The sequence below is a fragment of the Pantoea sp. alder81 genome, assembly GCF_020179835.1.
Classification (GTDB): Bacteria; Pseudomonadota; Gammaproteobacteria; order Enterobacterales; family Enterobacteriaceae; genus Pantoea.
In genome coordinates this window covers 57672-173014 of the sequence record NZ_JAIUDA010000001.1, presented here as the reverse complement: position 1 = coordinate 173014, position 115343 = coordinate 57672, and the positions used below count along the sequence as shown (strand labels likewise).

General features: G+C 54.7%; 108 protein-coding genes, 11 tRNA genes and 1 riboswitch (2 of these 120 cut by a window edge). Of the genes, 53 read left to right on the top strand and 66 right to left on the bottom strand.

The window, feature by feature from the left end; translation table 11 throughout:
• Positions 1 to 391: the 3' portion of a DedA family protein gene (locus tag LBW88_RS00865; protein ID WP_200538939.1), read on the top strand. Its footprint begins 185 nt before the window's first position; only the last 391 of its 576 coding nucleotides appear in the window; its start codon lies off the left edge, out of view; the stop codon is at positions 389 to 391.
• Here the strand turns inward: LBW88_RS00865 and LBW88_RS00860 are convergent.
• The gene (locus LBW88_RS00860) at positions 388 to 1167 is read right to left on the bottom strand and encodes an SDR family oxidoreductase (RefSeq protein ID WP_224929867.1); all 780 of its coding nucleotides are present in this window, start codon (positions 1165 to 1167) and stop codon (positions 388 to 390) included. The genes LBW88_RS00865 and LBW88_RS00860 overlap by 4 nt on opposite strands.
• A 118-nt stretch (positions 1168 to 1285) precedes the next feature.
• Between LBW88_RS00860 and LBW88_RS00855 the strand changes: the two genes are divergently transcribed.
• Together LBW88_RS00855 and LBW88_RS00850 are read left to right on the top strand one after the other, a co-directional pair.
• Positions 1286 to 3100, top strand: coding sequence for a glycoside hydrolase family 15 protein (locus tag LBW88_RS00855; RefSeq protein ID WP_224929870.1), 1815 nt, complete (start codon positions 1286 to 1288; stop codon positions 3098 to 3100).
• A gap of 198 nt (positions 3101 to 3298) precedes the next feature.
• A complete protein-coding gene (locus LBW88_RS00850; RefSeq protein WP_224929873.1) occupies positions 3299 to 4381 on the top strand; it encodes a L,D-transpeptidase family protein in 1083 nt (360 codons plus the stop codon).
• A 118-nt stretch (positions 4382 to 4499) separates the two neighbouring features.
• Here the strand turns inward: LBW88_RS00850 and LBW88_RS00845 are convergent, their stop codons facing one another.
• Entirely contained in the window at positions 4500 to 5525 is a 1026-nt protein-coding gene (locus LBW88_RS00845) for a transporter (protein WP_224929876.1), read from the bottom strand.
• 165 nt (positions 5526 to 5690) lie between these two features.
• Between LBW88_RS00845 and LBW88_RS00840 the strand changes: the two genes are divergently transcribed.
• The gene (locus tag LBW88_RS00840; RefSeq protein WP_224929879.1) at positions 5691 to 7307 is read left to right on the top strand and encodes an inorganic phosphate transporter; all 1617 of its coding nucleotides are present in this window, start codon (positions 5691 to 5693) and stop codon (positions 7305 to 7307) included.
• 12 nt (positions 7308 to 7319) lie between these two features.
• Positions 7320 to 8240, top strand: a complete 921-nt coding sequence (gene ppk2 / locus LBW88_RS00835; RefSeq protein WP_224929882.1) for a polyphosphate kinase 2 — start codon at positions 7320 to 7322, stop codon at positions 8238 to 8240.
• Here ppk2 and LBW88_RS00830 read toward each other — a convergent pair.
• A complete protein-coding gene (locus tag LBW88_RS00830; RefSeq protein ID WP_224929886.1) occupies positions 8237 to 9442 on the bottom strand; it encodes an MFS transporter in 1206 nt (401 codons plus the stop codon). The two genes, ppk2 and LBW88_RS00830, sit on opposite strands and share 4 nt — an antisense overlap.
• Positions 9443 to 10108: 666 nt before the next feature.
• On the opposite strand from LBW88_RS00830, the gene LBW88_RS00825 reads away from it, so the two are divergent.
• Positions 10109 to 11116 (top strand): glycosyltransferase family 4 protein, encoded by a 1008-nt coding sequence (locus tag LBW88_RS00825; RefSeq protein ID WP_224929890.1) that lies wholly within the window; start codon positions 10109 to 10111, stop codon positions 11114 to 11116.
• A gap of 7 nt (positions 11117 to 11123) precedes the next feature.
• Here the strand turns inward: LBW88_RS00825 and dusC are convergent, their stop codons facing one another.
• The 3 genes from dusC to LBW88_RS00810 form a co-directional block, all read right to left on the bottom strand.
• Positions 11124 to 12080 (bottom strand): tRNA dihydrouridine(16) synthase DusC, encoded by a 957-nt coding sequence (gene dusC / locus LBW88_RS00820; RefSeq protein WP_224929893.1) that lies wholly within the window; start codon positions 12078 to 12080, stop codon positions 11124 to 11126.
• 4 nt (positions 12081 to 12084) lie between these two features.
• On the bottom strand, positions 12085 to 13476 hold the full coding sequence (rhlE, locus tag LBW88_RS00815; protein ID WP_224929895.1) for an ATP-dependent RNA helicase RhlE: 1392 nt from the start codon (positions 13474 to 13476) through the stop codon (positions 12085 to 12087).
• A 301-nt stretch (positions 13477 to 13777) separates the two neighbouring features.
• Entirely contained in the window at positions 13778 to 14170 is a 393-nt protein-coding gene (locus LBW88_RS00810; protein WP_034821088.1) for a YbhQ family protein, read from the bottom strand.
• Between the two features lie 178 nt (positions 14171 to 14348).
• Between LBW88_RS00810 and LBW88_RS00805 the strand changes: the two genes are divergently transcribed.
• Genes LBW88_RS00805 through LBW88_RS00795 form a run of 3 tightly spaced genes read left to right on the top strand, consistent with a single transcriptional unit; the run spans position 14349 to position 17325 of the window.
• Positions 14349 to 15110 (top strand): endonuclease/exonuclease/phosphatase family protein, encoded by a 762-nt coding sequence (locus tag LBW88_RS00805; RefSeq protein WP_224929898.1) that lies wholly within the window; start codon positions 14349 to 14351, stop codon positions 15108 to 15110.
• Positions 15107 to 16351 (top strand): cardiolipin synthase ClsB, encoded by a 1245-nt coding sequence (clsB, locus tag LBW88_RS00800; protein WP_224929902.1) that lies wholly within the window; start codon positions 15107 to 15109, stop codon positions 16349 to 16351. The genes LBW88_RS00805 and clsB overlap by 4 nt, the downstream gene beginning before the upstream one ends.
• Positions 16351 to 17325, top strand: a complete 975-nt coding sequence (locus tag LBW88_RS00795) for a lysylphosphatidylglycerol synthase domain-containing protein (RefSeq protein ID WP_224929905.1) — start codon at positions 16351 to 16353, stop codon at positions 17323 to 17325. Before clsB ends, LBW88_RS00795 begins: the two co-directional genes overlap by 1 nt.
• A 177-nt stretch (positions 17326 to 17502) precedes the next feature.
• On the opposite strand, the gene LBW88_RS00790 is transcribed toward LBW88_RS00795, so the two are convergent.
• From LBW88_RS00790 to moaA, 7 genes are all read right to left on the bottom strand, one after another.
• Positions 17503 to 18210, bottom strand: a complete 708-nt coding sequence (locus tag LBW88_RS00790) for a Bax inhibitor-1 family protein (protein WP_034821101.1) — start codon at positions 18208 to 18210, stop codon at positions 17503 to 17505.
• Between the two features lie 57 nt (positions 18211 to 18267).
• On the bottom strand, positions 18268 to 19362 hold the full coding sequence (locus LBW88_RS00785; RefSeq protein ID WP_224929908.1) for a DUF1615 domain-containing protein: 1095 nt from the start codon (positions 19360 to 19362) through the stop codon (positions 18268 to 18270).
• 82 nt (positions 19363 to 19444) lie between these two features.
• Positions 19445 to 19897 (bottom strand): molybdopterin synthase catalytic subunit MoaE, encoded by a 453-nt coding sequence (gene moaE, locus LBW88_RS00780; RefSeq protein WP_224929911.1) that lies wholly within the window; start codon positions 19895 to 19897, stop codon positions 19445 to 19447.
• Between the two features lie 2 nt (positions 19898 to 19899).
• Entirely contained in the window at positions 19900 to 20145 is a 246-nt protein-coding gene (gene moaD / locus LBW88_RS00775) for a molybdopterin synthase sulfur carrier subunit (RefSeq protein ID WP_224929914.1), read from the bottom strand.
• Positions 20138 to 20623 (bottom strand): cyclic pyranopterin monophosphate synthase MoaC, encoded by a 486-nt coding sequence (moaC, locus tag LBW88_RS00770; RefSeq protein ID WP_224929916.1) that lies wholly within the window; start codon positions 20621 to 20623, stop codon positions 20138 to 20140. Before moaC ends, moaD begins: the two co-directional genes overlap by 8 nt.
• A gap of 2 nt (positions 20624 to 20625) precedes the next feature.
• Complete coding sequence (moaB, locus tag LBW88_RS00765; RefSeq protein WP_224929918.1) at positions 20626 to 21141, bottom strand: molybdenum cofactor biosynthesis protein B; 516 nt, start codon at positions 21139 to 21141, stop codon at positions 20626 to 20628.
• Positions 21142 to 21158: 17 nt separating this feature from the next.
• Positions 21159 to 22145 (bottom strand): GTP 3',8-cyclase MoaA, encoded by a 987-nt coding sequence (gene moaA, locus LBW88_RS00760; protein WP_224929921.1) that lies wholly within the window; start codon positions 22143 to 22145, stop codon positions 21159 to 21161.
• Positions 22134 to 22268, bottom strand: a riboswitch (molybdenum cofactor riboswitch). It overlaps the preceding gene by 12 nt.
• Before the next feature lie 194 nt (positions 22269 to 22462).
• Here moaA and LBW88_RS00755 point away from each other — a divergent pair.
• Positions 22463 to 23362: a gluconeogenesis factor YvcK family protein gene (locus LBW88_RS00755; RefSeq protein WP_224929924.1), complete on the top strand. Its 900-nt coding sequence runs from the start codon at positions 22463 to 22465 to the stop codon at positions 23360 to 23362.
• A 168-nt stretch (positions 23363 to 23530) separates the two neighbouring features.
• Here LBW88_RS00755 and uvrB read toward each other — a convergent pair whose 3' ends face one another.
• Positions 23531 to 25552, bottom strand: coding sequence for an excinuclease ABC subunit UvrB (uvrB, locus tag LBW88_RS00750; protein WP_224929927.1), 2022 nt, complete (start codon positions 25550 to 25552; stop codon positions 23531 to 23533).
• Positions 25553 to 26460: 908 nt separating this feature from the next.
• On the opposite strand from uvrB, the gene LBW88_RS00745 reads away from it, so the two are divergent.
• Positions 26461 to 27177 carry an ABC transporter ATP-binding protein gene (locus LBW88_RS00745; protein WP_224929930.1) on the top strand — a complete coding sequence of 239 codons (717 nt, stop codon included), beginning with the start codon at positions 26461 to 26463 and terminating at the stop codon, positions 27175 to 27177.
• Between the two features lie 134 nt (positions 27178 to 27311).
• On the opposite strand, the gene bioD is transcribed toward LBW88_RS00745, so the two are convergent.
• From bioD to bioB, 4 genes are read right to left on the bottom strand one after another with little or no spacing between them, the layout of a single operon-like run.
• Complete coding sequence (gene bioD, locus LBW88_RS00740; protein ID WP_224929934.1) at positions 27312 to 27983, bottom strand: dethiobiotin synthase; 672 nt, start codon at positions 27981 to 27983, stop codon at positions 27312 to 27314.
• Complete coding sequence (gene bioC / locus LBW88_RS00735) at positions 27980 to 28735, bottom strand: malonyl-ACP O-methyltransferase BioC (RefSeq protein ID WP_224929937.1); 756 nt, start codon at positions 28733 to 28735, stop codon at positions 27980 to 27982. Before bioC ends, bioD begins: the two co-directional genes overlap by 4 nt.
• Positions 28719 to 29870, bottom strand: coding sequence for an 8-amino-7-oxononanoate synthase (bioF, locus tag LBW88_RS00730; RefSeq protein ID WP_224929940.1), 1152 nt, complete (start codon positions 29868 to 29870; stop codon positions 28719 to 28721). Before bioF ends, bioC begins: the two co-directional genes overlap by 17 nt.
• The gene (gene bioB, locus LBW88_RS00725) at positions 29870 to 30901 is read right to left on the bottom strand and encodes a biotin synthase BioB (protein WP_224929943.1); all 1032 of its coding nucleotides are present in this window, start codon (positions 30899 to 30901) and stop codon (positions 29870 to 29872) included. Before bioB ends, bioF begins: the two co-directional genes overlap by 1 nt.
• Positions 30902 to 30988: 87 nt before the next feature.
• On the opposite strand from bioB, the gene bioA reads away from it, so the two are divergent.
• On the top strand, positions 30989 to 32281 hold the full coding sequence (gene bioA, locus LBW88_RS00720; RefSeq protein ID WP_224929946.1) for an adenosylmethionine--8-amino-7-oxononanoate transaminase: 1293 nt from the start codon (positions 30989 to 30991) through the stop codon (positions 32279 to 32281).
• Between the two features lie 70 nt (positions 32282 to 32351).
• Entirely contained in the window at positions 32352 to 32828 is a 477-nt protein-coding gene (locus tag LBW88_RS00715; RefSeq protein ID WP_224929949.1) for a kinase inhibitor, read from the top strand.
• A 45-nt stretch (positions 32829 to 32873) separates the two neighbouring features.
• On the opposite strand, the gene pgl is transcribed toward LBW88_RS00715, so the two are convergent.
• Positions 32874 to 33869 (bottom strand): 6-phosphogluconolactonase, encoded by a 996-nt coding sequence (gene pgl, locus LBW88_RS00710; protein WP_224929951.1) that lies wholly within the window; start codon positions 33867 to 33869, stop codon positions 32874 to 32876.
• A 149-nt stretch (positions 33870 to 34018) separates the two neighbouring features.
• Here pgl and LBW88_RS00705 point away from each other — a divergent pair, with 149 nt between their 5' ends.
• Positions 34019 to 34837, top strand: a complete 819-nt coding sequence (locus LBW88_RS00705) for a pyridoxal phosphatase (RefSeq protein WP_224929954.1) — start codon at positions 34019 to 34021, stop codon at positions 34835 to 34837.
• Between the two features lie 54 nt (positions 34838 to 34891).
• On the opposite strand, the gene modC is transcribed toward LBW88_RS00705, so the two are convergent.
• The 4 genes from modC to LBW88_RS00685 all read right to left on the bottom strand — a co-directional run bounded on the left by modC (position 34892) and on the right by LBW88_RS00685 (position 37700).
• Positions 34892 to 35950: a molybdenum ABC transporter ATP-binding protein ModC gene (modC, locus tag LBW88_RS00700; protein WP_224929957.1), complete on the bottom strand. Its 1059-nt coding sequence runs from the start codon at positions 35948 to 35950 to the stop codon at positions 34892 to 34894.
• Positions 35950 to 36642: a molybdate ABC transporter permease subunit gene (modB, locus tag LBW88_RS00695; RefSeq protein ID WP_224929960.1), complete on the bottom strand. Its 693-nt coding sequence runs from the start codon at positions 36640 to 36642 to the stop codon at positions 35950 to 35952. Before modB ends, modC begins: the two co-directional genes overlap by 1 nt.
• Positions 36639 to 37412, bottom strand: coding sequence for a molybdate ABC transporter substrate-binding protein (gene modA, locus LBW88_RS00690; protein WP_224929963.1), 774 nt, complete (start codon positions 37410 to 37412; stop codon positions 36639 to 36641). The genes modB and modA overlap by 4 nt, the downstream gene beginning before the upstream one ends.
• A gap of 129 nt (positions 37413 to 37541) precedes the next feature.
• Entirely contained in the window at positions 37542 to 37700 is a 159-nt protein-coding gene (locus LBW88_RS00685) for an AcrZ family multidrug efflux pump-associated protein (RefSeq protein ID WP_013508338.1), read from the bottom strand.
• Positions 37701 to 37817: 117 nt separating this feature from the next.
• Between LBW88_RS00685 and modE the strand changes: the two genes are divergently transcribed.
• The 6 genes from modE to gpmA all read left to right on the top strand — a co-directional run bounded on the left by modE (position 37818) and on the right by gpmA (position 44688).
• The gene (gene modE / locus LBW88_RS00680) at positions 37818 to 38600 is read left to right on the top strand and encodes a molybdenum-dependent transcriptional regulator (RefSeq protein WP_224929966.1); all 783 of its coding nucleotides are present in this window, start codon (positions 37818 to 37820) and stop codon (positions 38598 to 38600) included.
• 76 nt (positions 38601 to 38676) lie between these two features.
• Positions 38677 to 40149 carry a molybdate ABC transporter ATP-binding protein ModF gene (gene modF / locus LBW88_RS00675; protein WP_224929970.1) on the top strand — a complete coding sequence of 491 codons (1473 nt, stop codon included), beginning with the start codon at positions 38677 to 38679 and terminating at the stop codon, positions 40147 to 40149.
• Between the two features lie 413 nt (positions 40150 to 40562).
• Positions 40563 to 41606: a galactose-1-phosphate uridylyltransferase gene (gene galT / locus LBW88_RS00670; RefSeq protein ID WP_224929973.1), complete on the top strand. Its 1044-nt coding sequence runs from the start codon at positions 40563 to 40565 to the stop codon at positions 41604 to 41606.
• Positions 41607 to 42755, top strand: coding sequence for a galactokinase (galK, locus tag LBW88_RS00665; protein ID WP_224929977.1), 1149 nt, complete (start codon positions 41607 to 41609; stop codon positions 42753 to 42755).
• Positions 42749 to 43783, top strand: a complete 1035-nt coding sequence (gene galM / locus LBW88_RS00660; protein WP_224929981.1) for a galactose-1-epimerase — start codon at positions 42749 to 42751, stop codon at positions 43781 to 43783. Before galK ends, galM begins: the two co-directional genes overlap by 7 nt.
• A gap of 152 nt (positions 43784 to 43935) precedes the next feature.
• Complete coding sequence (gene gpmA, locus LBW88_RS00655; RefSeq protein ID WP_100702433.1) at positions 43936 to 44688, top strand: 2,3-diphosphoglycerate-dependent phosphoglycerate mutase; 753 nt, start codon at positions 43936 to 43938, stop codon at positions 44686 to 44688.
• Positions 44689 to 44751: 63 nt separating this feature from the next.
• Here gpmA and aroG read toward each other — a convergent pair whose 3' ends face one another.
• Entirely contained in the window at positions 44752 to 45804 is a 1053-nt protein-coding gene (gene aroG, locus LBW88_RS00650; protein ID WP_200538905.1) for a 3-deoxy-7-phosphoheptulonate synthase AroG, read from the bottom strand.
• A gap of 297 nt (positions 45805 to 46101) precedes the next feature.
• Between aroG and LBW88_RS00645 the strand changes: the two genes are divergently transcribed.
• The 4 genes from LBW88_RS00645 to zitB all read left to right on the top strand — a co-directional run bounded on the left by LBW88_RS00645 (position 46102) and on the right by zitB (position 51147).
• Positions 46102 to 46458 carry a YbgS-like family protein gene (locus tag LBW88_RS00645; RefSeq protein WP_224929983.1) on the top strand — a complete coding sequence of 119 codons (357 nt, stop codon included), beginning with the start codon at positions 46102 to 46104 and terminating at the stop codon, positions 46456 to 46458.
• Between the two features lie 102 nt (positions 46459 to 46560).
• Positions 46561 to 47145, top strand: a complete 585-nt coding sequence (locus LBW88_RS00640) for a response regulator transcription factor (RefSeq protein ID WP_224929985.1) — start codon at positions 46561 to 46563, stop codon at positions 47143 to 47145.
• The gene (locus LBW88_RS00635; protein ID WP_224929987.1) at positions 47127 to 50213 is read left to right on the top strand and encodes an ATP-binding protein; all 3087 of its coding nucleotides are present in this window, start codon (positions 47127 to 47129) and stop codon (positions 50211 to 50213) included. The genes LBW88_RS00640 and LBW88_RS00635 overlap by 19 nt, the downstream gene beginning before the upstream one ends.
• Positions 50182 to 51147: a CDF family zinc transporter ZitB gene (gene zitB / locus LBW88_RS00630; RefSeq protein WP_224929989.1), complete on the top strand. Its 966-nt coding sequence runs from the start codon at positions 50182 to 50184 to the stop codon at positions 51145 to 51147. Before LBW88_RS00635 ends, zitB begins: the two co-directional genes overlap by 32 nt.
• On the opposite strand, the gene pnuC is transcribed toward zitB, so the two are convergent.
• The 3 genes from pnuC to LBW88_RS00615 form a co-directional block, all read right to left on the bottom strand.
• On the bottom strand, positions 51141 to 51863 hold the full coding sequence (gene pnuC / locus LBW88_RS00625; protein WP_224929991.1) for a nicotinamide riboside transporter PnuC: 723 nt from the start codon (positions 51861 to 51863) through the stop codon (positions 51141 to 51143). The two genes, zitB and pnuC, sit on opposite strands and share 7 nt — an antisense overlap.
• A gap of 25 nt (positions 51864 to 51888) precedes the next feature.
• Positions 51889 to 52950: a quinolinate synthase NadA gene (nadA, locus tag LBW88_RS00620; protein WP_224929993.1), complete on the bottom strand. Its 1062-nt coding sequence runs from the start codon at positions 52948 to 52950 to the stop codon at positions 51889 to 51891.
• A 135-nt stretch (positions 52951 to 53085) separates the two neighbouring features.
• Positions 53086 to 53583, bottom strand: coding sequence for a methylated-DNA--[protein]-cysteine S-methyltransferase (locus LBW88_RS00615; RefSeq protein WP_224929997.1), 498 nt, complete (start codon positions 53581 to 53583; stop codon positions 53086 to 53088).
• A 352-nt stretch (positions 53584 to 53935) separates the two neighbouring features.
• Between LBW88_RS00615 and LBW88_RS00610 the strand changes: the two genes are divergently transcribed.
• Positions 53936 to 55396, top strand: a complete 1461-nt coding sequence (locus LBW88_RS00610) for an AlkA N-terminal domain-containing protein (protein WP_224930000.1) — start codon at positions 53936 to 53938, stop codon at positions 55394 to 55396.
• A 396-nt stretch (positions 55397 to 55792) separates the two neighbouring features.
• Here the strand turns inward: LBW88_RS00610 and LBW88_RS00605 are convergent.
• The 22 genes from LBW88_RS00605 to sdhC form a co-directional block, all read right to left on the bottom strand.
• Positions 55793 to 55868, bottom strand: a tRNA-Lys gene (locus LBW88_RS00605).
• A 32-nt stretch (positions 55869 to 55900) separates the two neighbouring features.
• Positions 55901 to 55976: transfer RNA gene (locus LBW88_RS00600), tRNA-Lys, on the bottom strand.
• A 52-nt stretch (positions 55977 to 56028) separates the two neighbouring features.
• Positions 56029 to 56104, bottom strand: a tRNA-Lys gene (locus LBW88_RS00595).
• A 165-nt stretch (positions 56105 to 56269) separates the two neighbouring features.
• Complete coding sequence (gene cpoB, locus LBW88_RS00590) at positions 56270 to 57073, bottom strand: cell division protein CpoB (RefSeq protein ID WP_224930003.1); 804 nt, start codon at positions 57071 to 57073, stop codon at positions 56270 to 56272.
• Positions 57074 to 57082: 9 nt separating this feature from the next.
• Positions 57083 to 57598, bottom strand: coding sequence for a peptidoglycan-associated lipoprotein Pal (gene pal, locus LBW88_RS00585; protein WP_034829168.1), 516 nt, complete (start codon positions 57596 to 57598; stop codon positions 57083 to 57085).
• Between the two features lie 64 nt (positions 57599 to 57662).
• On the bottom strand, positions 57663 to 58958 hold the full coding sequence (gene tolB, locus LBW88_RS00580; protein ID WP_224930006.1) for a Tol-Pal system beta propeller repeat protein TolB: 1296 nt from the start codon (positions 58956 to 58958) through the stop codon (positions 57663 to 57665).
• Positions 58959 to 59073: 115 nt separating this feature from the next.
• Positions 59074 to 60360, bottom strand: a complete 1287-nt coding sequence (gene tolA / locus LBW88_RS00575) for a cell envelope integrity protein TolA (RefSeq protein ID WP_224930007.1) — start codon at positions 60358 to 60360, stop codon at positions 59074 to 59076.
• 25 nt (positions 60361 to 60385) lie between these two features.
• The gene (tolR, locus tag LBW88_RS00570) at positions 60386 to 60814 is read right to left on the bottom strand and encodes a colicin uptake protein TolR (protein WP_034829164.1); all 429 of its coding nucleotides are present in this window, start codon (positions 60812 to 60814) and stop codon (positions 60386 to 60388) included.
• A 13-nt stretch (positions 60815 to 60827) separates the two neighbouring features.
• Positions 60828 to 61514, bottom strand: coding sequence for a Tol-Pal system protein TolQ (gene tolQ, locus LBW88_RS00565; protein ID WP_224930010.1), 687 nt, complete (start codon positions 61512 to 61514; stop codon positions 60828 to 60830).
• On the bottom strand, positions 61511 to 61933 hold the full coding sequence (ybgC, locus tag LBW88_RS00560; RefSeq protein ID WP_202404442.1) for a tol-pal system-associated acyl-CoA thioesterase: 423 nt from the start codon (positions 61931 to 61933) through the stop codon (positions 61511 to 61513). Before ybgC ends, tolQ begins: the two co-directional genes overlap by 4 nt.
• Positions 61934 to 62123: 190 nt before the next feature.
• Positions 62124 to 62417, bottom strand: coding sequence for a cyd operon protein YbgE (gene ybgE / locus LBW88_RS00555; RefSeq protein ID WP_200578551.1), 294 nt, complete (start codon positions 62415 to 62417; stop codon positions 62124 to 62126).
• A complete protein-coding gene (cydX, locus tag LBW88_RS00550) occupies positions 62417 to 62530 on the bottom strand; it encodes a cytochrome bd-I oxidase subunit CydX (RefSeq protein ID WP_058962355.1) in 114 nt (37 codons plus the stop codon). The genes ybgE and cydX overlap by 1 nt, the downstream gene beginning before the upstream one ends.
• A gap of 15 nt (positions 62531 to 62545) precedes the next feature.
• On the bottom strand, positions 62546 to 63685 hold the full coding sequence (cydB, locus tag LBW88_RS00545; RefSeq protein WP_224930013.1) for a cytochrome d ubiquinol oxidase subunit II: 1140 nt from the start codon (positions 63683 to 63685) through the stop codon (positions 62546 to 62548).
• An 11-nt stretch (positions 63686 to 63696) separates the two neighbouring features.
• A complete protein-coding gene (cydA, locus tag LBW88_RS00540; RefSeq protein WP_224930016.1) occupies positions 63697 to 65268 on the bottom strand; it encodes a cytochrome ubiquinol oxidase subunit I in 1572 nt (523 codons plus the stop codon).
• Positions 65269 to 65948: 680 nt separating this feature from the next.
• Positions 65949 to 66824 carry a succinate--CoA ligase subunit alpha gene (gene sucD, locus LBW88_RS00535; protein WP_034829155.1) on the bottom strand — a complete coding sequence of 292 codons (876 nt, stop codon included), beginning with the start codon at positions 66822 to 66824 and terminating at the stop codon, positions 65949 to 65951.
• On the bottom strand, positions 66824 to 67990 hold the full coding sequence (gene sucC, locus LBW88_RS00530) for an ADP-forming succinate--CoA ligase subunit beta (protein ID WP_084937717.1): 1167 nt from the start codon (positions 67988 to 67990) through the stop codon (positions 66824 to 66826). Before sucC ends, sucD begins: the two co-directional genes overlap by 1 nt.
• A gap of 61 nt (positions 67991 to 68051) precedes the next feature.
• A complete protein-coding gene (gene odhB / locus LBW88_RS00525) occupies positions 68052 to 69272 on the bottom strand; it encodes a 2-oxoglutarate dehydrogenase complex dihydrolipoyllysine-residue succinyltransferase (RefSeq protein ID WP_084937719.1) in 1221 nt (406 codons plus the stop codon).
• A gap of 15 nt (positions 69273 to 69287) precedes the next feature.
• Positions 69288 to 72095: a 2-oxoglutarate dehydrogenase E1 component gene (gene sucA / locus LBW88_RS00520; RefSeq protein WP_224930019.1), complete on the bottom strand. Its 2808-nt coding sequence runs from the start codon at positions 72093 to 72095 to the stop codon at positions 69288 to 69290.
• A gap of 208 nt (positions 72096 to 72303) precedes the next feature.
• The gene (locus tag LBW88_RS00515; protein WP_224930022.1) at positions 72304 to 73020 is read right to left on the bottom strand and encodes a succinate dehydrogenase iron-sulfur subunit; all 717 of its coding nucleotides are present in this window, start codon (positions 73018 to 73020) and stop codon (positions 72304 to 72306) included.
• A gap of 14 nt (positions 73021 to 73034) precedes the next feature.
• Entirely contained in the window at positions 73035 to 74801 is a 1767-nt protein-coding gene (gene sdhA, locus LBW88_RS00510; protein WP_224930024.1) for a succinate dehydrogenase flavoprotein subunit, read from the bottom strand.
• Complete coding sequence (gene sdhD / locus LBW88_RS00505) at positions 74802 to 75149, bottom strand: succinate dehydrogenase membrane anchor subunit (protein WP_224930027.1); 348 nt, start codon at positions 75147 to 75149, stop codon at positions 74802 to 74804.
• Positions 75143 to 75574: a succinate dehydrogenase cytochrome b556 subunit gene (sdhC, locus tag LBW88_RS00500; RefSeq protein WP_176505733.1), complete on the bottom strand. Its 432-nt coding sequence runs from the start codon at positions 75572 to 75574 to the stop codon at positions 75143 to 75145. The genes sdhD and sdhC overlap by 7 nt, the downstream gene beginning before the upstream one ends.
• A gap of 593 nt (positions 75575 to 76167) precedes the next feature.
• Here sdhC and LBW88_RS00495 point away from each other — a divergent pair.
• Entirely contained in the window at positions 76168 to 77451 is a 1284-nt protein-coding gene (locus LBW88_RS00495; protein WP_224930030.1) for a citrate synthase, read from the top strand.
• A gap of 28 nt (positions 77452 to 77479) precedes the next feature.
• On the opposite strand, the gene nei is transcribed toward LBW88_RS00495, so the two are convergent.
• From nei to LBW88_RS00440, 11 genes are all read right to left on the bottom strand, one after another.
• Positions 77480 to 78268 carry an endonuclease VIII gene (gene nei, locus LBW88_RS00490; RefSeq protein ID WP_224930034.1) on the bottom strand — a complete coding sequence of 263 codons (789 nt, stop codon included), beginning with the start codon at positions 78266 to 78268 and terminating at the stop codon, positions 77480 to 77482.
• An 11-nt stretch (positions 78269 to 78279) separates the two neighbouring features.
• Positions 78280 to 78927: a pyroglutamyl-peptidase I gene (gene pcp / locus LBW88_RS00485; protein WP_224930036.1), complete on the bottom strand. Its 648-nt coding sequence runs from the start codon at positions 78925 to 78927 to the stop codon at positions 78280 to 78282.
• Between the two features lie 7 nt (positions 78928 to 78934).
• Entirely contained in the window at positions 78935 to 79951 is a 1017-nt protein-coding gene (locus tag LBW88_RS00480; RefSeq protein ID WP_224930039.1) for a DUF979 domain-containing protein, read from the bottom strand.
• Positions 79951 to 80679 carry a DUF969 domain-containing protein gene (locus LBW88_RS00475; protein WP_224930042.1) on the bottom strand — a complete coding sequence of 243 codons (729 nt, stop codon included), beginning with the start codon at positions 80677 to 80679 and terminating at the stop codon, positions 79951 to 79953. The genes LBW88_RS00480 and LBW88_RS00475 overlap by 1 nt, the downstream gene beginning before the upstream one ends.
• Positions 80680 to 80736: 57 nt before the next feature.
• Entirely contained in the window at positions 80737 to 81474 is a 738-nt protein-coding gene (gene pxpA / locus LBW88_RS00470) for a 5-oxoprolinase subunit PxpA (protein WP_224930045.1), read from the bottom strand.
• Positions 81464 to 82396: a 5-oxoprolinase subunit PxpC gene (gene pxpC / locus LBW88_RS00465; protein ID WP_224930048.1), complete on the bottom strand. Its 933-nt coding sequence runs from the start codon at positions 82394 to 82396 to the stop codon at positions 81464 to 81466. The genes pxpA and pxpC overlap by 11 nt, the downstream gene beginning before the upstream one ends.
• Positions 82390 to 83046 (bottom strand): 5-oxoprolinase subunit PxpB, encoded by a 657-nt coding sequence (pxpB, locus tag LBW88_RS00460; protein ID WP_224930053.1) that lies wholly within the window; start codon positions 83044 to 83046, stop codon positions 82390 to 82392. Before pxpB ends, pxpC begins: the two co-directional genes overlap by 7 nt.
• A 150-nt stretch (positions 83047 to 83196) precedes the next feature.
• Positions 83197 to 83940: a type 2 GTP cyclohydrolase I gene (locus LBW88_RS00455; RefSeq protein WP_224930057.1), complete on the bottom strand. Its 744-nt coding sequence runs from the start codon at positions 83938 to 83940 to the stop codon at positions 83197 to 83199.
• A gap of 22 nt (positions 83941 to 83962) precedes the next feature.
• Positions 83963 to 85390 carry a deoxyribodipyrimidine photo-lyase gene (gene phrB, locus LBW88_RS00450; RefSeq protein WP_224930058.1) on the bottom strand — a complete coding sequence of 476 codons (1428 nt, stop codon included), beginning with the start codon at positions 85388 to 85390 and terminating at the stop codon, positions 83963 to 83965.
• 12 nt (positions 85391 to 85402) lie between these two features.
• Positions 85403 to 86359, bottom strand: coding sequence for a YbgA family protein (locus LBW88_RS00445; protein WP_224930061.1), 957 nt, complete (start codon positions 86357 to 86359; stop codon positions 85403 to 85405).
• 153 nt (positions 86360 to 86512) lie between these two features.
• Entirely contained in the window at positions 86513 to 86713 is a 201-nt protein-coding gene (locus LBW88_RS00440; RefSeq protein ID WP_200578570.1) for a YbfA family protein, read from the bottom strand.
• Between the two features lie 245 nt (positions 86714 to 86958).
• Here LBW88_RS00440 and kdpE point away from each other — a divergent pair, with 245 nt between their 5' ends.
• A complete protein-coding gene (gene kdpE, locus LBW88_RS00435) occupies positions 86959 to 87633 on the top strand; it encodes a two-component system response regulator KdpE (RefSeq protein ID WP_224930064.1) in 675 nt (224 codons plus the stop codon).
• A 78-nt stretch (positions 87634 to 87711) separates the two neighbouring features.
• Here kdpE and pgm read toward each other — a convergent pair whose 3' ends face one another.
• Both pgm and seqA read right to left on the bottom strand, forming a co-directional pair.
• A complete protein-coding gene (gene pgm / locus LBW88_RS00430; RefSeq protein WP_224930066.1) occupies positions 87712 to 89352 on the bottom strand; it encodes a phosphoglucomutase (alpha-D-glucose-1,6-bisphosphate-dependent) in 1641 nt (546 codons plus the stop codon).
• A 25-nt stretch (positions 89353 to 89377) separates the two neighbouring features.
• Positions 89378 to 89917 carry a replication initiation negative regulator SeqA gene (gene seqA, locus LBW88_RS00425; protein WP_224930069.1) on the bottom strand — a complete coding sequence of 180 codons (540 nt, stop codon included), beginning with the start codon at positions 89915 to 89917 and terminating at the stop codon, positions 89378 to 89380.
• A gap of 248 nt (positions 89918 to 90165) precedes the next feature.
• Here seqA and ybfF point away from each other — a divergent pair, with 248 nt between their 5' ends.
• The 4 genes from ybfF to fur all read left to right on the top strand — a co-directional run bounded on the left by ybfF (position 90166) and on the right by fur (position 92844).
• On the top strand, positions 90166 to 90930 hold the full coding sequence (gene ybfF, locus LBW88_RS00420; RefSeq protein WP_224930073.1) for an esterase: 765 nt from the start codon (positions 90166 to 90168) through the stop codon (positions 90928 to 90930).
• A 168-nt stretch (positions 90931 to 91098) separates the two neighbouring features.
• Complete coding sequence (gene ybfE, locus LBW88_RS00415) at positions 91099 to 91374, top strand: LexA regulated protein (protein WP_034829114.1); 276 nt, start codon at positions 91099 to 91101, stop codon at positions 91372 to 91374.
• 135 nt (positions 91375 to 91509) lie between these two features.
• Complete coding sequence (gene fldA / locus LBW88_RS00410; RefSeq protein WP_034829111.1) at positions 91510 to 92040, top strand: flavodoxin FldA; 531 nt, start codon at positions 91510 to 91512, stop codon at positions 92038 to 92040.
• Between the two features lie 354 nt (positions 92041 to 92394).
• Positions 92395 to 92844, top strand: a complete 450-nt coding sequence (gene fur, locus LBW88_RS00405; RefSeq protein ID WP_007890672.1) for a ferric iron uptake transcriptional regulator — start codon at positions 92395 to 92397, stop codon at positions 92842 to 92844.
• A 61-nt stretch (positions 92845 to 92905) separates the two neighbouring features.
• Here the strand turns inward: fur and LBW88_RS00400 are convergent, their stop codons facing one another.
• From LBW88_RS00400 to nagE, 3 genes are all read right to left on the bottom strand, one after another.
• The gene (locus LBW88_RS00400) at positions 92906 to 93301 is read right to left on the bottom strand and encodes a hypothetical protein (RefSeq protein ID WP_224930076.1); all 396 of its coding nucleotides are present in this window, start codon (positions 93299 to 93301) and stop codon (positions 92906 to 92908) included.
• 235 nt (positions 93302 to 93536) lie between these two features.
• On the bottom strand, positions 93537 to 95204 hold the full coding sequence (gene glnS / locus LBW88_RS00395) for a glutamine--tRNA ligase (protein ID WP_224930079.1): 1668 nt from the start codon (positions 95202 to 95204) through the stop codon (positions 93537 to 93539).
• 151 nt (positions 95205 to 95355) lie between these two features.
• Positions 95356 to 97383, bottom strand: coding sequence for an N-acetylglucosamine-specific PTS transporter subunit IIBC (gene nagE, locus LBW88_RS00390; protein ID WP_224930331.1), 2028 nt, complete (start codon positions 97381 to 97383; stop codon positions 95356 to 95358).
• Positions 97384 to 97726: 343 nt separating this feature from the next.
• Between nagE and nagB the strand changes: the two genes are divergently transcribed.
• The 13 genes from nagB to LBW88_RS00325 all read left to right on the top strand — a co-directional run bounded on the left by nagB (position 97727) and on the right by LBW88_RS00325 (position 104738).
• Positions 97727 to 98527, top strand: coding sequence for a glucosamine-6-phosphate deaminase (gene nagB / locus LBW88_RS00385; RefSeq protein WP_224930082.1), 801 nt, complete (start codon positions 97727 to 97729; stop codon positions 98525 to 98527).
• A 60-nt stretch (positions 98528 to 98587) separates the two neighbouring features.
• Positions 98588 to 99736 (top strand): N-acetylglucosamine-6-phosphate deacetylase, encoded by a 1149-nt coding sequence (gene nagA, locus LBW88_RS00380; RefSeq protein ID WP_224930085.1) that lies wholly within the window; start codon positions 98588 to 98590, stop codon positions 99734 to 99736.
• Positions 99737 to 99743: 7 nt separating this feature from the next.
• Positions 99744 to 100964, top strand: coding sequence for a DNA-binding transcriptional regulator NagC (nagC, locus tag LBW88_RS00375; protein ID WP_224930088.1), 1221 nt, complete (start codon positions 99744 to 99746; stop codon positions 100962 to 100964).
• 39 nt (positions 100965 to 101003) lie between these two features.
• A complete protein-coding gene (locus LBW88_RS00370; RefSeq protein ID WP_100702388.1) occupies positions 101004 to 101756 on the top strand; it encodes an HAD-IIA family hydrolase in 753 nt (250 codons plus the stop codon).
• Positions 101757 to 102085: 329 nt separating this feature from the next.
• Complete coding sequence (asnB, locus tag LBW88_RS00365) at positions 102086 to 103753, top strand: asparagine synthase B (protein WP_224930091.1); 1668 nt, start codon at positions 102086 to 102088, stop codon at positions 103751 to 103753.
• A gap of 215 nt (positions 103754 to 103968) precedes the next feature.
• A tRNA-Met gene (locus tag LBW88_RS00360) sits at positions 103969 to 104045 on the top strand.
• A gap of 11 nt (positions 104046 to 104056) precedes the next feature.
• Positions 104057 to 104141: transfer RNA gene (locus tag LBW88_RS00355), tRNA-Leu, on the top strand.
• Between the two features lie 20 nt (positions 104142 to 104161).
• Positions 104162 to 104236: transfer RNA gene (locus tag LBW88_RS00350), tRNA-Gln, on the top strand.
• Positions 104237 to 104270: 34 nt separating this feature from the next.
• Positions 104271 to 104345, top strand: a tRNA-Gln gene (locus tag LBW88_RS00345).
• Positions 104346 to 104373: 28 nt separating this feature from the next.
• Positions 104374 to 104450, top strand: a tRNA-Met gene (locus LBW88_RS00340).
• 6 nt (positions 104451 to 104456) lie between these two features.
• Positions 104457 to 104531, top strand: a tRNA-Gln gene (locus tag LBW88_RS00335).
• A 30-nt stretch (positions 104532 to 104561) separates the two neighbouring features.
• Positions 104562 to 104636, top strand: a tRNA-Gln gene (locus tag LBW88_RS00330).
• A gap of 27 nt (positions 104637 to 104663) precedes the next feature.
• Positions 104664 to 104738 (top strand) — tRNA-Gln (locus tag LBW88_RS00325).
• Between the two features lie 85 nt (positions 104739 to 104823).
• Here the strand turns inward: LBW88_RS00325 and ubiF are convergent.
• Entirely contained in the window at positions 104824 to 105996 is a 1173-nt protein-coding gene (gene ubiF, locus LBW88_RS00320; protein WP_224930094.1) for a 3-demethoxyubiquinol 3-hydroxylase, read from the bottom strand.
• A 169-nt stretch (positions 105997 to 106165) separates the two neighbouring features.
• Here ubiF and miaB point away from each other — a divergent pair, with 169 nt between their 5' ends.
• The 9 genes from miaB to LBW88_RS00275 all read left to right on the top strand — a co-directional run.
• Positions 106166 to 107590 (top strand): tRNA (N6-isopentenyl adenosine(37)-C2)-methylthiotransferase MiaB, encoded by a 1425-nt coding sequence (miaB, locus tag LBW88_RS00315; protein WP_224930097.1) that lies wholly within the window; start codon positions 106166 to 106168, stop codon positions 107588 to 107590.
• A 208-nt stretch (positions 107591 to 107798) separates the two neighbouring features.
• A complete protein-coding gene (locus tag LBW88_RS00310; RefSeq protein ID WP_224930100.1) occupies positions 107799 to 108872 on the top strand; it encodes a PhoH family protein in 1074 nt (357 codons plus the stop codon).
• Positions 108869 to 109342, top strand: a complete 474-nt coding sequence (ybeY, locus tag LBW88_RS00305; protein WP_224930103.1) for an rRNA maturation RNase YbeY — start codon at positions 108869 to 108871, stop codon at positions 109340 to 109342. The genes LBW88_RS00310 and ybeY overlap by 4 nt, the downstream gene beginning before the upstream one ends.
• Before the next feature lie 84 nt (positions 109343 to 109426).
• Positions 109427 to 110308, top strand: a complete 882-nt coding sequence (corC, locus tag LBW88_RS00300; protein ID WP_034829075.1) for a CNNM family magnesium/cobalt transport protein CorC — start codon at positions 109427 to 109429, stop codon at positions 110306 to 110308.
• Between the two features lie 4 nt (positions 110309 to 110312).
• Positions 110313 to 111839, top strand: a complete 1527-nt coding sequence (gene lnt / locus LBW88_RS00295) for an apolipoprotein N-acyltransferase (RefSeq protein WP_224930106.1) — start codon at positions 110313 to 110315, stop codon at positions 111837 to 111839.
• Positions 111840 to 112278: 439 nt separating this feature from the next.
• Positions 112279 to 113172, top strand: coding sequence for a glutamate/aspartate ABC transporter substrate-binding protein (locus LBW88_RS00290; RefSeq protein ID WP_224930109.1), 894 nt, complete (start codon positions 112279 to 112281; stop codon positions 113170 to 113172).
• A 161-nt stretch (positions 113173 to 113333) separates the two neighbouring features.
• A complete protein-coding gene (locus tag LBW88_RS00285; RefSeq protein ID WP_224930112.1) occupies positions 113334 to 114074 on the top strand; it encodes an amino acid ABC transporter permease in 741 nt (246 codons plus the stop codon).
• Positions 114074 to 114751, top strand: coding sequence for a glutamate/aspartate ABC transporter permease GltK (gene gltK / locus LBW88_RS00280; protein ID WP_224930115.1), 678 nt, complete (start codon positions 114074 to 114076; stop codon positions 114749 to 114751). The genes LBW88_RS00285 and gltK overlap by 1 nt, the downstream gene beginning before the upstream one ends.
• Positions 114752 to 115343 carry the 5' portion of an amino acid ABC transporter ATP-binding protein gene (locus tag LBW88_RS00275; protein WP_038648298.1) on the top strand. 134 nt of this gene lie beyond the right edge of the window, so 592 of the gene's 726 nt are visible here — the first part of the coding sequence; its start codon is at positions 114752 to 114754; the stop codon falls past the right edge of the window. It abuts the gene before it with no gap.

The window sequence follows — 115343 nt, the reverse complement described above, 5'->3', positions numbered from 1 at the left end:
CTGGCTCGGCCGTCGCTACGGCACGCGCATCCTGCGCCGTTTCCGTAAACATGAAGATACCATTCGCAAGGCCAATCGCCTGATTCAGAAGCGACCCAGCCTGTTTGTGATTGGCGTACGCTTTATGTACGGTTTCCGCATTATTGGCCCGATCATCATCGGCACCAGCCGGTTAAAACCGCTGCGCTTCTTTGTGCTCAACGTGATTGGTGCAGCACTCTGGTCGCTGATCTTTGTCACCCTCGGCTACTTCGCCGGGGAGATCATTACGCCGTGGCTGCATAAGCTCGACCAGCACCTTAAACATTTGCTGTGGTTGGTGGCGGCGATTGTGTTCGGCATCGCACTGCGTTACGTGATTCGCCGCTGGAACCGCCGCCGGGCGGACTAGTGGTGATAGCCTTTAAACTGCGGATTGGCCAGCATAAAACCACCATCGACAATAAACGATTGTCCGGTGGTGTAAGTCGCCCACTCCGAACACAGCCATGCCACTAAACTTGCCACTTCACGCGTATCGCCGGGACGCCCAATCGGGATTTCCGGCATACGCGTGCTGCGTGCCTGATCGTTAGTCAGGTGATTCATGGCGGTGGCAATCGCGCCTGGTGCCACGGCATTCACCAGAATATGATGCGGCAGCAAACTCAACGCCATCGATTTAGTCAGGCCACCAAGTGCATGTTTCGCCGCCGTATAAGCAGTCGCATCTGGCAGCGGCGTATGTTCGTGAACAGAAGTAATATTGATAATGCGCCCGCCATCACCCTGATCGACCATGTGCCGTGCGGCGATTTGTCCGCAGACAAAGGATCCGTCTACATCCACGCTGAACGTTTTGCGCCAATCTTCGAAGGTCACATCGAGGAAATCGGCCTTTAACATCACCCCTGCGTTGTTGACCAACACGTCAATGCGCCCCAACGAGTTGATCAACTGCGACAGCTGCTTGCCACCCTCTTGCGGGTCAGAGAGATCAAGCTGCCGCACTTGCGCCGTTTGCCCTTTACTCTCCACCAGCCGTGCCGTTTCTTGTGCGCCCTCTTCATCTGAGCGCCAGGTAATGCCGAGGGTGAAACCTGCTTCTGCCAGCATCAGTGCACATGCGCGACCAATGCCGGAATCCGATGCGGTCACTACAGCCACTTTCTGTTTTCCGAGTGCCATAACATTCTCCTGCGTGATGGGTGTCTTCACAGTATAGAAGTTATCGATCTGTGCCTCGTGTCAGCCGAAAAAACCCTTTCGTCTATAGTTAACAATCAGATGCAGTCAAGGAGGCAGGATGAGCAAAATTAAACGCAGAATTGATGATCACGGCGTGATTGGGGATTTACGCACCTGTGCGCTCATCGCCAGTGACGGCACCATTGATTACCTCTGCTGGCCCGAGTTAGACAGCCCATCCGTGTTTGCCGCCCTGCTGGATGGCGACGAAGCCGGTATGTTCTCTCTGGCGCCCGACTGGAAAAATGCCCGTCAGCAGCAGCTTTATCTGCCGGACACCAATATTTTGCAGACGCGCTGGTTAGGGGATGCTGGCGTGGCGGAAATCACCGATTACATGCCGATCTGCGATCAGCCGAATAAAGTGCCGCGACTGGTACGTCGGGTCAAAATGGTGCGAGGTTCAGCGACCTTCAACCTGTTGTGCGCCCCGCGTCATGACTATGCCCGCGCTGAAACAAGCACCGAATTGCGTCCTGGCGGCATCGCGTTTCTGGCGGAAGGTCAGCCCGCGTTACGCCTCAGCGCCACGGTGGTGATGACCCGTGAAAATCACAGTGCGGTGGCAGAATTTACCCTCAAAGCCGGGGAATCCGCTGAGTTTGTGTTCGGCAGCGATGAAGATCCCTTCGTCGCCGAGATCGCCACGGAGCAGTGCTTCAGTGAGACCCTGAGCTATTGGCGGCACTGGAGCAGCCACAGCACGTATCGCGGTCGCTGGCAGGAGATGGTGACGCGATCCGCCCTGGCGCTAAAACTGCTCACCTCCAAACAGCACGGTTCGATTGCCGCTGCCGCAACCTTTGGTTTGCCGGAAGAGTTGGGCGGCGAGCGTAACTGGGACTATCGCGCGTCGTGGATCCGTGATGCCTCCTTCAGCATGTATGCACTGATGCGGCTGGGCTACGTGGAAGAAGCGCGTGATTTCACTCACTGGGTTGGGCGCTGCGTTGAACATAGCCATGACGACACGCCGCATTTGCAGGTGATGTATCGTCTGGACAGCGGCACCGAATTGCATGAAACCGAGCTGCTCAATCTCTCTGGCTATGCCAACTCACGTCCGGTGCGCATCGGTAATGATGCGTGGCGGCAGACTCAGCTCGATATTTACGGCGAGTTGATGGATGCCATTTATCTCGCCAACAAATACGGTGAAGCCATTTCTCAGCGCGGCTGGCGGCATGTGTCCGACATGATTGATTACGTCTGCGGCAACTGGAATCAGCCTGACGCCGGGATTTGGGAGATGCGCGGCGAGCCGGAACACTTTCTGCATTCACGCCTGATGTGCTGGGTGGCGTTGGATCGTGCCTTGCGTCTCGGCCTGAAGCGTTCATTGCCGATGCCTTACGAGCGCTGGGATCGCGTGCGCAGTGAGATCCGCGACGATATCTGGAAAAACTTCTGGAGCCCGGAACTGGGCCACTTTACCGCCACGCGCGGCGGAAAATTCCTTGATGCTTCCATGCTGCTGATGCCGCTGGTGCGCTTTGTCAGTTCAACCGATCCCGACTGGATTGCCACGCTGGACGCGATTAAAACGCATCTGGTGAGCGACGGTCTGGTGCGCCGCTATAACATTAGCGAGACGCCTGCCGATGCATTAACCGGAGGGGAAGGCTCTTTTGCCGCCTGCTCGTTCTGGTATGTGGAGTGTCTGGCGCGTGCCGGCCGCGTGCATGAGGCCCATTTTGAGTTTGAGAAACTGCTGAGTTATGCCAATCCATTGGGGCTGTACGCCGAAGAATTTACCACCCACGGCGAAGCGCTGGGGAATATGCCGCAGGCGTTATCGCATCTGGCATTAATCAGCGCCGCTTTTTTCCTCAACCGTAAACTGAGCAATGAAGTGACGCTGTGGCAGCCTTAAGAAAATTCACATTTTGGGCGGTACGACAACGAGATGGGTCGGGGAAAACGTGCTAATTGGGTAAAGTATCATCAGCTAGTGAAAATCATGATTCCCATCCTGACGCCTATGAACATATAATGCGCACCGGGTCATTGAGACCGAGATGGATTCGACACACTGACAAGCCTGAAACACGGCTGTAACGACTTGAAAAACATGAAAAAGAGCATTCGCGCGTTCGCTTCACTTGCTTTGGTACTGGCGGCATTCAGCCAGTCGGCATTCGCAGTAGTGTATCCGCTGCCAGCGGCTAACAGCCGTTTGATCGGCGAAAACCTTGAAATCACCGTGCCTGATGACAGCCGACTTCCGCTGGAAGCCTTTGCTGCACAGTACCAGATGGGCCTCAGCAACATGCTGGAAGCCAATCCGGGCGTTGATGTGTATCTGCCAAAAGCGGGCACCAAAATGGTGATCCCTCAGCAGCTGATCCTGCCTGACGCTCCGCGTGAAGGCATCGTGATCAACAGCGCGGAAATGCGTCTTTATTACTACCCGAAAGGCACCAAGACTGTGGTCGTGCTGCCAATCGGTATCGGCGAGTTGGGTAAAGACACGCCGGTGAACTGGACCACTACCGTTCAGCGTAAGAAAGCAGGTCCAACCTGGACACCGACCAAAGGCATGCACGCGGATTACGCGGCACGTGGCGAAACCATCCCTGCGGTGTTCCCAGCTGGCCCGGATAACCCAATGGGCCTGTATGCGCTGTACATTGGTCGTCTGTATGCGGTGCACGGGACTAACGCTAACTTCGGTATCGGTTTGCGCGTAAGCCACGGTTGTGTGCGTCTGCGTGCTGACGACATCAAGTGGCTGTTCGACAACGTGCCAGTGGGTACGCGCGTACAGTTTATCGATCAGCCGGTGAAAGCCACCGTTGAGCCAGACGGTTCTCGCTATGTTGAAGTGCACAATCCACTTTCAACTACTGAAGAGCAGTTCAACTCGCGTGAAGTAGTGCCGATTACCCTGACCGCAGCCGTGACCAAAGTGATTGCCGATGGCAGCACCAACCAGGATGCAGTGAACAACGCTATCCAGGCGCGTAACGGTATGCCGACTAAAATCAATGGTCCACAGGGTGAAGTGATGCCTGCTCCGGTGCCGGTACAGGAATCTTCTGACGCAACGCCGAAAGAAGAGCCAATGACCCCGCAAGGCGCCAGCGCCGTTGCACCGCAGGGTAACGCAGCACCGGTTGCTCAGCCTGCACCAGCGACTGGCAACAGCCTGTAATCGCTGATTAGCATGCAGTAAAAAAGCCAGCCCATTGCGGCTGGCTTTTTTGTGGGCGTTTGCCATAAATGGCAACCCTACGTTGATAATGCCCGGTGTTCGCCGGGTGCACGCGGCATCATTCCCGCCGCCGTCTCAGCGCCAGCCAGCCCGCCACCAGGGTAAACACCAGCACCACAATCACCAGCAGTAAAAAACCGTGCGGATTACTGGCCAGCGGAATACCGCCTACGTTCATGCCGAAAAAACCGGCAATGATGTTAATCGGCAGCGCCAGCACGGTGATCACCGTCAGTAAAAACAGCGTGCGGTTACTCTGCTCCATCAAGCTGGCAGCAATCTCTTCCTGCAACAGGCGAATGCGCTCCATCAGCCCTGCCAGATCATTTAATGCCACGCTGAACTCTTCCGTAAAAATGCGCAGTTCACTTAGCGGTTCGCGCTTGAGCCATTTGGGTGGCCGATTCAACAAACGGAACAACGCGGCGGGTTCCGGTGCCAGCAAACGCTGCACGCGCAGTAGCATGCGGCGCAGATGGCCCAGTTCAGTGCGGTTGGTTTTTATCGCCGCACTGAGCAGCCGTTCTTCAACGGCGTCCACCGCCTGACTGGAACGACGAACCACCTGCTCAAGCTGTGCTTCCTGCTCACCCAGCAGCCACAGCAGCATCGCATCGGGTTCAGCAAAAGAGAGGCGATCGATTTGCTGGTGCATACGTTCAATCATTCCCACAGGCCGATAGCGTGCGGTGACGATAGTGTGTTCACAGCACCAAATCCACAGCGTGGCGTTCTGCGTGCTGCGCTCTTCTTTACTGAAAGTCACGTCATTTAGCACCGCCAGCAGCGCATCATTTTGATGAGCTAAACGGGTGCGGGGGGAAGCAGAATGGATCTCGTCGAAAAAATCGTCATCTACACTAAAGTGGTCCTGAACCCAGCGCTCGGCACGCGCATGGTTGAGGTTGATGTGTAGCCAAAGAAAATAGGATTCCGGCAAATCTTGCTGTGCAAGCTGGGCAGCTTCACGGGCGTTGAGCCGCTGCGGTGCTGCTTCCGGCGTGAACAGATACCCATGAATAAGACCGGCCACTTCATTATTGAAGTCCGGTAACGAGGCAAACGGCAGGACAGGCTGGAGCATGGCAGCGTGATGATCCCGAAGCGGTCAGATCCACAGACTGCGACAGGTGTGTTACAGCAAGATGACAGAGCGTGATCGCGATCATCATTCTGTCATACAAACCCCGTATCACACTGCAAGTAACGGGTGCCATTCGAGCACCGTCAATCCACACCGGGGTGTGTTATGGCTGAAAACAGTTTACCTGCATCAACATCGACGTCATCGTCCCAAAATGGACGTCCGAATCTTAACCAAGGCAACGGTCGTATTTCACGCATCATCTTTCTGATATTGCTGTTCGGCGGCCTGCTGTTCACCGCTATCAACCTGTTTAATGACGTTGAAGAAACGGGCGCGCCGGTCACCAGCTATACGCCGTTCCTGCTGCTGGGCGTGGCATTAGTGATTGCACTCGGCTTTGAATTCGTCAACGGCTTCCACGATACCGCTAATGCGGTCGCCACGGTGATTTACACCCATTCCCTGTCGCCTGGCGTAGCCGTGGTGTGGTCGGGCTTCTGCAACTTCCTCGGCGTATTGCTCTCCAGCGGCGTGGTGGCATTTGGCATCATCTCGCTGCTGCCGGTAGAGTTGATTCTGCAGGCAGGTAGCGGCAACGGCTTCGCCATGGTGTATGCGCTGCTTTTCTCGGCCATCATCTGGAACCTGGGCACCTGGTATTTCGGCCTGCCGGCGTCCTCTTCACATACGCTGATCGGTTCGATCATCGGCGTGGGTGTGGCGAATGCCCTGCTGCACGGCCGCAGCGGCACCAGCGGTGTGGATTGGGATCAGGCGATTAAAGTGGGTTATGCCCTGCTGCTGTCACCGGTGGTGGGCTTTATCTGTGCCGCGCTGCTGTTGCTGGCGATGAAAGCTTTGATCCGCAACCGTCAGCTGTATGAAGCACCAAAAGGCAACCAGCCACCGCCACCGTGGATCCGTGGTTTGCTGATCCTGACCTGTACCGGCGTCTCCTTTGCGCATGGCTCGAACGATGGTCAGAAAGGCATGGGCCTTATCATGCTGATTCTGGTTGGCACTATGCCGATTGCTTACGCCCTGAACCGTTCACTGCCGCCGGACCAAATCCCGCGCGTGGCAGCACTGACTCAGGTCACCGAACAGCAGTTGCTGACGCTGCAACCGGCACCGGCTGCAATGCCTGCACCGCGTGAAGTGCTGACCGAATTTGTGCGCACCAGTCAGAACCGCCCACAGGTATTGCCTGCCCTCGGCATGATGCTGGGCGACATCGGCGATCAGATCCGTCGTTATGGTGCGGTGGAGAATATCCCGGCCCAGGCGGTGACCAACACCCGTAACGATATGTATCTCGCCTCCGAAACCATCAAACATCTGCAAACCGCCAAAGTGGCGCTGCCGGAAGAGATCGCCAGCAATCTTTCAGCCGTGAAGAAAGAGCTGGATGCCGCCACGCGCTTTATCCCGATGTGGGTAAAAGTGGTGGTCGCGATTGCCCTTGGTCTTGGCACCATGGTGGGCTGGCGCCGCATTGTGGTCACGGTGGGTGAACGCATTGGTAAAACTCATCTGACCTACGCGCAAGGTGCCAGTGCCGAACTGGTGGCGATGGCGACCATCGGCGCCGCGGATATCTTCGGTTTACCGGTCTCCACCACGCACGTCCTGTCATCAGGCGTGGCCGGTTCGATGGCCGCCAATAAATCTGGCCTGCAGCTCTCAACGATTCGTAACCTCGCGCTGGCGTGGGTATTGACGCTGCCGGTCTCGGTCTTACTTTCAGGGCTGCTTTACGCTCTGTTTATTCATCTGTAACGGGGAAAAGTCATGGCGACACACGACAATAGCTTCCACAGCGAGACCTTCAATGCGCGTCTGCTGCAGGAGTTTTACGACAGCTACGACGAAGAGCTGGAAATGGAGCTGGACGATCTGCGCTTCAATGATAACGGCGAACCGCAGGAGGAAGGTGATAAGGCCTTCCGCCGCCGCTACTTCCGTGAGCTGCTGCATCTGCAGGGCGAGCTGGTGAAGATGCAGGATTGGGTGATGCGCACCGGACATCGCGTGGTGATTTTGTTTGAAGGCCGTGATGCCGCCGGGAAAGGCGGGGTGATCAAACGTATCACCCAACGTTTAAACCCTCGTACCTGTCGCGTCGCCGCCCTGCCCGCGCCGAACGATCGCGAGAAAACGCAGTGGTATTTCCAGCGCTATATCGCCCATCTGCCTGCAGCCGGTGAAATTGTGATGTTTGACCGTAGCTGGTACAACCGTGCAGGCGTTGAGCGTGTAATGGGCTTCTGTAACGAAGCCGAAGTGGAAGAGTTTTACCGCAGCGTTCCGGAATTTGAAAAAATGCTGACGCGCAGCGGCATTCAGATCATTAAGTACTGGTTCTCGATTACCGATGAAGAGCAGGAGCTGCGTTTCCTGAGCCGCATCCACGATCCGTTGAAACAGTGGAAATTAAGCCCGATGGATCTGGAAAGCCGCCGCCGTTGGGAAGATTACACCGAAGCGAAAGAAGAGATGCTGGAGCGCACCCACATTCAGGAAGCGCCATGGTGGGTTGTGCAAGGTGTGGATAAGAAACGTGCGCGTCTGAACTGCATCAGCCATCTGCTGCAACAGGTGCCGTACGAAGAGAGCGAGTCGAAGACGATTATGTTACCGACGCGCGAACGCAATGAAGATTATCGCCGCGCGCCAGTACCTGAAAACATGGTGGTGCCAGAGAAGTATTAATTAACAGTTTGCACGGTTGCCTGGCGGCCGTGCTGCTGTTGCAGACGCAACGTAATGGCAAATGCGCCCAGCACCATCAGGGCCGCCGCCAGATACACTGACTGCATCCCCCAATGACCAATCAGTAATCCTGCCACCGGACCGGTTAATCCCAGCCCTAAATCAAGAAACGCCGAGTAAGTCCCCAACGCCGATCCCTGATCCTGCTGTTGCACGCGTTTAACCGCTTCCACGCCCAGCGCCGGGAACACCAGAGAGAAACCACCGCCGGTCAGGAACGCGCCGATATCCACCAGCCAGCTGCTGTCGGCCTGCCAGATTAACAGCAGACCCGCACACTCCAGCACAAACGACACCAGCGACACTTTCAACCCGCCGAAACGGGTGATGTAGCGGCCACCGGCCAGACGCACCAGCACAAAGCCGAGACTGAACAATGTCAGAGCAAAGGCGGCGCCGCTCCAGTCGCGGCTGGCAAAATAGAGGGTGATAAACGTCGAGATGACGCCAAAACCGATGGTGCCGAAGCCCAGCGCCAGCCCAAACAGCCAGACGCGGCTGACCACGCGATGAAAAGGAATGCGCACGCCAGCGGTAACGCTGACCGCCGCCTTACGGCTCGCCATGCAGAAACCGATGATGCCCATCACCGCCACGAGCCCGGCAAAGCCGCTGATGCCGAACATTTGATTGAGCAGCACACCCAGCGGTGCACCTATCGCCATGGCAAAATAGGTGGCGACGCCGTTCCATGAGATCACACGCGCTGTTTGCAGAGGCCCGACAATGTTCATCCCCCATAGCGTTGAACCGGTGCTGCTAAAGCTCTCTCCCACGCCCAGAAACAGCCTTCCCACCGCTAATAGCGCCAGACTGAGCATCGGCGCATCGGTGAACATTGCAGCGAAAAGGGAGAGTACGCCGCTCATGCCGCAGCACACCAATCCCATCATCACCACGCGTTTTGGGCCATAGCGATCGGCCAGGCGACCCGAATGCGGACGACTGAGCAGCGTGGCGAAGTACTGCAGGCTGATGATCAATCCGGCGATGAACGAGCTGAAACCCAGCTGGTTATGCACAAATCCCGGCAGCACCGCGAGCGGCAGCCCTACTGAGAGGTAGCAGAAAAACGTGAAGACAATAACGGAGATGATGCGTTTATTTAACTGAGCATGACTCAGTACAGCGGCGTCAGACATAAGTGATGGCATTACAAATGAATGTGAAACGCTACTATAGCGCAAATAGCGTTGAGCTTGAACCTGACTTTACGTGGAACTGTGTCATGGCTTAATTCTGCATAATTCTATTGTCGCGCTCATTTAAATTCCGCCGCTGTAAGTTCACTTCTCATTAATAACAGGACTTAATGCAATTTTATTTACGCATTGATCTGACAAATCCGAAAAAAATCAATAATCGGAAAACGATTAACAAAAAACATTTAATAAAATAGCAGCAAAACCAACTGTTAATCTTTCCAGGCCGTGGTAATGCTAAGAGAGCCACGCGCAATCATTCACATTAAGCCATAGATTCCGCCCCTGATTGCCTTTAGGTTACAGATTATTCAATCAATCTTTGATCGTTACTTTCGGTGCGTAACCTACGCAGCGTCAACGTGTAGCCTGCACACCTGATTAAGCCAATCTCTGACCTCTGTTAATTCTGTTCCCTACCTGCCAGGAGAGATTATGAAGATAATCACCAGTGGAAGCGGATATCCTGAAAAAAGAAATATCATGACCAGCCCACATAACAAATATATTGATTGTCGCAAAAAGAATATCTACTTCTATTTAAATGCTGTCAAAGCAAGAATCTTACATAAAAATAAACAATTTATTTTTCTCCCGCTACCTGGCTTGCTGCCACATGATGCGGATGTCATCCATCTTTTCAATGAAGTGGCCGACACCAAAAGGAACTGGATCGCCACCTTTGAAACCGAAATCCCGCGGGTGCTGCCGGTGCCGGGTGTGGCGAAGTTCGACAATCCTCAGCTAAAGTCGCAGCTGCAATTAATCGCCAGGTCGGAATGCCTGACGTTGATTGCTATCTCGCAAGCCACTCTCGACATCCAGCTGAAACTGCTCGACGCGTTTCCCGCGATCAAAGCCGCTGTCAGGCACAAACTCCATATCCTGCATCCGCCGCAGCCGTTGCTGTGCGTAAAGCCGCGCCTGATCTCGCCGGGAGAAATTCGCTTCATCTTTGTCGGCAGCGAGTTCTATCGCAAAGGCGGCGCGGAAGTGGTGCTGGCCATCTCGCAATTAACCGAAGAGGATGTGTTTACACGCGGCCAGATACAGGTGACGCTGATCGGTGACATCACGCAGCGGCATAACATCGCCCATCGGCAATTCCAGGATGATGAGGCGTTCTATACGCGCATTGAGCACTTAATCAAAACCTCGCCTCACATCCAGCATTTCACCACTCTGCCCAACAATCAGGTGTTGACCTTACTGCAACACTCGCACGTGGGATTGTTGCCCAGCTGGCAGGATACTTACGGCTTCTCGGTGCTGGAGATGCAAGCCAGCGGCTGCCCGGTGATCACGACCAACATTCGCGCCTTACCGGAGATCAATCCACCCGGTGCGGGATGGCTTATTCAGCAGCCGGTGAATGACGAATATGAGTATGTGGTTGATTCTCTGGAGAGCAAACTGCAGATACGACGACAAATTGTGCAGCAGCTTAAAACGCATATCATTGATATTTTGCGGAATCCGGGCGTAATCACGCAATATTCTGCACAATCACTGAAGAGAATTACTGAGCAGCACGATCCGGGAAAATTCAGCGAGCAGCTTGCCCACTTCTATTCAGCCAGCAAGCAGATGCACTACACAACGGCGTTTAAATGAGGAAGGGTTATACCGGTACGGTTAACTGAAGGGCGTGGCGTTCAATTGCCGTGGCGATCTCGGCTGATACGCGCAGAGTGCGGATTTCACTGAACAGCCCATCGGCTTCGTTATAGGCTTTTCGCAGATAACCGAGCCACTGTTTGATGCGTGCGACGTGGTACATGCCGGTATCGCCCTGCTTCTCAAGTTGCGTGTATTTGAGCAGCAGTTCGACCACTTGCGGCCACGGCATTGGCGCTTCGTTGTATTTCACCACACGACCGAGATTCGGGATATTGAGCGCACCGCGTCCCAGCATCACCGCATCGCAACCCGTGATGCGCATACATTCTTGCGCATCCTGCCAGCTCCAGATCTCACCGTTGGCGATCACCGGAATTGACAGACGCTGGCGAATTTCGCCAATCGCCTGCCAGTTAATGCTCTCAGCGCGGTAGCCATCTTCCTTGGTGCGACCGTGCACCACCAGTTCACTGGCACCCGCTTGCTGTACCGCATCGGCAATTTCAAAACGACGCTCACCCGAATCCCATCCCAGACGCACTTTCACCGTGACGGGAAGGTGATCAGGCACGGCTTCGCGCATCGCTTTGGCGCCGCGATAAATCAGCTCAGGATCTTTGAGTAAGGTGGCGCCGCCGCCGCTGCCGTTCACCAGCTTCGATGGACAGCCGCAGTTGAGATCGACGCCCCAGGAGCCGAGTTCCACTGCACGCGCAGCATTTTCTGCCAGCCACTCAGGATATTGCCCGAGTAGCTGCATACGCACGCGCGTGCCGGAAGCCGTTCGGCTGCTGTTGTGCAGCTCGGGACACAAACGGTAGAAGGATTTTACTGGCAGTAGCTGATCGACCACGCGCAAAAACTCGGTGACGCACAGATCGTAATCATTTACCCCGGAGAGCAGTTCGCGTACCAGCGAATCCAGCACGCCCTCCATCGGCGCCAGTAACACCCTCATCGCGTTAGATGTTCCCACTCTTTTTCGCTGCCGGACGACGACGACCGCTGTTTGCGGCTGGCGCATTCTGAGCGGCACTGCTGCCCTGACGACGTGCAGGACGCGCTTCGCCCTGTGGACGTGCGCCATTGCTAGCTTGTGGACGCTGACCGTTGCCGCTGTGCGGACGAGAAACGTTACCGCCCTGTCCACGACCCTGGCCCTGACCGCGACCCTGCTGCTGGCGACCGTTCTGGATCGGTTCCGCTTTGATGCTAGGGTCCACTTCGAAACCTTCCAGCTCAATGCGCGGAATCTCACGCTTCAGCAAACGCTCAATATCACGCAGCAGTTTGTGTTCATCGACACACACCAGTGACAGGGCGGCGCCGGTTGCCGCAGCACGACCGGTACGACCAATACGGTGTACGTAATCTTCCGCCACGTTTGGCAGCTCATAGTTCACTACGTGTGGCAGTTCTTCGATGTCCAGACCACGCGCGGCGATATCCGTCGCCACCAGCACACGAATGCCACCGGATTTGAAGTCAGCTAACGCACGGGTACGCGCGCCCTGGCTTTTGTTACCGTGGATAGCCGCAGCGGTGATGCCATCTTTGTTCAGCTGTTCAGCCAGATGGTTAGCGCCATGTTTGGTACGGGTGAACACCAGCACTTGCTGCCAGTTATCGCGACCAATCATCAGCGACAGCAGTTCCCGCTTACGCTTCTTATCAACGAAGTGTACCTGCTGTGAAACCTGTTCAGAGGCGGTGTTACGACGCGCCACTTCAACCTGCTCTGGGTTGGTCAGCAGTTTTTCCGCCAGGGTTTTGATCTCATCAGAGAAAGTAGCAGAGAACAGCAGGTTCTGACGTTTCGCCGGCAGACGCGCCAGTACACGGCGGATGTCGTGGATGAAGCCCATATCGAGCATACGATCCGCTTCATCCAGCACCAGAATTTCGACCTGTGACAGGTCAACCGCATTTTGATGCGCCAGATCGAGCAGACGGCCGGGCGTCGCCACCAGCACATCCACACCACCGCGCAGTTTCATCATCTGCGGGTTGATGCTCACGCCACCGAAGACCACCAGTGAACGGATATTAAGATACTGACTGTACTCACGGACGTTCTCGCCCACCTGCGCCGCCAGTTCACGGGTTGGGGTGAGGATCAACGCACGTACCGGACGACGGCCGCGCGCGTTAGCAGGATTCGCAGTGAGACGCTGCAACAGTGGCAGCGTGAAACCGGCGGTTTTACCGGTACCGGTTTGGGCGCTCGCGAGCAGGTCACGACCCGCCAGCACCACGGGAATGGCCTGACGCTGAATCGGCGTCGGTTCCTGGTAGCCTTGTTCCGCTACCGCACGCAAAATATCGGCACTTAAGCCGAGAGAGTCAAATGACATGCAGGTGTATTACTCCGAACCGCCCTGTTCGCCGTCAGCGATGTAGTTTTCAGGGGGTATATGACGCAAGCCTGGTGGGCTCACGTGTGAAAAGGGCACAAACTACCATGCGTAAGGGCGGGAGTTTAGCAGGTTTCCGCTGCCACCGCGACTGACAATAGTCACGGCGCTGTAACATGATGTTGGTAGTCTGCCTGACATGGCATGAGTCGCGCCGTTGCTCACTGCGCCCGTTATCGCGCTGCGCATAACAAAAAAGGAGCCGCATTCGGCTCCTTTCTGTTCGCAACTGAGCTATCACTTAGCTACGCTTTTTCTCCACGCGATGCGCGGGTTCTTTCGCCAGCAGTGACACCAGCGCCGGACCCACCAACATCACCACGCCCAGGCAACCGATCAGCAGGTTGTTGTGGATGAAGCGGGAGATCAGGAACAGCGTCAGCATCGCCGCGCCGAAGTAGTACGTTGTCGTGACTTCTTCCAGCGCGTCACCCATGCGACGTAAACGGGCACTACGCTGCAGAGCCAGCATGGCGATAAACACCACCGCATAAGCTGCTACCAGGGTACTGCTCACTTCAACCAGCGCTTTGTGCTTCCAGCCCCAAACCAGCGCGGCGATCACCAGCAGGTGCATCGCAATATGCAAACAGGTTTGACCGGTAACGATCTGAACACGATTAGACCATTTCATTCTTTTCTCCTGGCAGACCCAACAGAGGTCGCCCAAGTGTATCTGGCTGCGGCCAGACGGATTTCCTCAATGTAAAGCAAATTTCGGATAACGCCCTAATTTTCTGCAACAGTCACCATCCATTTGTGACAAAGACTACACTTTGTGCTGTTGATGATGAAAAGGAGCGCGTCGCAGTATGCCACAAAACAGCCAGGGATTTTCATTTAAAGTCCTGACCATCAATACCCACAAGGGGTTCACCAGCTTTAACCGCCGCTTTATCCTGCCGGAATTGCGTGACGCTGTCCGTGCCACGTCGGCGGATATTGTCTTCCTGCAAGAGGTGATGGGCACTCACGATATCCATTCGCTGCACATTGAGAACTGGCCGGAAAACTCTCACTACGAGTATCTGGCCGATACCATGTGGCATGATTTTGCCTATGGCCGTAACGCAGTTTATCCCGAGGGACATCACGGGAACGCGATATTGTCACGTTTCCCCATTATTGAATATGAAAATCTCGATATTTCTGTGGCCGGAAGTGAAAAGCGCGGCATGTTGCACTGCCAGATTCGCCTGCCGGATCGGCCCGAACCGCTGCATGTCATCTGTGTGCATTTAGGGCTAAAAGCGCAGCATCGTCAGGCACAGATGAAGATGATGTGCGATCGCATCAACGCCCTGCCGCACGATGCCCCGCTGGTGGTGGCCGGGGATTTCAACGACTGGCAGGTGCACGCCAACCGCTTCCTGAAACGCAGCGCGGGTTTACAGGAAGTGTTCAGCCTGAAAAACGGTCGCCCGGCGCGGACTTTTCCAGCCCGTTTTCCGCTGCTGCGACTGGATCGTATCTATATCCGTAACGCCACCGTGAGCCAGCCGTGGGCGCTGCCGGTCAAACCCTGGTCACACCTTTCCGATCATGCCCCTTTGGCCGTGGAGATTTTCCTATGAATTTCAGCTGGCGTGAGGGCAACCAGTTGCGGTTGCTGGAGAACGGCGAACAGTTCTTCCCCTGCGTTTCAGCAGCGATTCAACGTGCCGAGCGTTCGCTGCTGCTGGAGACGTTTATTCTGTTTGAAGATGACGTTGGCAACGCGCTGCATAGCGATCTGCTGGCGGCCGCACAGCGCGGCGTGAAGGTCGAAGTGATGGTGGATGGCTACGGTTCACACGACCTCTCTGACGCCTATGTGAACACGCTGACCGAAGCCGGCGTACGTTTCCTCTATTACGATCCGCGCCCGCTGGTGATGGGCATGCGCACCAATGTTTTCCGCCGCCTGCACCGTAAAATTGTGGTGGTGGATGATGCCCTCGCCTTTGTTGGCGGCATCAACTTCTCCGCTGAGCACAACACAGATTACGGCCCGGAGGCAAAGCAGGATTATGCGGTTGAAGTTAAGGGACCGGTGGTGCTGGATATTGCTCGCTATGTGCAGCAGGCCATCGGCAGCAAACAGACCACACGGCGCTGGTGGGGAGGACGTTCGCAGCGGCTGGCGGTCAACGCGATGCCCGGCGAGGCGCAGGTGCTGTTTGTCTATCGCGATAACGATGACCATCGCGACGACATTGAGCAGCACTATCTCGATATGCTGCGCAAGGCAAAGCGGGATGTGATCATCGCCAATGCCTATTTCTTCCCCGGCTATCGCCTGTTACGTGAAATGCGCAGTGCCGCACAGCGAGGTGTGCGCGTGCGGCTGATCGTGCAAGGTGAACCGGATATGCCCATTGTTAAAGTGGGCGCCGAGTTGCTTTACAACTATCTGGTGGATGCCGGGGTTGAAGTCTATGAGTATTGCCGCCGACCGCTGCACGGCAAGATTGCGGTACAGGATCAACACTGGGCCACCGTGGGTTCCAGCAATCTTGATCCGCTGAGCTTGTCGCTCAATCTGGAAGCCAATCTCATCGTGCACGATCGGACTTTCAATCAGACGCTGCGTGACAACCTGGAAGCCCTGCTTCAGCACGATTGTGTGCGCGTGCAGGATGACAAACTGCCGCCGCGTACCTGGTGGCATCTCACCAAAAGCGTGATTGTGTTCCATTTCCTGCGTCACTTCCCGGCCATTGCCGGTTGGTTGCCCGCGCACACGCCGCTGCTGGCGCAGGTTGATCCCCCCGTGCAACCGGAAATGGAAACCCAGGATCGGGTCGAAACCGGCAACGAAGGAGCGAAACCCTGATGAGCAAAAAACATTCGCGCTGGCAGTGGGCCAAGAAAATCCTTACCTGGCTGTTCTTTATTGCGGTAATTGTGCTGCTGGTGATCTATGCGCGCAAAGTGAACTGGCAGGACGTTTATCAGGTGATCGTCGGCTATAACCGCTACGTGGTACTGGGCGCTGCGGCGCTGGTAGTGGTCAGCTATCTCACCTATGGCGTTTATGATTTGATTGGCCGCGCCTACTGTGGACACAAGCTGGCGAAGCGTCAGGTGATGCTGGTGTCGTTTATCTGTTACGCCTTCAACCTGACGCTCAGCACCTGGGTCGGCGGCGTGGCGATGCGCTATCGCCTCTATTCCCGACTAGGCCTGCCTGGCGGCACCATCACACGCATCTTTTCCATGAGTATCGCCACCAACTGGCTGGGCTATCTCCTGCTGGCGGGCGTGGTGTTTGTCGCCGGCATGGTGCCGATTCCGCCGCGCTGGTTCATCGGCGAAAACACCCTGCGCATTATCGGTGCAGTGCTGTTAGTGCTGGTCGCGATTTATTTGTGGGCCTGTGCTTTTGCGAAAAAACGTCACTGGACAGTTAAGGGGCAACATTTACAGCTGCCGTCGCTGCGCATGGCGCTGATTCAGTTTGCCGTCTCCAGCGCGAACTGGCTGGTGATGGGCACCATTATCTGGCTCTTGCTGGCGCGTCAGGTGGATTACCCGCAGGTGCTGGGGGTGTTACTGATCAGCAGTATCGCTGGGGTGATCATTCATATTCCGGCAGGCATCGGGGTGCTGGAAGCGGTGTTTCTGGCGCTACTGGCTGGCGAGCACGTTTCGCACGGCACCATCATTGCCGCCCTGCTGGCCTATCGCGTGCTGTACTTTATTTTGCCGCTGCTGCTGGCGCTGGTGTTGTATCTGATGCTGGAGAGCCGCGCAAAACATCTGCGGCAGAAGAATGAACAGAAGATGGCGAAATCGGACGCGGGATAAACGGGGGAGAAAGCACTCGCGCTCGGTGGGCGCCATCAATGGCGCACCCGAAAATTCTGTGCAAATTGATACGGTCGACATTGGTGCGCTGGCCAAAATCAATTGCGCCCCCTACAAGCATCCTGTTTGGATGTTGTAGGGGGCGCATTCATACCCGCCAGAAGCGGTACTTCAGGATTAACGGCGGTTACCGAAAATACGCAGCAGCATCAGGAACAGGTTGATGAAATCGAGATACAGCGTCAGCGCACCCATGATCGAGTAGCGACGCAGATTCTCTTTGTCATTAACGTTGATGGTCTCGCCAATCGATTTCAGCTTCTGAGTGTCATACGCCGTCAAACCGACAAACACCACCACACCGATATAGGTGATCGCCCACATCAGCGCCGGGCTTTTCAGCCAGAAGTTCACCAGTGACGCCAGTACGATACCAATCAATGCCATAAACAGCAGACTGCCAAAGCGGCTGAGATCGCGTTTGGTGGTGTAGCCGTAGAAGCTCATGGCACCGAACATCCCCGCCGTCACGAAGAAGGTGCTAGCGATAGAGGAATAGGTGTAGACGAGGAAAATACTCGCCAGCGTCAGGCCCGTCAGCGCCGAATAGAGCATAAACAGCCCGGTGGCTAAGGTACTGCTCAGACGATGCACCATGCCCGACAGCACAAAAACCACCGCCAGCTGCACAATAATCAGCCCGAAGAAGGTGATGCGATTAGCAAACACCAGCTCCATCACCGCAGGTGTGCGCGCCGCAAACCAGGAAACAAAAGCGGTCAACAGCAAACCACAGGTCATCCAGCCGTAAACCTGTGCCATATAAGTCTGCAGCCCGGTTGACGCCTGCTGCACGATTGAATCATTACGTGGATATCGGTCCATGATGCACCTCTTTAAGTTAGACAAACGCTCTAAGTGTGGAGTCTACACCGCATTGCGTCAACGGCGCGTCAAGCACTGCTGATATCGGCCATTCACGCGCTGGGCAAACCAGGCGGTGGTCAGGTTGCGGGTGATTTTCGGGCTCTCCAGTTTAATGCCCGGCAACATCTCGCGCGGCAGGCGTTTACCGGCCATTTTATCGGCCAGAATAAACGTCTGTTTCCAGAGTGTGCTGTTGCTGAAACTTTCCGTATCGCCCTTCTCCAGATCGCGACGGATTTCCCGGTTGCTCATATCCAGCTGCTTGCTCAACGTGCGCACCGCTAATTCAGTTGAACCCGCTTGCTCGCTGCCGTACATAATTAAGTCACCGTCCAGCGCCAGTTTGATGCCGCTGGCACGCGCTACGGCTGCCTGGAAAGCGGCGTTACGACTGGCGTACCAACCGGCATTGAAATCGGCAAAGCGGTACAGCATCTCGCTGTAATCCGCCGGATAACCGAGCAGATGCATTGTGCCAAAGTAGATGCCGCCGCGACGCGTGAACACTTCACGACGAATCGAGCCATCGATCGAATACGGATAGCCTTTGGCATGCGCTTCGGCAAATTCGATACTGACCTGCATTGGCCCGCCGGTGTGAATCGGGTTGAGATTGCCAAACAGCTTCTGCCCCATCGGCACCATATCGATAAAATCATCGAAAATCGCGCTCAGCTCTTTCTCACTGCGCACTTTATCGAGGCGCGCGGCGTAGCTTTCGCCGGTGGGAGATTTAATCAGTAAGGCGGTGCGCACCAGGAATGCCGGGACATGGACTTTAGCAGCGCGGCGATCAATTTCACCCCAGGCGATTTTAGGCAGACCCGGCACCGGCGCATCGGCATTAAAATTCGATTCCTGATCGGCCACGGCGATCACCGCACAGACGTTACTGGCGCTGGGATCGATCTGCTGGACGCGAAACGCGGTGTAGATGTCATCTGCCCAGGCGCTTTTTTGGCTGACATCGCTCGGCAGTAACTTTTGAATTTGGGATTTGACGTCGGCGGGTTGACGCGCAGGTGCCTGCGGTTCTTTTTTGGTACTACATCCGGCCAGTACCAGCGCGGTGAGCAGCGCCGCGCCTTTAAGCATTTTAGTGGTATTCATCTTGTTCCCTGACAGGCCAGCAAAACCCGTACCTTAACGTTTACAGTTAGCTGCGGCTATCAGAGCCTGCGGATTTTACGCGTTATTTCCAGCGTTCGGCGGCTTGATGATCGCTGTCACGTGCATCGACCCAACGATCGCCCTGTTCGGTGGCTTCACGCTTCCAGAACGGTGCACGGGTTTTCAGGTAGTCCATGATGAACTCGGTGGCGGCAAATGCGCTGCTGCGATGGGCGCTGCTGACACCCACAAACACAATTTCATCACCGGGGAACAACTCGCCCACACGATGAATCACCGTCACCTGCTGCAATGCCCAGCGCTGACGCGCCTCTTCGACAATTTCCGCCAGCGCCTTTTCCGTCATGCCCGGATAGTGTTCCAGCGTTAAAGCGGCCACGCTATCACCGAGGTTGTGATTGCGTACTTTGCCGGTAAAGGTGACGACCGCTCCATCACTGTCATGCGCCGCGAGTTGGCGATACTCTTCGCCGACATCGAAAGGGTCAACGCCGACGCGAATGCGAGTGGTCATGTTCATCCTCCGGTCACCGGCGGGAAGAATGCCACTTCATCGCCTGCGCGCAGTGGATGGCTCATCGGCACCAGCGTCTGATTGACCGCTGCCAGCAACTTGCCGGACTCCAGCGCCAGCGCCCAGCGGTCGTTCTTCTCCGCCAGCGCCGCACGTAAGGTCGCCACATCCTGATATTCCGGTTTCAGCTCTAACGCGCTGGTGCCGGTCAGCTCGCGTACCTGGGCAAAAAACAGCACTTTAATCATGCATCACCGCCTGGAAATCGCCGGATTTACCGCCGCTCTTGGTGAGCAAACGTAGCTGATCGATGACAATGTCTTTCTGTACCGCTTTGCACATGTCGTAAATGGTCAACGCGGCCACCGATGCGGCGGTCAGCGCTTCCATCTCAACGCCGGTTTTACCGGTCAGACGGCAGCGTGAGGTGACGCGCACGCGGCTGTGCTCAGGCTCAGCCACCAGCGTGACTTCCACTTTGCTCAGCATCAGCGGATGGCACAGCGGGATCAGTTCCCAGGTGCGTTTCGCGGCCTGAATCCCGGCAATGCGCGCCGTGGCGAACACGTCGCCTTTATGATGGCTGCCGTCGATGATCATCTGCAGCGTTTCCGCGCTCATCAGCACCAGCGCTTCAGCCTGGGCTTCACGAACCGTTTCGTTTTTGCCAGAGACGTCCACCATATGGGCTTCGCCAGCGGCATTGATATGAGTGAGTGATGACATGCTTACAACTTCTTCAAATGAGAGACAAAATTACAGGGACGCGTGCGTGCATCCAGCTGTTCTTCAATGATGCGTTCCCAGCCGCTGCGGCAGGCGTTGGTCGATCCCGGCACGGCGAAAATCAGCGTCTGATTCGCCAGCCCGGCGACCGCACGTGATTGCAGCGTTGAGCTGCCAATCTCTTCGTATGAGATCATGCGGAACAGTTCGCCAAAGCCGTCAATTTCACGGTCGAACAGCGGCAGCAGCGCTTCCGGCGTGCTGTTTTTGCTGTTGAAGCCTGTGCCGCCGTTGACGATCACCACCTGCACATCATCGCTGGCAATCCAGCGCGACACCGTGGCGCGAATGCGATAACGGTTGTCTGGCACAATCGCGCGATCCACCACCTGATGCCCGGCTTCCGCCAGCGCCTCACGCAGATAATCCCCTGAGCTGTCATTGCTGGCATCGCGACTGTCCGAGACGGTCATCACCGCCACATTCAAGGCGACAAACTCGCCGGTAGGTTTACCCATGGCTGTAACTCCTGTGTTTAGCCGCCAATGAAAGAGAGGTTTTGTGTGATGCCGGTATTGCCCTGATGCAGGAAGTGCGTCTGCTTTTTCTGGCCGAGACTGTGGGCAATACGCGCCTGTAATTCATCCTGCTGATCGTCCGATGCCAGTAAATCGCGCAGCGAAACACCGCCGTCGCCAAACAGGCACAGATGGAGATTGCCCATTGCCGACACGCGCAGACGGTTGCAGCTGGCGCAGAAATCTTTTTCGTAGGGCATGATTAAACCGACTTCGCCCTGATAGTCAGGATGGCGGAACACCTGCGCCGGACCGTCACTGCGTCCACGCGGCTGAAGCTGCCAACCCTGCAGGATCAGCTGATCGCGGATCACTTCACCTGAGATGTGATGACGACGGAACAGATCGCCGCCCTCGCCGGTTTCCATCAGCTCGATAAAACGCAGCTGAATCGGACGGGTGCGGATCCAGTCGAGGAAAGTTGCCAGGCTGTGGCTGTTGAGATCGCGCATCAGCACGCTGTTGATTTTGACCTTCTCGAAACCGGCGTCAAATGCGGCATCAATACCGGCCATGACTTCCGCGAACTTGTCCTGGCCGGTGATGGCGTGGAACTGGCGTGCATCGAGGCTATCAACGCTGACGTTAATGTTGGTGAGTCCCGCGTCACGCCACGCACGCACATCACGCGCCAGTCGGTAGCCGTTGGTGGTGACAGCTATCTGGCGAATGGCATCGTTTTCGCGCACCGCTGCAATGATATCGGTGAAGTCGCGTCGCATTGAGGGTTCGCCGCCGGTCAGGCGCACTTTTTCCGTGCCCGCAGCCGCAAAGGCACGCGTCACGCGACGAATCTCGTCCAGCGAGAGGAAACTTTTATTGTGATTACCGTTCGGTTTGTAGCCGTCCGGCAAACAGTAGGTACAACGGAAGTTACACACATCCGTGACCGACAGGCGCAAGTAGTAGAAGCTGCGCGCATAGGCATCTGTAAATTGTGGCACCTGAACACCTTTCCAAATACGGGAGATGCAGTCATTTCTTTCTGCACCCTGGCAGCGATGCTGCGGCCAGGCATCCATATCGTTATGACTTAGGCATGCCAGGCTTGGGAGTCTGTTGTCATTGTGGACAACACGGTTAATTCGAATGGTAGCGCGAATTGTCCCTCGCATCCATTAGTGAATTTCGCTATATATATTGATACATAACGTTTTTTCACCGCATTTTCGCCGCAGGATACGGTAAAATGCGCGACAGATATTGATACACATCACTTCAACTGCACGACAACCTGCAGTTGTCAGTTAAAAGGAACAGCATGAATCGTACCCTGGCAGATTTGGATCGTGTGGTAGCACTCGGCGGCGGACACGGTCTGGGCCGCGTGATGTCCGCGCTGGCGCCGCTGGGCTCGCGCCTGACCGGCATCGTGACCACCACCGATAACGGCGGATCCACCGGACGCATTCGCCGTTCAGAAGGCGGTATTGCCTGGGGTGATATGCGCAACTGCCTCAACCAGCTGATCATGGAGCCGAGCGTAGCGTCGGCGATGTTTGAGTACCGCTTTGCCGGTAACGGCGAACTGGCCGGACATAACCTCGGTAACCTGATGCTTAAAGCGCTCGATCATCTCAGCGTGCGCCCGCTGGAAGCCATTAACGTCATCCGCAATCTACTGAAAGTCGATGCGTTTTTGATTCCGATGTCGGAGCAGCCGGTGGATCTGGTGGCGCAGGATTGTGAAGGCAATATGGTGTACGGTGAAACCGCCATTGATGAGATGAAGCAACCGCCTCAAGAGTTGATGCTGCATCCCAATGTCACTCCCACCAAAGAAGCCCTGGATGCCATTGCGGAAGCAGATTTGATCCTGATTGGCCCTGGCAGCTTTTACACCAGCCTGATGCCGATTCTGCTAATGGAAGAGATGGCGCGCGCAATGCGCCGCACGCCGGCCACCATGGTGTTCATTGGCAATCTGGGACGCGAGTTAAGCCCGGCCGCCAGCCTGACGGTGGCCGATAAACTGGCGATGATGGAGAAAGCCATTGGCAGGCGAGTGATTGATGCCGTTGTCGTGAGCCCGTCAGCAGACGTCAGCGGCGTGGAAGATCGCCTGATTGTGCGCGAACCGCTGGAGGCCGCCGATATCAAGTATCGCCACGACCGCCAGCTGCTGCGGATTGCGTTGGAACATGCCATTCAGGCAGTTTAACCTCGAGAAGGCAGTGCGCATGAATGCGCACCCTACGAGGGCGAACGTTAAGGATCTTACGTAGGGTCGCAATTCAGGTACGCCGGGCACCCAGGTAACAGATTAGACCGGGCGCATAGATAACACATTTGTGCCCAGTCGTTCCGAATGATACGTCTTTCTGCACGGTCAGGAGGCGGCGATAAACAACTCGCGCAGCTGGTGTAACTGGTCACGCACGTTGGCGGCCTCTTCAAACTCCAGATTTTGCGCATGCTGCTGCATCTGCCCTTCCAGCTCACGGATTTTCTTCTGCATCGCTTGTGGGGTCAGCGCCAGATAGTTAGCCTCTTCTTCTGCCGCCACGCGTGAAGTGGTTTTACCCTTACCGCGCGTTTTCACCACGTTTTTGCCCAGCTCAAGAATATCGGTAATTTTCTTGTTGAGGCCCTGCGGCACAATGCCATTCTCTTCGTTATAATGCTGCTGCTTCTCGCGACGACGCTCGGTTTCACCCATCGCACGTTCCATCGAAGGCGTAATCTTATCGGCGTACAGAATGGCCTTGCCGTTGATGTTACGCGCCGCGCGGCCAATGGTCTGGATCAGTGAACGTTCAGAACGCAGGAAGCCCTCTTTATCCGCATCAAGGATCGCCACCAGTGACACTTCAGGCATATCGAGACCTTCACGCAGTAAGTTGATGCCGACCAGCACGTCAAACTCACCGAGACGCAAATCACGAATGATCTCCATGCGCTCCACAGTATCGATATCAGAGTGCAGATAGCGCACCTTTTCGCCGTGTTCCACCAGATATTCGGTGAGATCTTCAGCCATGCGCTTGGTCAATACGGTGACTAACACACGCTCATTAATCTCCACACGCTTGCGGATTTCCGACAGCAAGTCATCTACCTGAGTGGCCACCGGACGCACTTCCAGAATCGGGTCTAACAAGCCGGTGGGACGCACCACCTGATCAATGACATCGTCACCGGATTTTTCCAGCTCATACTTACCCGGCGTTGCCGACACATAAATGGTTTGCGGTGCGGCTGCTTCAAACTCTTCAAAGCGCATCGGACGGTTGTCCAGCGCCGACGGCAGGCGAAAACCATATTCCACCAGCGTCTCTTTACGTGCGCGGTCGCCGCGATACATCCCGCCAATCTGCGGAATAGTGACGTGGGATTCGTCCACCACCAGCAAACCATCGGCTGGCAGGTAATCAAATAAGGTTGGCGGTGGCTCGCCCGGCCCACGACCCGAAAGGTAGCGCGAGTAGTTTTCGATCCCCGAGCAATAGCCCAGCTCATTCATCATCTCAAGATCGAATTGAGTACGCTGGCTAATACGCTGCTCTTCCAACAGCTTGTTGTTGTCCATCAGCGATTTACGGCGATCCACTAACTCGACTTTAATATCTTCCATCGCCTGAAGAATACGCTCGCGCGGGGTCACGTAGTGGGTCTTAGGGTAAATGGTAAAACGCGGGATCACCGACTCAATCTGGCCGGTCAGCGGATCGAACAGCGACAGGCGCTCAACTTCTTCATCAAACAATTCCACACGCAAGCCGATGTCGTCGGATTCAGCCGGGAAGATGTCGATCACTTCGCCGCGCACGCGGAAGGTGCCGCGCTGGAACACCTGGTCGTTGCGGGTGTATTGCAGCTCCGCCAGACGTCGCAGGATGCTGCGCTGATCGATAATCATGCCGCGCGTTAAGTGCAGCATCATTTTCAGATAGAGATCGGGATCGCCCAGGCCGTAAATTGCAGAGACCGATGCCACCACAATCACATCACGACGCTCCAGCATCGCTTTGGTCGCCGAGAGTCGCATCTGTTCAATGTGTTCGTTGACCGCCGCATCCTTCTCAATAAAGGTGTCGGAACTCGGCACATAGGCTTCAGGCTGGTAGTAATCGTAGTAAGAGACAAAAAACTCCACCGCGTTATCCGGGAAGAATTCTTTCATCTCACCGTACAACTGCGCCGCCAGCGTTTTATTCGGCGCCATCACCATCGTCGGGCGATTGAGGTCGGCTATTACGTTGGCGATGGTAAAGGTTTTGCCCGATCCGGTAACCCCGAGCAGGGTCTGATGTGCGAGCCCATCCTCCAGCCCTTCTTCAAGACGACGAATGGCCTCAGGCTGATCGCCTGAAGGTTTGAAATCAGAATTGAGTTTGAAGGCTTTACTCATGGTTTTGCGGTTCCTGCGGAAGAAGTCAGCGAGCAGGCTGATAATTCTACTCTGCTATGCCGAATTTGCCAGAAAAAAATACTGGATATATTTACAGATATCTTGCACGATGACGGGGAAAGCACTTGTTTCGCTTCAGTGCAATTTAAGCGGCAAAAGGCAAAAGCGTGTTGCGCAATGTTATCCCCAAGGCCGAGACGCTTTTAACATTTGTCAAGAGACCGTCATTAAATTGCAGTCCGATGACAAGGCAGAAAAATCTCAGGCTTGCTTTTAACTAACCTGCTGATTTTGTTCATAATGACTCTAAAGTCCAGTTTCTCAGCATAATGTATGCAGGCCGCGTATTTCCTCGCTTCCAACCGGTTTTCAGTCGCTAATGCACAAGGTTATCCACAGGAATAGTGGATAACTGAATCCAGCCCCGAGCCCATCAGCTGTGTATAATTTTCCCCGCACTTATCCAGGCGTGCGAAATATTTTTTTTTGCGTTTTTTTTCTGCCTGCCTAAAACCGCTTTAACTATCCTTTTAACAAGTCAAGCACCATTGTTGTCGTAAAAACCGTGCCTTAAGACCACTTATTTCTTCAGTGATTGCCTTATTAGTGAACAGATGCACCAGAAACGTTAAGCATTCAGCACCGTCAAAGTGCAGGCAGGTTATTACTCAGTGGAATTATTAAGCATCGCTCACCTTTTAAGCCCGTTTTCACCTGATTCTGACTCAGAATATCCCGTTCCACTAACCTGGCCTGGGAATTGCAACAGATCAACGATGGAGTGACGAGTCCATACGGCTTGCCTTGCAGGCCATCAACAGCAGTGTCCACCTTAATCGTGCACGACTGTATGCCAGACGACACAGAGCGGGAGCATTCAGGCAAATAATCTGGAAGGAGTATGTCAGATGCTGAGTTTACGTTCGGTGAATCAGTTTTACGGTCACAACCATATCCTGTGGGATGTGGATCTCGATCTGCCACCAGGCACCTGTACCGGTGTGCTGGGCAGCCCTGGCATGGGTAAAACCACGCTGGTGAACTGCATTATGGGTCGCTTGCCTATCAATAGTGGCTCGATGATTTGGCAGGAAGATGGCTCGCCACCGGAGAATTTGTTGCTGCAGCCCACTGAGCAGCGTGCGCGCATGGGGATCGGCTACGTGCCACAAGGTCGCCATATCTTTTCGCAGATGAGCGTGGAAGATAATTTAATGATTGCGCTGATGGCCGCGCAGGACGGTCGCAGCCGCGCGATTCCTGAAATGGTGTTCGATCTGTTCCCGGCACTCTATTCGTTACGTCATCAACGCAGTGGCGAATTGCCGATGGATCAGCAGCAGCATCTGGCACTGGCGCGTGCTCTGGTGCTGCAGCCTAAACTGCTGATTCTGGATGAGCCGACAGAGGGCATGTCACCGTGGCTGGAAGAGGAGATGGGCAATTTAATCCGTCGCCTTAATCGTGACTATGGCTTAACCATTTTGCTGCTGGAACAGCATGTTTCCTTTATCCGCCGCGTGGCTGATTATTTCCTGCTGCTGCACCGTGGGCGCAATGTGGCGCAAGGTAAAGTGGCTATGCTGGATGATGTGACGGTGAATAAGTGGCTGACAGCGACTTGATGCTCTGCATGACCTGATGCGGAGTAATGCCTTGCGCGTACCTGAAAGCCTGACGATGGCTAACAGATGTGCAAGACATTGCGCCGCTACCGCTTAGCGAGTGGTTCGCCAGCACCGGTCAATGCGAAAGGCATTCACTGCGGCAAGGTCAGATACTGCCCGCACTCAGCCTGCTGTGCTTCGCTGTCCAGATGGGGAATTTCTCCGAGGAACGGCGCATCGATACGCTGACGCAGCGTCGCCATATACTCGGCATGTCGCTTACCCGGCGGCTGAATATCATTGGCGATCCAGCCTGCTAAGCGCAAACCACGCGCCTTCACCGCTTCCGCCGTCAGCATCGCATGATTAATACAGCCGAGCTTTATGCCCACCACCAGAATCACCGACAGCTGTTCTGCTTCGACCCAATCGGCATAGGTCTGCGTGTCGGATAACGGTGTGAACCAACCGCCTGCCCCTTCTACTAACACCCATTCGGCCTGCTGCTCCAGCGCGCGTAATCCGGCTGATAAAGCAGAAAAAACGATTGGCCGGCCCTCTTCCGCACTCACAATATGCGGTGACGTTGGCTCGATAAACGCCAGTGGATTCACCTGCTCATAACTGAGTGTCAGGCTGCTGTAGCGCTGCAACGCCAGTGCATCGCTGTTGCGCACACCCTCTGGGGTGATCTCACAGCCCGAGGCCACCGGTTTGTAACCTGCGGTGCATAAACCCGCCGCGCCTGCCGCCTGCAGCAGTGCGCCACTGGCGACCGTTTTTCCCACTTCGGTATCGGTTCCGGTAATAAACCAGCGTGTCATTTGCTCAAAACTCCGTACATCAAGTGATAACTAAGACGATAACCCTGCGCATCCTGCGGCCAGTGCTGCTCCAGTTGAGTGAGCTGCGAGCGTGTGAGCGGTTGTGCGCCACGGCCGTCGTGCAGATGCGTAGCACCAATGCCTTTCAGAGAACGCATGGCGCTCAGCGCGCTAGGGAAATGTAGCGTGATAACCTGCAACTGACTGTGCAGTGGCAAGCCAGCGGTTGCTGCGGTGAATTGCGCTTCACTGAGAAAACGATTGGCATGCTGGCGACCATCCAGCCGAGCCCAGGCTTCATGCACTTCATGCAATGAACCATCGAGCAAGGTGGAGAACAGCACGCTGCCGCCCGTCCGCGTGACGCGCAAAAACTGCTGCAACGCCAGACGCAAATCGCTGCTCCACTGCACCGCCAGATTGCTCCACACGCCATCGACGCTGTTATTGGGCAGCGGCAGATCATCAATATCGCCTTGCAGATAGTGTTGCGCCGAGCGCTGCTCACGCGCGGCGTCCAGCATGTCGCAGGAAAGATCGAGCGCCGTCAGTTCGCGCCCACGATCGCGCCAATAGCGGCTGTACCAGCCGGTGCCACAGCCTGCATCCAGCAGATGCGGCCCGAAACCGGCAGGCGCCAGCGCCAGTAGCGCATCGCCGCTCTGGCGTTGCAGCTCGGCATGCTCCTCATAATGCTGTGCCGCACGACCAAAGGCTTTGGCGATAGCTTGCTTGTTAACCTGCAGCGTCATACAGCGCCTCCAGCAGACGATCAATATCGTCAGTGTGATGGGCAGCGGTGAACGTGATGCGCAGCCGCGCCGTGCCCGGTGGTACCGTTGGCGGTCGAATGGCGCTAACCCAGCATCCCGCCTCAGCCAGACGCTGCGATAACGCCAGCGCCGCGCTATTTTCACCGACGATCAATGGCTGGATCGCACTGGCTGATGGCATCAATTGCCATGGCAAATCCGCGGCACCCGCCCGGAACCGCGCAATGTGGCTATTCAACCGCTCACGCAGCGCATCGCCCTGCTGAATTTGCTGCAATGCCGCCAGCAGCGCGCAGCACTGTGCCGGTGGCATCGCGGTGGAGTAGATCAGATGGCGAGAGAACTGCTCGACGTAATCCGCCGTGGCATCGTCACACAGCAGCGCGGCACCGCTAACGCCGAAGCCTTTGCCAAAAGTGACAATCAGCAATTCGGGCTTCACGCCCTGCTGCCAGCAACTGCCGCGCCCCTGCTCACCGTGCACGCCAATGCCGTGCGCATCATCCACCAGCAGCCAGCCGTTGGCGCGGCGCGTCTCTTCCGCGAGGGCGGCGAGCGGTGCGCTGTCGCCATCCATGCTGAATACGCCTTCCGTCACCACCAGCGTGCCGCCCTCTGACGGCGAGGCCAGCAGCTTCGCCAGGCTCTCTGGTTGATTGTGAGCAAAGCGGCGTAACGTGGCCGGACAGTGGCTGGCGGCATCCAGCAACGAGGCATGCGCCAGCTTATCGGCGAGGATACGATCCTGCTTCTCTGCCAGCAGGTGTATCACCGCCTGGTTGGCAGCAAAGCCGGAGATAAACAGCAGAGCCCGCTTGTAGCCCAGCCAGTCAGCCAGTTGCTCTTCTAACTGTGCATGATGGCGGCTATAGCCCGTCACATGACCCGATGCGCCCGCGCCCGCGCCCGCCTCTGCCGCACCCTGTTGCCAGGCCGCAATCACCGCCGGATGCTGGCTCAGCCCGAGATAATCATTGCTGGAAAAGTGACGATATGAGCGTCCCTCCAGCGTTATCTCGCGCACGCTGTTGTGTTCAACCCGGCGACGCAAACGCCAGCCATCGGCATCACGTCGCGCCGCCAGCGCCTGTTCGATGCGAGATGACCAGCCCATCACACCGCCGCGTTGTAGAACTGCTCGGTATCCGCATACACCAGTTGCTCGCTGAGCTGATACTGCTGCTCATTGTCACCAGCGGCGGTGGCGGTATGCTCCGGATTGAGGCCCAGCTTGCGGAACAGGATCAGATCTTTGTCCTCTTCCGGGTTCGGCGTAGTCAGCAGTTTGCAGCCGTAGAAAATCGAGTTGGCACCGGCCATGAAGCACATCGCCTGGGTCTGTTCGCTCATCTGTTCACGACCCGCGGACAGGCGGACGTGCGACGATGGCATCATGATGCGCGCCACGGCGATAGTGCGGATAAAGTCGAACGGCTCGACGTCATCGTTATCAGCCAATGGCGTGCCTTTGACTTTGACCAGCATGTTGATGGGCACGCTCTCGGGCGGTGTCGGCAAGTTGGCCAACTGCACCAGTAAGCCAGCACGATCCTTCACCGTTTCACCCAGACCAACGATGCCGCCAGAACAGACTTTAATGCCCGCCCCGCGCACTTTATCCAGCGTATCCAGACGTTCCTGATAGCTGCGGGTGGTGATGATGCTGCCGTAGAATTCCGGCGAGGTGTCGAGATTGTGGTTGTAGAAATCCAGTCCGGCGGTGGCGAGACGCTCCGCCTGAGTGTTATCCAGCGTGCCGAGCGTCATGCAGGTTTCCATGCCCATGGCTTTGACGCCCTGCACCATCTGTTCGAGGTACGGCATGTCACGTTCGTGCGGGTTTTTCCACGCGGCGCCCATGCAGAATCGGCTCGATCCTGCCGCTTTGGCTTTGCGCGCCGATTCCAACACTGCGTCGACTTCCATCAGACGCTCAGACTCCAGCCCGGTTTTGTAGCGCGCACTCTGCGGGCAGTATTTACAGTCTTCCGGACAGGCACCGGTTTTGATCGACAGCAGCGTACTGACCTGCACCTGACGCGGATCAAAATGCTGACGGTGAACTTGCTGCGCTTCGAACATCAGCTCAAGGAAAGGTTTATCGAACAGAGCCTGGGCTTGTGTCAGTGTCCAGCGGTTTGCCATTGCTTACTCCAAAAAAAGGGGTTCATCCCGACGATTAACGTGGTTATACTTGTAAACTAAATCTTTTCAAAATGGTTTACAAGATCGATGTTCACCCAAGACGACCTCAACTTTGACCGCCAGCATATCTGGCATCCCTACACGTCAACGCGCGATCCACTGCCCTGTTATCCGGTGGTGGCAGCGCACGGTTGCCAGCTCCAGTTGGCGGATGGACGTGAACTGGTCGACGGTATGTCGTCGTGGTGGGCAGCGATTCACGGCTATAACCATCCGCGTCTGAATCAGGCGCTGACGCAGCAAATGTCACAGATGTCCCACGTGATGTTCGGCGGCATTACCCATCCAGCGGCGGTGGCGTTAAGCCGCCAACTGGTCGAAATGACCCCTGAGGCACTGGAGTGCGTGTTCCTCGCCGATTCGGGGTCGATTGCCGTCGAAGTGTCGATGAAAATGGCGTTGCAGTACTGGCTGGGACGCGGTGAAACGCGCCAAAAATTCCTGACGTTAAAACGTGGCTATCACGGTGATACCTTTGCTGCCATGTCAGTGTGCGATCCGGAAAATTCGATGCACAGCCTGTGGCGCGGCTATCTGCCGGAACATCTGTTTGCGGAAGCGCCTCAGTGCGGTTTTGATGACGAGTGGAACGAAGCGGACTTCGCAGATTTCGCCCGCTTAGCCGAGATGCATCATCGTGAAATTGCCGCTGTGATCCTTGAACCGATTGTGCAAGGTGCGGGCGGCATGCGCTTCTATCATCCGCGCTATCTACAACAGGTACGCGAGTTATGCGATCGCTATGGCATCCTGCTGATCGCCGACGAGATCGCCACCGGATTTGGTCGCAGCGGCAAGCTGTTTGCCTGTGAACACGCCGGGATTACGCCAGATATTCTCTGCCTCGGCAAAGCGCTGACCGGCGGCACCATGACGCTTTCCGCCACGCTGACCACGCGTGAAGTGGCCGATACCATCAGCCGCAGCGCAGCCGGCTGCTTTATGCATGGCCCGACCTTTATGGGCAATCCACTGGCCTGTGCGGTGGCGGCAGAGAGCCTGACGATGATCAACGAGGGTCACTGGCCCGCGCAGGTGGCGGCGATCGAACAGCAACTGCGTCGTGAGCTGCTGCCGTTGCGTGAGCATCATGCAGTGGCCGATGCGCGAGTGCTGGGCGCGATTGGTGTAATCGAAACACGTTCATCGGTGAACATGGCGGCGCTGCAGCAGTTCTTTGTCGAACGTGGCGTGTGGATCCGTCCGTTCGGCAAGCTGATCTATCTGATGCCACCTTATCTGATTTCTGCAGCCGAACTGGCGCAGTTAACCCAGGCAGTGCGTGCGGCGTTAGACGTCGAGGCCCATTTCCTGCCCTAAGCTGACTGGAAGTACCCCGCGTTTTCCACCATGATGGGGAACACACTGCACAACGGAAAAAGGAGAAGTCATGCGCGTAGTTAGCCAGGATTTTAAAGACGGCGATAAAATGCCCGAACGCCACGTTTTCAATGGGATGGGACGTCAGGGTGATAATCTGTCGCCACATTTGGCGTGGGATGAAGTGCCTGCAGGAACGAAGAGTTTTGTTGTAACCTGCTTTGATCCAGATGCACCCACCGGTTCTGGCTGGTGGCACTGGGTAGTGGCAAATATTCCGGCTGAAGTCTCCGAGCTGCCACAAGGTTCCGGTTCAGGCGTGGTCGAACTGCCGCAGGGCGCGATTCAAACCCGCACTGACTTCGGTCAAACCGGCTACGGTGGCGCAGCGCCGCCACAAGGTGATCCGCATCGCTACATCTTTACGGTACACGCGATGGATGTGGACAAAATCGATGTGGATGAAGGTGCGAGCGGCGCGATGGTTGGTTTTAATGTGCACTTCCACGCGCTGGCGAGTGCCTCGATTACGGTGAAATACTCCTGATCAAAAACGGCGCCAACAGGCGCCGTTTCTTATCATGTATTCAAATCAATCCAGTGCGTGGATCACCACCCACATCGGGCCCTGTCCCACTGCGTAACGCGCCAGCGGTTGCAACAGACCGCGATCGGCAATCTTGTACACTTCGATATGATGCGACTTCTGCCCTGCCGCCACCAGATACTGACCACTGTTATCGATATTGAAGCCTCGCGGCTGAGTTTCGGTCGGCTGGTAACCTTCGATCGCTAACACTGAGCCATCTTCGCTGATACTAAACGCGGTAATGGTGCTGCTGGTGCGGTCACAGGCGTAGAGGAAACGGCCGTCTGGCGTGATATGGATATCGGCCGCCCAGCGCGTATCGCTGAAATCTTTCGGCATCATATCCAGACTCTGCACGCGCTCAACCTGACCGTGCACGTTGTTCAATGCCCAGACATCTACGGTGCTGTCGAGTTCATTTACCACATAGCCGTAAGCACCATTCGGATGGAATGCCATATGGCGCGGGCCTGCACCTTCGACCGTGGTGACCTGCGCCTGCTCGCGCGGCGCCAGAGTGCCATCCGCATTCAGCTGGAACAGGCAGATACGATCCTGCTTCAGTGCTGGCACAAACAGCGTCTGATTGCCGAGATCGATATTGGCTGAGTGGCAGCCATCCATTCCGCCAATCACCTGACTTGGGGCTTGCGGCAAACCTTCACTGTCAATCGGGCTGATGCTGACACACGCATCGTTGTAAGAACCGCAGAAAATATATTTGCCCTGGCGGTCGGTGGAGATGTGGGTTGGGCTGCCTGGCAGTGGCGCTTCACCGGCCAGACTCAGGGAACCGTCGGCCGCAATGCGATACGCCAGCACGCGAAAATTAGGACGGACGCCGACGTAGAGGAAATCTTTCTTCGGGCTCACCACCATCGGCTGCACCTGGCCGGCCACATCCGTGACCTGCAATAACGTCAGTGCGCCATCTTCCTGCAACTGCCATGCATGGATCTGCTGGCTCTCGGGACTGGCGGTATACACGACTTGTTTCATGCGGTTTTCCTTATTCGCTGCCTGATGAAAGGGATAACTGTAGCGCGTTTCATTTTGCCGCGCTGGATTCATTTGTGCCCTGTTTTTTGTCTCAGGGCCGCTGCCGGGTGTAGACTCAATGCTTTGCTAACTCCCGGACGGAAAGTGTAATGAGCTACCGCGTAATCGCCCTTGACCTCGACGGCACCCTGCTGACCCCCACAAAAACCATCTTACCTGAATCGATCGAAGCGCTTGCCCGCGCGCAACAGGCGGGTGTCAAAGTATTGATCGTCACCGGTCGCCACCACTGCGCGATTCATCCTTTTTATCAGGCGCTGCAGTTGGATACACCCGCAATCTGCTGTAATGGGACCTACTTGTACGATTATGCAGCGAAGAAGGTGCTCGCATCCGATCCACTGGAGAAAAGCCAGGCGACCCGCGTCATTGAGATGCTCGATCAGGAGAACATTCACGGGCTGCTGTATGTCGATGATGCCATGCTGTATCAGGAACCCACTGGCCACGTGACGCGCACCCTGAACTGGGCACAATCTCTGCCGGAAGCGCAGCGTCCCCTGTTCCTGCAGGTGCCAAGCCTGGCGCAGGCAGCGCTGGATGCGCAATCCATTTGGAAGTTTGCCCTCTCCCATCCTGACACGCGCGCACTGCAGCAGTTTGCTGAGCGCACCGAAGCCGAACTCGGGCTGGCATGTGAATGGTCATGGCACGATCAGGTGGATATCGCGCAGGCAGGCAACAGCAAAGGCAAGCGTCTGGCGCAATGGGTTGAAAGTCAGGGCTTTAGCATGCAAGACGTGCTGGCGTTCGGTGATAACTACAATGACCTGAGCATGCTGGAACAGGTGGGCTTAGGTGTGGCGATGGGCAATGCTGATGACGCCATTAAAGCGCGCGCCAAAAAAGTGATTGGCACCAATCTGGAACCGGGTATTGCCGAAGTGATTTATCAAGAGGTTCTGTAACCCTTTGATATAGAGGGTGCGTATCAATACGCACCCTACAAATGACTCCGTTGATTACGCCGTGATCGCCACGCTCTTAATTTGCGCATACAGCCACTGATCCGGCCGAATGCCCAATTCATCACGCGCCCAGGGCGAAATCCGCGCCCAAAGCTCGCTAATGCCAATACGCAGCTTCACTTCCACCTGATCGTCAATTTCTAATAACTCGACCACCTGAGCAGGCAGGATATTGCGTACCGAGGTGTTCTGCGGTGGCTGCAAGGCCAGCGACACATCCCCGGACGCGATACGAATGCGCAGTGCCGTTTTCAGCGGCTGGTTAACCCGGCTGACCCAAATATGTTGATCGCCCAAAGACAGTGCCGTCATCGGATAATCGGGATGCTGCTCCAGCACCTGCACCCGCAGCACGCTACTGCGATCGGCAACCGGCAGCCATGGCCGCATGGCCGCACTGCTCCACACCTTCTCCAGCGAACCAAAGGCTTTGACTTTGCCGCTGTCGAGCACCAGCACGTTCTCGGCCAGTTGCAGAATTTCATCCAGACTGTGCGACACGTAAAGAATCGGAATCTCGATCTGTTTCGCCAGCTTTTGCAGATACGGCATCAGTTCGCGTTTGCGTGGCAAGTCCAGTGACGCCAGCGGCTCATCCATCAATAAAATGTCTGGCGCACTAAGCAGTGCGCGACCAATCGCCACGCGCTGTTTCTCGCCGCCTGACAGCGAGGCCGGGAAGCGAGTCAGCAGCGGCTCAAGACCGAGCAGCGCCACCAGCGCGTTGAACTGCGGCTTCATCGCCGCCGCCATGCCATATTGCAGATTGCCACGTACCCGATAATGCGGGAACAGCCGTGCATCCTGGAACACGTAGCCGATGCGACGCTTTTCCGGTGGCAGATTGACCTGCGTGGCCGAATCGAAAAGCAGACGATCGTTTAGCTGAATCTGGCCGCTTTGCGGTTGTGTTAAACCGCCAATCGCGTTAATTAACGAGGTTTTGCCCGCGCCAGACACACCGAAGATCGCGGTAATGCCGCTGCCGGGGATCTGCACGTTGACGTCCAGTTGGTGATCGCCCAGCAACTGGGAAATATTGAGATTAAGCATCAGGCTGCCCCTAACCGCTTGCGGCCCCAACGAGCCAGCAGCTCGGAAGCCACCAGCGATAACAGCGCCAGCGCAATCGCCACCGCACACAAGCGGGCGGCGGTGCCTTCTGCACCGGGCGTTTCAATCAGGGTAAACATCGCGGAGGGGATGGTGCGCGTCTCGCCGGGAATATTCGAGACGAAGGTAATCGTTGCGCCAAACTCACCTAATGAGCGGGCGAAGGCCAAAACGGTGCCAACAATGATACCGGGCAGCGTCAGCGGCAGGGTAATAGTGAAAAATACCCGCCAGCGACCGGCACCCAGCGTGCGCGCCGCCTGCTCCAGTTTGGTGTCCACGGCTTCCAGCGCGAGGCGAATCGCACGCACCATCAACGGAAACGCCATCACTGCCGAAGCCAACACCGCGCCCTGCCAGCTAAAGGCAAAGGTGAAGCCAAACCAGTCGTAAAGCCACTCGCCGATAAATCCGCGCCGACCTAATGCAATCAGCAACAGATACCCCACCACCACCGGCGGTAAAACAAGCGGCAGATGAATGACGCTATCGAGCAGAGTTTTGCCCGGAAACCGGCAACGCGCCAGAATCCAGGCCATCATGATGCCAAACGGCAAGCTAAACAGCACCGCTACGCTGGAAACTTTTAAGCTGAGAAAAACGGCCTGCCATTCGGGATCACTGAGTATCATTTCTTCGGCGCAAATCCATACTGTTTAAACACTGCAGCGGCGTCCGGCCCCTGTAAGTACTTGTAGAAGGCCTCTACCGTTGCGTTCTGATGCTCTTTAACGACCGCCATCGGATATTCCACTGGTTTGTGGCTATCCTCCGGGAAGCGTCCTACCACCTGCACTTTGTCACTGGCAACCGCATCAGAACCGTAAACGATGCCGTACGGTGATTCATTGCGTTCGACCAGCGCCAGTGCGGCACGGACGTTGTTGGCTGGCGCCAGCTGCGGCGACACGGTATCCCAGGCGCCCAGCTTTTGCAGGGCTTCTTTGGCGTAAATCCCAGCCGGAACATGATCCGGATCGCCCACCGCCAGACGTTCGCCTTTCAGCAAACTTTTCCAGTCAGTTTTTGCATCGATGGTCACCGCTTTTGCGCTTTCACTCTTCGGTGCCACCAGCACTAAATCATTGCCCAGCAGCGTGTAGCGCGTATTTTCCACCACACTCTTTTTATCCACCGCATAGTCCATCCACTGCTGGTCAGCAGAGATAAACAGATCGGCCGGCGCACCTTGTTCGATCTGGCGTGCCAGGGTGGATGAAGAGGCGAAGGACGAGACCACTTCAACGCCGCTTTTTTTCTGATATTGCGTGGCAATATCCTGCATTGCATTGGTTAACGATGCCGCAGCGAACACGGTGATCTTCTCTGCAGCCACGGCGTGACCCGCCATAGAAACAGTCAGTACGGTAACAGCAGCCCAGCGGTAATTGATTTTCAGCATTTTTTACTCCTTGTTACGTTATATATTAGATAATACAACGTAGGAACAAATGCTGTCATGAACTTAATATCGGCAGGATTGAAGGGAAGTTAAAGAAAAAACGCCCGCTGAGTGCGGGCGCTTATAAAATCAGTGTTGCGAGCTGTTGGCAGGACGATCGTCGCGGCGGCCAAATTTGGAGATGACGTTGAACACTTCACCCAGGCCGTAAATCAGACCGAGCATAATGGCCATCACAATTGGCACCATGATGACAGCCACAGCCAGGCTTTTAAGCAGTTCCAGCATGGAAACCTCACGCAGAAAATAAAAAAGTGATTGTAACGGTTAGGGAAAAAAACGCACTGCCCTTTTCGTGCTTTTACTTTTGGCCTTACACTTGTCGTACTCACTTAAGGAGCTGACATGCAGGCAGAACTTTCTCTTCACATTCGTCTTCAGCAGAAGCTGTTTGCCGACCCACGCCGCATCGAACTGCTGAAACGCGTGCAGGAAACCGGCTCCATCAGCCAGGGCGCTAAATTAGCGGGCATCAGCTACAAAAGTGCCTGGGACGCCATCAACGATATGAATCAGATGGCTGATCAAACCTTAGTCGACCGCGCCACCGGAGGCAAAGGCGGCGGCGGCGCGCAGCTGACGCGCTATGGCGAGCGTCTGATTCAGCTGTTTCACCTGATGGAGCAGATCCAGCAGAAAGCTTTTGATGCGCTGCAAAACGACAGCCTGCCGCTCGACAGCTTACTGGCAGCCATTGCCCGCTTCTCACTGCAAACCAGTGCGCGCAATCAGCTGTTTGGCACCGTGATGGCGCGCGATCACCATCAGGTGCAGCAGCATATTGAGGTTCAGCTGGCCGATGGCGTCACTCGTTTGCAGGTGGCGATCACCGAACGCAGTGCCGAACGTCTGCAGCTCGACAGCGGCAAAGAGGTGCTGGTGCTGATTAAAGCCCCGTGGATTCAGGTGAGCCGTGATGCGGTAAACAGCGATAATCAATTGCAGGTGACGATCAGCGCGATCGAGCCCGGTGAACAGGTTAGCGAAGTGTTGATGACATTGCCGAGCGGTGAAACCCTGTGCGCAACGATGAATAATGCTCAGGTGCAACAGCAGAATCTGCAGCCAGGCGACAGCGTGACCGCCAGTTTTAATGCTGAACATGCCATCATTGCCACACTGCTCTGAAATCCAGGCCATGATTTGACTTCGTCTGCGTCGCTCGCTACAACTGAGTAACACGATGCATAAAACGGAATGAATCATGGCTTCATTGCAAATTTCGCAAGGCATATTTCACCTTAGCGACACCCGAGCACTGTCCCTTAACGATCTGACTCTCAATAGCGGCGAAAGCTGGGCCTTTGTCGGCGCCAACGGCAGCGGCAAATCCTCACTGGCGCGCGCACTTTCTGGTGAACTCTCGCCGGGGAAAGGCACGGTTACGCAGGACTTTCAACGCCGCACGCGCCTCTCGCTGGAACAGTTGCAAAAGCTGGTGGCGCAGGAGTGGGAACGCAACAATACCGATCTGCTGAGTGAAGGCGAAGACGATACCGGTCGCACCGCCGCACAGATTATTCAGGATGAAGTGAAAGATGAGGCGCGCTGTCAGGCGCTGGCGCAGCAGTTTGGTATCACTTACCTGCTCGATCGTCGCTTCAAATACCTCTCCACCGGCGAAACCCGCAAAACCTTGCTGTGTCAGGCGCTGATGGCGCAGCCGGATTTATTGATTCTCGATGAGCCTTTCGATGGGTTAGATGTCGCCTCGCGCGCCAGCCTGGCGGAGACGCTGAGCGATCTTCACCAGCATGGCTTCAGCGTGGTGCTGGTTCTCAACCGCTTTGACGATATTCCTGACTTTGTGCAACAAGTCGGTGTGCTCGCTGAGTGCACCCTCACCCACGTCGGTGAACGTCAGGCGATTCTGGCAGAAGCGCTGGTGGCGCAGCTGGCGCACAGCGAAAAGCTTGATGGCATGGCATTGCCGGAAGCCGATGCGCCAGATCAGTTGCCGCAGCTGGCGGAAGATGCACCGCGCGTGATTTTGCGTAATGGCGTGGTGTCGTATAACGATAAAGCGGTGATCGATGGGCTGAGCTGGCAGGTGAATCCTGGTGAGCACTGGCAAATCGTGGGACCCAACGGCGCGGGTAAATCCACTCTGTTGAGTCTGGTGACCGGCGATCATCCGCAAGGCTACAGTAATGATTTGACGCTGTTTGGTATTCGTCGCGGTAGCGGTGAAACCATTTGGGACATCAAGCAGCACATCGGCTACGTCAGCAGCAGTTTGCATCTCGATTACCGTGTCAGCTGTAACGTACGCACCGTGGTGCTGTCCGGCTTTTTCGATTCGATTGGTTTGTATCAACCCGCTTCGGACCGGCAGAAAGCGCTGGCGCGGCAGTGGCTGGCTTTACTTGGCATGGATAATCATCTGGCCGATGCGCCGTTCCACGGTTTGTCATGGGGACAACAGCGGTTGGTGTTGATTGCCCGTGCGCTGGTCAAACATCCTACCCTGCTGATTCTCGATGAACCATTGCAGGGGCTGGATCCGATTAACCGCCAGCTGGTGCGCCGCTTTGTTGATGTGCTGATTGGTGAGGGACGGACTCAGTTACTGTTTGTCTCACACCATGCCGAAGATGCGCCGCAGTGTATTACTCATCGCCTGAGCTTTGTGAAGCAGGATGAGGGATATGGGTTCCAGCAGGACGATTTGCGTTAATCCGGTGGTCGTCAATGACGCTCCTACAGCCGGATGTGGGTATATAAACGTGAATTCGGGCGTTATAAATGCCCCCCTACAGCCTGATGTGGGTATTTATACGCGAATCCGGGCGTCATAAATGACGCCCCTACAGCCTGATGTGGGTATTTAAACGTGAATCCGGTTGTCATCAATGGCGCCCCTCCACCGTAGGGTGCGCATTTATGCGCACCGCAATAAACAGCCAATGTAACCGCTACCATTTACTCGCCTGGTATTTCAGCAAACGCACCGCATAACCCCACAAAATGAGAATCGTCACCTTGTGTAAACGATACCATTTATCCAGACTGGATCACGCTTTGGGGCTGGCCTTTGTGCTACCTTGATCGCAGTGATTTTGATCCGTTTGCCGTTTACCAGGACTCGTTATGGAAAAATTTAATCCGGTTGATCATCCGCATCGCCGTTATAACCCATTGATCGATCAGTGGGTGCTGGTCTCGCCGCATCGCGCTAAGCGCCCGTGGCAGGGTGCACAGGAAACGCCTGCGCTGGAACAACTGCCTGCGCACGATCCTGACTGCTTCCTGTGTGCCGGCAACACCCGCATCACCGGGGATAAAAACCCTGATTATAAAACCACCTATGTCTTCACCAACGATTTTGCCGCGTTGATGACCGATACGCCCGATGCGCCACAAAGTGACGACATGCTGATGCGCTGCGAGAGCGCACGTGGCACCAGCCGGGTGATCTGCTTCTCGCCCGATCACAGCAAAACGCTGCCAGAACTGCCGCTGAGCGGACTGGAAGATATCGTGCGCACCTGGCAGGAGCAGACCGCCGATCTCGGTCAGCACTATCCGTGGGTGCAGGTGTTTGAGAACAAAGGCGCGGCGATGGGGTGTTCAAATCCCCATCCGCACGGCCAGATTTGGGCCAACAGTTTTCTGCCAAATGAAGCGCAAAAAGAAAATGATAATCAGCGCCGCTACTTTGACGAAAAAGGTTCGCCGATGCTGGTGGACTACGCCGCACGCGAGCTGAAAGATGGCAGCCGCACCGTAGTCGAAACCGAACACTGGCTGGCCGTGGTGCCGTGGTGGGCGGCGTGGCCGTTTGAAACCCTGCTGCTGCCTAAAGCCCACATCAAACGCATTACCGATCTGACGGCTGCTCAGCGCAGCGACCTGGCACTGGCGCTCAAGCAACTGACCAGCCGCTATGACAACCTGTTCCAGTGCTCCTTCCCCTACTCGATGGGCTGGCACGGCGCGCCGTTTAACGGTGAAGCCAACGATCACTGGCAGCTGCATGCTCACTTCTATCCACCGCTGCTGCGTTCAGCCACGGTGCGCAAATTTATGGTTGGCTATGAAATGCTGGCCGAAACCCAACGTGATTTAACGGCGGAACAGGCAGCAGAACGTCTGCGTTCTGTCAGCGATATCCATTTCCGCGAGGCGCAATAAATGTCATTAAAATCCATTACTCAACAGGTTTTCGCTGACACCTTTGGCTATCAACCGACGCACAGCATTCAGGCGCCGGGCCGCGTGAATTTGATTGGCGAGCATACTGATTACAATGACGGCTTTGTGCTGCCGTGCGCCATTGATTACCAGACGGTGATTGCCTGCGCCAAACGCGACGACCGCCAGGTGCGCGTGGTCGCTGTTGATTATGACAATCAGCAAGACAGCTTCTCGCTGGATGCGCCGATTGAAGCGTTAAAAGAGCCGATGTGGGCCAACTACGTGCGCGGCGTGGTGAAACATCTGCAGAAGCGTGATGCGAGTTTCGGTGGCGCAGATCTGGTTATCAGCGGCAACGTGCCACAGGGTGCGGGTCTGAGTTCATCGGCGTCGCTGGAAGTGGCCGTCGGCACCGTGTTCCAGCAGCTGTATCAGCTGAAGCTGGATGGTGCAGCCATTGCGGTTAACGGTCAGGAAGCGGAAAACCAGTTCGTCGGCTGCAACTGCGGCATTATGGACCAGCTGATTTCTGCGCTGGGTCAACCCGATCACGCCATGCTGCTGGATTGCCGCACCCTCGGCACTCGCGCGGTTTCCATGCCAGAAGATGTCGCGGTGGTGATCATCAACTCTAACTTCCGCCGCAGCCTGGTGGGCAGTGAGTACAACACCCGCCGTGAGCAGTGTGAAACCGGTGCGCGCTTCTTTAACAAACCGGCACTGCGCGATGTGACGCTGGAAGAGTTTGCCGCGTCAGAATCTCAGCTGGATGCGCTGGTGGCAAAACGTGTCCGCCACGTGATCACCGAGAATGCCCGTACGCTGGAAGCCGCTGATGCCCTGAGCAACGGCGACCTGAAGCGCATGGGTGAACTGATGGCAGAATCACACGCCTCAATGCGTGATGATTTCGAAATCACCGTACCGCCTATCGACCAGCTGGTTGAGATTGTTAAAGCAGAAATCGGTCCGCGTGGCGGTGTGCGCATGACCGGTGGCGGCTTTGGCGGCTGCATCGTGGCGCTGATGCCTACCGATTTGGTGGATCAGGTGAAAGCCGCCGTGGCGAAACAGTATGAAGCGCAAACCGGCATTAAAGAAACCTTCTACGTATGTAAAGCGTCAGCAGGAGCGGGCCAATGGTAAGTGACGTCAATTCTCATGCGCCAGACGGGCAACCGTGGCGCATCACCGTGCTGCGCAATCAGCATGGCATGGTAGTGACTTTTATGGATTGGGGCGCGACATGGCTCTCCGCGCGCGTGCCCATGCAGGATGGCAGCGTGCGTGAAGCGCTGCTCGGCTGCGCGACACCATCGGATTATCTGCATCAGGATGCTTATCTCGGTGCCACGGTTGGCCGCTACGCCAACCGCATCGCTTCGGCTGAGCTAAAGCCGCTGAATCTGCTGCTGGCGGCCAATCAGGGCGCGCATCAGCTGCACGGTGGCCCGGAAGGCTTCGATAAACGCCGCTGGCAGATTGTTCGCCAGAGTGAAACCGAAGTGCACTATCGCATTGATTCACCCGATGGCGATCAGGGTTTCCCCGGCAACCTGATTGCCGATGTGATTTACCATCTCGACGATGATAACTGCCTGTCGATCACTTATGACGCGCAGACCGATAAGCCGTGCCCGGTGAACCTCACCAACCATGCTTACTTTAACCTTGATGCGCATCATGGCGATGCGCGCCAGCATCGCTTACAACTGCACGCGGATCGCTACTTGCCGGTCGACAGTGAAGGCATTCCTAACGCGCCACTGAAAGCCGTGGCCGGTACCAGCTTCGATTTTAATCAGCCGAAGCCGGTGATGGATGACTTCCTCGCCGATGACGATCAAAAAGCGGTGAAAGGCTATGATCATGCGTTTCTGCTTAACACCGCGGGCGACAGCAGCCAACCCGCCGCCCAGCTGTGGTCGGCCGATGGCAAGCTGGCGTTGACCGTGTTTACCGCCGCACCGGCGCTGCAGTTCTACTCCGGCAACTATCTGGATGGAACACGCGCCCGTGAACAGGGCAGCTATACTGCTTTCCAGGGCATCGCGTTGGAGAGTGAATTTTTACCGGATTCGCCCAACCATACCGAGTGGCCGCAGCCTGATTGCTGGCTGCAACCCGGCGATCGCTGGCAGTCTGTGACGCGTTATCGCTTCACACCTCAGTAAGCCAGCGGATGAAAAACGCGCACTGCGTTAGCGACAGGCTTACGCCGTGCGATGTTTTCCGCTATGGTATGGCGCTATCAGTGTGCCGCTTTTCAGGTGGCCGCAGCCGGTTTCTATAATCATCGAAACATCAAGCATTAAGGAGTTAAGCTATGGCCGTAACTAAGCTGGTTCTGGTGCGACACGGCGAAAGCCAGTGGAACCAGGAAAACCGCTTCACCGGATGGTATGACGTGGATCTGTCAGACAAAGGTCGCACTGAAGCCAAAGCAGCCGGTCAGCTGCTGAAGAAAGAAGGTTTCGTGTTTGATTTCGCCTATACCTCCGTGCTGAAACGTGCCATCCACACCCTGTGGAACGTGCTGGATGAGCTGGATCAGGCCTGGCTGCCGGTTGAGAAAACCTGGCGTCTGAACGAGCGTCACTACGGTGCGCTGCAGGGTCTGGATAAAGCCGAAACCGCCGCTAAATATGGCGACGATCAGGTGAAACAGTGGCGTCGTGGCTTTGCCATCACCCCACCGGAACTGGATCGTGCCGATGAGCGTTTCCCTGGCCACGACCCACGTTACGCATCACTGACCGATGCCCAGCTGCCAACCACCGAAAGCCTGGCACTGACCATCGAACGTGTGATCCCTTACTGGAACGAAAACATTCTGCCGCGCATCAAAAGCGGTGAGAAAGTGATCGTTGCTGCACACGGTAACTCACTGCGTGCACTGGTAAAATACCTCGATAACCTGAGCGAAGATGAAATCCTCGAACTGAACATCCCAACTGGCGTGCCGTTGGTGTATGAGTTCGATGAGAACTTCAAACCGCTGAAGCGTTACTACCTGGGTGATGCAGACGAGATTGCCGCGAAAGCCGCAGCCGTTGCTAACCAGGGTAAAGCCAAGTAATTCCCGGCTCAAAAACAAAAAGGCCAGACGCGAGTCTGGCCTTTTTTATTGCGCGTTAAGCGATTAGCCGCGGCGCTGTTTGATCGCCTGCGCCAGTTGGCGCAACGCTTTCTCGGTATCGTCCCAACCAATACAAGCATCGGTCACGCTCTGCCCGTACACCAGCTCTTTACCGCTGTCGAGACTCTGATTCCCTTCCACCAGATGGCTTTCGATCATCACACCGGTAATCGCCTGCTCACCGCCCGCAATCTGCTGCGCCACGTCATCAGCTACCACCATCTGACGCTGGAACTGCTTGCTGCTGTTGGCATGGCTAAAGTCGATCATCACCTGTGGACGCAAGCCAGCTTTCTCCAGACCGGTTTTCACCGCTGCCACGTGTTCTGCACTGTAGTTCGGCTCTTTGCCGCCGCGCAGAATGATATGGCAATCCTCGTTACCGCTGGTTTCAACAATCGCCGAATGACCAAATTTGGTCACGGAGAGGAAGCAGTGCGGCGCGCTGGCAGCACCAATCGCGTCGATAGCCACTTTGATCGTGCCATCCGTGCCGTTTTTAAAGCCGACCGGGCAGGACAAACCGGAAGAGAGCTCACGGTGCACTTGCGATTCGGTGGTACGCGCACCAATCGCGCCCCAGCTCATCAGATCCGCCATGTACTGTGGCGTGATCATATCCAGGAATTCACCTGCCGCTGGCAGACCGATGTCGTTGATATCCACCAACAGCTTACGCGCCAGGCGCAGGCCATCGTTGATCTGGAAGCTGCCATCCATAAACGGATCGTTGATCAGCCCTTTCCAGCCCACCGTGGTGCGCGGTTTTTCAAAATAAACGCGCATTACCACTTCCAGCTCGCCTTTCAATTCATCACGCAGCGTCAGCAGACGGCTCGCGTACTCTTTGGCTGCTTCGGTATCGTGGATTGAGCAAGGACCGATCACCACCAGCAGGCGATCGTCCTGGCCGTGCAGAATGCGGTGAATCGCCTGACGTGCCTGAGCAACGGTTTCAGCGGCTTTATCGGTCGCGGGGAATTTTTCGAGCAAAGCAACAGGCGGTAATAATTCTTTGATTTCTCTGATGCGTAAATCGTCGTTCTGATAATCCATACATAATTCCATTCAAATTTCTGGCCCTGCGTACGCCGGGCGCAACCCGTTAAATGTATCCCTTCAGGCTGCGGGTGTAAATTCCACGCTCGCGTAAATGCTTCTGTGAAATTTGCATTTATCCGCTCATGAACTAAGCTTTTTAAACGTAAGCACTGAGGAACGAGGCTCTTACGCTATTTAATTTTTAAGCGAAGCGTTAACGATGGAATTATATTCCGTCACGGTACGTTATTTTCGTCACTCAGCACCAGTGGTGTTTGACGGCAACTCTCCATCGATTAAAGGAGCATAATGATGAATAAGCTTGCATTGATCTTTCTGACGACAGCGATGACCCTGAGCAGCGGTGTAGCAATGGCCGCAGATAATAACAATGGTGACGCCAATGCTTCTGCTGAAGCGGGCGCGGCTGCAGGTGGCGCAAAACAGAATCTGCCACCTAATAATGTTGATAACAGCAAAATCAACAATGGCAGCATGAATACCAACAGCGCTGCAACGTCTGGTACCAGTTCAGGCAATATGACAGCTGAACAGATTCACAAAAATACCATGTGCAAAGATGGTAAATGTCCGGACATGAATAAGAAAGTCCAGACTAAAGAAGGTGGCGGTCACGTGAAACACAAAACAGACGGCACCTCACAGTAAACATTAGTCGATCACATAAAGGGAGAGCTTCGGCTCTCCCTTTGTATTTCCGCTGGTGCTTTTCCGCTATGCTGAAACCATGAATTTCAGAGGAACTGTTTCATGGCTTCACTGCTGCTTATTGATGATCATCCGTTAGTTGAAGTCGCGCTGGAAGCGGCCTGTATTCACTCCCCTATTCCCGTTCACCTGCATGCCGCCGCTGATGAAGCACAGGCGCGTCAGCTTTTACATCGTCATCAATTTGATCTTATCGTGCTTGATATCGGTTTGCCGGACAGCGATGGCCTCGAACTGTTACGCCGTTTGCGCGCCCGCGATCCGAAATGCCCGGTGTTGATCTATTCCGCACAGCAGAGCCGCCATACGCTACTGAGCGCCGTTTCGCTCGGCGCGGCGGGCTACGTGGTGAAGAGCCAAAGTATGGCGCAATTGCTCAGTGCGATTCTGGCGGTGCTCGGCGGACAGCAGGCGTTTCCGCCGCTACCCGAACGTATCGAACTGCCGCTTACCGATAAAGAGCAGCAAATTGTCGCGCTGCTGGTGCGTGGCCTGTCGAATCTGCAGATTGGTGAACAGCTGCACATCAGCAATAAAACCGTCAGCACGCACAAGAAAAACATTCTGGAGAAAACCGGTGTGCAGTCGGTGGTTGAACTGGCTGAATTGTGGAAAGCGCAACAGTGAGAGCGGTGCTGTGGCTGTGTCTATTATTCATCAGCTTCGCGGCCCGTGCCGATTTACAACCCGCCAGCAGCGTGATGCTGCCCGCCATGATGCCCGCTCCACATATCGAGCCATGGCCTCAACCCACTTTACGCGTGGCTGTGCCTGCGCAGAACAGCGCGCCCTGGGCGATGCGCATTGGCGATCGTATCTGGGGAATTGATGCCGATTACCTTAGCGCGCTGAGCCAACTCACCGGCACGCACTTTAGCCTGCAAAGTTACGCCAATCGTTCCCAGCAGCTTGCGGCACTTGAGCGCGGTGAGGTCGATTTTGTGCTGAGCAATGAACATGCGCAGCTGCCGGAGAACATTCTGGTCAGCGACAGCTGGGTTAACAGCCCGATCCGCATTTACCGCAATCGTGATAATCAACGCGCAGTGATGTTTAACAGTGAAAACGCCCAGCTCACGGTCTCAGAAGCCACACTGGGGCAGATGCCTGAAGCGTTTGTGCAAAACCATCGCTGGCAAAGCCAGCCGGGTGATTTACAGGCGCTGTATGCGCTGCTCAATCAGCAGAGTGATTATCTGGTGGCGGATGAAGCCAGTGCCGGCTTTTTGCTGAATCAGCTGCAACAGGGGCAGATTTACCAGATCACCGCCGATCCCGGTGCCGGTGAACTGTCGCTACGGGCACTGGCGCGCGATCCTGAGCTGATTCACTGGCTCAATACCCAGCTGCGCCTGCTGCCTGCGGAGTTCAGTAATCGCGTGCAACAGCGCTGGAGCCCGCCGCTGCTGCGCTATCAGGATACGCAAACGCTGATGCTGTCGGCTGCCGAAAAGCAGTGGCTGGCCGCACAGAGTGAGATTCCTTTCGCTGCAGAAGTGGATAACGCGCCCTGGAGCTACCGCGATGGCAACGGCAATGCTCGCGGCTTTGGCATTGACCTGCTGAATGCGCTAAGCCAGAGCACCGGGCTGCGTTTCACACCGCGCTGGGTGAGCAATCCACAACAGGCGCAGACGCTGATGCAGCAACATCAGGTGATGCTGAACCTGTTACAGCCCTTGAACGGCGACGATGCCAGCAGCAACACACTGCCGGTATGGCGTGCGATTTGGGGGATCTACACGCTTGATACGCAGCAGCCGATGAGCTGGCAATCCCTGCAACATCAGCGAGTGGGTGTACTGCGCGCCGATCTGGCGCAACGCCTGCTACCTGAAGGCATCACGCCCCAACTGTTCGATGACCGTGCGCAACTCTGGCAGGCCCTGAACAGCGGTCAGATTGATGCTCTGGTGGATAACGTGCTGTCTGCACGCTGGCGCATGGCCAGTCACGCGGATAATCGTGTCCATTTAGCCTTTGCCGCCAGCGATGTGGCCTGGCCGCTGGCGCCTCAGGTCAGCCAGGATCAGCCGCAACTTCAGGCGCTGCTGGATCATGCACTGCAGCAGATCCCACCGGATACGCTCAATCAGATGCGGATTAACTGGTCACAGCCGCCACAGCCAGGCACCAGTATGGCGATGCGCAATGTGCCGCTGATGATTCTGATGGCTGCCGGGGTGATCATTTTACTGTTGTTAGTGCTGCTGCTGCGCCGCTACCTGCAACAGCGGCGCGATCGCCTGCAGCGCCAACAGGCTGAGCGGGCTAACGCCGCCAAAAGCCAATTCCTGGCCACCGCCAGCCACGAGTTACGCACGCCGATGCAGGCGATTCTGGGTCTGCTGGAACTCGAACAGCAGCAGCATCCCAGCGAACGTTTGACGCTGATGCACAGTAGCGCGCGCTCGCTGATGGCGCTGCTAAACGATCTGCAAGACCATGCGCGCATTGAGAATCAGAGTTTTCGCCTGACACCGCATCCGCTTCATCTGGCAGATTGGCTGCAGCAACAGCAGCAGTTTTATCACCCTTTGATGCGCGAATCTGGTCCCCTGTTGATTGTCGAAGCACTAACAGCACTGCCGCCGTTGGTGATGCTGGATGGCGATCGCCTGCAACAGGTCGTGAATAATCTGGTGGCTAATGCGCTGAAATTTACCCGTCATGGCGAAGTGCGGCTGTCGCTTGCCGTTACGGATCAGATTCAGCTAACGGTTGCCGACAGCGGCAGCGGTATTCCAATAAGCGAACAGGCGCAACTGTTTGAACCCTGGTATCAGGCACCGTCTGGCAAAAGCCATGCCGTGCAGGGCAGCGGCCTGGGTTTGTTTATCTGTCGCGAAATAGTGCAACGTATGGGCGGTGAGCTGACGCTGACATCCGAACCGGATAAAGGCACCAGGGTAGACGTGCGATTACCGCTCGACCTCTGTGAGGAAGTACCCGCCGAACGCCCTGCTGCCTTGCCACGCTATCCGCATCTGCGCGTGGCGATTGTTGATGACCATCCCACCAATCTGTTGGTCTTGCAGCAACAGCTGGCTCAATTCGATATTACGGCAATGGTATTTGAGGAGGGACGCAGCCTGCTGCGCGCCGATGCGATTCAGCCTTTTGATGTCATGTTGATTGACCAGATGATGCCGCGCCCGGATGGATTAACACTGCTGCGCATTTTACGTCGCCGCCAGCAGCGCCGCAGCAAAGCGGCACTGCGCGTGCTCTGCTCCGCCGATGTGCAACTGCTGAAGGTCGCGTTGCAGGAGGACGAAGCGCTATTGTTGAAACCGATTGAGCTGGATCATCTGGCAGCCCTGCTGGCACGTACGGTGCGCGATCCTCTCCGTCAACTGCCCGACAGTTTAATGATTCTGGCCCAGCACAATGAGGCCTTTATCCCGCGGATTTGTCAGACGCTGCAACGCACGCTGCAGCAGGATCGCGATGCGCTGCTGACCGCCAGCGCCCAGCATGACTGGCCCGCAGTTGAGCGTGCCGCACACCGCATGAAAGGCAGCTGGCTGTTGCTGGGCATGGATGAGATTGCCGAACATTGTCAGCAGCTCACCGATCAGGCAAAACAGCAGCGTCTGGACGATGATGCGCTCAATTTACTGATATCATTAACGAACAGGTTACTGGAACAACTGGAAAGTTATGGCACACACTCATTCTCACGGCGCGCATAACGGTAATCGTACGCGTCTGGCGGCGGCGTTTGGCGTCACCCTGGTATTTATGGTCGCCGAAGTGATTGGCGGCGTGGTTTCAGGTTCGCTGGCGCTGCTGGCGGATGCCGGACATATGCTCACTGACGCCGCCGCGCTGCTGATGGCGCTGCTGGCGGTGCAGTTCGCCCAGCGTAAACCCAGCGCCCGTCACACCTTTGGCTTGCTGCGCCTCACCACACTTGCCGCTTTTGTCAATGCTATCGCGCTGCTGGTGATTACCGTACTGATTGTCTGGGAAGCGCTGCGCCGTTTCTATCAGCCGCAGCCCATTCAAGGCGGATTGATGCTCGGCATCGCCATTGCTGGCCTGCTGGCCAATCTGCTCTCTTTCTGGTTGTTGCACCGAGGCAGTGAAGAGAAAAACCTCAACGTGCGCGCGGCGGCGCTGCATGTGCTGGGCGATCTGCTCGGCTCCGTTGGCGCGATTGTTGCCGCCATCATCATCATGCTGACCGGCTGGACACCGATCGATCCGATTCTCTCGCTGCTGGTTTCACTGCTGGTGGTGCGCAGCGCGTGGTCGCTGCTGCGGGAAAGCCTGCATGAGCTGCTGGAGGGCGCACCGAGCCACATTAACGTGGATAAGCTGTCGCGCGAGCTGACACGCAACATTGCGGAAGTACGCAATGTGCACCATGTGCATGTGTGGCAGGTGGGAGAGAAGCCGGTGCTGACATTACATGTGCAGGTGATTCCACCTTACGATCATGATGGGTTGCTGGTACGTATTCATCAGTATCTGCATGAGCACTATCAGATTGCGCATGCCACCGTGCAGATGGAGTATCAACCTTGCACCGGTCATGATTGCGAGCTCTGCGCAGAACAGAGCTCGCATCATCACTCACATGAACATCTCACGCTGGATGGCCACGCCCATCACCATCACTGATTCGACAGCGCGCGCGACCCGTGTTCGCGCGCGCTTTGCATCCACAAGCGTGAACCATTCAGCGCAATCAACGTCAGAATCGCGTATTCCAGTGACATGGCATACACACCCTGGCGGGCAAAAATCATCACGCTGATCACGTTAATCACCACCCACAGCAGCCAGTTCTCGACGTATTTCCGCGTCATCAGAATCATCGCCACAATCGACAACACCATCATGCAGGAATCCCAGAACGGGAAGGCGTCGGGCTGCAGTTGCGGCATCGCTACATTCAGGCCAAGGCCCTGCATGATGCCGACGGCGGTTTTAGTCAGAAACGCGAACACCGGGTCGATGTACAGCGTCATCAGCGCAATGGCGATCACGCATGCTGCGCCCCAGCCAAGCGCCTTCGGCAACGGCATCCAGCGAATTTTCAGTGCGGCTTCGTTGGCGGTGTTTTGTCGGCTCCATGCATACCAGCCGTAAACGTTGGCGACAAAGAAGAACAGCTGCAGCAGTAAACTGGCATACAGCTGAATCTGGAAGAAGATCACGGCAAACAGCGTGACGTTTATCAGGCCGAAAAAGTAGTTAATGATCTTTTCCTGGCTGGCAAGCCAGATACACAGCAAACCGGCAATGGTGCCCACCGCCTCGATCCATGAAAGATCGTAGCCACCCACGCCGAGAGGAATGTGAACCAGAATATTTTGTGTGCTGAAGAAGTCCATGATCTGCACCTGTATGAAAGCCGCGTTACGCGTTCCCTTTCACCTTGAGTTTGAGTTGTGCTGCAAAGTCTAGCATGCGATTAAGCGGTATCAATGCGGCTTCACGCAGCGCGTCATCGACATGAATTTCATGCTCGCTGCCACCGTGCTCCAGCCCTTCGGCAATGGCTTTCAGGCCATTCATCGCCATCCACGGACAGTGCGCGCAGGTGCGACAGGTCGCGCCCTCACCTGCCGTTGGCGCTTCCAGCAGTTCTTTGTCCGGCACCGCCTGCTGCATTTTGTAGAAGATACCGCGATCGGTGGCAACGATCATTTGCGGATGCGGCAAGGTTTTCGCCGCCTGAATCAGCTGGCTGGTGGAGCCCACGGCATCTGCCAGATCGACGATTGCCTGCGGGGATTCCGGATGCACGAGGATCGCCGCATCAGGATAAAGCGTTTTCATACGCTGCAAGGCCTGCGTCTTGAACTCGTCATGCACGATGCACGCGCCCTGCCAGCACAGCACGTCGGCTTTAGTCTGTTTGGTGACGTAACGGCCCAGATGGCGATCCGGCGCCCAGATAATTTTCTCACCGAGGCTGTCGAGATGTTCAATCAACTCCACCGCAATACTCGATGTCACCACCCAATCCGCGCGCGCTTTGACAGCGGCTGAGGTGTTGGCGTACACCACCACGGTGCGGTCCGGATGTTCATCACAGAAGCGATTGAACTCCTCAATTGGGCAGCCAAGATCGAGTGAACACTCTGCATGCAGCGTCGGCATCAACACGGTTTTTTCCGGGCTGAGGATTTTTGCGGTTTCGCCCATAAAACGCACGCCAGCCACCAGCAAGGTTTTTGCCGGATGCGCGCTGCCGAAGCGGGCCATCTCTAAGGAGTCCGAGACGCAGCCGCCGGTCTCTTCCGCCAGCGCCTGGATTTCTGGGTCAGTGTAATAATGCGCGACCAGCACCGCATCACGCTCTTTTAATAAGCGTTTGATTTCAGAGATGTAGTGGGATTTTTCATCCTGGCTGAGACGCGCCGGTTTCGGCGGAAAGGGATAAATCGCGCTTTCAGGATCGAACATCAGACTCATGACACGGCTCTCGTTTTCTCAATTTAACAAAATCGCCTATTACAGCGATGATGCGGCATCAAAACCGCTATCGTGTTTTATATGCTAAACACGATAGCGGAAATGCGCGAGAGTGTCGTCTCTTTTTTATGCGGTTTACAAGCCACCTAACGATTTCTGCGGGTTTTCCAGTTCCAACAAGAAAGCTTTCACCGGCAGACCGCCTGCAAAGCCAGTGAGCTTACCGTTGCTGCCAATCACCCGATGGCAAGGCGCCATGATCGACAGAGGATTTTTACCGTTGGCCGCCCCCACCGCGCGCATGGCTTTCGGGTTGCCGATCTGTTCCGCGATTTGCTGATAGCTGCGGGTTTCACCAAACGGAATCGTCAGCAGCGCTTGCCAGACTTTTTTCTGGAATTCAGTGCCGACGGTGTCATAAGGCATGTCGAACTGCTGGCGTTCTCCGGCGAAGTATTCACGCAGCTGTCGCTCGGCCTCGCACAGAATCGGATGCTGATCGTTGCGGCTGATGGGTTTCAGTGGCACGCGTTGTGAGCCTTCGTTTTCCCACAGAATTGCTGACAACCCGTTATCGGTTGCAATCAACGTCAGTTCACCAACCGGCGTTGGGATGATTTTGGCATGATACATAAGGCACCTCCGGCATAGATCAGTGTGTCATTATCGCACTTCTGCCGCGATAAACTGGCTGTTTTCGGTCATGAGCATAAACTGGTTAGCTGTCCGAAAGCAGCGAGTTTTGCTCAGCTACTTGCGCGACGATACCCAAAATCATTCAAGATGCAGGAAGGCGGTACACGAGAGACTAATCGATCAGTCGGTTTGAACAGCGCTTCCGTGGGCCCGAAAGGGAGCCTCTTTAAGGAGGTTCATCATCCTGATCAGCTGACTCAAGTCAGTGATCCGGGTGAACGTGAGCAGCCAATGCACCTGCGCTTTTGAAGTCTGAAGGGTATATGCGGTTTTTTTGCTGGAGACGATGATGTTTGATCCCGAGATTGCTTACCAGGCGCTGACCTCACGCGACAGTCGCTTCGACGGCGTGTTCTTTGTCGGCGTGACCTCAACCGGCATTTACTGTCGGCCCATTTGCCCGGTGAAAGCGCCGATGCAGAAGAACTGCCTGTTTTTTGGCAGCGCTGAAGCCGCCGAGAAAGCGCATTTCAGGCCCTGCCTGCGCTGCCGTCCTGAGTTAGCGCCGGGCTTCGCACCGGTTGATAGTCATCACCGCATCGCCGATCGTCTGATTCGACGGATTGAAGAGGGCCTGCTGGAAGAGCAAGAGACACTGGCCGAAATCGCCGGCGAGTTTGACCTGAGTGAGCGCCAGCTTCGCCGCGTGATCCAGCAGGAGCTAGGCGTGTCACCGCTGGAGCTGCGCCAAACGCGGCGCATGCTGCTGGCGAAGCAACTTCTGACTGAGACTTCGTTGCCAGTGACCGAAATCGCCTACGCCAGCGGTTTTCGCAGTTTGCGCCGCTTTAATGATGTGTTTCAGGCGCGCTATCGCATGACGCCTTCGCGCCTGCGCAAACAGAGTCAACCAGAGAGCATGACCACGGTGCAGGAGAGCGCAGAGCTGCGTCTGAGTTATCGCCCACCTTACGACTGGGATGCCATCCTGGATTTTCTTCAGCAGCGCGTGATGAAAGAGGCTGAGTGGGTCAGTGAAGGCGCTTATCACCGCACCGTAGCGCTCGGCAACTGTCGTGGCTGGGTGCGCATCAGCCATCTGCCGGATAAGCAGGCACTCAAGGTGCAGTTCACTACCACGTTAACGCCAGTGTTACCCGCCCTGCTGCGCCGTCTGCGTGACCTGTTCGATCTTGATGCCCAACCACAGCGCATCAGCGAGCAGCTAAGCCAGGATCCGCTATTAGCTGACAGTCTGACACGTTATCCGGGATTGCGCGTTCCTGGGGCGCTTGACGGCTTTGAGTTGGGGGTGCGGGCAATTCTTGGCCAGCAGGTGACCGTTAAGGCTGCAACCACCTTGAGCAGTCGTGTGGCGCAGCGTTTCGGCGAGCCTCTCGCTACGCCATGGCCAGAACTCTCTCGCCTGCCACCGACTGCGGAATCCCTTGCCACGGCAACCATTGATGATATCGCTAGCCTCGGTATTGTCAGCGCTCGCTCGCAGGCGATTCAGGCGCTGGCACAGGCGTGCGCATCCGGTGCACTGCGCTTTAACGGCGCGGTGAACCCTGACGTGGTTCAGCAGCAGTTGCTGGCATTGAAAGGCGTAGGGCCATGGACGGCGAGTTATATCGCGATGCGCGCTCTGCGCTGGCCAGATGCGTTCCCTAAGGAGGATATTGCGATTCGTAATAACCTTGGTGGGGTGAGTGCCAAAGTGGCAGAGCAGTTATCGCAGGTCTGGCGGCCGTGGCGCAGCTATGCGGTGCTGCATATCTGGAAGAGTTTGACGCCTGATAAGAAATAAATTTAAGCGTTTCAGTTGGTGGTAAAACAACGACAGTGCGTTTCAGTCGGCAATAAGGGGCGGTTACGTAAAGACGCCGTAAATACATCCCTGTAGGCTCTGGTGGCGCATCCCTGCGCCACAAGCTTTACTCCTCCGCCCCTTATTGCCGCCTTCATGCCAGATTGGTGCGCTTTTTAGGAAGCAACGATTACGCCTCATAAGCCCGTCAAGGCGGGAGCGGAAGAGCGAAGCGTCCGAGCCATGGATGGCGAGGCCGATCCACAGGGATGTGAGATTCCTTCGCGATCCGTCCCGCCTTGACGGGCTGACGCACAGGCTCACAGCAATCCCAGCTAACTTCTTTGAGAAACGCAGAAAAGCAAAAAGGCGCCTTTAGGGCGCCTTTCTACGTAGTGGTGGGTCGTGCAGGATTCGAACCTGCGACCAATTGATTAAAAGTCAACTGCTCTACCAACTGAGCTAACGACCCGCTCGAGGAGCGGCTTACAACTTTAAACTTGATGGTGGGTCGTGCAGGATTCGAACCTGCGACCAATTGATTAAAAGTCAACTGCTCTACCAACTGAGCTAACGACCCATCAAGGTTGTGAAGCTTCTGAAGAAAACATCTAACATACAGCAGGTTAAGATGGTGGGTCGTGCAGGATTCGAACCTGCGACCAATTGATTAAAAGTCAACTGCTCTACCAACTGAGCTAACGACCCATCTTCAGGCTGCCGGACGCTTTGTTAAACTGCCCGGGCAACGGCGGCATATATTACTGATTTAGCGGGAGGGCGCAACCCTTATTTATCACCAAATCACTCAATTGCTTACCTTTCATGCTGCAAGACCAGAAATCATACGAAATCCGGTCTCTGCTGCACAAATTACATACCAGCCAGACGCTTTTGCGCCAGCTTGGCAGATTCGCTTGTCGGGTATAGTTTGATCACTTGTTGATAGACCGCTTTAGCTTTCGCCGTGTCGTTCTTCTCTTGCATGATCACGCCAACCTTAAACAGCGCTTCCGGGGCTTTCGGCGATTTCGCGTAATTTTTTACCACAGTGGCAAAATAATAAGCGGCATCATCTTTCTTGCCCTTGTTGTAATACAACTGACCGAGCCAGTAATTGGCATTAGGCTGATAGGTGGAGTCAGGGTACTTCTTCACCCACGCCTGCAGGGCCGTGATCGCCTGATCGAACTGCTTCTTCTCAAGAATCAGCGCAACTGCCGCATTGTAATCGGTATTTGCATCGCCGGTTTGCGCAGGGGCAGCGGTACTTCCGCTTGCATTGCTACCACCTGCATCAGCGTTTCCCGCTGCTGCACCCGCCGCTGCGGCATCACCGCCACCGCTCGCCTGTGCGCCCGCATTACCACTGCTCAACGTATCGATCTGCTGATAGAGCTGCTTTTGGCGCTCAATCACCTGATTCAGTTGATAGCTGTTCTGCTGGATTTGGCCGCGCAGCGAATCGATATCGCTTTGGTTGTCACTCATCTGCTGCTGCAACTGCTGCAGAAGCTGAGCCTGGGCATTAGAGATACGTTCAAGATTGGTGACACGGTCTTCGACCGAGCCTGAGCCAACGCTACTGATTGACGCCTGGGCATTAGCGGCCCATGGGGCCGCTACGCCAACCAGTAACGACAGACTCAATAGATGAAGTCTGAAGTTACTCATCATGTGATGCTCTTAGTAAACCAGTACGGCACGACGGTTTTTAGCGTAAGCCGCTTCGTCATGACCCAGTACAGCTGGTTTTTCTTTACCGTAAGAAACGATAGACATCTGGTCAGCAGAAACGCCTTTACCCTGCAGGTACATTTTCACTGCGCTAGCACGACGTTCGCCCAAGGCGATGTTGTACTCTGGGGTACCGCGCTCATCCGCGTGACCTTCGATGGTGACTTTGTAAGACGGGTTGCCGCGCAGGAATGCTGCGTGCTGATCCAGCATCTGAGCGTAGTCAGAAGCCACGTCATACTTGTCCAGACCGAAGTAAACGATGTTGTTCTGCTGCAGCTGCTGCATCTGCAGACGCGCTTGCTCATCAGAAGACATGTTACCGTTCTGGCCAGCACCGTAAGCGCCGTTGTCTGCGCCCATACCAGTCTGGTCGTTGTTGTTGTTTTTGTGCGAGCTACATGCAGCTACCGCGATTACCGGCAGAGCCAGCATCAAACCCTTCAGCACTTTGTTCAGTTGCATTTCTTTATCCTATTATTTTGTTTGCTATACATTTTCATCCCCCGCTATGCAGGGGAATCATGCATTACAGATACGGCGACCAGGCAGGGAATTTGACCTGTCCATCGGTTGCCGGAAGACGCGCTTTGAAACGCCCATCTGTTGAAACCAACTGCAACACGGAACCCATCCCCTGAGTAGAGCTATAGATTACCATCGTGCCGTTAGGCGCCAGACTTGGCGTCTCATCCAGGAACGTGTCCGTTATTGTTTGAACGGCTCCCGTTACCAGATCCTGTTTGGCGACATGCTGAGCGCCACCGGCGCTGCTGATCATCACCATGGTTTTGCCGTCAGTTGACACATCCGCATCCTGGTTCTGAGCACCTTCCCAGGTAATACGTTGTGGCGCACCGCCGTTAATACCTACTTTATAAATCTGAGGCGCACCTGCCTGATCCGAGGTGTAAGCCAGCGTCTGGCTATCCGGGAACCAGGTCGGTTCGGTGCTGTTGTAGCGACCGTCAGTCACCTGACGCGTCTGACCTGAAGCCAGGTCCATCACGTACAAGTTCAGGCTACCGGTTTTAGACAACGCGAACGCCAGTTTTGAACCATCCGGCGAGAAGGCCGGAGCACCGTTGTGGCGCGGGTAAGAAGCGACCTGACGGATCGCACCGTTTGACAGCGTTTGTACCACTAACGCTGACTTACCGCTTTCAAAGGTCACGTAGGCCACTTTGCTGCCGTCTGGAGACCAGGCCGGTGACATCAATGGCTCTGGTGAACGGTGCACGGTGAACTGGTTGTAACCATCGTAGTCTGATACGCGCAGTTCGTAAGGGAACTGGCCGCCGTTGGTTTGCACCACATAAGCGATACGCGTACGGAATGCGCCTTTGATACCGGTCAGCTTCTCAAACACTTCATCACTGGCTGTATGGCCTGCATAACGCAGCCATTGCTTAGTGACTTTGTAAGAGTTCTGCGCCAGCACCGTGCCAGGTGCGCCGCCGGTGTCCACCAGCTGGTAAGCAATCTGGTAGCTACCATCCGGGTTCGGCGTGACCTGACCCACGACAACCGCATCAATACCTAATGCGCTCCATGCGGCAGGTTGAACTTCCTGCGCGCTGGCGGGCTGCTGTGGCAGACGTGAACGGTCCAGCGGGTTGAATTTACCGCTGTTGCGCAAGTCAGCCGCGACGATGCCGCCAATGTCTTCTGGTGCCGCGCCTGGGCCAGCCCATTTGAACGGCACCACACCAATTGGACGTGCGGTGTTCACGCCCTGCGTAATTTCAATGCGCACTTCTGCGTGCAGCATCGCTGCCCACAGCAGTACAAAAAAACCTAAGGTTACACGAAGTGCCTGCTTCATCTTTTCTCCCTTATCTGAACCTGAGTTCACGATAATTCGCACAGTTCCTGAAAAACACGAGTGTTCATAAATTACGGCAAGCTAACCTTAGTTCAACCTGCCGTGAGTTACTGCATTATTCCGGTTTGAAACGCATTGGGGCGTTTTTAAACACTTCATACACCGCTTGCGATGGCGGCTTAGGAATTCGAGCCTGCTTAGCTGCGGTGATTGCAGCCTGACATAATGCCGGGTCGCCACCTTCAGATGTCACATCAATCAGCAAACCGTCAGGTGCCAATTTGATACGCAGATTACACTCTTTACCCTTAAAGGTATCCGCATCGTAGAAGCGACTTTGAATCGCACCAACGACCTGGCCCATATAAGAGTTAATCTCAGCGCCTGATGCACCCGCTTTCTTCTGATTGCCCTGCCCTGCCGCACCGCCAGAAGCCGTGCCACTTTTCGGTGCATTCTTACCAGACGAGAGTCCACCTAACAGGTCATCAACGTCACTTTCATTCTTCGCTGCTTCAGATGCGGCTTTCTTCTTGGCATCAGCGGCTGCTTTGGCTTTCGCAGCTGCATCGGCTTTGGCCTTGGCTGCTGCATCCGCTTTAGCTTTGGCTTCAGTGGCAGCTTTTTCTTTCGCGGCTTCCGCAGCTTTTTCTTTTGCGTCTGCAGCAGCTTGCTCTTTGGCCTCTTTGGCTTCCTGAGCGGCTTTCGCCTTCGCATCGGCGGCAGCCTGCGCTTTGGCCTCGGCGGCAGCTTGCGCTTTCGCTTCGGCGGCGGCTTTGGCTTGCTCTACTGCTTTCTCTTTCGCCGCTTCAGCCGCTGCGGCTTTGGCCTGTTCGTCCGCTTTCTTCTTTGCGTCCGCTGCAGCCTGCTTAGCCTCTTCTACCGCTTTGGCTTTGGCATCCGCCGCTGCTTTAGCTTGCGCATCCGCCTCAGCTTTCGCATCAGATTTAGCTTTTGCGGCGGCCGCTTCAGCTGCCTTTTGCTGATCCTGAGCCTGCTTCGCGGCTGCTTCAGCGGCTTTCTGCTGCTCAGCTTGCTGTTTGGCCTGCTCTTTGGCTTCCTGCTGCGCCTGCAAACGCTCTTTTTCCATCTCTTTCAGGCGCTGCTGCTCAGCAGCTTGCTTCTGCTGTAACTCTTCGGCCTGCTGCTGCGACTGTTTCTGACGCTGCTGCTCGGCACGCTGGCTGTCGCGTTGCTGATTCTGCTGGCGGTTATACTGTTCAACCACCGCGCCGGAATCGACCATCACGGCATCAATGTCACTGCCGCCGCCACCGCCGCTGGATTCGATCTTTTCGTTAAACGAGCTCCAGATCAGCAGGGCGATCAGCACGATGTGCAGTATCACCGAAATGATTATCGCGCGTTTTAACTTGTCGTTCTGCTCGGTTACCTTCGACACTCTCGGATCCCAAAAACGGTTCGCTTTAAATCGGCTGTGTCATCAAACCGACAGATTTCACGCCTGCCTGATGTAACAGGTTCAACGCTTTGATGATTTCGTCGTAAGGCACATCCTTCGCTCCACCAATCAGGAATACCGTCTTCGGATTGGCTTCAATGCGACGCTGTGCTTCGCTTACCACCTGTTCGGGCGGCAGCTGCGTCATACGATCGTGATCCACCACCAGGCTGTATTGCCCGACACCAGCCACTTCAACAATGACCGGGGGATTATCATCCGTTGAGACCGTTTTCGAGTCGGTCGCATCAGGCAGATCCACTTCCACGCTTTGGGTAATAATCGGCGCGGTTGCCATAAAGATGAGCAGCAACACCAACAGCACGTCCAGCAGTGGAACAATGTTGATTTCCGACTTAAGGTCGCGGCGCCCGCGACCACGGGTTCTGGCCATCGTTAACCTCGACTTACTTCGTGTTGTCGGTGGAGAAAGCCTGACGATGCAGGATAGCCGTGAACTCTTCCATAAAGTTGTCGTAGCCCTGCTCCAGCTTGTTGACGCGCTGGTTCAGACGGTTATACGCCATAACGGCAGGAATGGCCGCGAACAAACCGATTGCAGTGGCGATCAGCGCTTCGGCAATACCCGGCGCAACCATCTGCAACGTCGCCTGTTTCACCGCGCCAAGCGCGATAAAGGCGTGCATGATCCCCCACACCGTACCGAACAGACCGATATACGGGCTGATGGAACCAACGGTGCCAAGGAAAGGAATGTGGTTTTCCAGCGCTTCCAGTTCACGGTTCATCGAGATGCGCATCGCACGGCAGGCGCCTTCGACTACCGCTTCTGGCGCGTGGTTGTTAGCACGGTGTAAACGGGCAAACTCTTTAAAGCCCGAATAGAAAATTTGCTCAGATCCGCCCAACTCATCGCGGCGTCCCTGGCTTTCCTGATACAGGCGAGATAACTCGATGCCTGACCAGAACTTATCTTCAAAGGCTTCGGCTTCGCGACCCGCCGCATTCAGGATGCGCGTGCGCTGAATAATGATCGCCCATGAGGCAATAGAAAAGCCGATCAAAATCAACATGATAAGTTTGACCAGAAGGCTCGCCTTCAGGAACAAATCAAGAACATTCATGTCAGTCACTGCTTGAACTCCGCGACAATAGACTTGGGAAGCGCAATCGGCTTCATTAGATGTGGGTTGATGCAGGCGATCAGGACTTCTGCTTCATTCAGCACTTTGCCTTCTGCATTAACGATACGCTGCGAGAATGTCATGGTGGCGCGAGTCATGGCGGTCACTTCACTCTGGATATCCAGAAGATCGTCAAGACGTGCTGCGGCAACAAAGTCTATCGTCATGCGTCGTACCACAAACGCCACCTGTTCTTCCAACAGGGCTTGTTGATTGAAATGGTGCTGGCGCAACATCTCGGTACGTGCTCGTTCATAGAAAGCAAGATAACTGGCGTGGTAAACCACACCACCCGCATCGGTGTCTTCGTAATAGACCCGAACCGGCCAGCGAAACAGCGTTGTACTCACTCTACATCCCGGTCTCATTTTAAACGTTGCTACTATACGCAAGTGAGATCGGCTTGGGAATGGTCCGCCAGAGCCAGGAGAAAATAATTATCACACGTTAACAACTGGAAGGATTTTTAGGAGATTTCTTGACCAGGCACTGACAAAAACTCACGTCAGGCCCGGTAGTTAGACAAGAAAATCGGGGAATGTAAGTCTGCGGCCGGGCTTAATGATAGAACCAGTAAATCCCTAACACTAAAACAATCATCGCCGGCAAAGGGGAAAACACGGCACGCCAGCGCGTTTGCAAGGGACGAAAACCGGTGCCATGAATCACGCCGGTGCACACCGCCCAAATCAACAGTAATCCATGCCAGATGGCGAGTTCACTCGTACGGGCAGCAAAGCGTGACGGTTGCCAGATAACACAACCCGCCAGCCACAGCGCCAGTATTAGTGAAAGGGCCCGCAATGGGCCCTTGTCCATCAGACGATACAGCGTCTGAATCAGCGTGCGCATCAGTGCTGTTTGTCCTTCGCGCCGCTCTCTTCTGCTTGTTCAATCGCCAGCGCCGTGATCACGCCAAACGCACAGGCCAGCAGGGTGCCGAGAATCCAGGCAAAATACCACATGCTCAATCTCCTTAATCAGTACAGGGAGTGCGTATTGCTCTCGATGTGTTCTTTGGTGATACGGCCAAACATCTTGTAATAACACCACGAGGTGTAAATAAGGATGAGTGGAACAAAGATGATGGCGGCGAAGGTCATGACTTTCAGCGTCAGCAGGCTAGAGGTCGCGTCCCACATGGTCAGGCTGGTGCCAGGCACGGTGCTGGATGGCATAACGAACGGGAACATGGCGATGCCAGCGGTCATAATGACGCAAGCCAGTGTCAGTGAGGAGAAGACAAATGCCCAGGCGCCCTTCTCCACTCGCGAGCAGAGCACGGTCAGCAGTGGCAGCACCACACCCAGCACCGGGAACAGCCACAGAATTGGCGTCTGTTCGAAGTTAACCAACCATGCACCGGCTTCTCGCACGACCTCTTTGCCCAGCGGATTCGACGCGGCATGATGATCGATAACACTTTTCACCACATAGCCATCAATACCGTATTTGACCCACACCCCGGCCAGCACGAAGCACACCATCATCACCAGCGCACTGATTTGTGCCGTCCCGCGTGAACGTAGATGTAACTCGCCATTGGTGCGCATCTGCAGATAGGTGGCGCCTTGCGTCAGGATCATCGCGACGCTGATCACGCCAGCCAGCAGGCCAAACGGATTGAGTAACTGGAAGAAGTTACCGGTGTAGAACAGACGCAGATATTCATCCGCATGGAAAGGTACGCCTTGCAGCAAGTTGCCGAAGGCCACGCCAATCACGAGCGGTGGAACAAAGCTGCCGATGAAAATGCCCCAGTCCCAGGTGTTGCGCCAGCGCGGGTCTTCAATTTTCGAACGGTAGTCAAAACCCACCGGACGGAAGAACAAGGAAGCCAGCACCAGAATCATCGCCACATAGAAGCCGGAAAACGCTGCCGCATAAACCATCGGCCAGGCAGCAAACAGCGCCCCACCTGCCGTGATCAACCAGACCTGGTTTCCGTCCCAGTGCGGGGCGATGCTGTTAATCATGATACGGCGTTCGGTATCGGTACGGCCGAGAATGCGAGTGAGCATGCCCACGCCCATATCGAAACCGTCGGTTACCGCAAAGCCAATCAGCAACACGCCAATCAGCAGCCACCAGACAAAGCGCAATACTTCATAATCAAACATGGTTGCTCTCCTTATCCACGCACTGGCTGAGCCGCCGCTTTCACGGTCTCATGATGGTAGCGGCCGGTCTTCAGGCTGCTGGGACCCAGGCGGGCGAACTTGAACATCAGGTACATTTCCGCCACCAGGAAAATGGTGTAAAGACCGCAAATCAGAATCATAGAGAACAGCAGATCGCCCACGGTCAGCGAGGAGTTCGCGACGGCGGTTGGCAACACTTCACCAATCGCCCATGGCTGACGGCCGTATTCAGCAACAAACCAACCCGATTCAATTGCAATCCATGGCAGCGGAATACCATACAGTGCCGCCTTGAGCAGCCAGCGGCTCTTGCCAATGCGGTTACGAATCACGCTCAGGAATGACAGGGCAATAATGCCGAGCAGCAGCACACCACACAGCACCATGATACGGAAGGCAAAATAGAGTGGCGCAACACGTGGGATCGAATCCTGTGTCGCTTTCTGAATCTGCGCTTCGGTAGCATTGGCCACATCCGGGGTATAGCGCTTCAGCAGCAGGCCATAACCGAGATCCTGTTTGCTGGCTTCGAATTGGCTACGCACTGTGGGATCTTTACTGCCCGCGCGCAGTTCATTCAGCAACGCGTAGGCTTTCATCCCGTTGCGGATACGCACTTCATGTTGCGACAGCAGATCTTTAAGGCCAGTGACCGGTGTGTCTACCGATCGCGTGGCGATCAGACCGAGCAAATACGGGATTTGAATCGCGTATTTGTTCTCTTGCGAATCCTGATCCGGGATACCAAACAGCGTGAAGGCCGCCGGCGCTGGCTGGGTCTCCCACTCTGCTTCAATCGCGGCGAGTTTGGTTTTCTGCACGTCACCCATTTCATAACCGGACTCATCACCCAGTATGATCACGGAGAGGATCGCAGCCATGCCAAAACTGGCAGCGATACCAAAGGAGCGCTTGGCGAAAGCCAGGTCACGGCCTTTCAGCAGATACCACGCACTAATACCTAGCACGAACATCGCGCCTGCGGTGTACCCTGCCGCCACGGTGTGGACAAACTTCACCTGTGCAACCGGGTTGAGCACCAGCTCGGAGAAACTCACCATCTCCATACGCATGGTTTCGAAATTGAATTCGGATGCGATCGGGTTTTGCATCCAGCCGTTCGCCACCAGAATCCACAGCGCGGACATGTTCGAACCGAGCGCCACCAGCCAGGTCACCGCCAGGTGCTGAACTTTACCGAGACGATCCCAACCGAAGAAGAACAGACCGACAAAGGTGGATTCGAGGAAGAACGCCATCAAGCCTTCGATGGCCAGCGGCGCACCGAAGATATCGCCGACGTAGTGTGAGTAATATGACCAGTTGGTGCCGAACTGAAACTCCATGGTCAGGCCGGTGGCCACACCGAGTGCGAAGTTGATACCAAACAACTTGCCCCAGAACTTGGTCATATCTTTATAAATTTGCTTACCCGTCAGCACATATACGGTTTCCATGATCGCCAACAAAAACGCCATACCCAGCGTTAAAGGGACGAACAGGAAATGGTACATCGCCGTCAGGGCAAACTGTAAACGCGACAGCTCGACAATATCTAACATGATGACTCCTTGCTCCTCGCATGAATTTACTCTGCGGCTGACAACGGTAAACAGCGAACATTGACGTGCAGAATAAGATCCAGGAACGACTGATTATTGATTCCAGTTTTATTACTGACAGAACAGAGAAATCTGTAGCCCGAAATGAGTGAGTAACAGTGGTGAAAATTTCCCGAAAAACCGATCGCTTCAATCTGTTTCGAGCAGGAGTGTGATGCGTGGAGGCGGCAGAATTGCGCTAACAACGCCTGGCACAAACTCCTGAAATATCGCGGAAAAGACTGAATTGATGCAGCGCAATTTATCCTGTTTGTCGTGCGTGATGCCAGCAGTAAAGTTTGTTATATCTCACGTTTTATTGATCTGGATTAAGACAATATTTTTTCAGATATGTAGTGTTAGAGTCGTTGTTAATTAGTTGTCATAAATAGATGACGCATTTAAGAAAATAATTACCTTTCCCGCAATTTATTAACCTTAATGCAGGAGGTTAAGCGTTAATTCCTCAAGAGAAATCACGCGTATTTTCGTTTCTTTACCCTATCGACAAAGTAAGCATAGCCGCGGATTTTCAATCCGTTGCCTTTTTTCCCTGCTTTTTACGTGGCTATGCCAGGCGTTGTGCTGCGAGCATAAAAAAGGCCACCCGAAGGTGGCCTGAGCACATCATGAGATGCTGCTTATTTGATTGGCAGAACCGCTTTAACCGCGTCGCCAATGTCAGCCAGGCTGCGGACGGTTTTCACACCGGCTGCTTCCAGCGCTGCGAATTTCTCGTCAGCGGTGCCTTTACCACCGGCAATGATGGCGCCTGCGTGGCCCATACGTTTGCCTTTCGGCGCAGTCACGCCCGCGATGTAGCCCACAACCGGCTTGGTCACGTGCTCTTTGATGAAGGCTGCCGCTTCTTCTTCAGCGCTACCACCGATCTCACCGATCATCACGATCACTTCGGTCTGTGGATCATCCTGGAACATTTTCAGGATATCGATGAAGTTAGAACCTGGGATCGGGTCACCACCGATACCAACGCAGGTTGACTGGCCATAGCCGATGTCAGTGGTCTGCTTAACCGCTTCATAGGTCAGGGTGCCTGAACGAGACACGATACCAACGCGGCCCGGCTGGTGAATGTGACCCGGCATGATACCGATCTTACATTCGCCTGGGGTGATCACGCCTGGGCAGTTCGGGCCGATCATGCGAACGCCAGCTTCATCCAGCTTCACTTTCACGGTCAGCATATCCAGTGTAGGGATACCTTCGGTGATGGTGATGATCAGTTTGATGCCTGCATCGATCGCTTCCAGGATGCCGTCTTTACAGAACGGTGCTGGAACGTAGATCACGGTCGCGGTCGCGCCAGTGGCTTCTACTGCTTCACGCACGGTGTTGAACACCGGCAGACCGAGATGCGTGGTGCCGCCTTTGCCTGGCGTTACACCGCCAACCAGTTGCGTACCATAGGCCAAAGCCTGCTCAGAGTGGAAAGTCCCCTGGCCACCGGTGAAACCCTGGCAAATGACTTTGGTGTTTTTGTCGATAAGAATGGACATTATTTACCCTCCGCGGCAGCAACAACACGCTGCGCAGCGTCTGTCAGGCTGGTTGCTGCAATGATGTTCAGACCGCTATCGGCCAGTTTCTGCGCGCCCAGCTCGGCGTTGTTACCTTCCAGACGTACCACCACTGGCACGTTCACACCCACTTCTGCTACTGCACCGATGATGCCGTCTGCGATCAGGTCGCAACGCACGATGCCGCCGAAGATGTTAACGAATACCGCTTTCACTGCATCGTCAGACAGGATGATTTTGAAGGCTTCGGTTACGCGCTCTTTGGTTGCGCCGCCGCCGACATCAAGGAAGTTAGCAGGCTGGCCACCGTGGTGTTTAACGATGTCCATGGTGCCCATCGCCAGACCGGCGCCGTTCACCATACAGCCGATGTTGCCGTCCAGCGCAACGTAGTTCAGTTCCCACTGTGTCGCGTGCGCTTCACGTGGATCTTCCTGGCTTGGATCGCGCATTTCACGCAGCTCAGGCTGACGGAACAGTGCGTTGCCGTCTGCGCCCAGTTTGCCATCGAGGCAGATCAGGTCGCCCTGCTTGGTGATCACCAGCGGGTTGATCTCAACCATCGCCAGGTCACGCTCCAGGAACATGGTCGCCAGACCCATGAAGATTTTAGTGAACTGGCTGACTTGCTTACCGGACAGGCCCAGTTTGAACGCCAACTCACGACCCTGATAAGGCTGAGGACCGGCCAGCGGATCCAGTGCCATTTTGTGGATCAGGTGCGGGGTTTCTTCCGCCACTTTCTCGATTTCCACGCCGCCTTCAGTTGAAGCCATGAAGATCACACGACGGGTAGCACGGTCAACCACCGCACCCAGATACAGTTCCTGATCGATGTCAGTCGCGGCTTCAACCAGAATCTGGTTTACCGGCTGGCCATGAGCATCAGTTTGGTAGGTCACCAGACGCTTGCCCAACCAATGCTCAGCGAATGCACGGATATCTTCCTTGCTGTTCACCACTTTCACGCCGCCCGCTTTACCGCGGCCACCGGCATGAACCTGACATTTTACTACCCACGGGCCTGCACCAATTTTTGACGCGGCTTCTTCTGCTTCACGTGGCGTAGCACAGGCGTAACCAGTCGGTGCCGGCATGCCATAGCGAGCAAACAGCTGCTTCGCCTGGTATTCATGTAAGTTCATGATGTTCTATCCATTCAGATATGAGTTTGGGCGCACCATTGTGCGATGCGCCCGGCGAAAATTAGACATCCAGCAGCAGACGCGCCGGATCTTCCAGCATCTCTTTCACCGCGACCAGATAGCCAACGGATTCACGACCATCGATCAGACGGTGATCGTAAGAGAGTGCCAGATACATCATTGGCAGGATCACAACCTGACCATTGACCGCCATCGGGCGCTCTTTGATCGCGTGCATGCCCAGAATCGCGCTCTGCGGTGGGTTGATGATCGGCGTAGACATCAGCGAACCGAATACACCACCGTTGGTGATGGTGAAGTTACCGCCGGTCAGCTCTTCAACCGTCAGCTTGCCGTCACGGCCTTTCACCGCCAGCTCTTTAATTTTCTTCTCGATGTCAGCCATGCTCAGCGCATCAACATCTTTCAGCACTGGGGTTACCAGGCCGCGCGGGGTAGACACCGCGATGCTGACGTCGAAGTAGTTGTGGTAAACCACATCTTCGCCATCGATAGAAGCGTTCACTTCTGGATAGCGTTTCAGCGCTTCAACCACCGCCTTGATGTAGAAGGACATGAAGCCCAGACGCACACCGTGACGTTTTTCAAACGCGTCGCCGTACTGCTTACGCAGATCCATGATCGGCTTCATGTTGATTTCGTTGAAGGTGGTCAGCATTGCGGTGCTGTTTTTCGCTTCCAGCAGACGCTCGGCCACACGCTTACGCAGACGCGTCATCGGTACGCGCTTCTCGCTGCGGTTAGCCACAGCAGCCTGTGGTGCCGCTGCCGCTGCTGCCGGAGCCGCTTTCGCGCCGTCGGCTTTCTTCGCGACATGCTTCTCAACATCTTCACGCGTCAGACGACCGCCCACACCGGTGCCTTTGATCTGGCTGGCGTCGAGGTTGTTTTCGGCAATCAGGCGACGAACCGCTGGGCTCAGCGCATCGTTGCTCTCTTCTTCCAGAGAAGCGGTTTTACGCTGCTCTGGGGTCGCTTCATTGCTTTCTACTTTCGCAGAGGTCTCTTTTCCACCACTGTTGCCTTCCACCAGGCGGCCTAACAGCTGGCGCGAAAGCACCGTTGCGCCTTCATCTTCCAGAATCGCTTCCAGTACACCGTCTGCTGAAGCAGGTACTTCCAGCACAACTTTGTCCGTTTCAATCTCAACCAGTACTTCGTCGCGACTGACCGCATCGCCGGGTTTTTTGTGCCAGGTTGCAACCGTTGCGTCCGCTACGGATTCAGGCAAATCGGGAACCAGAATTTCTACGCTACTCATTTTCTTTCCTTTTAATTAACCAAGGTTCAGCGCGTCGTTAACCAGGTCTTGCTGCTGTTGTTGATGTACGGACATGTAGCCCACGGCTGGTGAAGCAGAAGCCGGACGACCTGCATAACGCAGTGACGCACCGAAGGGAACCACTTCGCGGAAATGATGCTGACTGCAATACCATGCGCCCTGGTTCAGTGGCTCTTCCTGACACCAGACGAAATCCTGCACATGGGCATAGTTTTTCAATACGTCCTGCACCACTTTGTGCGGGAACGGATAGAGCTGTTCGATACGCACAATGGCGACATCGTTCTTCTCATTCTTGCGACGCTGTTCCAGCAGGTCGTAATAAACCTTACCGGAGCACATCACCACACGTTTCACTTGCTTCGGATCCAGATCGTCGATTTCACCAATCGCTGGCTGGAAGCTGCCGTTGGCCAGTTCTTCCAGGCTGGAGACCGCCAGTGGATGACGCAGCAGTGATTTCGGTGACATCACAATCAGTGGACGACGCATACCGCGCAGCGCCTGACGACGCAGCATGTGGTAAACCTGCGCTGGCGTAGAGGGCACGCACACCTGCATGTTCTGCTCAGCACAGAGTTGCAGATAACGTTCCAGACGCGCTGAGGAGTGCTCAGGGCCCTGGCCTTCATAACCGTGTGGCAGCAGCATCACCAGGCCGCACATACGGCCCCATTTCTGCTCGCCGGAGCTGATGAACTGGTCGATTACGACCTGTGCGCCGTTAGCGAAGTCGCCGAACTGCGCTTCCCAAATGGTCAGCACGCGCGGCTCTGCGGTGGCATAACCGTATTCAAACGCCAGCACCGCTTCTTCAGACAGTACGGAATCCCACACTTTGAATTGTCCCTGACCATTATGAACATGGTGCAGTGGCGTGTAGGTTGAACCGTTGGTCTGGTTGTGAATCACGGCGTGACGGTGGAAGAAGGTACCACGACCGGTATCTTCACCCGACAGACGCACCGGGATGCCTTCATCAACCAGTGTTGCATACGCCAGGTTTTCTGCGCCGCCCCAGTCGAACGGCTTGTTGCCTTCGGCCATCTCTTTACGATCGTTATAGATCTTCGCGACACGCGACTGCACTTCTACCGCTTCCGGAATGCTGCTGATACGACGAGCCAGTTCTTGCACGCGCTTCAGTTCAACGGTTGCTGGGTAGCTCTCATCCCAATCGTGGTTAAGATACGGTGACCAGGTAAAGGAGTGCAGGCTCATCGGACGCCACTCTGGCACTACGCACTCACCTTCATCCAGCGCATCACGGTAGAGGTTAACCAGTTCGGTAGCATCTTCCTGAGTGGCTACGCCTTCGCTTTCCAGTTGGTCGGCATAAAGCTTACGCGGCGTTGGGTGCTTTTTGATTTTCTGGTACATCAACGGCTGAGTTGCACTTGGCTCGTCAGCTTCGTTATGGCCGTGACGGCGGTAGCACACCAGATCGATGAACACATCACGTTTGAAGGTGTTGCGATAGTCCAGCGCCAGACGGGTAACGAAAGCCACAGCTTCCGGGTCATCCGCATTCACGTGGAAGATCGGTGCCAGCACCATCTTGCCGATGTCGGTGCAGTAAGGGGTCGAACGCGCATCTTTCGGGTTGGAGGTGGTGAAACCAACCTGGTTGTTAATGACGATGCGAACGGTACCGCCCACTTCGTAGCCGCGTGCCTGCGACATGTTCAGGGTTTCCTGAACCACGCCCTGACCGATGACGGCGGCATCACCATGAATGGTGATCGGCAGAACTTTATTGCTGCTCGGCTCAGCCAGACGATCCAGACGCGCGCGCACGGAACCCATGACTACCGGGCTCACGATTTCAAGGTGCGACGGGTTAAACGCCAGCGCCAGGTGCACCAGGCCGCCTTCGGTTTCGACGTCAGACGAGAAGCCCATGTGGTACTTCACGTCACCCGTGCCGAGGTGTTCTTTATGCTTGCCTGAGAATTCGTCAAACAGGTCCTGAGGCTTTTTACCCAGCACGTTGATCAGGACGTTGAGGCGGCCACGGTGCGCCATGCCCAACACCACTTCACGCGTGCCGCTTTTGCCCGCATGACGAATCATCTCGCGCAGCATCGGCACCAGCGCATCGCCGCCTTCCAGCGAGAAGCGTTTTGCACCCGGGAATTTAGCGCCGAGGTATTTTTCCAGACCTTCAGCTGCGGTCAGCTCTTTCAGGAAACCTTTTTTCTCGTCGCTGCTGAAATTCGCATGGCCAACCACCGATTCCAGACGCTGCTGAATCCAGCGTTTTTCGTCGGTGTTATTGATGTGCATGTACTCTGCACCAATCGAGCCACAGTAAGTCTGCTGCAGCGCCGCGAACAGATCAGCTAGCTTCATGGTCTCTTTGCCAATGGCAAATGAGCCTACGTTAAAGCTTTCCTGAAAATCGGCGTCGGTGAGGTCGTGATAAGCCGGCTCAAGATCCGCCACTGGATCCTGCTTCCACAGGCCAAGCGGATCGAGGTTAGCGTGCTGATGGCCGCGGAAGCGGAACGCATTGATCAGCTGCAGCACTTTAACCTGTTTGGAATTGGTGGCCGGATCGGTGACTGAGGATGTGTAGCGGGTCGCATCTTTTGCCAGGCGACGGAAGTAATCGCGCGTGGTGGAGTGAAACTGCTCAGGTTTCACGCCAGTGCCAGGCAGCTGTTGGAACAGCTCACGCCACATTTCATCAACAGAGTCAGGATCGGTCAGGAAATCCTCATAGAGTTGCTCTATGTAGGATTGGTTCGCGCCGGCCAGCCAGGAGGAGTCCAGCCAGGGTTTCATCGCGCTGTTCTGCATTGTGATCCCTTAAGCATTAATCTGCTTTTTATGAGGTTTCATTTGTTGCCGCTTTCGCGGCTTGCCGTAGTGAGTTCAGCGATACGAACCTGTGCGCAACCGGCGCCTGGCCCGTAAGGGAACCTTTATAAGCGTGGTCAGTACCGCGCTTATAGAGGCTTCCGTAAACTGCCGGGAACCTCAGTTCCCGGACAGTGACTTCAGAGTGTTACGCCCCGCGTTGCAGCAGCATCGACTTAATATGGCCGATAGCGCGCGTCGGGTTGAGTCCTTTCGGGCACACGCTCACACAGTTCATGATGCTGTGACAGCGGAATACGCTGAAAGCATCGTTCAGATTGTCCAGACGCGCATTGGTTTCGGTATCGCGGCTGTCGATCAGGAAACGGTAAGCAGCTAACAAACCTGCCGGACCGATGAACTTGTCCGGGTTCCACCAGAACGATGGGCACGAGGTTGAGCAGCATGCACAGAGAATACACTCGTACAAACCATCCAGATGCTCACGTTCTTCAGGCATCTGCAGATGCTCACGCGCCGGTGGATTTTCCCCATTATTCAACAGGAAAGGCTTAATCTTCTCATACTGAGCATAGAATTGTCCCATATCAACAACAAGGTCGCGGATCACCGGCAAACCAGGCAGTGGACGGATAACAATTTTCTTGGTGCCATTACCCAACGCGGAGATCGGGGTGATGCAGGCCAGACCGTTTTTACCGTTCATGTTGAGGCCGTCAGAACCACACACACCTTCACGGCATGAGCGACGGAAGGCCAGCGTAGGGTCCTTCTCTTTCAAACGGATCAGCGCGTCCAGCAGCATCATGTCGCGACCATCTTCGGATTCCAGGGTGTACTCCTGCATCCGCGGTTTGTCATCGACTTCCGGGTTGTAACGATAGATAGAAAATTCGAGTCTCATGATGATCTCCGCAATTAGTAGGTACGCGCTTTCGGCGGGAAGGCCGCACGCAGTTTCGGTTGCATGTTCACCTCACGGCGCGTCATGCTTTCCGTTTGCGGAACATAGAGGCTGTGACACAGCCAGTTAGCATCATCACGTTCCGGGTAGTCGAAGCGGCTGTGTGCGCCACGGCTCTCGGTACGGAAGTTGGCGGCAACCGCTGTGGCGTACGCGGTTTCCATCAGGTTATCCAGCTCAAGGCATTCGATACGCTGAGTGTTGAAATCTGGCGAACGGTCATCAAGACGCGCTGACTTCAGGCGCTCACGAATCACTTTCAGCTCTTCCAGACCTTCACGCATCGCGTCACCTTCACGGAACACCGAGAAGTTATTTTGCATGCAGCGTTGCAGCGCTTTACGGATTTCAACCGGATCTTCACCCGTGGTGTTGTTTTCCCAGCGGTTAAAGCGCGCCATGGCTTCATTGATGTTTTCCTGCGTGGCTTCACGCAGTTCACCCTGCTCTTCCAGACACTCCAGCAGGTGCACACCGGCCGCACGACCGAAGACAACCAGGTCCAGCAACGAGTTACCGCCAAGACGGTTGGCACCGTGCACCGATACGCAGGCGATCTCGCCCACCGCGAACAGGCCCGGAATCACTTCGTCTTCGCCCTGCTCATTCACGCGCAGCGCCTGGCCAGTCACTTTGGTCGGCACGCCGCCCATCATGTAATGGCAGGTTGGGATAACCGGAATCGGTTCTTTAATCGGGTCGACGTGGGCAAAAGTACGCGACAGTTCAAGGATGCCCGGCAGGCGGGATTCCAAAACTTCTGCACCCAGATGGTCGAGTTTCAGCTTGATGTGTGGGCCCCATGGACCATCACAACCACGGCCTTCACGAATTTCCACCATCATGGAACGCGCAACCACGTCACGACCCGCCAGATCTTTGGCGTTCGGCGCGTAACGTTCCATAAAGCGTTCGCCGTGTTTATTCAACAGGTAGCCACCTTCGCCGCGGCAACCTTCGGTTACCAGCACGCCCGCACCGGCGATACCGGTTGGGTGGAACTGCCACATTTCCATGTCCTGCACCGGTACACCGGCACGCAGCGCCATGCCAACGCCGTCACCGGTGTTGATATGTGCGTTAGTGGTGGACTGGTAAATACGGCCTGCACCACCGGTTGCCAGAATGGTCGCTTTCGCTTTGAAGTAAACGGTTTCACCGGTTTCCATACAGATGGCGGTACAGCCGACAATCGCACCGTCTTCGTTTTTCACCAGATCCAGCGCATACCATTCTGAGAAGATAGTGGTTTTGTTTTTCAGGTTCTGCTGATACAGGGTATGCAGTAAAGCGTGGCCAGTACGGTCAGCAGCCGCAGCGGTACGCGCCGCCTGCTCACCGCCGAAGTTCTTCGACTGACCACCAAACGGACGCTGATACACGCGGCCATCATCAAGACGGGAGAAAGGCAGACCCATGTGTTCCAGTTCCAGAATCGCTTCCGGACCGACGTGACACATATATTCGATCGCGTCCTGGTCACCGATATAGTCGGAGCCTTTGACGGTATCGTACATATGCCATTCCCAGTTATCTTCATGGGTATTACCCAGCGCAACGGTGATACCGCCCTGCGCCGATACAGTATGGGAACGGGTTGGGAAGACTTTGGATAACAGGGCACAAGTCTGGCCCGATTGGGAGATTTGCAGAGCCGCGCGCATTCCCGCGCCACCCGCGCCGATCACCACGGCATCAAATTCTCTGACTGGCAAACTCATTTACACACCCCACACAACAACGATTCCATAAACGGCATACGACAACAGCGCGACCACAATCACAAACTGCAGCAGCAAGCGGGTTGCTACCGGTTTAACGTAGTCGGTCAGGACCTGCCACATGCCAATCCAGCCGTGGATCAGAATCGAGAACAGCGTCAGTATCGTAAACACTTTAGTGAAGGCAGAGGCGAAGAAGCCGTGCCAGGCGTCATAGGTCAGGGTGCCGGTCATCACCACGAAACCGAGGAGGTAGATGATGTACAGCGTCATTAAGATTGCAGCAGCACGCAGTAACAGCCAGTCATGAATACCGTTGCGTCCTAATGCAGAAGCATTGCTTACCATACGAGGACTCCAGCCAAAATTGAGAGCACGACAGTGATACCAAAAGCCGCTTGCGCGGAACGGGTTCCCACCTGCAGGGTTTCTTCCATAAAGCCAAAATCAGCCAACATATGACGAATACCGCCCACGACGTGATACGCCAGCGCAGTCAGGATGCCCCACATGATGAATTTGGCGAAGAAGCTGTCCATGATGGAAGCCGCTTGCTGGAAGCCTTCAGGAGAAGAGAGAGAGAGACCCAGTAACCAGAGCAGTATTCCGAGAGCGACAAAGGTGATCACGCCGGAGACGCGGTGGAGAATGGACGATATTGCAGTAACGGGAAACCGGATCGTCGAGAGATCCAAGTTAACAGGTCTTTGTTTTTTCACGGTTTTGCCCACACAGCTCTTTTTTATTTTGCTTCCTCCGGACCTGAGTCGCATCAGAGCACAGCGCGTGTTCAGACTGCAACCGCCACCAAAAAAGCAACATCCAGTGTTAAATGAAGCGAAAAAACGCTGGGTGGCTCCTGGTGTCAGGGTATTCCGGAGACCTGGCGGCAGTATAGGAGGATCACATTCTGATTACAATTCCCCTACAATCTCTTTGGTCACATTTAGGCTGAACAGTGATCCGACTCACGAATTTCACAATTCATACATTTTTAATTATCTGATTTGACAATAGATCAACATTTCAGTTACAAACAAACGCATTAAAGCCCTATGATGCACAAAAGTTATGGGGATACACTTTCCCCTAAGCTCAAGTTATGTAACATTGCCATTACGAGCAACACAAAGCATCAGGTTATTGGTTACCAAGAAGTTATGTCGTGACAGGATCTTTAACATCCGCGCTGTTCAGCATGTCATGCCCGAACGCCACCGACTGGCCCTAACGCATCTTTAGCTCTGTAACCCTGCACGACAAACGTTACCGCAGAGTGATACTGTGAAGATTGTGGTTTTACACAACATGAAGGCTATTCTGGTGTCTAAGATCCTTACCTACTAAGGCGCTATGGAGACGAAAAATGACAGATAAAAAAGTGACGCTAACCCTACAAGATAATGCTTCAGTTGAACTGGATGTGATGCAAGGTACGCTGGGACAAGACGTTGTTGATGTCCGTACACTTGGCAATCATGGCCTGTTCACTTTCGATCCCGGTTTCACCTCTACTGCGTCATGCGAATCTAAAATCACTTTTATTGATGGTGATGAAGGCATTCTGTTACACCGCGGCTTCCCGATTTCTGAACTGGCAACCCACTCCAACTATCTCGAAGTGTGTTACATCCTGCTGAATGGTGAAGCCCCTACCCAGGCGCAGTTTGAAGAATTCCGCACCACCGTTACCCGCCACACCATGATCCACGAGCAAATCACCCGACTGTTCCACGGCTTCCGCCGCGATTCACATCCAATGGCTGTGATGTGTGGGGTAACGGGCGCGCTGGCCGCGTTCTATCATGATTCATTAGACGTTAACATTGAGCGCCATCGCGAGATTGCTGCGTTCCGCCTGCTGTCGAAAATGCCGACCATGGCGGCGATGTGCTACAAATATTCGATTGGTCAGCCGTTTGTTTATCCGCGCAATGACCTCTCTTATGCGGGTAACTTCCTGCATATGATGTTCGCCACGCCGTGCGAAGAGTACAAAGTGAACCCGGTGCTGGAACGCGCGATGGATCGTATTCTGATTCTGCACGCTGACCATGAACAGAACGCTTCGACTTCTACCGTGCGTACCGCCGGCTCTTCTGGTGCTAACCCGTTTGCTTGTATCGCAGCCGGTATCGCTTCTCTGTGGGGACCGGCACACGGCGGCGCCAACGAAGCGACCCTGCGTATGCTGGAAGAGATCAGCACCGTTGAGCACATTCCAGAGTTTGTTAAACGTGCTAAAGATAAGAACGATTCGTTCCGTCTGATGGGCTTCGGTCACCGCGTTTACAAAAACTACGATCCACGTGCCACCGTGATGCGCGATACCTGCCACGAAGTGCTGAACGAACTGGGTATGAAAGATGATCTGCTGGAAGTGGCGATGGAGCTGGAACACATCGCACTGAACGACCCGTACTTCATCGAGCGTAAACTGTATCCAAACGTCGATTTCTACTCTGGCATTATTCTGAAAGCGATGGGCATTCCTTCTTCCATGTTTACCGTGATCTTCGCGATGGCGCGTACCGTGGGCTGGATTGCACACTGGAAAGAGATGCACGACGAAGGCATGAAGATTGCGCGTCCGCGTCAGCTGTACACCGGTTACACCGAGCGTCCATTCACTTCGGCGCTGAAAAAATAAAAATGCAGGGCGGGTTATCCCGCCCTTCTCATTTCTGGCATCCCGGACACCAGTAAAACGGCCGTGATGACAACACGCCCTTCTCGATCACTTCACCGCATCGCCGACACTTTTTGCCCTGCCGATGAAACACCTCGAAACGAAACGCCGCCTCTTCGTGATACTTTTTCATACTACCGCGCATCTGATACGACAAACGTGGCACCGCCAGCATCGCCTCACTTAAGGCGTTGAGCTGGTCCTCGCTGAGATCCTGCGCCCGATGCGACGCCAGCAATCCGGCATGCCATAGAATCTCCACGCGCAGATAGTTACCCAATCCCGCCAGAAACGCCTGATCCAGCAACAATCCGCTAAACTGCCGACGCCGAAAACGGGGCGATAACAGTCGTTCGCGCACCTCTGCCACCGTTAATGTGGCATCAAGCACATCGGGTCCCACGCGCTGTAGAAAGGGATGTGCGCCAACGGTATCCGCATTGAGCAGTTCAATATCTGAGGCGCTGTACAGCAGAATGGTTTTATCGGCATTGGCCAGCCGCACGCGCAACTGACGCGATGTGTTGGGTTCAGTACCCGTCGGCACCACCCGCCACACGCCGTACAGTTGGTTATGGCTGTAGAGGATTAAACCATTGGAGAAGTGCGTCAGCAGTGCTTTGCCACGCGTTTCAAATGCCGTAATGGTTTCACCCATTAATGACGGTTCGTAGGTTTTCAGTTCAGGAAAGGCAAACCACACATCAGTGAGCGGCTTGCCTTCCATCGCGGTTGCCAGTTGATCCGCTGCGCGGCGGATCTCCGGTCCTTCAGGCATACCTTCTCCTGTTAATGCGTTGCGCCACCAACCACGCGAATGTCAGTGTCAGTGCTTAAAATCACCTGCAGTGAGGTGTCCAGCGCCAGAATCACGCTAGCCGTCGCCATACTCGCCACGCCTGGGTGGTTTACCGCCTGTTCCGGCATATAAGGAATATGGATAAATCCTCCCCGCGCCGGACTGTTAGTCGTTTTCAGCCAGTGCAGCAGGCTGTACATCACGTTATTGCAGGTGAAGGTGCCCGCCGTTTGCGATACCGATGCCGGTACGCCGACTTCACGCAGTGCTGCAACCATTGCCTTGATCGGTAGAGTGGAGAAGTACGCATCGGGGCCACCCGCCACAATCGGCTGATCGATGGGCTGCTGTTGATCGTTGTCCGGGATACGCGCATCATCCACGTTAATCGCCACACGTTCGACGGTGATATCAACGCGCCCACCGGCCTGGCCCACACACAACACGCGATCAGGCTGAATCTCTTCCAGCGCTTGCGTTAGCACTTTGCCGCAGGTGGCAAACACCACCGGCAGCTGACGCACCACAATGCGGGCTCCGGCAATCTCTTTGCCGTCAAAACTGCGTACCGCTTCCCACGAAGGGTTAATGGTTTCACCACCAAAGGGCTCAAACGCCGTCATCAACACCGTTTTCATTGCGACCTCACAAGAACATCAGGAAGTAGAGCAGGAAGACATTGACCAATAACAGTAGCACACCGGTTGGCACCTGAGCCTTGATCACGCCGTTTCGGTCCGGTAACTCCAGTAACCGCGCGGGCACGATATTGAAGTTCGCCGCCATTGGCGTCATCAGAGTGCCGCAATAACCAGAGAACATACCAATCGCCGCCATCACCGCCGGGTTGCCGCCGTGTTGCAGCACCAGGATAGGAATACCAATGCCGGCTGTGACAATCGGGAAGGCGGCAAACGCATTGCCCATCACCATGGTCAACAGTGCCATGCCAATCGCATACACCGCGACAGCGATCAGACGATTATCCACCGCCAGATATTGCTCGGTCAGATGGGAGATGGCCGTGCCAACGCCCGCACTGGTGAACAGCAAACCCAGAGTGGCGAGAATCTGCGGCAGAATAAATGCCCAACCCACCGCATCCAGCAAGCGACGGGTCTCCTGCATCGACTGCAGAGGTTTTTCATGGGTGATTTGCAGCGCGATGATCCAGCCAAGCACGCAACCAACCATCATCGAGAACAGCGTCACTAAAGTGGAATGGTTGCCGGGACCAAACACCGCATCCTGCAAACCCGGGATGTTGTTAAACGCCAGCACGCCGATCACCGTCACCACCGGAATCGCCAGCGCAGGCAAAAACAGCTTATTGCGCAGACGCTGCGCACTTTCGCGCTTCTGCTGATCGCTGCGCTGATGATAGCTGCCGAGACGCACGCCGCCGAACCCGGCAATCAACGCCATCAACACCACGGCAACGCCCACGCCAATGTGCAGCATGCGTTTACCAGCAGCGGCATCGCCTGCCCACTGCCCCATCAGTTGATAGGCGCCATCACCAATCAGGAACATCAGGCCATACAGGGCCCAGAATAAACCAGTGGTAAAGCGTCTTGGATTAGCCGCATCACGCCAGGAAAGCACCGCCACGACGAGCAGGATCACCCCTGCCAGCCACATCAGATATTGTTGCTGGAACATTACTTCCCTCCTTTGGCGTTCAGCGCCTGCTGATTGATGGCACCCAGTTCACGTGCCAGCTGGCGGTCAAGACGCACCAGACGCGCTGAATGGATCAGGAAGGCACAGAGCGCGGTAGGAATGCCCCACAAGGCGATATGCAATGGCTCGGTGCTGATGCCCGCCGACTCCTGCATAAAGTTATGCATGAAGATGATGGCACCAAAGGCGACAAAGATATCTTCACCAAAGAACAGGCCAACGTTATCGGTAGCTGCCGACATGGCGCGCAGGCGATGGCGCACTTCATCAGGCACTTCACCATAGCGGTTTTCAGTGGCGCCTTCCGCCATCGGAGCCAACAGAGGACGCACCATCTGCGGATGACCACCGAGACTGGTTAATCCCAGCGCGGCGGTGATTTCGCGCACGAACAGGTAGACGATCAGTAGACGTCCCGCCGTCGCGGTTTTGATCTGCGCGATCCAGTTTTGTGCACGCTCTTTCAAGCCATGACGCTCCAGCAAACCGATAACGGCCAGCGGCAGCAGCAAAATCAGCGGCAGGTTACGGGTATTCAGGAAACCGGAACCAAGCTTCTCAAGAATATCGGCCAGCGGCATATGTGCGGCCAGGCCGGTGACAAAACCGGCGACAATCACCACCAGCACTGGGTTAAAGCGCAACACGAATCCCAGAACGATGGCGGCAATGCCGAGTAACGGCCAGAGATTGACCACGTTATCCATGTTTTTCCCCTCATCAGAAATAAAAAGCCCGATAGAGATCGGGCGAGTTGTTATTTGTTATGCGCTGGTCACGGTAATGTGCTGAGTGGCAAAGGCCGCACGCAGTGTACGCGCGAATTGCAGCGCGTGAACGCCATCGCCATGCAGACATACCGTTTCAGCATTCACCGGCACCCATTCACCGCTGATACTTTGCACCTGACGTTGCTGCACCATGGTGAGGGTTTGCGCCAGCGCCTGATCGGCTTCGTCAATCATTGCGCCTGGCTGGCTGCGCGGCACCAGTGCACCGGTTGCCAGATAGCCACGGTCGGCGAACACCTCTTCTCGCGTGCGTAAGCCATGATGCGCAGCCGCCTTGATAGAAGCACTTCCCGCCAGGCCGACCAGAATCAATGCGGGATCCACCGCTTTCACCGCGCGGGCAATAGCGTCGGCGAGCGTTGCATCCGCTGCAGCCTGGTTGTAGAGCATACCGTGTGGCTTCACATGCACTAATCGCTCACCTTCACTTTCAGCGATGCTCTTCAGCGCACCAATCTGATAGATCATCTGCGCATACACCGTTTCCGGCGGCAGCTGCATGGCGGTGCGACCAAAGTTTTCGCGATCCGGGAAGCTGGGATGAGCACCAATCGCCACACCAGAGGCTTTGGCCCAGCGCACCGATTGCAGCATGGTCTGCGCATCGCCAGCGTGAAAACCACAGGCGATATTGGCCGAACTCACCAGCGTCAGCAGTTCCTGATCGCTGGCGCTGCCTTCGCCCAGGTCAGCATTAAGATCAATCTTCATGTGCAAGCCCCCAGGCTATTTGGTCGGAGGAGCGTTGCTGATGTTGTTTCGCCAGCAGTGCTTCTTCCAGTGTGCAATGGATAAAGTGAATCGGTTCACCGAGGCGAATCTGCGCCAGTTGATACAGGTCAGCTTCAATAACACAGGCGATACGCGGATAACCGCCCGTAGTTTGCGCATCGGCCATCAGCACAATCGGTTGGCCGTTAGGCGGCACCTGCACCACGCCGGGCACTAACCCGTGTGACAATAAATCACGCGTGGCTTTACGCTGCAGTTGACGCCCCTGCATGCGGTAACCCATACGGTTGCTCTGTGGGCTGAGCTTCCACGGGCTGCGCCAGAAACCTTCCTGGGCTTCACGCGTGAACTCGTTGTACTCCGGGCCCGGTAAGGCGCGAATGCGGTTGCCCCACAACAGCTGACGTACACCCGCTTTGCCTTTGAAGTTACACGAGGGCTTGCCCAACGGCAGCTGATCGCCATCCTGCAGTTTACGGCCCTGGAAACCACCAAAAGCCGCTTTAAGATCGGTGCTGTGCGAACCGAGCATCTCGTCAATGGCGAAACCACCATTCACTGCCAGATAGCTACGCATGCCGCGCACCGGCATCGCCAGTGACAATACCTGGCCTTTTTTCACTGGGAGACGCCAGCCAGTCCACACCGGTTTGCCATCCAGATCGGCATTACAGCCTGCTCCGGTCAGCGCAAACCAGCCATCACGCTTGAATTCCGCTCTGAACTGGCCGAGCACAATTTCAAGCACCGCGCTCTCTTCCGGATTGCCCACCAGCATATTGGCGGTGCGCATTGAGGGTTGATCGAGAGCGCCGCTGACGCTAATGCCATATTGCCGCCAGCCAGTGCGGCCCTGATCCTGAATCGAGGTCATCAATCCGGCGCGTAAAATGTTTAACATACGCCCTCCTGTTGCGGCATAAAGCGCACGCTGTCACCGGGACGCAGTAATGTCGGCGGATGCTGTAAAGGATCAAAAAGACTGACCGGCGTATAGCCAATCAACTGCCATCCACCCGGTGCTGCCAATGGATAGATACCCGTTTGACTGCCACCAATGCCCACCGAACCACTGGGCACGATCACCCTCGGTTCAGCACGGCGCGGCGTGTGCAGGCGCTCATCCAGCCCGCCCAGATAGGGAAAACCGGGCTGGAAGCCGATGAAATAGACCACGTACTCTATACTGCTGTGCAGTTCAACCACCTGCTTTGGCGTCATGCTGGCGCCATCTGCCACTACCTGCAGATCGGGACCGCCAGCACCGCCATACACCACGGGAATTTCCACCCTACGCGATTCAGGAATCTGTTCTTCACTCTCTTCCCACCAGCGCTGTAAACGCTCGATGGCATCCAGTGCATTCAATTGTGGATCGCGCAGTAGCAGCGTCAGGTTATTCATTCCCGGAATGACTTCCTGAACCTGTTCATTGTGCTGCAGACGCTGGCACAGTCCCCAGATACGCTGTTGGCTGGCGAGGGAAACTGGCGGTTCCAGTTCCAGCACCACCGCTCGCTCACCCAGTAGATAACAACGTGCTCGTTGCAAAACCCACCTCCCGGTCGTGGTATAGGCGGACAAAAAATGTCCACAAAACGCTTTGCTTATAATGAAAGTCAATAAGTTATGCGAAAGTGACAGAGATGTGTCAACAGATTTGCGTCCTTAACGTGGGTTAAGGACGCGGAGAGAGAGAAATCAGGCAGGATTGTCGATATCAATAAAGGTCACATCGAGGCCATAGCTCTGCGCCAGCCATTCGCCCAGCGCCTTAATACCGGCGCGCTCGGTGGCATGATGCCCGGCAGCGAAAAAGTGCAGGCCTTGTTCACGTGCGCTGTGAATGGTTTGCTCAGAAACTTCACCGCTGATGAAGGCATCCACGCCAAAAGCGGCCGCGCTATCGATAAAGCCCTGTCCGCCGCCGCTGCACCAGGCCACACGTTTAATCAGCGCCGGGGCATTATCACCGCAGTGCAACGGTTTCCGGCCTAAACGTTGAGCGATTTTGGCGGCGAGCGCTTCGCCGCTTAAAGGTTCTGCCAATTCGCCCCAAGGCACCAGCGGCTGAATTTCCCCTTTCACTTCAATATCAAACAACTTTGCCAGCTGCGCATTGTTGCCGAGCTGTGGGTGTGCATCCAGCGGCAGGTGCCAGCCATACAGGTTGATATCATTGACCAGCAGCGTGCGCAGACGCTGGCGTTTCATCCCTTTAATCAGCGGTGATTCGCTTTTCCAGAAATAACCGTGATGAACCAGGATAGCGTCAGCATTGCGCTTGACCGCTTCATCCAGCAGCGCCTGACAGGCCGTCACGCCCGTGATGACGGTTTTCACTTCCGCGCGACCTTCCACCTGCAAGCCATTGGGCGCATAGTCACTGAAGGTGCTGGTATTCAGTTGCTGATTAACGATGTGTTCTAACTCGACATGATTCATTTAGTACGGCTCCCTGATCGCCTCAGGCCGCGCTGCGCGCGCGCTCGAAGGCGTCTAGTGTCTTTTTACGTGCATCCTTATGTTCCACGATTGGCGCGGGATAATCGAGTTTCTTGTTATTTTTCTTCGCCCAAACCTGCGGTTGATGAATGTCACTCTCTGGCACGTCTTTCAGCTCTGGCAGCCACTGGCGGATAAATTCGCCTTTTTCGTCGAAGCGTTCACCCTGGGTAGTGGGATTGAAAATACGGAAATAAGGTGCCGCGTCGGTGCCGGTGGAAGCCGCCCACTGCCAGCCGCCGTTGTTGGCCGCCAGATCCCCATCGATCAGTTGCTGCATGAAGTAGCGCTCACCGTCATGCCAGTCGATCAGCAGATCTTTCACCAGGAAGCTGGCAACGATCATACGCAGGCGATTATGCATCCAGCCCAGCGTATTGAGCTGACGCATTGCCGCATCGACGATGGGATAACCGGTTTTACCCTGCTGCCACGCGGTGAGGTGCGCCTCGTTTTTCTGCCACTGGACGTTATGCGTCCACTCCACAAACGGCTGATGCTTGCACAACGCCGGGAAGGCCACCATCAGATGACGATAAAACTCGCGCCAGATCAGTTCATTCAGCCAGGTAAAGGCTTTGCCTTCGTTCAGTGCATCAGGATGTTCTTTTAGAATACGATGCAGGCATTGACGCGGAGACAGCACCCCAATCGCCAGATACGGCGATAAGCGGCTGGTACCATCTAATGCCGGCAGATCGCGCACGTCGGGATAGTGCGCAACCGATTGTTTGCCGAAATGGCGCAATTGCTTCAACGCTGCCTCTTCTCCAGCCGGAAACAGCGATGCATCAAAATCTTCCAGCGGATAATCAAAAGCAGGGATTTTCTTACCCGCACTGACCGGCGCATCACCGCGTGATTTCGGTGCATGATGACACTCCGGTAACCCTTGATGCAGTCGACGAACAAAGGCGCGACTAAACGGCGTGAAGACTTTGAACATGGTGTGATTGCCGGTCTGCACGCTGCCAGGTGACAATAACAGGCTGTCATCAAAGCCCTGGCAAATCACGCCCTGAGCATCAAGACGCTTTTCAGCGGCCACATCACGTTCGCGCTCGTTAATCTCGTACTGATAGTTGTAATAGAGCTCATCCACTTGCTGCTGGTCGCAAAACTCACTCAGGTAATCTACCGAAGCGGCAAAGTCGTCGCACTGATGGTAATGCAACTGAATGCCGCGCTCGGCCAGTGAATTTTGCAATAAACACAGATTCTGGTGAATAAAAGCCGCCTGCTTCGGTGCCATATGGTGTTGCTGCCACTGTTTAGGCGTGGCAATAAACAGCGCCAGCACTCTGGCATGGCTGTCGCGGCAAGCGGCAGCCAGCGCAGTGTTGTCATTGATGCGCAAATCGTTACGCAACCAGACTAAGTGGGTGGTCATAATGCTCCGGAATTATTGACCGTAGCGCAGACGCAGCGCTTCCGGGTAGGGATCAAAGTAACGTTGCTGCGCCAGCCACGGATGCGGGTATTCCGCCATGTAGTGTTTCAGCATAGTGATGGGAACCAACAGCGGCTGGACGCCAGTGCGATAACGATCGATTAACTGCGCCAGTTCCTGACGCTGCGGGGATGACAATTGTGGTCGGAAGTAGCCCTGCACATGCATCAGCACATTGGTGTGATTACGACGCGACGCTTGATGTGACATCAAATGCATCAGGCGAATCCGGTATTCATAGGCGTAATTATCCAGCGAATCCCACTGCTCCATCGCGGCCACAAATCGCCCCATTTCACGATACTCATCCTGTGCATGCGACAGCAGCAGCAACTTGTATCGACTGTGGAAGGCGATCAGCTTGTGGCGGGTTAAACCGCTGCGCCACATTTCATTAAATTCATGTAATGCGTAAACGCGACTGATGAAGTTTTCGCGAATAGCGTCGTCATGCAGACGCCCATCCTCTTCCAGCGGCAGCCATGGCATCTCCTTTTGCAGAAAGGCAGTGAAAACACCGGTGCCCGCTTTACGATTGTCATTGGTATCGGGCTGATAGACGCGTACGCGCTCCAGGCCACAGCTCGGTGATTTTGCGCAGAGAATGTAGCCACAAAGATGATGCAATGATTTCACGCGATCGGCCGACCAGCGCTCCATCTCATCCGTTACCTCTTGCCCGCCATCTTTACTGAAGCAAAGGTGAATTTGATCATCTGACTCCTTAACCAGACGCAGTGCGGGACGCGGCGTGGGCAAGCCAATTGCCATTTCCGGACACACTGGTTCAAAGCGGATAAAGGGTGTCAGTTCTTCGGTTGCAAAAGCGAAACGCTTGTGGCCACCGTCAAAACGGACCTTATCCCCAAGCAGGCAAGCACTGATACCAACCGGAATTTTTTCGCTCATACTTGTACAACCTCCAAAATCTTGTAGAGGTTTAAGTGTAGCTGAAACGGCGAGGGATAACAGCGGGTAACCGGGGAATACCGATAAAGTTTAGAATAAAAAAACCCGGCGCTTCATTGAAGCTGCCGGGTTCTTAGAGAGTTGAGAGAGCGCTTACCAGTGAATGCTGCCTATCGCTTCTGTCTGCGCCAGCCAGACTGGCTTGGTGCTGGTCTTACACCAGATGCGGTGCAGATAACTGTAGAAACGAGCACGATCCTGGCGGAACAGCATGACGGGCAAGGCAAGTATGCCAACCAATACCGCCAGCACACGGCGCAACACGATTTTATAAAGTGGATATGCCTGATACATGATTGCCTCCTGGGGTAAATTTTGCGTTGAAATGTGATCTGCCTCAGATATTACGCTTAGTTGTGTAATTTTACTACTCATCCGACCACTAATTTTGGTCTTTTTTTGTGCTTTTCGGCATTGCCTGAAAGTAAGTTACACAATTGTAAACAGCGAGATATTACGAGGTTACAAACATCATGACGGACGCGGTGTCCGATTCTTGATAAAGTGCCGTGTTAACTTTACCTGTGGCAGGAGTCAGCGTGACGACCATCTTGATTGTTGAAGATGAAAAAGAAATTCGCCGTTTCGTGCGCCTGGCGCTGGAAAGCGAAGGTCTGAAAATTGTGGAAGCGGAGCAATTACAGCGCGGGCTGATTGAAGCGGCTACGCGAAAGCCGGATTTGGTGATCCTCGACCTTGGACTGCCCGATGGTGACGGCAACGACTTTATTCGTGAAGTGCGTCAGTGGAGCAGCATGCCAGTGATTGTGCTGTCTGCGCGCAGTGATGAGCAGGACAAAATCGATGCACTGGATGCCGGTGCTGATGACTATCTGACCAAGCCGTTTGGCATTGGCGAGCTGCTGGCCCGCGTGCGCGTGGCGTTGCGTCGCCATCAAAGCAACCAGCCTGAACCGATAGTGAAATTTGGTGAAGTGAGTGTCGATCTGGCCGCGCGCCGCGTGCTGCGTAACGAACAGGAAATTCATCTGACGCCCACCGAGTTTCGCCTGCTGAGTTTGTTGCTGAACAATGCCGGAAAAGTGCTGACGCAGCGTCAGTTACTCAATCAGGTCTGGGGGCCGAATGCGGTGGAGCACAGCCACTATCTGCGCATTTATATGGGACATCTGCGCCAGAAGCTGGAAACCAATCCCACGCAGCCGAGCCATCTGCTGACCGAAACCGGTATCGGCTATCGGTTTATGCCATAAAAAAACGACCCATGTTGTTACGTGGGTCGTTCTATGAAACCGCGTGAAAAGGCGCACATAGCGCGCCTCAACGTTTAATTACGCGTTTTTCAGCACTTCGCTGACAATCTCTACCGCTTCTTTCTCGATCTGCTGGCGATGCTCAGCGCCGAGGAAGCTTTCACAATAGATTTTGTAGGCGTCTTCGGTGCCTGACGGACGTGCAGCAAACCAGCCGTTCTCCGTCATCACTTTCAGACCGCCGATTGACGCGCCGTTGCCTGGTGCCGCGGTCAGACGTGCAGTAATCGGATCGCCCGCCAGTGTGTCAGCACTCACCATTTCTGGTGACAGCTTAGACAGTGCAGCTTTTTGCGCAGAGGTCGCCGGCGCCTGCAGACGGTTATAGCTCGGCGCACCAAAGCGTTCAGCCAGTTCGTCATAGTGCTGCTGCGGATTCTTGCCGGTAACGGCGGTGATTTCCGCTGCCAGCAGACACAGGATGATACCGTCTTTATCGGTTGACCAGGCTGAGCCATCGAAGCGCAGGAAGGAAGCACCCGCACTCTCTTCGCCGCCGAAACCGAAGCTGCCATCAAACAGGCCATCAACGAACCATTTGAAGCCAACTGGGACTTCAACCAGCTTGCGGCCGATATCATTCACTACGCGGTCAATCATCGCGCTGGAGACCAGCGTTTTACCCACGGCCACATCTTTGCCCCACTGCGGGCGATGCTGGAACAGGTAATTGATGGCCACGGCCAGATAGTGGTTCGGGTTCATCAGACCAGCAGGCGTGACGATGCCGTGACGGTCGTAATCCGGGTCGTTACCGAACGCCAGATCGAACTTATCTTTGTACGCCAGCAGACCGGCCATCGCGCACTCAGAAGAGCAGTCCATACGCACCACGCCATCTTTATCGAGATGCATGAAGCGGAAAGTCTGATCGACAGCATCATTAACGATGGTCAGATCCAGCTTGTAATGCTCAGCGATGCGCTGCCAGTAAGCGATACCGGAACCACCTAGCGGATCAACGCCGATTTTCAGGCCCGCTTTCTGGATTGCCGGGAAGTCGATGACCTCAGCCAGACCTTCCACATACGGTTGAATCAGATCCTGCTCAACGATATGGCCGCTCGCCCAGGCCTGATCCAGCGGCAGACGTTTCACGTCGTTCAACTCGCCTTTGATCAGCTGGTTGGCGCGGTCTTCCACCACTTTGGTGACGTTGGTATCAGCCGGGCCACCGTTTGGCGGGTTGTACTTGATGCCACCATCTTCTGGCGGGTTATGCGAAGGCGTGATTACGATGCCGTCCGCCTGCGCACCACCACGTTTGTTGTGTTCCAGAATGGCATTGGAGATCGCTGGCGTTGGCGTGTAGCCATTATCCTGCTGCACGATCACATCCACACCGTTCGCTGCCAGCACTTCCAGCACTGACAAGATCGCCGGCTCAGACAATGCGTGAGTATCTTTACCCACGTAGCACGGACCGGTGATGCCATTCTTTTTGCGCTCTTCTGCGATGGCTTGCGCAATCGCCAGAATGTGCACTTCATTGAAGCTTTGACGTCCCGCGCTGCCGCGGTGGCCAGAAGTGCCAAATTTCACCGCATGGTCCGGGTTCGCCGCATCGGGCTTCAGGACGTAATACTGCGAGGTTAATTGTGCAACGTTAATCAAATCGCTCTGCTGGGCAGGCTGCCCGGCACGGGGGTGATTGGCCATTGGCGCTTCTCCCTGACGCTTCAGTTTAAATGGTGCCGCGAACTTTCTCTGTCAGTTCCTGTGGGAACTGCATAGCCAGCATGATGTGTTCCACCATGCTGCATTTGCGGCCTGTATTGGTATTGGTGATCACCCAGTACGGCGTGCCGGGAACGTGCTTCGGCTTAGTATGGGTGCCATTTTGCAGCAGCGTGTGCTCGTCGCCCGCGAAGTAAACACGAGTGCGGCCCTGCAACGAGGCAGTGGCTTCAGCAAATGCAGCTGGATCAAGACGATAGAGCGTTGACAATACCAGCATAAAGCGATTAACCGCCTTATTCTGCTCGGCATACTCATCGGAAAGCAGCAGTTCACGCACGGCACGTACGCGATCCTGAGGACGCGCTTCGTTACGCGCTGGCTGTGCTTCTTTAGCCGCCGTCGTAGCGACAGGTGCCACAGGTGCACTCTGACCCGCGGTAAACTTCAGCATGCGGCGCAAAATATCCGATGCGCTTTCACCAATGTGTTGCGTGTGGCTGGCAATATAACGGTAGAGTTCTTCGTCAACTTCAATCGTTTTCATCTTATTCCGTACAATTCTGGCAAATGACAGAACCACGCATTATTGCAACGGCCTTAGCAAAATCGAGCAGTGCAAAACGTGAGCGGGCTCTAACATAAGGATTATAAAGTTAAATCCGTGGCAGCCGATAGCGCTGGCGTCGTTTCAGGGCAAAAGTCGGAATATGCCCTAATGCCTGGCCGGCTGGCTCCTGGACAGGTGAATCCATGATACCCTAAGCCAAGGTCACAACCGTAAGAACTTTAGCCATGATTTTGAACGCCCGTCTGCAAACTGAACAATCTACCCCTGAAGCTCCCCCTATTCTGTTAATTCATGGCCTTTTTGGCAGCCTGGATAACCTTGGCGTGCTGGCGCGCGGCGTACGAGATGCTCGCCCCACGTTGCAAGTGGACGTGCGCAACCATGGTTTATCTGAGCGCAGTGAGGTGATGAATTATCATGCTATGGCACAAGATATCGTGGAGACGCTGGATGCACATCAGATAGAACGTGCCGGCGTGATAGGCCACTCGATGGGCGGTAAGATCGCCATGGCACTGAGTGCGGTGGCACCGGAACGTATCGAGAAGATGGTGCTGATTGATATCGCCCCCGTGGATTATCAAACTCGTCGTCACGATGAGATCTTTGCCGGCATTCGTGCGGTCACTGCTGCAGGCGTAGCGCGTCGCAGTGAAGCGGCGGAAGTGATGCGTCAACATGTCGCTGAAGAGGGGGTGATTCAGTTTATTCTCAAGTCTTTCGTGGACGGCGAATGGCGCTTTAATGTGCCGGTGCTGTGGGACCACTACACCACCATTTCTGGCTGGGAAGAGGTTCCGGTCTGGCCACATCCCGCATTGTTTATTCGCGGTGGCGACTCCCCTTACCTCGACAATCAGCACCGCGATGCACTGTTGCGCCAGTTCCCGCAGGCGCATGCGCACGTCATCAGCGGTGCCGGTCATTGGGTGCACGCTGAAAAACCTGATGCAGTATTGCGCGCAGTTCGCCGCTTTTTTAACCTGTAAAAGCAAAAGCTTGCCGTTTACGGTTTAGGGTTGGCGTCACAGAGTGCGCTGAAGTATGATGTCGCGCTAAAAATTTGCCGCGGATGATTTTTTCACCGCGGTCGGGCCGATAATGTATAAATCGCGCAGCGCCTTTCCGCCGTTCGCGCCCACTCAGTTTCACAAATCATGGCAAAAGAACAGACAGACCGTACCACGCTTGATCTTTTTGCAGACGAGCGGCGTCCCGGTCGCCCTAAAACCAGCCTGCTGACACGTGACGAACAGTTGCGTATCAACAAACGTAACCAGCTCAAGCGCGATAAAGTGCGAGGGCTGCGTCGTGTCGAGCTGAAAATGTCCAGCGAGGCGGTTGACGCCTTGAATACGCTGGCCGAGCAACAAAACATCAGCCGCAGCGAATTGATTGAACAAATGCTGCTGGCACAACTCAAACTGTCTTAGCGCGCTGACCGCACGCAGGAACACAAAGTTCAGGCTTTACTCGTTCCGCCCTTTTCAACGGTCTGCTATCATTCGCTAACATGTGCAGTCAATTGACTTACTTTCACAATCAGGCTTTAAGAGGTTACTTAACCCATGGCAATCGTAGGCATTTTCTTCGGCAGCGATACCGGCAACACTGAAAACATTGCAAAAATGATCCAGAAACAACTGGGTAAAGATGTCGCCGAAGTGCATGACATTGCTAAGAGCACCAAAGAAGATCTCGCAGCGTTCGACATCCTGCTGCTGGGCATTCCTACCTGGTATTACGGCGAAGCACAGTGCGACTGGGATGACTTCTTCCCTACTCTGGAAGAGATCGACTTCAACGGCAAACTGGTGGCACTGTTTGGCTGTGGCGACCAGGAAGATTATGCAGAGTACTTCTGTGATGCGATGGGCACGATTCGCGACATCATTGAGCCAAACGGCGCGGTGATTGTCGGACACTGGCCGACCGAGGGCTATCACTTTGAAGCCTCAAAAGGTCTGGCAGACGACAAACACTTCCTCGGCCTGGCGATTGACGAAGATCGTCAACCTGAGCTGACCAATGAACGTGTTGACGCCTGGGTGAAGCAGATTTTTGATGAACTGCAGTTAAAAGAGATCATCGAAGCCTGATGCCTCGCCGCCCCAATGTGAGCGCTGGCTCACATTGGGGCAAAGGAATTTCCTATAAAAATAATAGTCAGGGTTTTTTAACTTTTCCCCGCAAATCTGTAGAATACCCGCAATGGTCATCCGCTTATTCCTCTGATTGTTGACTGAGGCTGAGTGAAATGGAAATCCAAACCACACTGTTCCGCGCTAACGTAGCGATATTTATCCTTACGAATTTTGTTGATTTGCGCGACACCCTGGTTTTCATTTCACTGCTTGAGTTCTATAATGAGACGCAAATGAGAATACGCGTGACCTAAACATTCAAGGCCCCTGCGCCGTAAGTGACATGCAAAGTAACAGGACAATATCCGAATGACTGACAACAACTCCGCATTGAAGAAGGCTGGCCTGAAAGTCACTCTGCCAAGATTGAAAATTTTGGAAGTGCTTCAGGGACCTGGCCCCGAGTCCCATCACGTCAGTGCGGAAGATTTGTATAAGCGCCTGATCGATATGGGCGAAGAGATTGGCCTGGCAACGGTATATCGCGTTCTTAACCAATTTGATGACGCGGGTATCGTCACCCGTCATAACTTCGAAGGCGGAAAATCCGTATTCGAACTGACTCAGCAACATCATCATGACCACTTGATCTGCCTGGATTGTGGCAAAGTGATCGAATTCAGCGATGAATCAATCGAAACGCGTCAGCGTGAGATTGCGACTCGCCATGGTATCAAACTCAGCAACCACAGCCTGTACCTGTACGGTCACTGTGCACTGGGAGACTGCCGCGAAGACGATACGCTCCACGATAAGTAATTGAGTGTGCTATGCAATATAAAAAAACCGGTGCTTGTCACCGGTTTTTTTATGCCTGTTATCAAGCGATAAAGGTTTCGTGCAGATAACGCCAGCGGGGAATGGTAGTGCTGCAATCCAGTACAGCCAGAGAAATGCGCGTTTGATTGGTGCCGTTCAACATTTGTAACTCACGATATTGAATCGTCACTTCATCACTCTGTTGCGAAATGATGACATGCTCACTGGTGGCAATGCGCATTCCTTCCCGCTGACCGTGCAGTTTGCGAAACAGCACTTCTGTCTCATTCAGATCCAGCTGCTTACCCAGCGGGGTGACCATTTTGAAATCCGGGTGAAAGTATGACAAAAGCAGTTCCATGCTGTCATCACTGCCTTCTGCCTGGTTAAAAACACGTTCAATAAGCTGATGTAATACCACCACGCTATGCTTAGCTTCCAGGGCGAGACTTGTCATTTTTTTTCCTTTGATAACCCGCAGAGCTCTGTTGAGAGCGCATAGCCTACCTGAAATACAATTTTTCACACTCGCAAATGGGTTAATTTTGCTAAAGTCAGAATTGTCGCAAAATGAGACAATAAGCACACTTTACCGCCTTCAGCATAATTGATTGCCCAGGGCGGATTACAGGCAATAAAAAAGGGCGATTGCTCGCCCTTTCATGATCATATTGTGCTATCGACGAATGACATTACTCGCCAATTTTCGCGAAGGTATCGCGTAGCCCCACCGTACGGTTAAACACCGGCTTACCGGGCTGCGAATAAACGCTATCGGCACAGAAGTAGCCTTCGCGTTCAAATTGATACGCAGCCGTTACCGCTGCATCTCGCAGACCAGACTCGACGAAGCCCTGTTTGATTTCCAGCGAATTTGGGTTGATGGTGGTCAGGAAATCCTCAGCCGCGGCCGGATTTGGCACGCTGAACAGGCGATCGTAAAGACGGAACTCCGCAGGCAGCGCGTGAATGGCAGAAACCCAATGGATAACCCCTTTCACTTTGCGGCCGTCTGCCGGATCTTTACTCAGCGTGTCCACATCACAGGTGGCGTAGATGCAGGTGATATTACCCTCTTCATCTTTCGCTATGCGCTCCGCGCGAATCACGTAAGCATTACGCAGACGCACTTCTTTACCCAACACCAGGCGCTTGTACTGCTTGTTAGCTTCTTCACGGAAGTCAGCACGATCAATCCACACTTCGCGGCTGAAAGGTACTTCACGCGTGCCCATTTCCGGTTTATTCGGATGATTAGGCATGGTCAGCGTTTCTTCATGACCAGCTGGCAGGTTTTCGATCACCACTTTCAGCGGATCAAGCACGGCCATCGCACGCGGGGCGTTTTCATTGAGATCGTCACGAATACAGGATTCCAGCGACGCCATCTCAACGATGTTGTCCTGCTTGGTCACGCCGATACGGCGGCAAAACTCACGAATGGAAGCCGCGCTGTAACCACGACGACGCAGACCAGAAACGGTCAGCATACGGGGATCGTCCCAGCCTTCCACCACTTTCTCGGTGACCAGCTGCGTCAGCTTACGCTTCGACATCACCGCGTATTCCAGATTCAGACGCGAGAATTCGTACTGACGCGGATGCTGAGGAATGGTGATGTTATCCAGCACCCAATCGTACAGACGACGGTTGTCCTGGAACTCCAGCGTACACAGTGAGTGCGTAATTCCTTCGATGGCATCCGAAATGCAATGCGTAAAGTCGTACATCGGGTAGATGCACCACTTGTTACCGGTCTGATGGTGATCGGCAAACTTAATGCGGTACAGCACCGGATCACGCATCACGATGAAGCTGGATGCCATGTCGATTTTGGCACGCAGACAGGCTTTACCTTCTTCGAAACCGCCATCACGCATTTTCTGGAACAGCGCTAAGTTCTCATCCACGCTGCGATCGCGGTACGGGCTGTTTTTGCCAGGCGCAGTCAGAGTGCCGCGATATTCACGGATCTCTTCCGCCGACAACTCATCAACGTAAGCCAGACCTTTATTGATCAGCTCAACGGCGTAATTAAACAGTTGGTCGAAGTAGTCTGAGGAGTAACGAATGTTGCCGCTCCACTCAAAGCCCAGCCATTGCACGTCACGCTTGATGGATTCAACGAACTCCAGGTCTTCTTTCACCGGGTTAGTGTCGTCAAAACGCAGGTTGCACTGTCCTTGATAATCTTGGGCGATACCAAAGTTCAGGCAGATAGATTTCGCATGGCCAATATGCAGGTAACCATTGGGCTCAGGCGGGAAACGGGTATGCACACTGCTGTGCTTACCGCTCGCCAAATCTTCGTCGATGATCTGACGAATAAAGTTCGTTGGGCGGGCTTCAGCCTCACTCATCTCAAAATCCTCAAAACAATAGCGGGTGATTTGTACCACGAAGTAACGGAGTATGATCCACAAAGCGCAGGAGGGAAACAACCGTTTGTTGGTCGTTTTAAAACAAAAAAGGCAGGAATTGCTTCCTGCCTTCTGACTAAATCACAAGGACTTAGTTTTTCACTTCATACAGCGGTGTCACACCTGCAACCACCGAACCGCTTGCCAGCAGATTCAGTCCGGCGAAATCATCGCTGTTGCTGACGACCACCGGGCTAATCATTGAGCGCGCGTTGGCGTTGAGGAAGTCCAGATCCATCTCCAGAATCGGCTGACCGGCGGTGACGGTTGCACCCTCTTCCACCAGACGTGTGAAACCTTTACCTTCCAGCGCGACGGTGTCCAGACCCATGTGCACCACGATCTCGACGCCGTTGGCCGCTTCCAGACAGAACGCATGGTTGGTGTTGAAGATTTTCACCACGGTACCGGCAATTGGTGCCACCACCGTTTTGTCGGTTGGCTTGATTGCCAGGCCATCACCCACGGCTTTGCTGGCGAAGGCTTCATCCGGCACGGCATCCAGTGAGACGATCTCACCGGTCACCGGTGCCACCAGCGTAGCGATGACTGCTTTTTCGGTGTTCAGCACGGCTTGTGGTTTTGCCGCGACGGGTGCAGCAGCGGCTGCAGGAGCGGAAGCCGCCGCAACCGGGCCTTTGCTCAATACCGTTTTCATAGCGGTGGCGATACTTTCAGCCTGCGTACCGACAATTACCTGTACGCTTTGCTTGTTCAGTCGAATCACACCGGATGCGCCTAAACGTTTCGCCACGCCTTCATTCACCTGAGCAGAGTCTTTAACGTTCAGACGCAGACGGGTGATACAGGCATCGATGTTGGTCAGGTTGTCTGAACCGCCGATGGCTGCAATGTAACGACGTGCCAGTGATTCTGTCTGGCTTTCACCGTTACCGCTATGGTCGACGTTGACGTCGTAGCCGTCAGTTTCATCGCCCGCAGACAATTCACGACCCGGCGTCATCAGATTGAATTTCTGAATAGTGAAACGGAACACCACATAGTAGATGGCGAAGAACACCAGGCCCTGTGGGATCAGCATCCACCAATTCACTGCCAGCGGGTTACGCGTTGACAGCACCATATCCACCAGCCCGGCACTGAAGCCGAAGCCGGCAATCCAGTGCATGCTCGCCGCGATAAATACGGAGATACCCGTCAATACCGCATGGATCACATACAGCACTGGCGCTACGAACATGAAGGAGAATTCCAGCGGTTCAGTGATACCAGTGAAGAAGGCCGCGAACGCAGCAGCCAGCATGATACCACCGACTTTAGCGCGGTTTTCTGGGCGTGCGCAGTGGAAGATAGCCAATGCTGCACCCGGCAAGCCAAACATCATGATCGGGAAGAAGCCCGCCTGATAGCGACCGGTGATGCCCGGGATACCCGTGCCATTAGCGATAGATTGTGCACCGCCGAGGAACTTAGGAATATCGTTAATGCCTGCCACGTCAAACCAGAACACGGAGTTCAGTGCGTGATGCAGACCGACCGGAATCAGTAAGCGGTTAAAGAAGGCATACACGCCTGCACCCACCGAGCCCATTTTCTGAATGTGCTCACCGAAGTTCACCAGGCCGCCGAAGATGATTGGCCAGATGTACATCAGGATGAACGCCACGACGATCATCAGGAAGGAGACGAGGATCGGCACCAAACGTCGGCCACTGAAGAACGACAGCGCTTTGGGCAGCTCAACATGACTAAAGCGGTTGTACACTTCAGCGGAGAGAATACCGACCAGGATACCCACGAACTGGTTATTGATCTTGCCGAAGGCAGCAGGCACCTGATCGACCGGGATCTTCTGAATCATCGATACGGCGGCTGGCGAACAGAGTGTCGTCACCACCAGGAAGCCGACGAAGCCGGTTAACGCGGCCGCACCATCTTTATCTTTCGACATACCGTAAGCCACACCAATGGCAAACAGCACGGACATATTTTCGATAATGGCAGAACCCGACTTGATCAACAGTGCTGCCAGCGCATTACCTGCACCCCAGCTATCTGGATCAATCCAATACCCTACCCCCATCAAGATTGCCGCTGCCGGCAGTGTCGCTACCGGCACCATAAGCGCGCGGCCGACCTTTTGCAGATATCCTAAAATACTCACCTTTTTCTCCCCCTATGAGACTGGCGTTTTGCCGTAGCGCGGGTTGATTTTATTATCCCTACGCTCGGTACCTTGATGACATCTTTCACCACGAGGCGCAGTGTAAAGATAAATTAATTCGCCTCGCAAATTAAAACCACAGTAACTGTGACTTTAATCACCATAATGGACGTTTATTCCTGCGAAATGCTAGCCACCACCACAAACTTATTTTATGATGAAAAATATCAAGTCGCACTTTTCCCTGCTGGTTACGCTTAAACGGATTACGCTTAATGGCAGCAACCTAAACCAGCATCGGCGACAACATTTTCCTAATCTTAATTGAGGTGAAGACATGAGACTGATCCCTTTGGCCACACCGACCCAGGTGGGTAAATGGGCTGCACGCCACATTGTTAACCGCATTAACGCGTTTAAGCCTAGCGCAGAACGTCCCTTCGTGCTGGGCTTGCCCACCGGCGGTACGCCGCTGGAAGCTTACAAGCACCTGATTGACATGCACAAAGCGGGCCAGGTTAGTTTTAAGCACGTGGTGACCTTCAATATGGACGAATACGTCGGCCTGCCAAAAGAGCATCCTGAAAGCTACCATAGCTTCATGTATCGTAACTTTTTCGATCACGTTGATATCCAACCAGAAAATATCAATCTTCTGAATGGCAATGCACCAGATATTGACGCAGAATGTCGCCAGTACGAAGAGAAGATGCGCGCTTACGGTAAAATTAACCTGTTTATGGGCGGCGTCGGTAACGATGGGCACATTGCTTTTAATGAACCAGCCTCCTCCCTTTCATCCCGTACGCGTATCAAAACCCTGACGCACGATACCCGTTTAGCCAACTCACGCTTCTTTAATGGCGATGTCGATCAGGTACCAAAATACGCCCTGACCGTGGGTGTGGGTACGCTGCTGGATGCCGAAGAAGTGATGATTCTGGTGACGGGCCATCTGAAAGCACAGGCGTTGCAGGCTGCCGTGGAAGGCAACGTTAACCATATGTGGACCATCAGCTGCCTGCAGTTGCATGCGAAATCCGTGGTGGTGTGTGACGAGCCAGCTACCATGGAACTCAAAGTGAAAACCGTGAAATATTTCCGCGAAATGGAAGCGGAAAATATGAAGGGTGTGTGAAAACACGTTGTGAAAAACCTGCCGCTTTAAAGTGGCAGGCTTAGCCGGGAGAGAAAAACGATGTACGCATTAGTGAACGGCCGGATTTTTACTGGTCATGAAATTCTGGACAATCATGCAGTGGTGATTGCGGATGGCCTGATTGAGCGCGTGTGCCCACGAGATGCGCTTGACGCAACGATTGCACAGCAGGATGTGGCTGGTGCGTTTATCGCTCCCGGATTTATTGATTTGCAGCTCAACGGCTGCGGCGGTGTGCAGTTTAACGATGATATCGACGCACTGAGCGTCGAAACGCTGGAAATCATGCAGCGTGCCAATGAAAAATCAGGCTGCACCAGCTATCTGCCAACGTTGATCACCAGCACCAATGAACTGATGAAGCGTGCCATTGAAACCATGCGCGCCTACCAGGCCAAACATCAGAATCAGGCGCTGGGTTTGCATCTTGAAGGCCCCTGGCTGAACAAAGCCAAAAAAGGCACTCACAACCCAGATTTGATTCGTCTGCCCGATGCAGAGATGGTGGACTTTCTCTGCGCCAACGCGGATGTGATCACCAAAGTCACGCTGGCGCCAGAAAATGCCGGTGCTGAAGTAATAGGCAAACTGCGTAACGCTGGCATTATTGTGTCTGCGGGACATTCAAATGCCACTTATGAAGAAGCCAAAGCGGGTTTTAGTGCGGGTGTCTCTTTTGCTACTCATCTCTATAATGCCATGCCGACCTTCGCCGGACGTGAGCCTGGTCTGATCGGTGCGCTGTTTGATTCACCTGATGTATACTGCGGCATCATTGCGGATGGTTTACATGTCCACTACGCTAACGTGCGCAATGCAAAGCGCATCAAAGGTGACAAGCTGGTGTTGGTAACGGATGCGACCGCACCGGCCGGCGCGTCGATTGATCAATTCATTTTTGCAGGCAAAACAATATACTATCGCGACGGCCTTTGCGTTGACGAAAACGGTACCCTGAGCGGTTCTGCGCTGACTATGATTGAAGCAGTGCAGAACAGCGTCGAACATTGCGGTATCGCGCTGGATGAAGCATTGCGCATGGCAACGCTCTACCCAGCTCAGGCAATGGGTGTGGAAAAACAGCTGGGTTCAGTGACAGCAGGAAAAGTCGCTAACCTCACTGTCTTTACCCGCGATTATCAAATCACTAAGACGTTAGTCAATGGAGACGACGTCCTCAGCGAGTAAGTACTGAATGACCACTGGCGGCCAGACTCAAATAGGAAATGTCGATCTTGTCAAACAACTCAATAGTGCAGCCGTTTATCGGCTAATTGATCAACAAGGGCCGATATCGCGTATACAGATTGCCGATCTCAGCCAGCTTGCGCCCGCCAGCGTCACGAAAATTACCCGCCAGCTTATTGAGCGCGGCCTGATCAAAGAGGTAGAGCAACAAGCCTCTACCGGTGGTCGCCGCGCCATTTCCATCATTACCGAAACCCGTCACTTTCATACCATCGGCGTTCGCTTAGGGCGCAATGATGCCACGCTGACGCTGTTTGACCTGAGCGGCAAATCGCTGGCGCAGGAAGACTATCCGCTGCCTGAGCGCACCCAGGAAACGCTGGAGAATGCGTTGTTCAATGCCATCACGGCATTTATGGCGGCGCATCAACGCAAAATTCATGAGCTGATTGCGATTGCGGTGATTCTGCCAGGCCTGGTAGACCCGATTAATGGCATTATTCGCTATATGCCGCATATCACCGTGAGCCACTGGCCACTGGTGTCCAGCCTGCAAAAACGCTTCAACGTCACCAGCTTTGTTGGCCACGATATCCGCAGTCTGGCGCTGGCGGAGCACTATTTCGGTGCAAGTCGCGATTGCGCAGACTCCATTCTGGTGCGTTTACATCGCGGTACCGGCGCGGGGATCATCGCCAATGGCCATATTTTCCTCGGCAGTAACGGCAACGTCGGCGAGATTGGTCATATCCAGGTCGACCCTTTGGGCGAACGCTGCCATTGCGGCAACTTTGGCTGTCTGGAAACCATCGCGGCTAACGGCGCGATTGAAAATCGCGTGCGCCATCTGCTCAATCAGGGCTACCCAAGCACGCTGACGCTGGATAACTGCCTGATGCCGCAAATCTGTCGTGCCGCTAATCAGGGTGACGCACTGGCGTGCGAAGTAATCGAGTACGTAGGTCGCTACCTCGGGAAAGCGATTGCGATTGCCATTAACCTGTTCAATCCGCAAAAGGTGGTGTTGGCGGGGGAAATCACCGACGCAGACAAAGTCCTGTTCCCGGCGATTGAAGGTTGCATTAATACCCAGGCACTGAACGCGTTCCGTAAAAATCTGCCGGTGGTGCGCTCTGAACTGGATCATCGCTCAGCGATTGGCGCCTTTGCCCTGGCAAAACGCGCGATGCTGAATGGTATTTTGCTGCAGCATCTGCTGGAAGAATAACTGAAGCCTGCCGCCTGGCGGGCCCGACCGGAAGCCAATATGACCATCAAAAGCGTAATCTGTGACATCGACGGCGTGTTGATGCACGACAACACAGCCGTGAAAGGCGCGAATGAGTTTCTGCAGCGCATTCTCGAAAAAGAGATGCCGCTGGTAGTGCTGACTAACTATCCGTCGCAAACTGCCCAGGATCTGGCGAACCGCTTTGCCAATGCAGGCGTTGAGGTGCCGGATTCGGTGTTCTATACCTCCGCCATGGCAACCGCCGATTTCCTGCGCCGTCAGGAAGGTAAAAAAGCCTATGTGATTGGCGAAGGTGCATTGATCCACGAATTGTATAAGGCGGGATTCACCATCACTGATGTGAACCCCGATTTCGTCATCGTCGGCGAGACGCGCTCGTTCAACTGGGAAATGATGCACAAGGCTGCGTTCTTTGTCGCTAGCGGCGCACGCTTTATCGCCACCAACCCGGATACGCATGCGCGCGGCTATGTGCCGGCTTGTGGCGCGCTCTGTGCTGGTATTGAAACCATTTCCGGTCGCAAGCCGTTTTATGTTGGCAAGCCGAGCCCTTACATCATGCGCGCGGCGTTGAATAAGATGCATGCCCATTCGGAAGAAACCGTGATTGTCGGCGATAACCTGCGCACCGATATTCTGGCCGGCTTCCAGGCCGGGCTGGAAACCATCCTGGTGCTCTCCGGGGTTTCAACGCTGAGTGACATTGATGCGATGCCGTTCCGACCGGACTGGATTTATCCTTCAGTAGCCGATATCGATCTCTTCTAAGTCTTCACTATCGCGTTTACTTATCGCCCTGCCCGCACGCTGTGTGAGCGGGGCGTTTGTTTTTACATCCCTTTAGGGTGATTTTGTGCAGCGGCAATTGCACAGGAAATCATCCAAAACGCCAATTCATTAGACGCCATCTAATTTAATTGCCATTTAATTAGATAAAATTTAATTTTTAAGCCATCACAACAATCTTTTTATCAAAAGATCGCAATATTGCTTGCGTTAACACCACCAGATAGCGCATTTTCTTATACATCACGCAGTCAAGGCTGCCGGACAAACGTAGAAATAACATCGCCGCAAGGTGAGATCAGGAGTCAGTTATGTGTTCGATTTTTGGTGTGCTGGATCTGAAATCCGATCCTGTTGAACTGCGCAAGAAAGCGCTGGAGTGTTCCCGTCTGATGCGTCACCGTGGCCCGGACTGGTCTGGTGTCTATGCCGATGACAAAGCCATTCTGGTGCATGAGCGCCTGTCGATTGTTGACGTTAACAACGGTGCACAGCCGCTGTACAACGCTGACCACACCCACGTACTGGCCGTGAACGGCGAGATCTACAACCATCAGGCTTTGCGTGCTGAACTGAGCGATCGTTATGCGTTCCAGACCGGTTCTGACTGCGAAGTGATCCTCGCGCTGTACCAGGAAAAAGGCCTCGATTTCCTTGATGACCTGCAAGGCATGTTCGCCTTTATTCTGTGGGACAGCGTGAAACAGCAATATCTGATTGGCCGTGACCACATCGGGATTATCCCGCTGTACATGGGCAACGATGAGCACGGCAACCTGTTTGTCGCTTCTGAAATGAAAGCGCTGGTGCCGGTTTGCCGCACCATCAAAGAATTCCCGCCGGGAAGCTTCCTGTGCAGCAGCGATGGCGAAATCCGTCGTTACTGGCAGCGTGACTGGATGGATTTCTCTGCGGTTGCAGAGAACACCACCGATGCTGCGGGCCTGAAGCATGCGCTGGAAGAATCAGTGAAAAGCCATCTGATGTCTGACGTGCCATATGGCGTGCTGCTGTCTGGCGGCCTTGACTCGTCCATCATCTCTGCCGTGACCAAGCGCTTTGCCGCGAAACGTGTGGAAGATGAAGATAAAAGTGATGCCTGGTGGCCACAGCTGCACTCCTTTGCTGTCGGTCTGGAAGGTTCACCAGATTTGAAAGCCGCTAAATCCGTGGCTGAGCATCTGGGTACGGTGCACCATGAAATCCACTTCACCGTGCAGGAAGGTCTGGATGCGATTCGCGATGTGATTTACCACATCGAAACTTATGACGTCACGACGATTCGCGCCTCCACGCCAATGTACTTGATGTCACGTAAAATCAAGGCGATGGGCATCAAAATGGTGCTGTCAGGTGAAGGCGCGGACGAAGTGTTTGGCGGCTACCTGTACTTCCACAAAGCGCCAAACGCTCAGGAATTCCACGAAGAGAACGTGCGCAAACTGCTGGCCCTGCACATGTTTGACTGTGCGCGTGCCAACAAAGCGATGTCGGCATGGGGCGTTGAAGCACGCGTACCCTTCCTCGACAAGAAATTCCTCGATGTGGCGATGCGCATCAACCCGGAAGACAAACTGTGCGGCAGCAACGGCAAAATGGAAAAACACATTCTGCGTGAATGCTTCTCTTCTTACCTGCCGGAAAGTGTCGCATGGCGTCAGAAAGAGCAGTTCTCGGATGGCGTAGGCTACAGCTGGATCGATAGCCTGAAAGAAGTGGCCGCGAAGCAGGTCACCGATCAGCAGTTGTCTACCGCGCACTTCCGCTTCCCGTACAACACGCCGAACTCGAAAGAAGCGTATTTGTACCGCGAAATCTTTGAAGAGCTGTTCCCGATTGCCAGCGCTGCAGAGTGTGTACCGGGCGGTCCATCCGTTGCCTGTTCTTCAGCGAAAGCCATTGAATGGGATGAAGCCTTCAAGAACATGGATGACCCTTCAGGTCGTGCTGTCGGTGTGCATCAGTCCGCCTACAAATAAGCTTGTGAATGAGTAGGATAAGGGGTCTGAATAGGCCCCTTTTTGTTTTTATCGTCGATGTTGCGATCGAAAACTGCTGAATAAATCGCCACCCTGGTTACAAGCCAGTCAAACAGGCGTTTTAAGGCAAAAAACGGCAAAAAACTTGTTGACGCTACAAAGCTCAATACGCATAATGCGCCCCGCAACGCCGATGAAGGTTAGCGAAAAAAGATGGCTACGTAGCTCAGCTGGTTAGAGCACATCACTCATAATGATGGGGTCACAGGTTCAAATCCCGTCGTAGCCACCATCTTTTTTTTCGCGGGAGTGGCGAAATTGGTAGACGCACTAGATTTAGGTTCTAGCGCCGCAAGGTGTGCGAGTTCAAGTCTCGCCTCCCGCACCATTTCAGTCTCGGCAGCCGGATGGGGTATCGCCAAGCGGTAAGGCACTGGTTTTTGATACCAGCATTCCCAGGTTCGAATCCTGGTACCCCAGCCAATCCGATATTTACTCGTGGATACGAGTCGACAGATGGGATATCGCCAAGCGGTAAGGCACCGGTTTTTGATACCGGCATTCCCTGGTTCGAATCCAGGTATCCCAGCCATTATCGGAAGTAATAAGCAGTAAACTCAGGCTACGTAGCTCAGCTGGTTAGAGCACATCACTCATAATGATGGGGTCACAGGTTCAAATCCCGTCGTAGCCACCAAATTTTTGGGGTGTCGCCAAGCGGTAAGGCTCTGGTTTCTGATACCAGCATTCCGGGGTTCGAATCCCTGCACCCCAGCCATATTTAAGAAGAATTTGTAACACCATTAATTGGGGTGTCGCCAAGCGGTAAGGCTCTGGTTTCTGATACCAGCATTCCGGGGTTCGAATCCCTGCACCCCAGCCAATTAAAGACAATTTGAAAACGCATTATTGGGGTGTCGCCAAGCGGTAAGGCTCTGGTTTCTGATACCAGCATTCCGGGGTTCGAATCCCTGCACCCCAGCCAAATTGCACAATAAAGCCCGCTTTTGCGGGCTTTATTGTTTTCTGCATCCGGGTAAAGCAAAGAGCGCCTTGCGACGCTCTGACACTTACAAGCCCAACGCGTATTTCAGCGCCTTGCGTTTCAACGCTCCGGCATTCTCCGCCGCAATCAATGCCAGATTTCGTGCAAATCGCAACGGTGAAAGCGTATTGCTGAAGGCAAAATAGAACAAATCCATTCCACCCTGCATCAGCAAATTATCTTTATAGCGTTGACGATGATAGCGCTGTAACACCACATCAGATGACCACAACTGTGCCTGGCTGCGCGCATCAACCAGTGTATTGATTAAGGCATCAACATCACGATACCCGAGATTCACGCCCTGTCCCGCGAGGGGATTGATGGTGTGTGCCGCATCTCCCACCAGCGCTAATCCTGGCAAGACATAGCGCGAAGCGTGGCGACGCACCAGCGGGAATGAGGCTGCCTTCTTCACCCGAATCCGCCCTAAGCGTGCCGGGAAGTGGGCATGAATCTCTTTTTCAAGCTGTGACAATGGCATTGCCTGTAGCTGGCGAATACGCGCCGGTGCGTCATACCACACCAGAGAGGCGTGATGATCAAACAGCGGCAGGAACGCGCGTGGTCCCTCTGGCGTGAATTGCTGCCAGGTCGAATCCCCAACTTCCTGCTCGCACTCGACGCTGATCAGCATACAGGACTGGGCATATTGCCACCCACGTACCCCAATCCCCGCCAGTTGGCGCGCGCGCGAGTTAGCACCATCAGCACCCACCACCAGACGTGTATCCAGCGCGGTGCCATTATCCAGTTGAACATGCCAACCGCCGCTGTGCGATTGAAGCTGTTGCAGGCTGGCGGGACAGATCAGCGTGATGCCCTCTTCCTGCATCTTTTCCCACAGCGCACGTTGCAGCACGCTGTTTTCCACCATATATCCCAGCTCTGGCAGGCCCAGCGAGGCAGCATCAAAGGTCACATGCGCACTTTGCCACTCCCAGGTTTCGAGTTTACGGTAAGGCGCGCAACGCATCGCCTTTACGCGCTCCCACACATCCAATTGACGCAGCAGTGCCACCGACGAAGCACCGATAGCAGAAATGCGCACATCGGGCGGGCTTGCGGCATCAAACACAGTGGGTTCGGCGCGTTCAATCACCGCCACGCGAAATTGCTGCTGTGCCAGGCCACAGGCAAGCGCCGCGCCCACCATGCCGCCACCCACCACCACCACATCAAAATGTGAATCCTGCATTGACTCTAATCCTTCTGCTTGCCGTGATAGCTCACGTCATCACGTTGATAGATAAAGTGTACCGGAAATTGGCTGCACAATCTCAGGCCCTGCTGTGCTGGTCACAACAGCAGCAAAGCATTACAATACGCGCCCTGCACTTCCCTGCACTGAATCAATGGCTAGTTCGATGACCAAAAAACTGCATATTAAAACCTGGGGCTGTCAGATGAATGAGTACGATTCATCAAAGATGGCCGATCTGCTGAACAGCACACACGGTTACACCCTGACCGAAGACGCTGAAGAGGCCGACGTATTGCTGCTCAACACCTGCTCGATCCGTGAGAAGGCGCAGGAGAAGGTTTTCGCCCTGTTAGGACGCTGGAAGAAATTGAAAGCGATAAATCCTGACGTGATTATTGGCGTCGGCGGCTGTGTCGCTTCGCAGGAAGGCGAACGTCTGCGTGAACGCGCCAACTGCGTGGATATTGTGTTTGGCCCACAGACGCTGCATCGCCTGCCAGAGATGCTTAATCAGGTGCGCGGGACGAAAAGCCCGGTGATTGACATCAGCTTCCCGGAAATCGAGAAATTTGACCGCTTACCGGAACCGCGCGCAGAAGGCCCGACTGCCTTTGTGTCCATTATGGAAGGCTGCAACAAATATTGTACTTTCTGCGTGGTGCCTTATACGCGCGGCGAGGAAGTGAGCCGTCCGTGTGACGATATTCTGCTGGAAGTTGCGCAACTGGCCGCGCAGGGCGTGCGAGAAGTGAACTTGCTGGGTCAAAACGTTAATGCCTATCGCGGCACGACCTTTGATGACCAAATCTGCAGCTTCGCGGAACTGTTGCGTCTGGTGGCGGCCATTGATGGCATCGACCGCATCCGTTTCACCACCAGCCATCCCATTGAATTCACCGATGACATTATCGATGTCTACCGGGACACGCCAGAGCTGGCGAGCTTCCTGCACTTACCGGTACAGAGCGGTGCCGATCGTATCCTGACGCTGATGAAGCGTGCACACACCGCGCTGGAATACAAAGCCATCATCCGTAAGCTACAGAAAGCCCGCCCGGATATTCAGATGAGTTCAGATTTCATCATTGGTTTCCCTGGCGAAACGCAGCAGGATTTTGAACAGACCATGAAACTGGTGGGCGACGTGAATTTCGATGTCAGCTTCAGCTTCATCTATTCGGCACGTCCGGGTACCCCTGCCGCTGATTTGCCTGACGATGTTTCCGAAGAAGAGAAAAAGCAGCGCCTGTATATTCTGCAGGATCGCCTCAATCAGCAGGCGATGGCCTGGAGCCGCCGCATGCTCGGTACCACGCAGCGTGTGCTAATAGAAGGCATCTCACGTAAAAATGTGATGGAGTTGACCGGACGCACCGACAACAACCGCGTGGTAAACTTCGAAGCGCCTGTGGAGATGATCGGCAAGTTTGTTGACGTGGAAATTGTCGATGTTCATGCCAACTCGCTGCGCGGCAAACTGATCCGCACCGAAGATGAAATGGCGTTACGCGTCAGCCTCAGCCCCGATGCCGTGATAGCCCGCACACGCCGCGAAAATGACATCGGCGTAGGTCTTTACCAGCCTTGATGCCCCCTCGCTTTGCGCGGCAGTGCACAAGGTGCTGCCGCCTGTTTCATCCCGTACCCCTTGCATTCCGCCTGCAACGCCCAAATATCGCTTTTGCAACTTGCAGCCGGGCCTTGCCCCATAAATAATTCCGTATAGATGCTTATCTCTGTGATGAAGCATTGGATACATCTTCTTCAACTGGCCCTGAGTGACCCAAAGGATTCAATTGAATATCGAAACTCGTGAAATCGCCCTTGAACCGGCCGATAACCGCCGACTGATGAGCCTGTGCGGTCCGTTTGATGACAATGTGAAGCAGCTGGAAAAACGTCTCGGTGTCGAAATCAACCGCCGGGACAATCACTTCAAACTGGTGGGCCGATCGCTCAGTGTCGACGCGGCCATCAATATTCTGCGCGACCTGTACGTGAGCACCGCGCCTGTGCGTGGCCAAATCCCGGATATTGAACCGGACCAGGTGCATCTGGCGATCAAAGAGAGCCGTGTACTGGAGCAAACCGCCGAAAGCGTGCCGGAGTTTGGTAAAGCCATCCACATCAAAACTAAGCGCGGTGTGATTAAGCCTCGTACGCCTAACCAGGCGCAGTACGTGGCGAACATCCTCGACCATGACATCACCTTTGGTGTGGGTCCTGCGGGGACCGGTAAAACCTATCTGGCGGTTGCCGCTGCCGTTGATGCACTGGAACGTCAGGAAATTCGACGTATTCTGCTAACGCGTCCTGCGGTTGAGGCCGGTGAGAAACTGGGCTTCCTGCCGGGTGACCTGAGCCAGAAAGTCGATCCTTATCTGCGTCCACTCTACGATGCCCTGTTCGAAATGCTCGGCTTTGAGCGCGTGGAAAAGCTGATGGAGCGCAACGTTATCGAAGTGGCTCCGCTGGCTTACATGCGCGGCCGTACGCTCAATGACGCCTTTGTGATTCTCGATGAAAGTCAGAACACCACCACCGAACAGATGAAGATGTTCCTGACCCGTATCGGCTTCAACTCCAAAGCGGTGATCACCGGTGACGTCACGCAGATTGACCTGCCGCGCAGCACCAAATCCGGCCTGCGCCATTCCATTGAAGTATTGGCGGAAGTTGATGAAATCAGCTTTAACTTTTTCCACAGCGAAGACGTGGTGCGTCATCCGGTTGTCGCACGTATCGTGAATGCTTATGAAGCGTGGGAAGAAGCCGACCAGAAACGCCGTGACAAACTGGCAGAAGAGCGCAAGCGTGAAACGCTGGCGACTCAACTTGCTACCCCATCCAGCCCGCAGGAGCCTTCATGAGCGCGGTGATTTTAGATCTACAGTTGGCTTGTGCCGATGAAAATGGCCTGCCAGCCGAAACCGCTTTCCAGCGCTGGCTAGAAGCCGCAGTAACGCCTTTCCAGCCGGAAAGTGAAGTGACCATCCGTCTGGTGGATGAGGCAGAGAGTCATGAGCTTAATCTGACTTATCGCGGTAAAGATAAGCCGACCAACGTGCTCTCTTTCCCGTTTGAAGCGCCACCAGGGATTGAGCTGCCACTGCTGGGCGATCTGATTATTTGTCGTCAGGTTGTTGAGCAAGAAGCGGAAGAACAAGGCAAAACCGTTGAAGCCCACTGGGCGCATATGGTGGTCCACGGCACGCTACATCTGCTGGGCTATGACCATATTGAAGATGAAGAAGCCGAAGAAATGGAGGCGCTGGAGACCGAGATAATGCTTGCTCTTGGTTATCCTGACCCGTACATTTCGGAGAAAGAAGACGCCTGAGCCCATTAGGTTCAGGTTATTGCGCTGCTGGCGCGGATGCCAGCAGTTACTTTCCCTCACCAGAGAGAACGAAATAATAACGCCATGAGCGACGACCATTCTCAAAACAGCGACGCACCCAGTAGTAAAAAGGGATTTTTCTCCCTGTTAATTAACCAACTTTTTCACGGTGAACCTAAAAACCGTGATGAGCTACTGGGACTGATCCGCGATTCTGAGCAAAAAGAGCTGATCGACCAGGATACCCGCGACATGCTCGAAGGGGTACTGGATATTGCCGAGCAGCGCGTGCGTGACATCATGATCCCGCGCTCCCAGATGATCACCCTTAAACGCAACCAAAGCCTTGAAGAGTGCCTTGCGGTCATTATTGATTCCGCCCACTCACGCTTCCCGGTAATCAGCGAAGATAAAGACCACGTCGAAGGCATTTTGATGGCCAAAGACCTGCTGCCGTTTATGAGCAGCGCGTCTGAGCCTTTCAGCATTGAGAAAGTGCTGCGCACCGCCGTGGTGGTACCTGAAAGTAAGCGTGTCGACCGCATGCTGAAAGAGTTCCGTTCCCAGCGCTATCATATGGCGATCGTCATTGACGAATTCGGCGGCGTTTCCGGACTGGTCACGATTGAAGACATCCTCGAATTGATTGTCGGCGAAATTGAAGATGAGTATGACGATGAGGAAGATCGTGATATCCGTCAGTTGAATCGCCACACCTACACAGTGCGTGCGCTTGCGCCTATCGAAGATTTTAACGAGGTATTTGGTACCAGCTTCAGTGATGACGAAGTGGATACCATTGGCGGTCTGGTGATGCAGGGATTCGGCCACCTTCCCGCGCGCGGTGAGAGCATCGACATTGATGGTTACCAATTCAAAGTCGCGATGGCCGACAGCCGCCGTATCATCCAGGTGCATGTGAAAATTCCGGAAGATTCTCCACAACCGCAACTCGAAGACGAATAATTTTATGGCATTAGCCTCTCTTTACTCGCAGCAGCGGGTTCGCCTGCTGCTGGCTTTGATTACGGGTGCCATTGGCACCCTTTCCTTTTCTCCCTACGATTTTTGGCCTGCCGCATTAGTTTCCCTGGCGGGTCTGCAGCTGTTGCTGCTGGATCGCCGAAGTCCACAAGCTGCTGCCATTGGCTTCATCTGGGGCTTTGGTCTGTTCGGCAGTGGCATTAACTGGGTTTACGTCAGCATCGCCACCTTTGGCGGTATGCCTGGCCCGGTTAACGTCTTCCTGGTGATATTGCTGGCCGCTTACCTCGCCATCTATCCGATGCTATTTGCGGCGGTGCTCAATCGCCTGTGGCCGCGCGCATCTATATGGCGTCTGGTGCTGGCCGCACCGGCACTGTGGCAAATCAGCGAATTCCTGCGTGGCTGGATCCTCACCGGATTCCCGTGGCTGCAGTTCGGCTATAGCCAGATCAACGGCCCGCTCAAAGGTCTTGCACCGCTGGCGGGCGTTGAGACCATCACTTTCCTGATGATGGTGATCGCCGGTCTGCTGGTGCATGCGCTTTACCACCGCACGGTGAAAAGCCTGATTGCGGCAGTCGTGTTACTGGTGCTGCCATGGCCGCTGCGCATGTTGCACTGGTATCAGCCATTGCCGGAACGCAGCGTGGATATCGCCATGGTGCAGGGTAACATCCCGCAATCCATGAAGTGGGATCCGCAACAGTTGCTGAATACGCTACGCGTGTATACCTCTTACAGCCAGCCTTACATGGGCAAAGCGCCGATCATCATCTGGCCAGAATCCGCCATCACTGACCTGGAAAGCAACCAGCAGCCGTTCCTGAAATCGCTGGATGCTGAACTCCGCGCGCGCGGCAGTACGCTGATTACCGGCATTGTCGATTCGCGTGTTGAAGGCGACAACCGTTACCACGATTACAACTCCGTGATTGTTTTAGGTGGTGACCAGCCCTACAGCTATCAAAGCCACAACCGTTATCAGAAGAATCATCTGGTGCCGTTTGGTGAGTTTGTGCCGCTGGAAGACCTGCTGCGTCCACTGGCGCCATTCTTCGACCTGCCAATGTCATCGTTCAGCCGTGGTGCCTACGTGCAACCGCAGTTAAAGGTGGCGGGTTATGACCTCACTAGCGCAATCTGCTACGAGATTGTGTTGGGTGAGCAAGTGCGGGCCAACTTCCGTCCTGACACCAACTTCCTGCTCACCGTGTCCAACGATGCCTGGTTTGGTCACTCCATCGGCCCGTGGCAGCATTTCCAGATGGCGCGTATGCGTGCGCTGGAGCTGGGCCGTCCGCTGCTGCGATCGACGAACAATGGCGTCACGGCGGTGGTAAATGCCAACGGTGATGTTGAAAAAGAGATCCCGCAGTTCACGCGTGACGTGCTGGAAGCCAAAGTCACTCCGACCACCGGTGAAACCCCTTATGCTAAAGCGGGCATCTGGCCGGTGTGGATTCTGACGCTGATTGGCCTGGTGCTGGCGATAATGCGTCGCCGGCACTGACACCCCGATCACATTTTGACAGGCGAAGTGCTCACTTCGCCTTTTTTTTGCGCTGTTTTCCGCTCCCCTCGGCTACGCTTTACCAGATTCTCTGCTGGCTTTTTTGCGCATTCCACCGTGCTGGCACGATCATTGCTATTTATTTCAGTGGTTTTCTAAACATCAGCGGTTTGTCAGCGTAATGCCATGTTCACGCACTACTATCTGGCACTGACACGCACCGAAACGGCGCAATGGCTTTTTATTGCCTCTTATTGGTGCGGAGCGGCTCGCAAAAAACAAACTTTTTTGTTTCATTGCGTTAACAATTCGCTATGTTAATCACTATCCTGCGCGCAGTTGCGCTAAGGGATAACTAAAAAAGCAGCACGAAATACACACAACATCACAATCTGCGCAGTTTATGTTCTGCGCGACATCCATTCAAAGGAGTAGGAACATGCAGACACGCAAAGTGGCATTATCTCTTCTGCTGTTGGGAGCAGCAGCGGGAGCGGCCCAGGCGGAAGATCTCACCGGCACCCTGAAAAAAATTAATGATAGCGGCGTGATCGTCGTTGGGCATCGTGAGTCATCAGTTCCCTTTTCTTACTACGACAACCAGCAAAAAGTAGTGGGCTACTCGCAGGATTATTCCAACGCCATCGTGGCGGCGATCAAAGCCAAACTGAACAAGCCTGATCTGCAGGTGAAAATGCTGCCGATTACTTCTCAGAACCGTATTCCACTGCTGCAGAACGGCACTTACGATTTTGAATGTGGTTCTACCACCAATAACCTGGAACGCCAGCAACAAGCGGCCTTCTCCGACACAGTCTTCATCATCGGTACCCGTCTGCTGGTGAAAAAAGGCGGCGACATCAAAGATTTCGCTGACCTGAAAGGCAAAACCGTTGTCGTGACCTCCGGTACCACTTCTGAAGTTCTGCTGCACAAGCTGAACGACGAGAAGAAAATGGATATGCGCATCATCAGCGCCAAAGACCATGGCGATTCTTTCCGTACGCTGGAAACCGGTCGTGCCGTGGCCTTTATGATGGATGATGCCTTGCTGGCAGGTGAGCGCGCGAAAGCCAAGAAACCAGACAACTGGGAAATTACTGGCACACCACAGTCGAAAGAAGCTTACGGCTGCATGCTGCGTAAAGAAGACCCGCAGTTCAAACAGCTGATGGATGACACCATTGCCAAAGCGCAGACCTCAGGCGAAGCGGGCAAATGGTTTGAAACCTGGTTCAAACAGCCGATTCCACCGAAGAATCTGAACATGAACTTCGAGCTGTCATCTGACATGCAAGCGCTGTTCAAAGCACCAAACGATAAAGCACTCTGAATTAACAACGACAACAAGGGCAGTTCTGCTGCCCTCTCGATTGCTGAACACGCGGTGCGGACAGACAAACTGTAACAGGCCGTTCCCCTGAAACAGTCAGCAAGACACCGCTCAACAATCTTATGGGTAGCCTCGCTACCCTTTTTTTACCGGAGCTCGTTATGGGTATCGATTGGAACTGGGGCATATTTTTACAAGCCGCTCCGTTCGGCAATACGACTTACCTTGGCTGGCTGTGGTCCGGATTTCAGGTAACCATTGCGGTTTCCTGCTGCGCCTGGATTATCGCCTTCCTGGTAGGTTCCTTCTTTGGCATTCTGCGTACCGTGCCTAATCGACTGCTGTCGACCATTGGCACCTGCTACGTGGAACTGTTTCGTAATATCCCGCTAATCGTCCAGTTCTTCTTCTGGTATCTGGTAGCACCAGAACTGGTTGGCGAGAAACTGGGAATGTGGTTCAAAGCCGAGCTGGATCCTAATATTCAGTTCTTTGTTTCCTCGACCATTTGCCTGGGCTTGTTTACTGCAGCCCGCGTGTGTGAACAGGTTCGTGCCGCGATTCAATCCCTGCCGCGCGGTCAGAAAAATGCGGGTCTGGCGGTCGGCCTTACGTTACCGCAAACCTATCGCTACGTACTGCTGCCTAATGCCTACCGCGTGATTGTGCCGCCGATGACCTCGGAAATGCTGAACCTGGTGAAAAACTCGGCCATCGCTTCGACCATTGGTCTGGTGGATATGGCGGCGCAGGCCGGTAAGTTGCTCGACTATTCGGCACACGCCTATGAATCTTTCACCGCCATCACCCTGGCTTATGTAGGCATCAACCTGGTGATCATGCTGATTATGAGTTTGGTAGAACGTAAAATTCGCCTGCCCGGCAATCTGGGAGGCAAATAATGTACGATTTTGACTGGAGTTCGATTCCGCCGAGCCTGCCCTATTTGTGGAATGGCCTGATCATTACCTTCAAAATCACCGCCGTTGCGGTGGTATTCGGCATTGTCTGGGGCACCATTCTGGCCGTGATGCGCCTGTCGCCGTTCGCGCCGATTCGCTGGTTCGCCAAGCTGTACGTCAACCTGTTCCGCTCGGTGCCGCTGGTGATGGTGCTGCTGTGGTTCTATCTGGTGGTGCCCGCATTACTGCAACAAGTATTGGGACTGTCACCCAAAACCGACATTCGCCTGATTTCTGCCATGATCGCTTTTGCCCTGTTTGAAGCGGCCTACTACTCGGAAATCATTCGTGCCGGTATCCAGAGTATCTCGCGTGGGCAGTCTCATGCTGCATTGGCGCTGGGTATGACGCACTGGCAGTCGATGCAACTGATCATCCTGCCGCAGGCGTTCCGCGCCATGGTGCCGCTGCTGCTGACGCAGGGCATCGTATTGTTCCAGGATACCTCGCTGGTGTATGTCTTGAGCCTGGCTGACTTCTTCCGCACTGCCTCCACCATTGGCGAACGTGACGGTACCCAGGTTGAAATGGTTCTGTTTGCCGGTCTGGTCTACTTCGTGATCAGCCTGAGCGCTTCGCTGTTGGTTAGCTATCTGAAAAGAAAGAGGACGGTTTAAATGATTAGCCTGAAAAATGTTTCTAAGTGGTATGGTCACTTTCAGGTGCTGACCAACTGCTCCACCGAAGTGAAAAAAGGTGAAGTGGTGGTGGTTTGCGGTCCGTCTGGCTCAGGTAAGTCTACGCTGATCAAAACCGTGAACGGTCTGGAACCGGTGCAGGAAGGCAGCATTCAGGTTAACGGTACCGAAGTGAACAACAAGAAAACCAACCTGGCGCAGCTGCGCAGCAAGGTCGGCATGGTGTTCCAGCACTTCGAACTGTTCCCGCATCTGAGCATTGTCGATAATCTGGTGCTGGCACAGGTGAAAGTGTTGAAGCGTGATAAAGCCGCTGCACGTGAGAAAGGCCTCAAGCTGCTGACGCGTGTTGGTCTGGCTGCACATGCTGAGAAGTTCCCTGGACAGCTTTCTGGCGGCCAGCAGCAGCGCGTGGCGATTGCCCGTGCGTTGTGCATGGATCCGATTGCCATGTTGTTCGATGAACCGACCTCAGCGCTCGACCCAGAAATGATCAACGAAGTACTGGACGTGATGGTTGAGCTGGCGAACGAAGGCATGACCATGATGGTGGTCACGCATGAAATGGGCT

Bases quoted from the DNA above. Each gene is read 5' to 3' on its own strand.
- LBW88_RS00860 (WP_224929867.1), bottom strand. From the start codon at position 1,167: ATGGCACTCGGAAAACAGAAAGTGGCTGTAGTGACCGCATCGGATTCC.
- LBW88_RS00855 (WP_224929870.1), top strand. From the start codon at position 1,286: ATGAGCAAAATTAAACGCAGAATTGATGATCACGGCGTGATTGGGGAT.
- LBW88_RS00850 (WP_224929873.1), top strand. From the start codon at position 3,299: ATGAAAAAGAGCATTCGCGCGTTCGCTTCACTTGCTTTGGTACTGGCG.
- LBW88_RS00845 (WP_224929876.1), bottom strand. From the start codon at position 5,525: ATGCTCCAGCCTGTCCTGCCGTTTGCCTCGTTACCGGACTTCAATAAT.
- LBW88_RS00840 (WP_224929879.1), top strand. From the start codon at position 5,691: ATGGCTGAAAACAGTTTACCTGCATCAACATCGACGTCATCGTCCCAA.
- ppk2 (WP_224929882.1), top strand. From the start codon at position 7,320: ATGGCGACACACGACAATAGCTTCCACAGCGAGACCTTCAATGCGCGT.
- LBW88_RS00830 (WP_224929886.1), bottom strand. From the start codon at position 9,442: ATGTCTGACGCCGCTGTACTGAGTCATGCTCAGTTAAATAAACGCATC.
- dusC (WP_224929893.1), bottom strand. From the start codon at position 12,080: ATGAGGGTGTTACTGGCGCCGATGGAGGGCGTGCTGGATTCGCTGGTA.
- rhlE (WP_224929895.1), bottom strand. From the start codon at position 13,476: ATGTCATTTGACTCTCTCGGCTTAAGTGCCGATATTTTGCGTGCGGTA.
- LBW88_RS00810 (WP_034821088.1), bottom strand. From the start codon at position 14,170: ATGAAATGGTCTAATCGTGTTCAGATCGTTACCGGTCAAACCTGTTTG.
- LBW88_RS00805 (WP_224929898.1), top strand. From the start codon at position 14,349: ATGCCACAAAACAGCCAGGGATTTTCATTTAAAGTCCTGACCATCAAT.
- clsB (WP_224929902.1), top strand. From the start codon at position 15,107: ATGAATTTCAGCTGGCGTGAGGGCAACCAGTTGCGGTTGCTGGAGAAC.
- LBW88_RS00795 (WP_224929905.1), top strand. From the start codon at position 16,351: ATGAGCAAAAAACATTCGCGCTGGCAGTGGGCCAAGAAAATCCTTACC.
- LBW88_RS00790 (WP_034821101.1), bottom strand. From the start codon at position 18,210: ATGGACCGATATCCACGTAATGATTCAATCGTGCAGCAGGCGTCAACC.
- LBW88_RS00785 (WP_224929908.1), bottom strand. From the start codon at position 19,362: ATGAATACCACTAAAATGCTTAAAGGCGCGGCGCTGCTCACCGCGCTG.
- moaE (WP_224929911.1), bottom strand. From the start codon at position 19,897: ATGACCACTCGCATTCGCGTCGGCGTTGACCCTTTCGATGTCGGCGAA.
- moaD (WP_224929914.1), bottom strand. From the start codon at position 20,145: ATGATTAAAGTGCTGTTTTTTGCCCAGGTACGCGAGCTGACCGGCACC.
- moaC (WP_224929916.1), bottom strand. From the start codon at position 20,623: ATGTCATCACTCACTCATATCAATGCCGCTGGCGAAGCCCATATGGTG.
- moaB (WP_224929918.1), bottom strand. From the start codon at position 21,141: ATGGGTAAACCTACCGGCGAGTTTGTCGCCTTGAATGTGGCGGTGATG.
- LBW88_RS00755 (WP_224929924.1), top strand. From the start codon at position 22,463: ATGAATCGTACCCTGGCAGATTTGGATCGTGTGGTAGCACTCGGCGGC.
- uvrB (WP_224929927.1), bottom strand. From the start codon at position 25,552: ATGAGTAAAGCCTTCAAACTCAATTCTGATTTCAAACCTTCAGGCGAT.
- LBW88_RS00745 (WP_224929930.1), top strand. From the start codon at position 26,461: ATGCTGAGTTTACGTTCGGTGAATCAGTTTTACGGTCACAACCATATC.
- bioD (WP_224929934.1), bottom strand. From the start codon at position 27,983: ATGACACGCTGGTTTATTACCGGAACCGATACCGAAGTGGGAAAAACG.
- bioC (WP_224929937.1), bottom strand. From the start codon at position 28,735: ATGACGCTGCAGGTTAACAAGCAAGCTATCGCCAAAGCCTTTGGTCGT.
- bioF (WP_224929940.1), bottom strand. From the start codon at position 29,870: ATGGGCTGGTCATCTCGCATCGAACAGGCGCTGGCGGCGCGACGTGAT.
- bioB (WP_224929943.1), bottom strand. From the start codon at position 30,901: ATGGCAAACCGCTGGACACTGACACAAGCCCAGGCTCTGTTCGATAAA.
- bioA (WP_224929946.1), top strand. From the start codon at position 30,989: ATGTTCACCCAAGACGACCTCAACTTTGACCGCCAGCATATCTGGCAT.
- LBW88_RS00715 (WP_224929949.1), top strand. From the start codon at position 32,352: ATGCGCGTAGTTAGCCAGGATTTTAAAGACGGCGATAAAATGCCCGAA.
- pgl (WP_224929951.1), bottom strand. From the start codon at position 33,869: ATGAAACAAGTCGTGTATACCGCCAGTCCCGAGAGCCAGCAGATCCAT.
- LBW88_RS00705 (WP_224929954.1), top strand. From the start codon at position 34,019: ATGAGCTACCGCGTAATCGCCCTTGACCTCGACGGCACCCTGCTGACC.
- modC (WP_224929957.1), bottom strand. From the start codon at position 35,950: ATGCTTAATCTCAATATTTCCCAGTTGCTGGGCGATCACCAACTGGAC.
- modB (WP_224929960.1), bottom strand. From the start codon at position 36,642: ATGATACTCAGTGATCCCGAATGGCAGGCCGTTTTTCTCAGCTTAAAA.
- modA (WP_224929963.1), bottom strand. From the start codon at position 37,412: ATGCTGAAAATCAATTACCGCTGGGCTGCTGTTACCGTACTGACTGTT.
- LBW88_RS00685 (WP_013508338.1), bottom strand. From the start codon at position 37,700: ATGCTGGAACTGCTTAAAAGCCTGGCTGTGGCTGTCATCATGGTGCCA.
- modE (WP_224929966.1), top strand. From the start codon at position 37,818: ATGCAGGCAGAACTTTCTCTTCACATTCGTCTTCAGCAGAAGCTGTTT.
- modF (WP_224929970.1), top strand. From the start codon at position 38,677: ATGGCTTCATTGCAAATTTCGCAAGGCATATTTCACCTTAGCGACACC.
- galT (WP_224929973.1), top strand. From the start codon at position 40,563: ATGGAAAAATTTAATCCGGTTGATCATCCGCATCGCCGTTATAACCCA.
- galK (WP_224929977.1), top strand. From the start codon at position 41,607: ATGTCATTAAAATCCATTACTCAACAGGTTTTCGCTGACACCTTTGGC.
- galM (WP_224929981.1), top strand. From the start codon at position 42,749: ATGGTAAGTGACGTCAATTCTCATGCGCCAGACGGGCAACCGTGGCGC.
- gpmA (WP_100702433.1), top strand. From the start codon at position 43,936: ATGGCCGTAACTAAGCTGGTTCTGGTGCGACACGGCGAAAGCCAGTGG.
- aroG (WP_200538905.1), bottom strand. From the start codon at position 45,804: ATGGATTATCAGAACGACGATTTACGCATCAGAGAAATCAAAGAATTA.
- LBW88_RS00645 (WP_224929983.1), top strand. From the start codon at position 46,102: ATGAATAAGCTTGCATTGATCTTTCTGACGACAGCGATGACCCTGAGC.
- LBW88_RS00640 (WP_224929985.1), top strand. From the start codon at position 46,561: ATGGCTTCACTGCTGCTTATTGATGATCATCCGTTAGTTGAAGTCGCG.
- zitB (WP_224929989.1), top strand. From the start codon at position 50,182: ATGGCACACACTCATTCTCACGGCGCGCATAACGGTAATCGTACGCGT.
- pnuC (WP_224929991.1), bottom strand. From the start codon at position 51,863: ATGGACTTCTTCAGCACACAAAATATTCTGGTTCACATTCCTCTCGGC.
- nadA (WP_224929993.1), bottom strand. From the start codon at position 52,950: ATGAGTCTGATGTTCGATCCTGAAAGCGCGATTTATCCCTTTCCGCCG.
- LBW88_RS00615 (WP_224929997.1), bottom strand. From the start codon at position 53,583: ATGTATCATGCCAAAATCATCCCAACGCCGGTTGGTGAACTGACGTTG.
- LBW88_RS00610 (WP_224930000.1), top strand. From the start codon at position 53,936: ATGTTTGATCCCGAGATTGCTTACCAGGCGCTGACCTCACGCGACAGT.
- cpoB (WP_224930003.1), bottom strand. From the start codon at position 57,073: ATGATGAGTAACTTCAGACTTCATCTATTGAGTCTGTCGTTACTGGTT.
- pal (WP_034829168.1), bottom strand. From the start codon at position 57,598: ATGCAACTGAACAAAGTGCTGAAGGGTTTGATGCTGGCTCTGCCGGTA.
- tolB (WP_224930006.1), bottom strand. From the start codon at position 58,958: ATGAAGCAGGCACTTCGTGTAACCTTAGGTTTTTTTGTACTGCTGTGG.
- tolR (WP_034829164.1), bottom strand. From the start codon at position 60,814: ATGGCCAGAACCCGTGGTCGCGGGCGCCGCGACCTTAAGTCGGAAATC.
- ybgC (WP_202404442.1), bottom strand. From the start codon at position 61,933: ATGAGACCGGGATGTAGAGTGAGTACAACGCTGTTTCGCTGGCCGGTT.
- ybgE (WP_200578551.1), bottom strand. From the start codon at position 62,417: ATGCGCACGCTGATTCAGACGCTGTATCGTCTGATGGACAAGGGCCCA.
- cydX (WP_058962355.1), bottom strand. From the start codon at position 62,530: ATGTGGTATTTTGCCTGGATTCTCGGCACCCTGCTGGCCTGTGCGTTT.
- cydB (WP_224930013.1), bottom strand. From the start codon at position 63,685: ATGTTTGATTATGAAGTATTGCGCTTTGTCTGGTGGCTGCTGATTGGC.
- cydA (WP_224930016.1), bottom strand. From the start codon at position 65,268: ATGTTAGATATTGTCGAGCTGTCGCGTTTACAGTTTGCCCTGACGGCG.
- sucD (WP_034829155.1), bottom strand. From the start codon at position 66,824: ATGTCCATTCTTATCGACAAAAACACCAAAGTCATTTGCCAGGGTTTC.
- sucC (WP_084937717.1), bottom strand. From the start codon at position 67,990: ATGAACTTACATGAATACCAGGCGAAGCAGCTGTTTGCTCGCTATGGC.
- odhB (WP_084937719.1), bottom strand. From the start codon at position 69,272: ATGAGTAGCGTAGAAATTCTGGTTCCCGATTTGCCTGAATCCGTAGCG.
- sucA (WP_224930019.1), bottom strand. From the start codon at position 72,095: ATGCAGAACAGCGCGATGAAACCCTGGCTGGACTCCTCCTGGCTGGCC.
- LBW88_RS00515 (WP_224930022.1), bottom strand. From the start codon at position 73,020: ATGAGACTCGAATTTTCTATCTATCGTTACAACCCGGAAGTCGATGAC.
- sdhA (WP_224930024.1), bottom strand. From the start codon at position 74,801: ATGAGTTTGCCAGTCAGAGAATTTGATGCCGTGGTGATCGGCGCGGGT.
- sdhD (WP_224930027.1), bottom strand. From the start codon at position 75,149: ATGGTAAGCAATGCTTCTGCATTAGGACGCAACGGTATTCATGACTGG.
- sdhC (WP_176505733.1), bottom strand. From the start codon at position 75,574: ATGCGACTCAGGTCCGGAGGAAGCAAAATAAAAAAGAGCTGTGTGGGC.
- LBW88_RS00495 (WP_224930030.1), top strand. From the start codon at position 76,168: ATGACAGATAAAAAAGTGACGCTAACCCTACAAGATAATGCTTCAGTT.
- nei (WP_224930034.1), bottom strand. From the start codon at position 78,268: ATGCCTGAAGGACCGGAGATCCGCCGCGCAGCGGATCAACTGGCAACC.
- pcp (WP_224930036.1), bottom strand. From the start codon at position 78,927: ATGAAAACGGTGTTGATGACGGCGTTTGAGCCCTTTGGTGGTGAAACC.
- LBW88_RS00480 (WP_224930039.1), bottom strand. From the start codon at position 79,951: ATGTTCCAGCAACAATATCTGATGTGGCTGGCAGGGGTGATCCTGCTC.
- LBW88_RS00475 (WP_224930042.1), bottom strand. From the start codon at position 80,679: ATGGATAACGTGGTCAATCTCTGGCCGTTACTCGGCATTGCCGCCATC.
- pxpA (WP_224930045.1), bottom strand. From the start codon at position 81,474: ATGAAGATTGATCTTAATGCTGACCTGGGCGAAGGCAGCGCCAGCGAT.
- pxpC (WP_224930048.1), bottom strand. From the start codon at position 82,396: ATGTTAAACATTTTACGCGCCGGATTGATGACCTCGATTCAGGATCAG.
- LBW88_RS00455 (WP_224930057.1), bottom strand. From the start codon at position 83,940: ATGAATCATGTCGAGTTAGAACACATCGTTAATCAGCAACTGAATACC.
- phrB (WP_224930058.1), bottom strand. From the start codon at position 85,390: ATGACCACCCACTTAGTCTGGTTGCGTAACGATTTGCGCATCAATGAC.
- LBW88_RS00445 (WP_224930061.1), bottom strand. From the start codon at position 86,359: ATGAGCGAAAAAATTCCGGTTGGTATCAGTGCTTGCCTGCTTGGGGAT.
- LBW88_RS00440 (WP_200578570.1), bottom strand. From the start codon at position 86,713: ATGTATCAGGCATATCCACTTTATAAAATCGTGTTGCGCCGTGTGCTG.
- pgm (WP_224930066.1), bottom strand. From the start codon at position 89,352: ATGGCCAATCACCCCCGTGCCGGGCAGCCTGCCCAGCAGAGCGATTTG.
- seqA (WP_224930069.1), bottom strand. From the start codon at position 89,917: ATGAAAACGATTGAAGTTGACGAAGAACTCTACCGTTATATTGCCAGC.
- ybfF (WP_224930073.1), top strand. From the start codon at position 90,166: ATGATTTTGAACGCCCGTCTGCAAACTGAACAATCTACCCCTGAAGCT.
- ybfE (WP_034829114.1), top strand. From the start codon at position 91,099: ATGGCAAAAGAACAGACAGACCGTACCACGCTTGATCTTTTTGCAGAC.
- fldA (WP_034829111.1), top strand. From the start codon at position 91,510: ATGGCAATCGTAGGCATTTTCTTCGGCAGCGATACCGGCAACACTGAA.
- fur (WP_007890672.1), top strand. From the start codon at position 92,395: ATGACTGACAACAACTCCGCATTGAAGAAGGCTGGCCTGAAAGTCACT.
- LBW88_RS00400 (WP_224930076.1), bottom strand. From the start codon at position 93,301: ATGACAAGTCTCGCCCTGGAAGCTAAGCATAGCGTGGTGGTATTACAT.
- glnS (WP_224930079.1), bottom strand. From the start codon at position 95,204: ATGAGTGAGGCTGAAGCCCGCCCAACGAACTTTATTCGTCAGATCATC.
- nagB (WP_224930082.1), top strand. From the start codon at position 97,727: ATGAGACTGATCCCTTTGGCCACACCGACCCAGGTGGGTAAATGGGCT.
- nagA (WP_224930085.1), top strand. From the start codon at position 98,588: ATGTACGCATTAGTGAACGGCCGGATTTTTACTGGTCATGAAATTCTG.
- nagC (WP_224930088.1), top strand. From the start codon at position 99,744: ATGACCACTGGCGGCCAGACTCAAATAGGAAATGTCGATCTTGTCAAA.
- LBW88_RS00370 (WP_100702388.1), top strand. From the start codon at position 101,004: ATGACCATCAAAAGCGTAATCTGTGACATCGACGGCGTGTTGATGCAC.
- asnB (WP_224930091.1), top strand. From the start codon at position 102,086: ATGTGTTCGATTTTTGGTGTGCTGGATCTGAAATCCGATCCTGTTGAA.
- ubiF (WP_224930094.1), bottom strand. From the start codon at position 105,996: ATGCAGGATTCACATTTTGATGTGGTGGTGGTGGGTGGCGGCATGGTG.
- miaB (WP_224930097.1), top strand. From the start codon at position 106,166: ATGACCAAAAAACTGCATATTAAAACCTGGGGCTGTCAGATGAATGAG.
- ybeY (WP_224930103.1), top strand. From the start codon at position 108,869: ATGAGCGCGGTGATTTTAGATCTACAGTTGGCTTGTGCCGATGAAAAT.
- corC (WP_034829075.1), top strand. From the start codon at position 109,427: ATGAGCGACGACCATTCTCAAAACAGCGACGCACCCAGTAGTAAAAAG.
- lnt (WP_224930106.1), top strand. From the start codon at position 110,313: ATGGCATTAGCCTCTCTTTACTCGCAGCAGCGGGTTCGCCTGCTGCTG.
- LBW88_RS00290 (WP_224930109.1), top strand. From the start codon at position 112,279: ATGCAGACACGCAAAGTGGCATTATCTCTTCTGCTGTTGGGAGCAGCA.
- LBW88_RS00285 (WP_224930112.1), top strand. From the start codon at position 113,334: ATGGGTATCGATTGGAACTGGGGCATATTTTTACAAGCCGCTCCGTTC.
- gltK (WP_224930115.1), top strand. From the start codon at position 114,074: ATGTACGATTTTGACTGGAGTTCGATTCCGCCGAGCCTGCCCTATTTG.